This is a genomic window from Pseudomonas sp. EA_65y_Pfl2_P78 (assembly GCF_963970495.1).
GTDB lineage: Bacteria > Pseudomonadota > Gammaproteobacteria > Pseudomonadales > Pseudomonadaceae > Aquipseudomonas > Aquipseudomonas baetica_A.
On sequence record NZ_CAXAON010000002.1, the window covers coordinates 226709 to 340084 of the forward strand.

Annotated in this window: 103 protein-coding genes, 2 tRNA genes, 1 pseudogene and 1 riboswitch (1 of these 107 running past the window's edge); of the genes and pseudogenes, 64 read left to right on the plus strand and 42 right to left on the minus strand. The window is 58.8% G+C overall.

The window, feature by feature from the left end; translation table 11 throughout:
- Positions 1 to 12 precede the first annotated feature (12 nt).
- Genes AACY02_RS02920 through pcaC form a run of 4 tightly spaced genes read left to right on the plus strand, consistent with a single transcriptional unit; the run spans position 13 to position 3924 of the window.
- Complete coding sequence (locus AACY02_RS02920) at positions 13 to 1308, plus strand: MFS family transporter (RefSeq protein ID WP_339430670.1); 1296 nt, start codon at positions 13 to 15, stop codon at positions 1306 to 1308.
- Positions 1309 to 1353: 45 nt separating this feature from the next.
- Complete coding sequence (locus tag AACY02_RS02925) at positions 1354 to 2718, plus strand: 3-carboxy-cis,cis-muconate cycloisomerase (RefSeq protein WP_339430671.1); 1365 nt, start codon at positions 1354 to 1356, stop codon at positions 2716 to 2718.
- An 11-nt stretch (positions 2719 to 2729) separates the two neighbouring features.
- Positions 2730 to 3521 carry a 3-oxoadipate enol-lactonase gene (pcaD, locus tag AACY02_RS02930; RefSeq protein WP_339430672.1) on the plus strand — a complete coding sequence of 264 codons (792 nt, stop codon included), beginning with the start codon at positions 2730 to 2732 and terminating at the stop codon, positions 3519 to 3521.
- 10 nt (positions 3522 to 3531) lie between these two features.
- Positions 3532 to 3924, plus strand: a complete 393-nt coding sequence (gene pcaC, locus AACY02_RS02935; RefSeq protein ID WP_339430673.1) for a 4-carboxymuconolactone decarboxylase — start codon at positions 3532 to 3534, stop codon at positions 3922 to 3924.
- Positions 3925 to 3977: 53 nt separating this feature from the next.
- On the opposite strand, the gene AACY02_RS02940 is transcribed toward pcaC, so the two are convergent.
- The 4 genes from AACY02_RS02940 to emhA form a co-directional block, all read right to left on the minus strand.
- Positions 3978 to 5237 (minus strand): OprD family porin, encoded by a 1260-nt coding sequence (locus AACY02_RS02940; protein WP_339430674.1) that lies wholly within the window; start codon positions 5235 to 5237, stop codon positions 3978 to 3980.
- Between the two features lie 328 nt (positions 5238 to 5565).
- Positions 5566 to 7026, minus strand: a complete 1461-nt coding sequence (gene emhC, locus AACY02_RS02945; RefSeq protein WP_339430675.1) for an efflux RND transporter outer membrane subunit EmhC — start codon at positions 7024 to 7026, stop codon at positions 5566 to 5568.
- Complete coding sequence (gene emhB / locus AACY02_RS02950) at positions 7023 to 10172, minus strand: efflux RND transporter permease subunit EmhB (protein WP_339430676.1); 3150 nt, start codon at positions 10170 to 10172, stop codon at positions 7023 to 7025. The genes emhC and emhB overlap by 4 nt, the downstream gene beginning before the upstream one ends.
- 3 nt (positions 10173 to 10175) lie before the next feature.
- Positions 10176 to 11333 (minus strand): efflux RND transporter periplasmic adaptor subunit EmhA, encoded by a 1158-nt coding sequence (emhA, locus tag AACY02_RS02955; protein ID WP_339430677.1) that lies wholly within the window; start codon positions 11331 to 11333, stop codon positions 10176 to 10178.
- 263 nt (positions 11334 to 11596) lie between these two features.
- Here emhA and emhR point away from each other — a divergent pair, with 263 nt between their 5' ends.
- Entirely contained in the window at positions 11597 to 12229 is a 633-nt protein-coding gene (emhR, locus tag AACY02_RS02960; protein ID WP_221731400.1) for an efflux system transcriptional repressor EmhR, read from the plus strand.
- 204 nt (positions 12230 to 12433) lie between these two features.
- On the opposite strand, the gene AACY02_RS02965 is transcribed toward emhR, so the two are convergent.
- The 3 genes from AACY02_RS02965 to AACY02_RS02975 are packed head-to-tail and all read right to left on the minus strand — an operon-like array spanning position 12434 to position 15006.
- A complete protein-coding gene (locus tag AACY02_RS02965) occupies positions 12434 to 13483 on the minus strand; it encodes an alkene reductase (protein ID WP_339430678.1) in 1050 nt (349 codons plus the stop codon).
- 30 nt (positions 13484 to 13513) lie between these two features.
- On the minus strand, positions 13514 to 14680 hold the full coding sequence (locus tag AACY02_RS02970; protein WP_339430679.1) for an MFS transporter: 1167 nt from the start codon (positions 14678 to 14680) through the stop codon (positions 13514 to 13516).
- A 5-nt stretch (positions 14681 to 14685) separates the two neighbouring features.
- Positions 14686 to 15006: an ArsR/SmtB family transcription factor gene (locus tag AACY02_RS02975; protein WP_221731397.1), complete on the minus strand. Its 321-nt coding sequence runs from the start codon at positions 15004 to 15006 to the stop codon at positions 14686 to 14688.
- A gap of 168 nt (positions 15007 to 15174) precedes the next feature.
- On the opposite strand from AACY02_RS02975, the gene AACY02_RS02980 reads away from it, so the two are divergent.
- Complete coding sequence (locus tag AACY02_RS02980; protein ID WP_339430680.1) at positions 15175 to 15759, plus strand: acyl carrier protein phosphodiesterase; 585 nt, start codon at positions 15175 to 15177, stop codon at positions 15757 to 15759.
- Positions 15760 to 15809: 50 nt separating this feature from the next.
- Here AACY02_RS02980 and AACY02_RS02985 read toward each other — a convergent pair whose 3' ends face one another.
- The gene (locus AACY02_RS02985) at positions 15810 to 16601 is read right to left on the minus strand and encodes a lysophospholipid acyltransferase family protein (protein ID WP_339430681.1); all 792 of its coding nucleotides are present in this window, start codon (positions 16599 to 16601) and stop codon (positions 15810 to 15812) included.
- On the minus strand, positions 16601 to 17356 hold the full coding sequence (gene olsB / locus AACY02_RS02990; RefSeq protein ID WP_339430682.1) for an L-ornithine N(alpha)-acyltransferase: 756 nt from the start codon (positions 17354 to 17356) through the stop codon (positions 16601 to 16603). The genes AACY02_RS02985 and olsB overlap by 1 nt, the downstream gene beginning before the upstream one ends.
- Positions 17357 to 17509: 153 nt before the next feature.
- Here olsB and AACY02_RS02995 point away from each other — a divergent pair, with 153 nt between their 5' ends.
- The 5 genes from AACY02_RS02995 to AACY02_RS03015 all read left to right on the plus strand — a co-directional run bounded on the left by AACY02_RS02995 (position 17510) and on the right by AACY02_RS03015 (position 21859).
- Positions 17510 to 18388, plus strand: coding sequence for an acyl-CoA dehydrogenase family protein (locus tag AACY02_RS02995; RefSeq protein WP_339430683.1), 879 nt, complete (start codon positions 17510 to 17512; stop codon positions 18386 to 18388).
- A gap of 152 nt (positions 18389 to 18540) precedes the next feature.
- Positions 18541 to 19614, plus strand: coding sequence for a serine hydrolase domain-containing protein (locus AACY02_RS03000; RefSeq protein WP_339430684.1), 1074 nt, complete (start codon positions 18541 to 18543; stop codon positions 19612 to 19614).
- Complete coding sequence (locus tag AACY02_RS03005; protein WP_339430685.1) at positions 19611 to 19907, plus strand: amidase; 297 nt, start codon at positions 19611 to 19613, stop codon at positions 19905 to 19907. The genes AACY02_RS03000 and AACY02_RS03005 overlap by 4 nt, the downstream gene beginning before the upstream one ends.
- A gap of 202 nt (positions 19908 to 20109) precedes the next feature.
- Positions 20110 to 20700 (plus strand): YceI family protein, encoded by a 591-nt coding sequence (locus AACY02_RS03010; RefSeq protein ID WP_339430686.1) that lies wholly within the window; start codon positions 20110 to 20112, stop codon positions 20698 to 20700.
- Between the two features lies 1 nt (position 20701).
- Positions 20702 to 21859, plus strand: coding sequence for a phospholipase D-like domain-containing protein (locus AACY02_RS03015; RefSeq protein ID WP_339430687.1), 1158 nt, complete (start codon positions 20702 to 20704; stop codon positions 21857 to 21859).
- Positions 21860 to 22013: 154 nt separating this feature from the next.
- On the opposite strand, the gene bglX is transcribed toward AACY02_RS03015, so the two are convergent.
- Complete coding sequence (gene bglX / locus AACY02_RS03020; protein ID WP_339430688.1) at positions 22014 to 24305, minus strand: beta-glucosidase BglX; 2292 nt, start codon at positions 24303 to 24305, stop codon at positions 22014 to 22016.
- A 260-nt stretch (positions 24306 to 24565) separates the two neighbouring features.
- Here bglX and AACY02_RS03025 point away from each other — a divergent pair, with 260 nt between their 5' ends.
- From AACY02_RS03025 to AACY02_RS03055, 7 genes are all read left to right on the plus strand, one after another.
- The gene (locus AACY02_RS03025; RefSeq protein WP_339430689.1) at positions 24566 to 25174 is read left to right on the plus strand and encodes a LemA family protein; all 609 of its coding nucleotides are present in this window, start codon (positions 24566 to 24568) and stop codon (positions 25172 to 25174) included.
- 13 nt (positions 25175 to 25187) lie between these two features.
- Positions 25188 to 25940 (plus strand): TPM domain-containing protein, encoded by a 753-nt coding sequence (locus AACY02_RS03030; RefSeq protein WP_339430690.1) that lies wholly within the window; start codon positions 25188 to 25190, stop codon positions 25938 to 25940.
- Positions 25941 to 25973: 33 nt separating this feature from the next.
- Positions 25974 to 26591 carry a TPM domain-containing protein gene (locus AACY02_RS03035; RefSeq protein WP_339430691.1) on the plus strand — a complete coding sequence of 206 codons (618 nt, stop codon included), beginning with the start codon at positions 25974 to 25976 and terminating at the stop codon, positions 26589 to 26591.
- A gap of 139 nt (positions 26592 to 26730) precedes the next feature.
- Complete coding sequence (locus AACY02_RS03040) at positions 26731 to 27945, plus strand: class I SAM-dependent methyltransferase (protein WP_339430692.1); 1215 nt, start codon at positions 26731 to 26733, stop codon at positions 27943 to 27945.
- A 266-nt stretch (positions 27946 to 28211) separates the two neighbouring features.
- Complete coding sequence (locus AACY02_RS03045; RefSeq protein ID WP_339430693.1) at positions 28212 to 28793, plus strand: DJ-1/PfpI family protein; 582 nt, start codon at positions 28212 to 28214, stop codon at positions 28791 to 28793.
- A 13-nt stretch (positions 28794 to 28806) separates the two neighbouring features.
- Complete coding sequence (locus AACY02_RS03050; RefSeq protein WP_339430694.1) at positions 28807 to 29112, plus strand: ribbon-helix-helix domain-containing protein; 306 nt, start codon at positions 28807 to 28809, stop codon at positions 29110 to 29112.
- 166 nt (positions 29113 to 29278) lie between these two features.
- Complete coding sequence (locus AACY02_RS03055; protein ID WP_339430695.1) at positions 29279 to 29623, plus strand: YegP family protein; 345 nt, start codon at positions 29279 to 29281, stop codon at positions 29621 to 29623.
- Positions 29624 to 29683: 60 nt separating this feature from the next.
- Here AACY02_RS03055 and AACY02_RS03060 read toward each other — a convergent pair whose 3' ends face one another.
- Positions 29684 to 30703, minus strand: a complete 1020-nt coding sequence (locus AACY02_RS03060; RefSeq protein WP_339430696.1) for a DUF4917 family protein — start codon at positions 30701 to 30703, stop codon at positions 29684 to 29686.
- A 154-nt stretch (positions 30704 to 30857) separates the two neighbouring features.
- On the opposite strand from AACY02_RS03060, the gene yiaY reads away from it, so the two are divergent.
- Positions 30858 to 32006, plus strand: coding sequence for an L-threonine dehydrogenase (yiaY, locus tag AACY02_RS03065; protein WP_339430697.1), 1149 nt, complete (start codon positions 30858 to 30860; stop codon positions 32004 to 32006).
- On the opposite strand, the gene AACY02_RS03070 is transcribed toward yiaY, so the two are convergent.
- A complete protein-coding gene (locus tag AACY02_RS03070) occupies positions 31967 to 32647 on the minus strand; it encodes a hypothetical protein (RefSeq protein WP_339430698.1) in 681 nt (226 codons plus the stop codon). The genes yiaY and AACY02_RS03070 overlap by 40 nt on opposite strands.
- A 219-nt stretch (positions 32648 to 32866) precedes the next feature.
- Here AACY02_RS03070 and AACY02_RS03075 point away from each other — a divergent pair, with 219 nt between their 5' ends.
- The 7 genes from AACY02_RS03075 (at position 32867) to AACY02_RS03105 (ending at position 39194) form a co-directional block, all read left to right on the plus strand.
- Positions 32867 to 34141, plus strand: coding sequence for a hypothetical protein (locus AACY02_RS03075; RefSeq protein ID WP_339430699.1), 1275 nt, complete (start codon positions 32867 to 32869; stop codon positions 34139 to 34141).
- A 194-nt stretch (positions 34142 to 34335) separates the two neighbouring features.
- On the plus strand, positions 34336 to 35052 hold the full coding sequence (locus AACY02_RS03080) for a hypothetical protein (protein WP_339430700.1): 717 nt from the start codon (positions 34336 to 34338) through the stop codon (positions 35050 to 35052).
- 37 nt (positions 35053 to 35089) lie between these two features.
- Positions 35090 to 35806: a hypothetical protein gene (locus tag AACY02_RS03085; protein ID WP_339430701.1), complete on the plus strand. Its 717-nt coding sequence runs from the start codon at positions 35090 to 35092 to the stop codon at positions 35804 to 35806.
- Positions 35807 to 35810: 4 nt separating this feature from the next.
- Positions 35811 to 36227, plus strand: coding sequence for a fosfomycin resistance glutathione transferase (fos, locus tag AACY02_RS03090; RefSeq protein ID WP_339430702.1), 417 nt, complete (start codon positions 35811 to 35813; stop codon positions 36225 to 36227).
- A gap of 60 nt (positions 36228 to 36287) precedes the next feature.
- A complete protein-coding gene (locus tag AACY02_RS03095; RefSeq protein WP_339430703.1) occupies positions 36288 to 36926 on the plus strand; it encodes a LysE family translocator in 639 nt (212 codons plus the stop codon).
- Positions 36927 to 37005: 79 nt separating this feature from the next.
- Positions 37006 to 38355 (plus strand): sensor domain-containing protein, encoded by a 1350-nt coding sequence (locus tag AACY02_RS03100; protein WP_339430704.1) that lies wholly within the window; start codon positions 37006 to 37008, stop codon positions 38353 to 38355.
- A 335-nt stretch (positions 38356 to 38690) separates the two neighbouring features.
- The gene (locus tag AACY02_RS03105) at positions 38691 to 39194 is read left to right on the plus strand and encodes a DUF4142 domain-containing protein (protein ID WP_339430705.1); all 504 of its coding nucleotides are present in this window, start codon (positions 38691 to 38693) and stop codon (positions 39192 to 39194) included.
- Between the two features lie 53 nt (positions 39195 to 39247).
- Here AACY02_RS03105 and AACY02_RS03110 read toward each other — a convergent pair.
- Positions 39248 to 39601, minus strand: a pseudogene (locus AACY02_RS03110) (low affinity iron permease family protein).
- Between the two features lie 228 nt (positions 39602 to 39829).
- On the opposite strand from AACY02_RS03110, the gene AACY02_RS03115 reads away from it, so the two are divergent.
- The 15 genes from AACY02_RS03115 (at position 39830) to AACY02_RS03185 (ending at position 53693) form a co-directional block, all read left to right on the plus strand.
- A complete protein-coding gene (locus AACY02_RS03115; RefSeq protein WP_339430706.1) occupies positions 39830 to 40915 on the plus strand; it encodes a type I restriction endonuclease in 1086 nt (361 codons plus the stop codon).
- Positions 40916 to 41281: 366 nt separating this feature from the next.
- The gene (gene tam / locus AACY02_RS03120) at positions 41282 to 42055 is read left to right on the plus strand and encodes a trans-aconitate 2-methyltransferase (RefSeq protein WP_339430707.1); all 774 of its coding nucleotides are present in this window, start codon (positions 41282 to 41284) and stop codon (positions 42053 to 42055) included.
- Positions 42056 to 42219: 164 nt separating this feature from the next.
- On the plus strand, positions 42220 to 43221 hold the full coding sequence (locus AACY02_RS03125) for an ATP-grasp domain-containing protein (protein ID WP_339430768.1): 1002 nt from the start codon (positions 42220 to 42222) through the stop codon (positions 43219 to 43221).
- Between the two features lie 93 nt (positions 43222 to 43314).
- Complete coding sequence (locus AACY02_RS03130) at positions 43315 to 44454, plus strand: trypsin-like peptidase domain-containing protein (protein ID WP_339430708.1); 1140 nt, start codon at positions 43315 to 43317, stop codon at positions 44452 to 44454.
- A gap of 70 nt (positions 44455 to 44524) precedes the next feature.
- Positions 44525 to 45652 (plus strand): phosphoribosyltransferase domain-containing protein, encoded by a 1128-nt coding sequence (locus AACY02_RS03135; protein WP_339430709.1) that lies wholly within the window; start codon positions 44525 to 44527, stop codon positions 45650 to 45652.
- Positions 45642 to 46400, plus strand: a complete 759-nt coding sequence (locus tag AACY02_RS03140; protein WP_339430710.1) for a trehalose phosphatase — start codon at positions 45642 to 45644, stop codon at positions 46398 to 46400. The genes AACY02_RS03135 and AACY02_RS03140 overlap by 11 nt, the downstream gene beginning before the upstream one ends.
- On the plus strand, positions 46393 to 47487 hold the full coding sequence (locus AACY02_RS03145; RefSeq protein ID WP_339430711.1) for a cysteine protease StiP family protein: 1095 nt from the start codon (positions 46393 to 46395) through the stop codon (positions 47485 to 47487). The genes AACY02_RS03140 and AACY02_RS03145 overlap by 8 nt, the downstream gene beginning before the upstream one ends.
- Complete coding sequence (locus tag AACY02_RS03150) at positions 47487 to 48437, plus strand: HpcH/HpaI aldolase/citrate lyase family protein (protein WP_339430712.1); 951 nt, start codon at positions 47487 to 47489, stop codon at positions 48435 to 48437. Before AACY02_RS03145 ends, AACY02_RS03150 begins: the two co-directional genes overlap by 1 nt.
- On the plus strand, positions 48434 to 49189 hold the full coding sequence (locus AACY02_RS03155) for an HAD family hydrolase (protein WP_339430713.1): 756 nt from the start codon (positions 48434 to 48436) through the stop codon (positions 49187 to 49189). The genes AACY02_RS03150 and AACY02_RS03155 overlap by 4 nt, the downstream gene beginning before the upstream one ends.
- Before the next feature lie 2 nt (positions 49190 to 49191).
- A complete protein-coding gene (locus AACY02_RS03160; protein ID WP_221731364.1) occupies positions 49192 to 49776 on the plus strand; it encodes a TerD family protein in 585 nt (194 codons plus the stop codon).
- Positions 49776 to 50942 carry a TerD family protein gene (locus tag AACY02_RS03165; RefSeq protein WP_339430714.1) on the plus strand — a complete coding sequence of 389 codons (1167 nt, stop codon included), beginning with the start codon at positions 49776 to 49778 and terminating at the stop codon, positions 50940 to 50942. Before AACY02_RS03160 ends, AACY02_RS03165 begins: the two co-directional genes overlap by 1 nt.
- Before the next feature lie 46 nt (positions 50943 to 50988).
- Positions 50989 to 51438: a tellurite resistance TerB family protein gene (locus tag AACY02_RS03170; RefSeq protein ID WP_221731362.1), complete on the plus strand. Its 450-nt coding sequence runs from the start codon at positions 50989 to 50991 to the stop codon at positions 51436 to 51438.
- Between the two features lie 43 nt (positions 51439 to 51481).
- Positions 51482 to 52480, plus strand: a complete 999-nt coding sequence (locus AACY02_RS03175) for a TerC/Alx family metal homeostasis membrane protein (RefSeq protein ID WP_221731472.1) — start codon at positions 51482 to 51484, stop codon at positions 52478 to 52480.
- 31 nt (positions 52481 to 52511) lie between these two features.
- Entirely contained in the window at positions 52512 to 53087 is a 576-nt protein-coding gene (locus tag AACY02_RS03180; protein ID WP_339430715.1) for a TerD family protein, read from the plus strand.
- A 27-nt stretch (positions 53088 to 53114) separates the two neighbouring features.
- A complete protein-coding gene (locus AACY02_RS03185) occupies positions 53115 to 53693 on the plus strand; it encodes a TerD family protein (protein WP_221731360.1) in 579 nt (192 codons plus the stop codon).
- 81 nt (positions 53694 to 53774) lie between these two features.
- Here AACY02_RS03185 and AACY02_RS03190 read toward each other — a convergent pair whose 3' ends face one another.
- The 14 genes from AACY02_RS03190 to AACY02_RS03255 form a co-directional block, all read right to left on the minus strand.
- Positions 53775 to 55031: a VWA domain-containing protein gene (locus tag AACY02_RS03190; protein WP_339430716.1), complete on the minus strand. Its 1257-nt coding sequence runs from the start codon at positions 55029 to 55031 to the stop codon at positions 53775 to 53777.
- Between the two features lie 131 nt (positions 55032 to 55162).
- The gene (locus AACY02_RS03195; RefSeq protein WP_339430717.1) at positions 55163 to 55891 is read right to left on the minus strand and encodes a class I SAM-dependent methyltransferase; all 729 of its coding nucleotides are present in this window, start codon (positions 55889 to 55891) and stop codon (positions 55163 to 55165) included.
- A 517-nt stretch (positions 55892 to 56408) separates the two neighbouring features.
- Positions 56409 to 56482 (minus strand) — tRNA-Gly (locus AACY02_RS03200).
- A gap of 158 nt (positions 56483 to 56640) precedes the next feature.
- A complete protein-coding gene (locus tag AACY02_RS03205) occupies positions 56641 to 57525 on the minus strand; it encodes an alpha/beta fold hydrolase (RefSeq protein ID WP_339430718.1) in 885 nt (294 codons plus the stop codon).
- Between the two features lie 317 nt (positions 57526 to 57842).
- Complete coding sequence (locus AACY02_RS03210; RefSeq protein WP_339430719.1) at positions 57843 to 58535, minus strand: pseudouridine synthase; 693 nt, start codon at positions 58533 to 58535, stop codon at positions 57843 to 57845.
- A 33-nt stretch (positions 58536 to 58568) separates the two neighbouring features.
- A complete protein-coding gene (locus AACY02_RS03215) occupies positions 58569 to 58799 on the minus strand; it encodes a cysteine-rich CWC family protein (RefSeq protein WP_339430720.1) in 231 nt (76 codons plus the stop codon).
- A complete protein-coding gene (locus AACY02_RS03220) occupies positions 58792 to 60279 on the minus strand; it encodes a sensor domain-containing diguanylate cyclase (RefSeq protein WP_339430721.1) in 1488 nt (495 codons plus the stop codon). Before AACY02_RS03220 ends, AACY02_RS03215 begins: the two co-directional genes overlap by 8 nt.
- 218 nt (positions 60280 to 60497) lie before the next feature.
- Positions 60498 to 62270 carry an allophanate hydrolase gene (atzF, locus tag AACY02_RS03225; protein ID WP_339430722.1) on the minus strand — a complete coding sequence of 591 codons (1773 nt, stop codon included), beginning with the start codon at positions 62268 to 62270 and terminating at the stop codon, positions 60498 to 60500.
- Between the two features lie 24 nt (positions 62271 to 62294).
- Positions 62295 to 65942 carry an urea carboxylase gene (gene uca / locus AACY02_RS03230; protein ID WP_339430723.1) on the minus strand — a complete coding sequence of 1216 codons (3648 nt, stop codon included), beginning with the start codon at positions 65940 to 65942 and terminating at the stop codon, positions 62295 to 62297.
- Positions 65943 to 66133: 191 nt separating this feature from the next.
- Entirely contained in the window at positions 66134 to 66787 is a 654-nt protein-coding gene (locus tag AACY02_RS03235) for an urea amidolyase associated protein UAAP2 (protein WP_339430724.1), read from the minus strand.
- A gap of 11 nt (positions 66788 to 66798) precedes the next feature.
- Entirely contained in the window at positions 66799 to 67524 is a 726-nt protein-coding gene (locus AACY02_RS03240; RefSeq protein WP_339430725.1) for an urea amidolyase associated protein UAAP1, read from the minus strand.
- 13 nt (positions 67525 to 67537) lie between these two features.
- Complete coding sequence (locus AACY02_RS03245) at positions 67538 to 68326, minus strand: ABC transporter ATP-binding protein (RefSeq protein ID WP_339430726.1); 789 nt, start codon at positions 68324 to 68326, stop codon at positions 67538 to 67540.
- Positions 68323 to 69138 carry an ABC transporter permease gene (locus tag AACY02_RS03250; protein ID WP_339430727.1) on the minus strand — a complete coding sequence of 272 codons (816 nt, stop codon included), beginning with the start codon at positions 69136 to 69138 and terminating at the stop codon, positions 68323 to 68325. Before AACY02_RS03250 ends, AACY02_RS03245 begins: the two co-directional genes overlap by 4 nt.
- 18 nt (positions 69139 to 69156) lie before the next feature.
- A complete protein-coding gene (locus tag AACY02_RS03255; RefSeq protein ID WP_339430728.1) occupies positions 69157 to 70224 on the minus strand; it encodes a putative urea ABC transporter substrate-binding protein in 1068 nt (355 codons plus the stop codon).
- Positions 70225 to 70287: 63 nt separating this feature from the next.
- A riboswitch (guanidine-I (ykkC/yxkD leader) is annotated at positions 70288 to 70388 on the minus strand.
- Between the two features lie 283 nt (positions 70389 to 70671).
- Here AACY02_RS03255 and AACY02_RS03260 point away from each other — a divergent pair.
- Positions 70672 to 70935: a hypothetical protein gene (locus AACY02_RS03260; protein WP_093438415.1), complete on the plus strand. Its 264-nt coding sequence runs from the start codon at positions 70672 to 70674 to the stop codon at positions 70933 to 70935.
- Positions 70936 to 71115: 180 nt separating this feature from the next.
- The gene (locus AACY02_RS03265; RefSeq protein ID WP_194933739.1) at positions 71116 to 71523 is read left to right on the plus strand and encodes a hypothetical protein; all 408 of its coding nucleotides are present in this window, start codon (positions 71116 to 71118) and stop codon (positions 71521 to 71523) included.
- Positions 71524 to 71649: 126 nt separating this feature from the next.
- Here AACY02_RS03265 and AACY02_RS03270 read toward each other — a convergent pair whose 3' ends face one another.
- Complete coding sequence (locus AACY02_RS03270; protein WP_339430729.1) at positions 71650 to 76776, minus strand: SET domain-containing protein-lysine N-methyltransferase; 5127 nt, start codon at positions 76774 to 76776, stop codon at positions 71650 to 71652.
- Between the two features lie 387 nt (positions 76777 to 77163).
- Between AACY02_RS03270 and AACY02_RS03275 the strand changes: the two genes are divergently transcribed.
- Genes AACY02_RS03275 through AACY02_RS03285 form a run of 3 tightly spaced genes read left to right on the plus strand, consistent with a single transcriptional unit; the run spans position 77164 to position 84651 of the window.
- Positions 77164 to 78408, plus strand: coding sequence for a glycosyltransferase family 4 protein (locus AACY02_RS03275; RefSeq protein ID WP_339430730.1), 1245 nt, complete (start codon positions 77164 to 77166; stop codon positions 78406 to 78408).
- 1 nt (position 78409) lies between these two features.
- Positions 78410 to 79264, plus strand: a complete 855-nt coding sequence (locus tag AACY02_RS03280) for a hypothetical protein (RefSeq protein WP_339430731.1) — start codon at positions 78410 to 78412, stop codon at positions 79262 to 79264.
- 2 nt (positions 79265 to 79266) lie between these two features.
- Positions 79267 to 84651: a calcium-binding protein gene (locus AACY02_RS03285; RefSeq protein ID WP_339430732.1), complete on the plus strand. Its 5385-nt coding sequence runs from the start codon at positions 79267 to 79269 to the stop codon at positions 84649 to 84651.
- Here the strand turns inward: AACY02_RS03285 and AACY02_RS03290 are convergent.
- Positions 84643 to 85862, minus strand: a protein-coding gene (locus AACY02_RS03290; RefSeq protein ID WP_401139995.1) for an IS3 family transposase whose coding sequence is annotated in 2 segments (ribosomal slippage) — positions 84643 to 85517 and positions 85517 to 85862 — 1221 coding nt in all. Because the reading frame shifts where the segments join, the coding sequence is not laid out codon by codon here. The two genes, AACY02_RS03285 and AACY02_RS03290, sit on opposite strands and share 9 nt — an antisense overlap.
- Before the next feature lie 85 nt (positions 85863 to 85947).
- Here AACY02_RS03290 and AACY02_RS03295 point away from each other — a divergent pair.
- Entirely contained in the window at positions 85948 to 86160 is a 213-nt protein-coding gene (locus AACY02_RS03295; RefSeq protein ID WP_339430734.1) for a hypothetical protein, read from the plus strand.
- A gap of 69 nt (positions 86161 to 86229) precedes the next feature.
- Here the strand turns inward: AACY02_RS03295 and AACY02_RS03300 are convergent, their stop codons facing one another.
- Positions 86230 to 87342 (minus strand): enoyl-CoA hydratase/isomerase family protein, encoded by a 1113-nt coding sequence (locus AACY02_RS03300; RefSeq protein WP_339430735.1) that lies wholly within the window; start codon positions 87340 to 87342, stop codon positions 86230 to 86232.
- Positions 87343 to 87474: 132 nt separating this feature from the next.
- On the opposite strand from AACY02_RS03300, the gene ung reads away from it, so the two are divergent.
- Positions 87475 to 88167 (plus strand): uracil-DNA glycosylase, encoded by a 693-nt coding sequence (gene ung / locus AACY02_RS03305; RefSeq protein WP_221731340.1) that lies wholly within the window; start codon positions 87475 to 87477, stop codon positions 88165 to 88167.
- A gap of 64 nt (positions 88168 to 88231) precedes the next feature.
- Here ung and AACY02_RS03310 read toward each other — a convergent pair whose 3' ends face one another.
- From AACY02_RS03310 to AACY02_RS03330, 5 genes are read right to left on the minus strand one after another with little or no spacing between them, the layout of a single operon-like run.
- Positions 88232 to 89263 (minus strand): AbrB family transcriptional regulator, encoded by a 1032-nt coding sequence (locus tag AACY02_RS03310; RefSeq protein ID WP_339430736.1) that lies wholly within the window; start codon positions 89261 to 89263, stop codon positions 88232 to 88234.
- A complete protein-coding gene (locus AACY02_RS03315) occupies positions 89256 to 90770 on the minus strand; it encodes a tripartite tricarboxylate transporter permease (RefSeq protein ID WP_339430737.1) in 1515 nt (504 codons plus the stop codon). The genes AACY02_RS03310 and AACY02_RS03315 overlap by 8 nt, the downstream gene beginning before the upstream one ends.
- 1 nt (position 90771) lies before the next feature.
- Positions 90772 to 91230 (minus strand): tripartite tricarboxylate transporter TctB family protein, encoded by a 459-nt coding sequence (locus AACY02_RS03320; protein ID WP_339430738.1) that lies wholly within the window; start codon positions 91228 to 91230, stop codon positions 90772 to 90774.
- Positions 91231 to 91289: 59 nt separating this feature from the next.
- Positions 91290 to 92267 (minus strand): Bug family tripartite tricarboxylate transporter substrate binding protein, encoded by a 978-nt coding sequence (locus AACY02_RS03325; RefSeq protein ID WP_339430739.1) that lies wholly within the window; start codon positions 92265 to 92267, stop codon positions 91290 to 91292.
- A 53-nt stretch (positions 92268 to 92320) separates the two neighbouring features.
- Positions 92321 to 93613, minus strand: coding sequence for an OprD family porin (locus tag AACY02_RS03330; protein ID WP_339430740.1), 1293 nt, complete (start codon positions 93611 to 93613; stop codon positions 92321 to 92323).
- 236 nt (positions 93614 to 93849) lie between these two features.
- On the opposite strand from AACY02_RS03330, the gene AACY02_RS03335 reads away from it, so the two are divergent.
- Together AACY02_RS03335 and AACY02_RS03340 are read left to right on the plus strand one after the other, a co-directional pair.
- Positions 93850 to 94521, plus strand: coding sequence for a response regulator (locus AACY02_RS03335; protein WP_339430741.1), 672 nt, complete (start codon positions 93850 to 93852; stop codon positions 94519 to 94521).
- Complete coding sequence (locus AACY02_RS03340) at positions 94514 to 95899, plus strand: sensor histidine kinase (protein ID WP_339430742.1); 1386 nt, start codon at positions 94514 to 94516, stop codon at positions 95897 to 95899. Before AACY02_RS03335 ends, AACY02_RS03340 begins: the two co-directional genes overlap by 8 nt.
- Positions 95900 to 95990: 91 nt before the next feature.
- Here AACY02_RS03340 and AACY02_RS03345 read toward each other — a convergent pair whose 3' ends face one another.
- Positions 95991 to 96812, minus strand: coding sequence for an HDOD domain-containing protein (locus AACY02_RS03345; RefSeq protein WP_339430743.1), 822 nt, complete (start codon positions 96810 to 96812; stop codon positions 95991 to 95993).
- A gap of 34 nt (positions 96813 to 96846) precedes the next feature.
- The gene (gene ygfZ, locus AACY02_RS03350; protein WP_339430744.1) at positions 96847 to 97788 is read right to left on the minus strand and encodes a CAF17-like 4Fe-4S cluster assembly/insertion protein YgfZ; all 942 of its coding nucleotides are present in this window, start codon (positions 97786 to 97788) and stop codon (positions 96847 to 96849) included.
- Between the two features lie 151 nt (positions 97789 to 97939).
- Here ygfZ and AACY02_RS03355 point away from each other — a divergent pair, with 151 nt between their 5' ends.
- Both AACY02_RS03355 and AACY02_RS03360 read left to right on the plus strand, forming a co-directional pair.
- Positions 97940 to 98194: an FAD assembly factor SdhE gene (locus tag AACY02_RS03355; protein WP_093438371.1), complete on the plus strand. Its 255-nt coding sequence runs from the start codon at positions 97940 to 97942 to the stop codon at positions 98192 to 98194.
- A complete protein-coding gene (locus AACY02_RS03360; protein WP_339430745.1) occupies positions 98178 to 98630 on the plus strand; it encodes a protein YgfX in 453 nt (150 codons plus the stop codon). Before AACY02_RS03355 ends, AACY02_RS03360 begins: the two co-directional genes overlap by 17 nt.
- Here AACY02_RS03360 and nadB read toward each other — a convergent pair.
- On the minus strand, positions 98599 to 100215 hold the full coding sequence (gene nadB, locus AACY02_RS03365) for an L-aspartate oxidase (RefSeq protein ID WP_339430746.1): 1617 nt from the start codon (positions 100213 to 100215) through the stop codon (positions 98599 to 98601). The genes AACY02_RS03360 and nadB overlap by 32 nt on opposite strands.
- Positions 100216 to 100772: 557 nt before the next feature.
- Here nadB and rpoE point away from each other — a divergent pair.
- From rpoE to AACY02_RS03380, 3 genes are read left to right on the plus strand one after another with little or no spacing between them, the layout of a single operon-like run.
- Positions 100773 to 101354, plus strand: a complete 582-nt coding sequence (gene rpoE / locus AACY02_RS03370; RefSeq protein ID WP_003172477.1) for an RNA polymerase sigma factor RpoE — start codon at positions 100773 to 100775, stop codon at positions 101352 to 101354.
- A gap of 30 nt (positions 101355 to 101384) precedes the next feature.
- Positions 101385 to 101972, plus strand: coding sequence for a sigma-E factor negative regulatory protein (locus AACY02_RS03375; RefSeq protein ID WP_007911408.1), 588 nt, complete (start codon positions 101385 to 101387; stop codon positions 101970 to 101972).
- 8 nt (positions 101973 to 101980) lie between these two features.
- Positions 101981 to 102946, plus strand: a complete 966-nt coding sequence (locus AACY02_RS03380; RefSeq protein ID WP_339430747.1) for a MucB/RseB C-terminal domain-containing protein — start codon at positions 101981 to 101983, stop codon at positions 102944 to 102946.
- Between the two features lie 29 nt (positions 102947 to 102975).
- On the opposite strand, the gene AACY02_RS03385 is transcribed toward AACY02_RS03380, so the two are convergent.
- Positions 102976 to 103122, minus strand: coding sequence for a hypothetical protein (locus AACY02_RS03385; RefSeq protein WP_221729411.1), 147 nt, complete (start codon positions 103120 to 103122; stop codon positions 102976 to 102978).
- Positions 103123 to 103156: 34 nt separating this feature from the next.
- On the opposite strand from AACY02_RS03385, the gene AACY02_RS03390 reads away from it, so the two are divergent.
- Entirely contained in the window at positions 103157 to 104587 is a 1431-nt protein-coding gene (locus AACY02_RS03390) for a DegQ family serine endoprotease (protein ID WP_339430748.1), read from the plus strand.
- Between the two features lie 78 nt (positions 104588 to 104665).
- Here AACY02_RS03390 and AACY02_RS03395 read toward each other — a convergent pair whose 3' ends face one another.
- The gene (locus AACY02_RS03395; protein WP_339430749.1) at positions 104666 to 106099 is read right to left on the minus strand and encodes a M48 family metalloprotease; all 1434 of its coding nucleotides are present in this window, start codon (positions 106097 to 106099) and stop codon (positions 104666 to 104668) included.
- Positions 106100 to 106198: 99 nt separating this feature from the next.
- Between AACY02_RS03395 and AACY02_RS03400 the strand changes: the two genes are divergently transcribed.
- Together AACY02_RS03400 and AACY02_RS03405 are read left to right on the plus strand one after the other, a co-directional pair.
- A complete protein-coding gene (locus AACY02_RS03400) occupies positions 106199 to 106438 on the plus strand; it encodes a sulfurtransferase TusA family protein (RefSeq protein ID WP_221729408.1) in 240 nt (79 codons plus the stop codon).
- Between the two features lie 32 nt (positions 106439 to 106470).
- Complete coding sequence (locus AACY02_RS03405) at positions 106471 to 107541, plus strand: AI-2E family transporter (RefSeq protein ID WP_339430750.1); 1071 nt, start codon at positions 106471 to 106473, stop codon at positions 107539 to 107541.
- A 139-nt stretch (positions 107542 to 107680) separates the two neighbouring features.
- Here the strand turns inward: AACY02_RS03405 and AACY02_RS03410 are convergent, their stop codons facing one another.
- Together AACY02_RS03410 and AACY02_RS03415 are read right to left on the minus strand one after the other, a co-directional pair.
- Complete coding sequence (locus AACY02_RS03410; RefSeq protein WP_095119107.1) at positions 107681 to 108154, minus strand: peroxiredoxin; 474 nt, start codon at positions 108152 to 108154, stop codon at positions 107681 to 107683.
- 10 nt (positions 108155 to 108164) lie between these two features.
- On the minus strand, positions 108165 to 108725 hold the full coding sequence (locus tag AACY02_RS03415) for a glycine cleavage system protein R (protein ID WP_016984694.1): 561 nt from the start codon (positions 108723 to 108725) through the stop codon (positions 108165 to 108167).
- Positions 108726 to 109064: 339 nt separating this feature from the next.
- Between AACY02_RS03415 and dapA the strand changes: the two genes are divergently transcribed.
- The 6 genes from dapA to AACY02_RS03445 all read left to right on the plus strand — a co-directional run.
- The gene (gene dapA, locus AACY02_RS03420) at positions 109065 to 109943 is read left to right on the plus strand and encodes a 4-hydroxy-tetrahydrodipicolinate synthase (RefSeq protein ID WP_339430751.1); all 879 of its coding nucleotides are present in this window, start codon (positions 109065 to 109067) and stop codon (positions 109941 to 109943) included.
- Between the two features lie 17 nt (positions 109944 to 109960).
- On the plus strand, positions 109961 to 111076 hold the full coding sequence (gene bamC / locus AACY02_RS03425; protein WP_339430752.1) for an outer membrane protein assembly factor BamC: 1116 nt from the start codon (positions 109961 to 109963) through the stop codon (positions 111074 to 111076).
- A gap of 4 nt (positions 111077 to 111080) precedes the next feature.
- Positions 111081 to 111842: an MBL fold metallo-hydrolase gene (locus tag AACY02_RS03430; protein ID WP_339430753.1), complete on the plus strand. Its 762-nt coding sequence runs from the start codon at positions 111081 to 111083 to the stop codon at positions 111840 to 111842.
- Between the two features lie 28 nt (positions 111843 to 111870).
- The gene (purC, locus tag AACY02_RS03435) at positions 111871 to 112584 is read left to right on the plus strand and encodes a phosphoribosylaminoimidazolesuccinocarboxamide synthase (protein ID WP_122608857.1); all 714 of its coding nucleotides are present in this window, start codon (positions 111871 to 111873) and stop codon (positions 112582 to 112584) included.
- 84 nt (positions 112585 to 112668) lie between these two features.
- Positions 112669 to 112758: transfer RNA gene (locus tag AACY02_RS03440), tRNA-Ser, on the plus strand.
- 286 nt (positions 112759 to 113044) lie between these two features.
- A protein-coding gene (locus AACY02_RS03445) for a dual OB domain-containing protein (protein ID WP_339430754.1) crosses the window boundary here: on the plus strand, positions 113045 to 113376 show its beginning. 445 nt of this gene lie beyond the right edge of the window; 332 of the gene's 777 nt are visible here — the first part of the coding sequence; the start codon lies at positions 113045 to 113047; the stop codon falls past the right edge of the window.

Here is a 113376-nt window from a genome sequence, read left to right on the forward strand (position 1 = left end):
GAATGAAAAACAATGACAACCATCACTTCCCATTACACCGGCGAAGAGCGCAGCAAGCGTATCTTCGCCATCGTCGGTGCCTCGTCCGGCAACCTTGTCGAATGGTTCGACTTCTACGTCTACGCCTTTTGCGCGATCTATTTCGCCCCGGCGTTTTTCCCCTCCGACAACCCCACGGTGCAGTTGGTCAACACCGCGGGCGTGTTCGCCGCCGGGTTCCTGATGCGACCGATTGGTGGCTGGATCTTCGGTCGTCTGGCGGACAAGAAGGGCCGCAAGGCCTCGATGATGATCTCGGTACTGATGATGTGCTTCGGCTCGTTGCTCATCGCCTGTCTGCCGACCTATAACACCATCGGCGTATGGGCGCCGTTGCTGCTGTTGTTCGCGCGGTTGCTGCAAGGGCTGTCGGTGGGCGGCGAGTACGGCACCACGGCGACGTACATGAGCGAAGTGGCGCTCAAGGGGCAGCGCGGGTTTTTCGCCTCGTTCCAGTATGTGACGTTGATTGGCGGGCAATTGTTGGCGGTGTCGCTGGTGGTGATCCTGCAACAGTTCCTGACGGAAGAAGACCTGCGTGCTTATGGCTGGCGGATTCCGTTTGTGGTCGGCGCGGCGGCGGCGGTGATTTCCTTGCTGCTGCGACGTTCGCTGAAAGAAACCAGCAGCAAGCAAATGCGTGAAAACAAGGACGCCGGCAGCATCACCGCGTTGTTCCGTGACCACAAAGCGGCGTTCATTACTGTGCTGGGTTACACCGCGGGTGGTTCGCTGATTTTCTACACGTTCACCACTTACATGCAGAAGTACCTGGTGAACACTGCTGGCATGCATGCCAAGACCGCCAGCTACATCATGACCGGCGCACTGTTCCTGTATATGTGCATGCAGCCGCTGTTCGGCATGCTCGCCGACAAGATTGGCCGACGTCATTCGATGCTCTGGTTCGGCGCGCTCGGCACGCTGTTGACCGTGCCGATCCTGCTGACGCTCAAAAGCGTCAGCAGCCCGTTCCTGGCCTTTGTGCTGATCACGCTGGCACTGGCCGTCGTGAGTTTCTACACCTCGATCAGCGGTCTGGTGAAAGCCGAAATGTTCCCGCCCGAGGTGCGCGCCCTTGGCGTTGGCCTGGCGTATGCGGTGGCGAACGCGATCTTCGGCGGTTCGGCGGAATTCGTCGCTTTGAGCCTGAAAGCCGGCGGCATGGAAAACGCCTTCTACTGGTACGTTACGCTGATGATGGCGGTGGCCTTCCTGTTCAGCCTGCGCTTGCCGAAACAGGCTAAATATTTGCACCACGACCTCTAACCCGAAACGCGCGGGCCAATGTGGCCCGCGCCAGCAAGGACTTCTATGACTCAGCGACCGGGCAATCAATTGTTCGATGCCTATTTCACTGCCCGCGATATGCGCGACGTGTTCTGCGATCAGGGCCGGGTGCAGGCGATGCTCGACTTCGAAGCGGCGCTGGTCCGGGCCGAAGCGCGTGTGGGGTTGATTCCGACGAGCGCTGTTTCACCCATTGAAAACGCCTGCAACGCCGGGCTCTATGACTTCGCCGCGTTGGGCGAGGCGATTGCCACGGCGGGCAATTCGGCGATTCCATTGGTCAAGGCGTTGGGCAAGCAGATCGCCGCAACGGATGCCGAGGCCGAGCGTTATGTGCATTTGGGCGCCACCAGTCAGGACGTAATGGATTGCGGGTTGGTACTGCAATTGCGTCAGGCGTTGGCGTTGATCGAACGTGATCTGGCACAACTGGCGAGCTCGTTGGCGGTCCAGGCACAACGCCACGCCGCAACACCGCTGGCCGGGCGCACCTGGTTGCAGCACGCGACACCGGTGACCCTCGGCATGAAGATCGCTGGATGGCTGGGCGCCGTCACGCGCAGTCGTCAACGTCTGCGCGAACTCAAGCCACGTTTGCTGGTGCTGCAATTCGGCGGCGCGTCGGGGACACTCGCGGCGCTCGGTGAACAGGCCTTGCCGATTGCCCAAGCCTTGGCCCAAGAGCTGCAACTGACCATGCCGGAACAACCGTGGCACACCCAGCGCGATCGCGTGGTCGAGTTTGGCGCGGCACTGGGATTGATCGCCGGCAGCCTCGGCAAGCTCGGGCGCGACATCAGCCTGTTGATGCAGACCGAAGTGGCGGAAGTTTTCGAACCCTCGGCGCCGGGGAAGGGCGGTTCTTCGACCATGCCGCACAAACGCAACCCGGTTGGGGCTGCGGTGCTGATCGGCGCGGCGACGCGGGTGCCGGGCCTGGTCTCGACATTGTTCAGTGCCATGCCTCAGGAACACGAGCGTAGCCTCGGTCTGTGGCATGCCGAATGGGAAACCCTGCCCGAGATTTGCTGCCTCGTTTCGGGATCACTGCAACAGGCGCGATTGCTCGCTGACGGCCTGGAAGTGGACGCTGCCCGTATGGCCCGTAACCTCGAATTGACTCTAGGGCTGGTGCTGGCCGAAGCGGTCAGTATCGTCCTCGCGCAACGGGTCGGTCGCGACACCGCGCATCACTTGCTCGAACGATGCTGCAAACGTGCGGTGGCCGAGCAACGGCATCTGCGTGCCGTGCTCGGTGACGAGCCAGAAATCACCGCCCAACTGAGCAATGCTGAACTGGATCACTTACTCAACCCCGCCCACTACCTCGGACAGGCACACGTCTGGGTCGAACGGGCGGTGGCCGAACACAACGCTTTGACTGTCTGAAGGAGACGGCTGTGGCTTTCGTTCAACTCGCCGATGGCGAACTGCACTACACCATTGAAGGCCCGGTCGATGCGCCGGTGCTGGTGCTGTCCAACTCCCTGGGTACCGACCTGCACATGTGGGATGCGCAAATGCCGGCGTTCACCGAGCATTTTCGTGTGTTGCGGTTCGACACCCGTGGCCACGGCCAATCGCTGGTGACGCCGGGGCCGTACAGCATCGAGCAATTGGGCCGCGACGTGCTGGCGCTGCTGGATGCGCTGCACATTGAGCGCGCGCATTTCTGCGGACTGTCGATGGGCGGGCTGATCGGTCAGTGGCTGGGGATCAATGCCGGTCATCGTCTGCACAAACTGATTGTGTGCAACACCGCGGCGAAGATCGGCGATCCATCGGTGTGGAATCCACGCATCGAGACCGTGCTGCGTGACGGCCCGGCAGCGATGATTGCACTGCGTGATGCGTCGATTGCCCGTTGGTTCACGCCTGATTTTTCCGCTGCCAATCCGGTTGCGGCGAAGAATATCACTGACATGCTCGCGGCGACGTCGCCTGAAGGTTATGCGGCCAATTGCGCGGCGGTGCGTGATGCCGATTTTCGAGAGCAACTGGCCTCGATCATTGTGCCGTTGCTGGTGATCGCCGGCACTGAAGATGCGGTCACGCCGCCGTCTGGCGGGCGTTTCATTCAGGAACACGTACACGGGGCCGAGTACGCCGAGTTCTACGCGGCGCATTTGTCCAACGTACAGGCCGGTGCGGATTTCAGTGATCGCGTGTTGGCGTTTTTTCAGGCTGACTGAGGACGTTTTTGTGGACGAGAAACAACGTTACGACGAAGGCATGCAAGTGCGCCGTGCGGTGCTGGGCGATGCTCACGTTGATCGCAGCCTGACCGCGCTGACCGAGTTCAACTCGGAATTCCAGGAGATGATCACTCGCCACGCCTGGGGTGATATCTGGACGCGTCCGGGGTTGCCTCGCCATACCCGCAGCCTGGTCACCATCGCCATGCTGATCGGCATGAACCGCGAAGGTGAGCTCAAACTGCACCTTCGGGCCGCAGCCAATAACGGCGTGAGCCGTGGCGAGATCAAGGAAGTGATCATGCAGAGCGCGATTTATTGCGGGATTCCGGCGGCGAATGCCACTTTTCATCTGGCCGAATCGGTTTGGGATGAACTGGGCGTTGAGTCCCGAGAGTAATCCAGCCTGCTCCCCCAGTTTAAAAACGATCAACCGGGGGAGCAGGCGTGCGGTTACAGCAAGCTGATCGGATAGCTGACGATCAAACGGTTCTCGTCGAACTCGTTGTTGCTGAAGTCGCGGCGGATGGTCGAGTTGCGCCACTTGACGTTCAAATCCTTGAGCGTGCCGCTTTGTACGGTGTAACCCAGTTCCGATTCGCGTCCCCATTCCTTGCCATCGGTGGTGGATGCGGTATGCACATTGTCGCCGCTGATGTAGCGGTTCATCAGGGTCAGGCCCGGCACGCCGAGGGCCGCGAAATTGTAGTCGTGGCGCAGTTGCCAGGAGCGTTCCTGGGCATTGTCATAACTGGCGTTGTAGCTGTCGTTGGCCAAGGTGCCGCCGCTGGTGCCGTTGACCCGCATCCACGCGCTGTCGCCGGTGAGTTTTTGCAGGCCGATATAGAAGGTGTTGCCGCCGTATTTGGCTGAGAACAGACCCGACCAGGTCTTGTTGTCCAGATCGCCAGCGCGGGCGCTGCCGTCGTCCTTGCCGTAGAAAAAACCGAGGTTGGCGCCCAGGGTCCAGTCGCCCAGCGGCTGGCTGTGGATCAGGTTGATGTATTGCTGGCTGTAGATGTCCTTGAGTTCGGCATTCCACACACCGATCTGTGTGCGTTTTTCATTGAACACATATTCGCCGCCCTGAAAGTTGAAGCGATCGGAGGTGAACGCCGCTCTGCCGGACATCGACATGTCGTTCATGCTGCTGTCGTCGCGCGGGCTGTTGGCGCGGAACTGGCCGCCGTAGAGTGTCAGGCCATCGATTTCCTTCGAGGTGATCTGGCCACCTCGAAAGGTTTGCGGCAGCGAGCGACCGTCGTCCGAACGCAGGATGGGCAGCACCGGCATCCACTCGCCGACTTTCACTTCTGTCTGGGAAAACTTCGCTTTGAACGCCACGCTGGTGCGCCCGAAGTTGTCCGCCGGGCGACCGTCATGATCCAGCGGCAATAACTGCGTACCCCCCGTGCCTTTACCGCCATCGAGCTTCACCGAATAGAGGCCCAGCACGTCCATGCCGAAACCGACGGTGCCTTGAGTGAAGCCGGACCTGGCGTCGAGGATGAAGCTTTGTGTCCACTCTTCAGCCTTGCCCTGAGCCTTGGTCGGGTTGGTGAAGTTACGGTTGATGTAGAAGTTGCGCAGGTTCAGGTTGACCTTCGCGCCTTCAACAAATCCGGCTTCTTCAGCCGTGGCGGGCAGTGCGGCGCCGGCCAGGGCCAGGGCGATCAAACCGGGGAATACGTAAGGCGCAGGGGAGGCTGTCATGGATTGGGTCTCTCTGGTTTTTATAGTCGAGCGGGTGCGCTGCCGCCGCTTTCAGGGGGCAGACATGGAATGCAATGGGGAGATCAAGCGAAGGCAATCAGCCAGACAGGGCAGGGCGCGGGGGCATGTTGTCGAACCTGTTGTTATTGGTTTTGTGGAGCGAATGGTGCGGGGCGCGGCAGTGGGGTTTCAATTGGGGAAAGCGGGTTTTGGGCGATTATCGAACGCAAGATTAATTGCGGCTTTGTGGTGGTTGTGCCGGCCCCACGACTTTCCTGCCGGCAACAAAAAGCCCGCCAAATGGCGGGCTCTTGTATTCACCGGATGATCAGAACAGCTTCATCTTCGGTGCTTCTTCTTTCAGCGGTTCGTTCTGCGCGGTTTGCGCATTCCAGCCACCGCCCAGGGCCTTGTACAGGTTGACCGCACTGGTCAGCTGCGCGAGGCGGTCGGTGATCAGCGACTGTTGCGCGCTGAACAACTGACGCTGGGCATCGAGGAAGGTCAGGTTGCTGTCGACGCCGATGCGATAACGACGTTCGGCCAGGCGGTAGTAATCCTGGTTGGCCTGTACAAAGTCACGCTGCGCTTGCAACTGATCGGTGTAGGTCTGGCGGGCGGCCAGGCCATCGGCGACTTCCTGGAAGCCGGTTTGAATCGCCTTCTCGTAGTTCGCCACGCCGATGTCCTTCTGGATCTTGGCGTAGTCGAGGCTGGCGCGCAGGCTGCCGGCGTTGAAGATCGGCAGGTTGATCTGCGGCTGGAACAGCCACGTACCCGAACCGCCCTTGAACAGGCCGGACAGATCCGGGCTCAGGCTGCCCGCGTTGGCGGTCAGGCTGATGCTCGGGAAGAACGCTGCCCGCGCTGCGCCGATGTTGGCGTTGGCGGCCTTCAGGTTGTACTCGGCTTGCATGATGTCCGGACGACGTTGCAGCAGATCCGAGGGCAGACCGGGCGGTACGTCGCTGAGCAGGTCGTCGGCCAGCGGTTTGGCCGCTTGCAGATTGGCCGGGATACCGGTGCCGAGCAGCAGGGTCAGGCTGTTTTCATCCTGCGCGACCTGACGGGTATAACGCGCCAATTGGGCACGGGCGTTTTCCACCGAGGTACGCGACTGAGCCAGATCCAGTGCCGAAGCGACACCGACTTCATTGCTGCGGCTGGTCAGCTTAAAGCTTTCTTCGAAGGCACCGAGGGTGTCTTGCGTCAGCTTGAGCAGTTCTTTGTCGGCCTGCCAGGTCATATACGCATTGGCGACGCTGGCAACCAGGCTGATCTGGGTGCTGCGGCGCGCTTCTTCGGTGGCGAAGTATTGTTGCAGCGCTTGTTCGCTCAGGCTGCGAACCCGACCGAACAGGTCGAGTTCGTAGGCACTGACGCCGACCGTGGCGGAGTAGGAGCTGCTGATCATCGACTCGCCGGTCTGCGACGCACGCGCCGGCAGACGCTGACGACTGCCGCTGCCATTGGCCGAAACCGCCGGGAACAGGTCGGCGCGCTGGATGCGGTACTGGGCCGCATAAGCGTCGATGTTCAGTGCCGCAACACGCAGGTCGCGGTTGTTTTCCAGCGAGACCTGGATCAGCTGTTGCAGGGCCGGGTCATGGAAAAACTGCTTCCAGCCCTGCTCGGCAGCAGCTTGCGCCGGTGCCTGGGCCGGCGAATACGCCGGGCCCTGTGGGTACTGGCCTGCGACCGGAGCCTCAGGCTGCTGATAATCAGGTATCAGCGAGCAACCGCTCAGCACGAAGGCGGCGACTGCGAGGGAGAGTAGCGACTTGCTCATTGGCCAGCCTCTTTAGGAGTTTCTTTGGCGTCATCCTTGCCGGCGTTTTTGCGCTGGCCAATGGACGACACGGTGACGAAGAACAGTGGGACCCAGAAGATCGCCAGGATCGTGGCCGTAAGCATACCGCCGATTACGCCAGTACCGATCGCATGTTGACTGCCTGAACCTGCGCCGGTGGAGATCGCCAACGGTACAACACCGAGTACGAAGGCCAGCGAGGTCATGATGATCGGTCGCAGACGCATGCGGCACGCTTCAATCGCCGCATCGCGCAGACTGCGCCCTTGCTCATGCAGTTCCTTGGCGAATTCGACGATCAGAATGGCGTTTTTAGCCGCCAGACCGATAGTCGTCAACAGGCCCACCTGGAAGTACACGTCGTTGGACAGACCGCGCAGGCTGGTGGCCAACAGTGCACCGATGATCCCCAGTGGCACCACGAGCATGACCGCGATCGGAATCGACCAGCTTTCATACAGCGCCGCCAGACACAGGAACACCATCAGCAGCGACAGGGCGTACAGCGCTGGCGCTTGCGAGCCCGACAGACGTTCCTCGTAGGACAGACCGGTCCAGGAGATACCGACGCCGGCCGGCAGCTTCTTGGCAATCGCTTCGACTTCGGCCATCGCTTCACCGGTGGAGTAACCCGGCGCCGGAGAGCCGAGCACTTCCATCGCTTCTACGCCGTTGTAACGGGCCAGTTTCGGCGAGCCATAGATCCACTCGCCTTTGGCGAAGGCGGAGAACGGCACCATGGTCCCGGCACTGTTGCGTACGTACCACTTCTTCAAGTCTTCAGGGCTCATGCGAGCGCCAGCCTGACCTTGCACGTAAACCTTCTTGACCCGACCACGGTCGATGAAGTCGTTGACGTAGCTACTACCGAAGGAAATCGACAGCGTGCTGTTGATGTCGGAAAGGCTCAAACCAAGGGCTCGGGCTTTCTCGTCATCGATTTCCAGATGGTATTGCGGTTCGTCGTTCAGGCCGTTCGGACGTACTTGGTAGAGCACCTTGCTCTGCGCCGCGAGACCGAGGAACTGGTTACGTGCTTGCATCAGTTTTTCGTGACCGATACCGGCGCGGTCCTGCAGGAACACGTCGAAACCGGTGGCGTTACCCAATTCCAGTACCGCTGGCGGGGCGAAGGCAAACACCATCGCATCGCGGAAACTGAAGAAGTGTTGTTGGGCACGCTGTGCAAGCGCGAACACGCTGTTGCTGGCGTCACGTTCGTGCCACGGCTTGAGCATGATGAACGCCAGACCCGAACTCTGACCGCGACCGGCGAAGTTGAAACCGTTCACGGTGAACACCGACGCCACTGCGCCTGCCTCTTTATCCAGCAGGTAGGAACGCATCTCGTCGACGACGACTTGGGTGCGTTCGGCACTGGAACCGGCCGGGGTTTGCACCTGCGCGAACAATACGCCTTGGTCTTCTTCCGGCAGGAACGCGGTTGGAATGCGAGTGAACAGCCAGATCATGCCGACAACAATCAGCAAATAGGCCAACAGATACGGGGCTTTGCGCTGCAGCATGTTGCCGACACCGCGCTCATAACTTCTGACACCACGGTCGAAGTTGCGGTTGAACCAGCCGAAGAAACCTTTTTTCGGTGTGTCGTGTTCACCTTTCGCAATCGGTTTGAGCATGGTGGCGCACAGCGCCGGGGTGAAAATCAGCGCAACCAGTACCGACAGGGCCATCGCCGAAACGATGGTGATCGAGAACTGCTTGTAGATCACACCCGTGGAGCCGCTGAAGAACGCCATCGGCAGCAGTACCGCCGACAGAACCAGGGCGATACCGACCAATGCGCCCTGGATCTGGCCCATGGACTTTTTGGTCGCTTCCTTCGGGGACAAGCCTTCTTCGGCCATCACGCGCTCGACGTTTTCCACCACGACGATCGCGTCGTCCACCAGCAAGCCGATGGCCAGCACCATACCGAACATGGTCAGCGTGTTGATGCTGAAACCGGCGGCAGCGAGGATGCCGAACGTGCCGAGCAATACCACCGGCACGGTCATCGTGGTGATGACGGTGGCGCGGAAGTTCTGCAGGAACAGGAACATCACCAGGAACACCAGTACGATCGCTTCAACCAGGGTTTCAACCACACCCTTGATCGACTCGGTCACCACCGGGGTGGTGTCATACGGGAACACCACTTCCATGCCTTGCGGGAAGAACGGCTTGAGATCGTCAATCGTTTTGCGCAGCGCTTTGGCTGTATCGAGGGCGTTGGCACCGTTGGCCAGTTTCACCGCCAGACCGGAAGCCGGTTTGCCGTTGAACTGGGCAGAAATGCTGGAGTTCTCTCCGCCCAGGCGCACGTCAGCAACGTCGCCGACACGCACTTGCGAACCATCCTGATTGACCTTCAGCAGAATAGCCTTGAACTGCTCGGCCGTTTGCAGACGGGTCTTGCCGATGATCGTGGCGTTCAGTTGCTGGCCAGGCAGCGCCGGCAAACCACCGAGCTGACCGGAGGAAACCTGAACGTTCTGCGACGAAATCGCGGCACTGACATCAGACGGGGTCAGGCTGTACTTGTTCAACTTGGCCGGGTCGAGCCAGATGCGCATCGCGTACTGGGCACCGAAGACCTGGAAGTCACCGACACCGGCAGTGCGCGAGATCGGGTCCTGCATGTTCGACACGATGTAGTTGGACAGGTCGTCCTTGTTCATGCTGCCGTCGCTCGACACCACGCCGATCACCATGAGGAAGTTTTTCACTGCCTTGGTCACACGGATACCTTGTTGCTGCACTTCCTGCGGCAACAGCGGAGTCGCGAGGTTCAGTTTGTTCTGAACCTGCACCTGCGCGGTGTCGGAGTTGGTGCCTTGCTCGAAGGTCGCGGTGATGGTCATGCTGCCGTCGGAGTTACTTTCCGACGACACATAACGCAGGTTGTCGATACCGTTGAGCTGTTGTTCGATCACCTGAACCACGGTGTCCTGCACGGTTTGCGCCGAAGCGCCCGGGTAGGTCACGGAGATCGCAATGGCCGGTGGCGCAATGCTCGGGTACTGGTTGATCGGCAACTTGAGGATCGATAGTGCCCCGACCAGCATGATCACCAAGGCAATTACCCAGGCGAAAATCGGACGGTCGATGAAGAATTTTGACATGGGTTACTCCCCTTTGCCGCCAGCGGCTTTGTCAGCTGCCTGTGCGGGGGCCGGGTTCTTGGTGTCAACATTGGTCGCTTCGGTCGGATTGACCTGAACACCAGGGCGCACGTATTGCAGCCCCTCGGTGATCAGACGATCGCCAGCCTTCAGGCCGTCTTCGATCAGCCATTTGCTGCCGACGGTGCGGCTGGCCTTGAGCTGACGCAGTTCGACCTTGTTGTCGGCGCCGACGACCAGTGCGGTCGGGGTGCCTTTGAGGTCGCGGGTCACGCCTTGTTGCGGCGCCAGAATGGCGGCGGCGTTGACACCAGCCTGCAACTGGGCGCGGACGAACATGCCAGGCAGCAGGGTGTGGTCGGGGTTCGGGAAGACCGCGCGCAGGGTTACCGAACCGGTAGTCGGATCGACCGATACTTCGGAGAATTCCAGCTTACCGTCGAGCTTGTACTGGCTGCCGTCTTCCAGGGTCAGCTTGACCGCTGCAGCGTTGTCGCCGGATTTTTGCAGACGACCGCTTTCCAGCTCGCGGCGCAGTTCCAGCAATTCAACTGACGACTGGGTCACATCGACGTAGATCGGGTCGAGCTGCTGGATCGTCGCCATGGCGTCGGTCTGGCCGTTGCTGACCAGCGCACCTTCGGTCACCGAAGAGCGGCCGATACGGCCGGAAATCGGCGCATAAACCTTGGTGTAACGCACGTTGATCTGCGCGCTTTGCAGCGACGCTTCCGATTGCATGCGGTTGGCCACGGCGGTGTCGTATTCCTGGCGGCTGACGGCCTGTTCATCGACCAGTTGCTTGTAGCGGTCGGAGATCGACTTGGTCGAACGCAGGTTGGCTTCGGCGCTTTTCAGGGTGGCTTCATAGACCGACGGATCGATCTGGTACAGCTGCTGGCCGGCTTTAACGTCACCGCCTTCCTTGAACAGTCGCTTGAGAATGATGCCGTTGACCTGAGGGCGAACTTCAGCGATGCGGAACGCACTGGTGCGGCCCGGCAGTTCGGACGTGAGGGTGAAGGCTTGTGGTTGCAGGGTGACGACGCCGACCTGAGGAGGCGGAGCGGCTGGGGCCGCTTCTTCCTTTTTACATCCGCTGAGCAGCGATGCCAGGGCGACGGCAGTGACCAGAGCGGTAACAGCTGGCTTGAATTGCATGAAAATCCTCGGGTCAGGCGCGCGAAAAGCGCACAAGAAGTGTGGAAGTAAAAAAAACTGCCGGGTGGATAAGTAGCTTGCTAATGAATATACTTACGTTCATGGTTGTTTGTAAACACCTTGGCGTCGTATCCACCCTGTTACAAAAAACGTCGCAAGGTTCGAAATTGTAGGCCGGGGAGTCGATCCGCGAGAGATCGCCCCCTCTTTATTCAGCGGATATTCAGCCATCCCTGAAACATCCTGTTTGAGGTTTTACTGTCATGGTCCGTCGTACCAAAGAGGAAGCTCAAGAAACCCGCAGCCAGATTCTGGAAGCGGCAGAGAAAGCCTTCTATGAAAGGGGCGTCGCTCGTACGACGCTGGCGGATATAGCGAGCATGGCCGGCGTCACGCGCGGCGCCATATATTGGCATTTCAGCAACAAGGCCGACCTGGTCCAGGCCATGCTCGATAGCTTGCACGAGCCGCTGGATGAACTGGCCAAGGCCAGTGAGAGCGAGGATGAACTCGACCCGCTGGGCTGCATGCGTAAGCTGCTGATTCATTTGTTTCATCAAGTTGCTCTGGACCCGAAGACCCGGCGTATCAACGAAATTCTGTTTCATAAGTGCGAATTCACCGATGAAATGTGCGATCTGCGCCAGCAGCGCCGGACGGCCAGTCTCGATTGCAATGTGCGTATCGGGCTGACCCTGCGTAATGCGGTGAATCGCGGCCAGTTGCCAGAAGATCTCGACACTGCCCGAGCGGCCATCAGCATTCATGCTTATATCGATGGCCTCCTGTATGGCTGGCTGTTGGCCCCGGACAGCTTCGAACTGCATGCCGAAGCCGAGCGCTGGGTCGATACAGGGTTGGACATGCTGCGCCTGAGCCCCAGTTTGCGCCGATGAAAACAAGCGCGTAATGGGCACAGCTTATGTCAATTGGCCCGTTTTTATATACGTTTGCGGTTCGCAGTTTATCGGTAGCCAGCCACGCATTTTGTAGGGAATTTGTGTCGCCTGTGTGAAGGAATGTTAGCGGCCCCAATACCGGGCCCCAAGAAAAAGCCCCGGCTCTTGCGAGTCGGGGCTTTTGCGTTCCTGCATTAAGAGTTACAGCGTCGGATAGTCGATGTAGCCAACCGGGCCTTTGCCGTAAAACAGCTCAGGACGCGGCTCGTTCAGCGGCGCATCGGCCTTCAGGCGTGCCGGCAAATCCGGGTTGGCAATGAATGGCACGCCGAACGCCACGGCGTCAGCCTTGCCGGCCGCCAGCCAGGCATTGGCGCTGTCCTTGGTGAAGCGTTCGTTGGCGATGTACGGGCCACCGAAAGCTGCTTTGAGTTGCGGGCCGAGGCTGTCGGCGCCTTCTTTCTCGCGGGAGCAGATAAACGCGATGCCACGTTTGCCCAGCTCGCGAGCCACGTAAGTGAAGGTTTCAGCCAGATTGTCGTCGCCCATGTCGTGGGAGTCCGCGCGCGGTGCCAGGTGAACACCAACACGCCCTGCGCCCCAGACTTCGATGGCGGCGTCAGTCACTTCCAGCAACAGGCGGGCACGGTTTTCCAGGGAACCACCGTAGTTGTCGGTGCGCTGGTTGGTGCTGCTTTGCAGGAACTGGTCGAGCAGATAACCGTTGGCACCGTGGATTTCCACACCGTCGAAACCGGCGGCTTTGGCATTCTCGGCACCGGTGCGGTAGGCGTCGACGATGTCGGCGATCTCAGCGGTTTCCAGTGCGCGTGGGGTTGGGTAGTCGGCCAATGGGCGCACCAGGCTGACGTGACCTTTGGGCTGGATGGCGCTCGGTGCGACCGGCGCCTCACCGTTGAGGTACGAGGGGTGAGAAATCCGGCCGACGTGCCACAGTTGCAGGAAAATCTTGCCGCCAGCGCCGTGAATGGCTTTGGTCACGTTGGCCCAGCCGCGCACTTGATCGTTCGACCAGATGCCTGGGGTGTCCGGGTAACCGACGCCCATCGGTGTCACCGAAGTCGCTTCGCTCAGAATCAGGCCGGCAGAGGCGCGCTGCACGTAATACTCGGCCATCAGCGCGTTCGGCACGCGGCCTTCGTCGGCGCGGCAACGGGTCAGCGGGGCCATGATGATGCGATTGGACAGCTCGACGTCGCCCAGTTTGATCGGATCGAAAATAGTTGCCATGTGTACAACCCTCGTCAGTGAAGTGGTTAATCAGTGGGTAGCAGGAGCCAGACCGGCATTGCCGTTCTGACGGAAAGTAATCAGGGTCACCAGCAGGGCGAGCACTGCCAGGGCGGCTGCGGCCAGAGGCACGCTGGTCAGCCCGAAACCGTGGGCGATAACGCTGCCGCCGACCCAGGCGCCGAGGGCGTTACCGACGTTGAAGGCGCCGATATTCAGGGTCGACACCAGATTCGGTGCAGCCTTGCCGAAGGTCACCACGTTGATTTGCAGGGCCGGCACGGCAGCGAAGGAAGCGGTCGCCCAGAGGAACAGGGTGATTTCAGTCGGGATCAGCGCGACGCTGGTCCAGCTCAGCACAGTGGAAACCACTGCCATCGCCACGAACACGCCGATCAGGGTGGCGCCCAGGCGTTTGTCTGCCAGTTTGCCGCCGATGATGTTGCCGACCGTCAAACCGAGGCCGATCAACAGCAGGGTCCAGGTCACGCCTTTTGGCGAAACACCGGTGACATCGCCAAGCAGCGGGGCGACGTAGGTGAAGAGGGTGAACATCGAGGCTGCGAACAGCGCGGTCATGCTCAGCGACAGCCAGATGCCGGCGCCTTTGAGGGCGGCGAGTTCGGCGCGCATGTCGAGTTTTTCTTCGTCACGCTTGGCCGGCAGGAAGCGGATCAGGCCGATCAGCGCAATCACACCGATGACGGTCACTGCCCAGAAGGTCGAACGCCAGCCGGCTTCCTGACCCAGCGCAGTCCCCAACGGCACTCCCAGCACGTTGGCCAGGGTCAGGCCGGTGAACATCAACGCGACTGCCGAAGCGCGTTTGTTCGGTGCCACCAGACCGGCCGCCACCACCGAGCCGATACCGAAGAATGCACCGTGGCACAGCGCGGTGACGACACGGGCAAACATCAGCACGTTGTAATCACCTGCAATGGCGCAGAGCAGGTTGCCGACAATGAAGATGCCCATCAACGCAACCAATGCAGCCTTGCGCGGCAGTTTGGCGGTGGCCAGTGCCATGAACGGCGCACCGATGGCCACGCCCAAGGCGTAACCGGTCACCAGCCAGCCGGCGCCCGGGATCGACACACCGAGGTCGGCCGCCACATCGGGCAGCAGGCCCATGATGACGAACTCGGTGGTGCCGATGGCGAAGGCGCTCAAGGCCAGAATAAGTAGCGAGAGGGGCATGTGCATCAATTCCTTGGGGGAGCGCTGAGCTCTTTGACGATGGCGTCGAGGAACGCCTGAATCACGTCCTCGTTGCGCTTGAAGAAGTTCCACTGACCGGCCTTCTGGCTGCTGATCAGCCCGGCGCGTTGCAGCGTGGCGAGGTGGGCGGACACCGTCGACTGCGACAGGCCGCAGCGCTGGTCGATCTGCCCGGCACAGATGCCGTACTCGTGGTTGTGAATCTGTTCCGGAAACTGGACTTTGGGGTCTTTCAGCCAGATGAGGATGTCTCGTCGTACTGGGTGTGCCAGGGCTTTTATTATTTCGTCGAGGTCGAGGTTCATGGCTTGGGCTCGTGATGTCTGTAGCGCTATATCGCGATGAGGCGAACTTTAAATCGGTATTTCGCGATATACCAATATGTTTTTGATCTGACGACCGTATAAATCGGTATATCGGGTTATAACGATACATTGAGTTTAACGATGAAGGCGCAGTGCTAAGCTGCGCCCATGAACTATCTCGCACATTTGCACCTCGGTGGCCAGCGCCCGGGCCAATTACTCGGCAGTTTGTATGGCGACTTCGTCAAAGGCCGGCTGCAGGGGCAGTTTGCGCCGGAGGTCGAGGCGGCCATCCAGTTGCACCGGCGGATTGATGTCTTCACTGATCGCCATCCGCAGGTGGACGTCGCGTTGCGGCGGTTTTGCGCTACTCGAAGACGTTATGCCGGGATCGTCCTCGACGTGTTTTTCGACCATTGTCTGGCGCGAGACTGGCGTTTGTACGCCGAGCAGCCGCTGGAGCAGTTCACGACGGACGTCTATCGGGTGCTATCGCTTGAGCGACAACTGCCCGAGCGTCTGGCGAAGATCGCGCCGCACATGGTTGCCAATGACTGGCTGGGGTCGTATCAGGAGTTTGAAGTGCTGGAGCAGGTGTTGCGCGGGATCTCCCGACGCTTGACCCGGCCGCAAGAGCTGGCGGGTGCGATGCAGGAATTGCGGCGTTTGTATGAGCCGTTGAGTGAGGATTTTGCGTTGTTCTACCCACAACTTCAGGATTTCGCCCGACACGCCGAGCCCTTGAAAACCTGATGTGGGAGCTTGCTCCCACAGGGGGCACGGCCGCTGTGGGAGCCTGTGTATCAGGCCGCGATTGCCGGGCGCATCGGGGTCTGTTGGGTGTCCGGGATCGCCCCAAACAACGCCTTCTGCACCGCCTGCTGTGCCTCGAACGCCAGCGCCGCCCGCTCGCGCCCCTGACAGGCAATCGGCTTGAGCAGATGCACTTCGACATCGCCGCAGTCATTGCTGAACAGACGCATCAAGTGCGACAGCAGGTCATCGTCACCAATGAACGGTGCCAACGCGTCGATTTCACCGTCACGCAGATAACGGATCGCTACCGGTTGCAGCATCACCTCGGAATCAATCGCCGCCGACAACAGGCGACCATGAAAGGTGCGCAGCGAACGGCCGTCGGTGGTGGTGCCTTCCGGGAACATCAGCAGCGGATGGTCGGTTTGCAGGTGACGGGTCATCTGCTTGCGGATCAACTGGCTATCGCCCGAACCCCGGCGGATGAACAGGCTGCCGGCCTTCGCCGCGAGCCAACCGGCGACCGGCCAGGTGCGTACTTCGGCCTTGGACAGAAACGACAGCGGCGTGAGCATGCCGAGCAGCGGAATATCCGTCCATGAAACGTGGTTGCTGACCCACAGCATCGGCTGTTTCGGCAGCTCGCCGTGAACGCTCACGCGAAAGGGCAGGGCGTTGCTCAGGCGCGCCATGAAAAAGCGCGACCAGCGCTGCCGGCGCTCCATCGAATGGGCCAGGCCAATGCGCTCAAACATCCCGAAAACACTGGCCATGGTCAACCCCAGCGTCACCACCAGCAGCACTCGCGCGACTCGCGCGTACACCCGCAAACGGCGCATTACACCGCTGCCTTGAAGTGCTTGGCGTAGCGCGGGCAGAGTTCATCGCGCTTGAGCAGGATGAACACGTCGGCGACCTGGAAGTCTTCGTCCCAGCACGGCTCGCCGCAGATTTTCGCGCCCAGGCGCATATAGGCCTTGAGCAGCGGCGGCATTTCAGCAATCACGTTGGAGGGAATATCCAGGGCCGGCAGCGGATTTTTCGGCTCGGCACGCAAATGTTCGGTGCACAGATAACGTTCACGCAGACGCTGCATGATCGCGTGAGCCTGCACGCCGCCGTCCTGCATCGGGATGCTCGCGCAGCCCATCAAATAGCTGTATCCGCCCTGATTGAGCACTTCGGCCAGTTCGCCCCACAGCACGGCGATGGTGCCGCCGTTGCGGTAGGCCGGGTCGACGCAGGTGCGGCCGATTTCCAGGATCGGGCCTTTCAAATGCGCCAGGCCATGCAGGCTGAATTCTTCTTCGCTGTAGAACTTGCCCAGGCTGCTGGCGGCGGTGTGGTCGAGCAAACGAGTGGTCGCCACCAGGCGGCCGGTGTTCAGGTCTCGCACACCGATGTGGCTGCAGTGAACATCATAATCATCCATGTCCAGACCTCGTTCAGCGCCTTTCAGTTTGGCGTTGAACTCGCCGCTGAAGACGTTGAAGCGCAAGGCCTGGGCTTGCTGCAAGGCCTCGGCGCCGATCAGGCGTTCGGCTTGCAGGCGGCGTTCATTGCCGGTGTCGCTGATGCGGGCGATCTGAGTCATGTGAATCTCCGTACGGGCCTTTAACCCGTCGTGGGTTGCAGCCGATCGACTTTCTTTATGCAGCCGTGTTGTGCAAAGTCAGGCTATGTAGCCCCGGTGTCATCGCCATGAACGTTTGGTGATGCTTATATGACAACCCACGAGGAGCCTCTTATGCCTTGGCCCGATCTGCTTGAAAGCCGTGAACGATTGCCCGTCGTTGCTGACCTGGCGGAAGGTTTTGCGGCGTTGTTGCACACGCTGGGCAACGTCACGCCGTTCGAATTGGCGGTGGCGGGAGGGCGGTTGATGGCAACGCCGGGGCTGGCGTTTCTGGTCGGTTATCAAGCGGCGTTGCGCATGCTTTGGCCCAGCGCACCGCTGAGCCTTGGGGCGTTGTGTGCGACTGAACAGCGCAGTTTGCGCCCGGCGGATATGCAAACGCGGCTGACCGATTTGCATCTGAGCGGGCGCAAGGATTTCGTCACCGCTGGCGATGCGGCGGACTGGCTGCTGATCGCCGCGCGCAGTGAAGAACCCGGCCAGACGCCGCGCCTGAGCCTGGCGGTGGTGTATCCCGGCGAACCCGGTGTGCGTGTGGAAAAACTGCCGGCGCTGCCGTTGATGCCGGACATCAGCCATGGTCGGCTCCACCTCGATGGCGCCCTGTGCGAATTGCTCGCCGGGGATGGCTGGGATGCTTACGTCAAACCGTTCCGCACCCTGGAAGATGTCTATGTGTTGAGTGCGATGACCGCGTGGTTGTATGGCGTCGGGCAGGACAGCGATTGGCCACAAGCGCTGCAATTACGCTTGCTGGCGTTGTTGGCCGGGTGTGCCGAAATGAGTCGCCAGCCACCCAATACCCGGGCCGGGCATGTGTTGCTGGGTGGGTTGTTTGCGCAGTTTGACGCGCTCAAGCCTGAAGTCGATCTAGCGTTGAGCGAGGGACATTCCGAGTGGGCGGCGATGTGGCAGCGTGATCAAGGCGTGATGCAATTGGCTTCGGGGGCCAGGGCCAAGCGGTTGGCCAAGGCTTTGGCGCAGGCCTGACCGGCCTCTTCGCGAGCACGCCCGCTGCCACAGTTTGATTGCATTTCAACTGAAGGAACTCGAACACTTGCTCGCGAAGAGGCCCTGAAAACACCACACATCTGTCATAAACCCCGACTACCCTCAGCAGGTTATTTTCAAGAGCTCTCACCATGTTCAAAGGCCTGCTCCTGCTGCTGATCAGCTTCACCGTTCAGGCCGGGCAATGGCCCGGCGAGCAATGGCCGACGGGCCCGCAGCTCACTGGCCCTGCGGTTGAGAAACTGGAGGCCTACGCTTTCCCGCCCCGCGACGACACCACTCGCCAAGGTGTCCGCACCGACGCCTTGCTGATCATCCGCGATGGCCAGATCGTCTACGAACGCTACGCCGGCCCGACCACTGCCGACACCCCGCACCTGACCTGGTCGATCAGCAAAAGTCTGATGGCCACAGTCCTGGGTGTGGCGTACGGCGAAGGCCTGTTCAGGCTTGATGATCCCGCCGTGAAGTTTTACCCGGCGCTGGAAAAACACCCCGCCATCACAATGGCCGATCTGCTGCACTGGGCCTCTGGCCTCGACTGGCAGGAAGACTACGAATACGCGCCGCTCAAATCCTCGGTGGTGGCGATGCTTTATACCCGTGGTCATCGCGACATGGCAGCGTTCACGGCGAATCATGACCGCTTTGCGGCACCGGGACAGGCGTTCCGTTATTCCAGCGGCGACAGCAATCTGTTGTCGGCCGCGCTGAAAACCATTGTCGGTCCGCCGCGTTATCCGGACTATCCGTGGACGGCCCTGTTCGACCCGTTGGGCATCCGTCATGCCGTGTGGGAACGCGATGCCAGCGGTACGTTTGTCGCCTCGTCTTATGCCTACCTGACCGCACGGGATCTGGCGCGGGTCGGTCTGTTGATGGCCCGCGACGGGCGCTGGGCTGATCGGCAATTGCTGCCCAGGGATTGGCTCGCCTTCAACCTCAAACCCTTCGCCGGCTACAAGGCCCATCAGGACGAAGCCGTCCCCGGCGGCCACTGGTGGCTTAATCGCCCGGCGGACGGCGCGCCATCGCCGTGGCCCGACGCACCGCCCGACACCTTTGCCGCCCTCGGCCATTGGGGCCAGGCCTTGTACGTCATCCCCAGCGAAAACCTGGTGATCGTGCGCTACGCCGATGATCGCGACGGCCGCTATCGCCACAACGAATTGATCAAACGCGTGCTGGAGGCGGTGCAGCCATGAAGCGCTTCTTGCTGGTGCTGTCGGTCATGCTGTTGGGCTGGGTCGGATATGAACGCGAAAACCTGTGGGCCTTTCCCGACATCATCAGTGCCTACACCGCCAAGGAATATTGTTCGTGTCGCTACGTGATGAGCAACGAGGCCGAATACTGCCGGGGCTATGTGAAACAGTGGCTGCCGACCAGCCGTTTCACCGATGAGCCCGCCAGCAAGACCATCACCGTCAGCGGCATGGGGCGCAGCAACAGTGCCCGGTGGTTGGGCGAACGCCAAGGCTGCCGCCTCAATCCTTGATGTGCTCGTCCCCCGGTGGGAGCGGGCTCGCTCGCGAAGGCTGTGTGTCAGTCACCACAAATGTTGCCTGTGCCGGCGCTTTCGCGAGCAAGCCCGCCCACGGGAACTTTTCCAGTCAATGGACTGGTGGGGATTGAAAGTTTGCAATAACGCCACGGGCGGTTAATGTTCGGCTCAGGTTTATTGGCCCCACGAGTCTTTAATGTTCAACCGTTCCCTGTTTGCAACCCTGTCCAGCCTGTTTTTGGCCGCCGTTGCGCTGCCAGCGCAGGCCAATTGGTACCTGGATGGCGAGTCGTCGCGGCTGTCGTTCGTCAGCACGAAAAACGCCAGCCTTGCCGAAGTGCAGCGCTTTCTGGTGTTGCACGGCAAAGTCGACCCCAATGGTCGCGCCGAAGTCGAAGTCGAGCTGGATTCGATCAACAGCGGCATCCCCCTGCGTGACGAGCGTATGCGCAAGGAGCTGTTCCAGATCGAGCAGTTTCCCGCGGCGACCATCACCACCCGGATCGACCTGCGCCCGATCAACGATCTGGCCCCTGGCGCTCAGCTTGAATTACGTTTGCCGCTGACCGTCAACCTGCACGGCAAGCAACATGAATATCCGGCCGAGTTGCTCGCCACACGTCTGGATGACCGCCGTTTCCAAGTGGTGACGCTGGAGCCGCTGGTGATCAATGCTGAGGATTTCGATCTCGCTCCGGGGATTGAAAGCTTGCGCAAACTGGCCGGTCTGTCGGCCATCAGCCTGTCGGTGCCGGTGGGTGCGGTGCTGATCTTCACGGCGCGCTGACATGCGCGGCGCAGTGTTTCCGTGGCGTGACGGCAACCACTTCGAGTTGTTGATCGACGGCCCGCAATTCTTTGCGCGCATGCTCCAGAACATTGCCCAGGCCAAAGAACAGATCGAACTTGAGCTGTATCTGGTCGAGGCGGGCGCCTGTGCCGAAACCATCGTTCAAGCGCTGGTGCTGGCGGCCGAGCGCGGCGTGCGTGTGCGATGTCTGTTCGACGATTACGGCAGCCTCGCGTTTACCCATTCTCTGCGCCAGCGCCTGATCCAGGCCGGGGTCGAACTGCGTTTTTACAATCGTTTGAGCTGGCGGCGCTGGGTTGGCAATTTCTATCGTGATCATCGCAAGCTGCTGCTGGTTGACCGATGTTCGGCAGTGGTCGGCGGCACCGGCGTCACCGACGAGTTCTGGACCCCAGGCCATGCCACCAGCGAATGGCATGAGGTGATGGTGCAAATCAGCGGTCCATTGGTCATCGACTGGCAATTGCTGTTCGACCGGCAATGGATCGCCAACCGCTATCGTCGCGCCTGGCGCCCGGCCGCGCATTTTGGCCTGCCGCGGTTACCCCGTGTGCCGGATAAAGGCGAGGGCATGGGCCGCGTGGCTTACGCTGACGCCCGCCAGCATCGCGACATTCTGCAGTCGCTGTTCCGCGCCCTGAACAGTGGGCAGAAACGCATCTGGATGGCCACGCCGTATTTTCTGCCGACCTGGAAAATCCGCCGCTCCCTGCGCAAGGCCGCCGCCCGTGGTGTCGATGTGCGTTTACTGCTGACCGGCCCACGCACCGATCACCCGTCCGTGCGCTACGCCGGGCATCGCTACTACCCGCGCCTGCTCAAGGCCGGGGTGCAGATCTTCGAATACCAGCCGTGTTTCCTGCACCTGAAAATGGTGCTGGTGGACGAGTGGGTGAGCATCGGCTCGTGCAACTTCGATCACTGGAACCTGCGTTTCAATCTGGAGGCGAACCTGGAGGCACTCGATCCGTCGTTGACGGCGGCGGTGCGGGCGAGTTTCGAGAAGGACTTCGGCTTGAGTCAGCGGGTGAGTCTGGAGGAGTGGCAGCGTCGGCCGTTGTGGCACAGGGTCAAGCAGCGGGTGTGGGGGTGGGTGGATCGGTTGGTGGTCAACCTGCTGGACAGGCGCGGTTAACGCCAGCTCCGAAACCAGTGGATTCCAATGTGGGAGGGGGCTTGTTCCCGAAGGCGGCATGTCATTCAGCATTTATTTGGCTGATACACCGCATTCGGGAGCAAGCCCCCTCCCACAAAGGCCCCTCTCACACAGGCGTGTGTGGCCTCAATAGTTACAGCAATTCGAAGCTCTGCTGCGTCACGTCCTGCGAATCAAGACCGATCTGCACGTTGAATTTGCCGGGCTCTGCCGCGTACTTGAGCTGAGCGTTGTAGAACTTCAGGTCATCCTCGGTGATGGTGAAGTGCACGACTTTCTGTTCGCCGGCCTTGAGCATGATTTTCTGGAAGTTCTTCAGTTCCTTCACCGGGCGGATCATCGAACCGGTGACGTCCTGAATGTACAACTGCACCACGGTTTCGCCGTCGCGCTTGCCGGTGTTTTTCACCGTGACACTGGCGTCGAGCTTGCCGGTGGCGTTCAGGGTGGTCGACGACAGTGCCATGTCGTTCAGGCTGAAATCGGTGTAGCTCAAGCCATAGCCGAACGGGAACAGCGGGCCGGTCGTGTCGTCGAAATACTGCGAGGTGTAGTTGCCCGGTTTGCCTGGCGTGAACGGCCGGCCAATGCTCAGGTGGTTGTAGTAGGTGGGAATCTGCCCGACGGAGCGCGGGAAGGTCACCGGCAGTTTGCCCGACGGGTTGTAGTCACCGAACAGCACATCGGCGATGGCGTTGCCGCCCTCGGTGCCGCTGAACCAGGTTTCCAGAATGGCGTCGGCCGATTCCTTTTCCTCAAGGATGGTCAGCGGGCGGCCGTTCATCAGCACCAGTACCAGCGGTTTGCCGGTCGCTTTCAGGGCTCGGATCAACTCACGCTGAGTTTGCGGGATGTTCAGGTCGGTGCGGCTGGAGGATTCGTGTGACATGCCGCGGGATTCGCCCACTGCCGCAACGACCACGTCAGCGTCTTTGGCGGCTTTCACCGCTTCGTCGATCAGCACACTGGCCGGGCGTGGATCATCGACCACTTCCGGTGCATCGAAGTTGAGGAAGTTCAGGTAGTCGAGGACTTTCTTGTTGCTGGTGATGTTGGCGCCACGGGCGTAGATCAGGTTCGACTTGTCGCCGATCACGTTGCTCATGCCGTCGAACAGCGTGACTGATTGCGCCGGCTTACCGGCCGCCGCCCAACTGCCCATCATGTCGATCGGCGCCTTGGCCAATGGACCGACCAGCGCGATTTTCGCGGTTTTCTTCAGCGGCAGGGTTTCGTTCTGGTTTTTCAGCAGCACCAGGCTGCGACGCGCCACTTCACGGGCCTCGCGACGGTGCAGGCGACTTTCGGCGTAGGTGTCGGCCGGATCGTCTTCAGCCTTGCCGATGCGCAGGTACGGGTCCTTGAACAAGCCCATGTCGTACTTGGCCGCGAGCACTTCGCGCACGGCATTGTCGATGTCTTTCTGTTCGATCTCGCCGGACTTGAGCAGGCCCGGCAGCTCTTTGCCGTACAGGGTGTCGTTCATGCTCATGTCGATGCCGGCCTTGATCGCCAGCTTCGCCGCTTCACGACCGTCGCGGGCCACGCCGTGCTTGATCAGCTCGAAGATCGCACCGTGGTCGCTGACCGCCAGGCCTTTGAAGCCCCAGTCCTTGCGTAGCAAATCGTTCATCAGCCAGGTGTTGGCGGTGGCCGGAATGCCGTTGATCGAGTTCAACGCGACCATCACGCCGCCGGCGCCGGCATCAATCGCGGCGCGGTACGGTGGCAGGTAATCCTGGTACATCTTCACCGGGCTCATGTCCACGGTGTTGTAGTCACGACCACCCTCGACCGCGCCGTACAGGGCAAAGTGCTTGACGCTGGCCATGATGCTGTCGGCGGCGCTCGGGGTCTGGCCCTGATAAGCCTTGACCATGACTTTGGCGATGCGCGAGGTCAGGTAGGTGTCCTCACCGAAACCTTCGGAGCTGCGGCCCCAACGCGGATCGCGGGAGATGTCGACCATCGGCGCGAAGGTGATGTCGAGGCTGTCGGCCGCCGCTTCTTTGGCCGCCACGCGTCCGGACAGGCCGATGGCGTCCATGTCCCAACTCGACGCCAGGGCCAGCGGAATCGGGAAAATCGTACGGTGACCGTGGATCACGTCGTACGCAAAAAACATCGGAATCTTCAGACGGCTGCGCATGGCCGCGTCCTGCATCGGCCGGTTTTCCGGGCGAGTGATGGAGTTGAACGTGCCGCCGATGTTGCCCGCGGCGATTTCCTTGCGGATCAGTTCGCGGGGCATTTGCGGGCCGATGCTGATCAGGCGCAACTGGCCGATCTTCTCTTCGAGGGTCATTTGGCTCATCAGATGGCTGATGAACGCGTCCTTGTTTTCCAGGGGCGCCGGGGTCGTGGCGGCCAATACGTGATGACTGGCCAGGCTGACGAGCAGACCCAGCAAACACAGCTTCTTCATGAATGTTTTTCTCAAGGGCCCAAGCGGCAATGCAATGCCGGCCAGCCAAAATGTTGGGAGCGACTATTGTTGTTCGGGTGCCGGCTCAAAAATACCGAGCCAAAAAACCACAGCCGACACTCGGTAGCGTGAACGCGCAGGGCACTTTTTAGCCCATTCGCCCGTCGCATTCCAGTGACGAGGCCGATTATGCCCCAAGAGCCGGTCCCGAAGTTTTCGCCGACGGTTTTTAATGAAATGTGCCAAGGAGCATCACTTTGATGAATGTCAGCCCAATCAACCGCTCGCGTCTGCAGGTCGCCACATTGCTGGTGCTGGCCACGCTATTGACCGCGTGTGGCATCAACAACATCCCGACCCTCGACGAGCAGGCCAAAGCGGCCTGGAGCCAAGTGCAGAACCAGTACCAGCGCCGCGCCGACCTGATCCCCAATCTGGTCGAAACGGTGAAAGGCTACGCCAAGCATGAAGAGGCGACCCTGACCGCCGTGATCGAGGCGCGGGCCAAGGCGACGTCGATCCAGGTGGATGCCAGCACCCTCGACAACCCGCAAAAGCTCAAGCAGTTCCAACAGGCACAGGATCAACTGAGCGGCGCGTTGAGCCGTTTGATGGTGGTCTCTGAGCGTTATCCGGACCTGAAGGCCAACCAGAACTTTCTGGCCCTGCAGTCGCAGCTTGAGGGCACGGAAAACCGTATCGCCGTGGCGCGGCGCGATTTCATTCTGGCGGTGCAGAAATACAACACTGAAATCCGCACCTTCCCGGGACGCCTCTGGCACAGCGTGATGTACAGCGACCTGCCGATCCGCGAAACCTTTGAAGCCACCACCCCCGGTGCAGAAAAGGCGCCCGAAGTGAAGTTCTGATCCGAGGTTGCCCATGCGTGTGTTGAAAATGGGCCTGGTGCTGATGCTGTGGCTGTTCGCCGTCAGCGCCCGGGCCGAGTTGACGTTCCCGGCGCTGAGCGGGCGGGTGGTGGATGACGCGCAGATGATCGAGCCGTCAGTGCGTGCGCAACTGAGCCAGCAGTTGCAGGCGCACGAACAGGCGACCGGCGAGCAATTGGTCGTGGTGACGCTGCCGGATCTGCAAGGCACCACCATCGAAGATTTTGGCGTGCAACTGGGCCGGCACTGGGGCATCGGCCAGAAAGACAAAAACAACGGCGCATTGCTTATCGTCGCCCGGGACGAGCGCAAATTGCGCATTGAAGTCGGTTATGGCCTGGAGGACCGGCTGACCGATGCGCAGGCGTCGGTGATCATCCATCAAGTCATCACCCCCGCGTTCAAGACCGGCCACTTCAGCAAAGGCATCAGCGATGGCGTCGCGGCGATGCTGGTGGTGCTGGGGGGCAATCCGCTGGACGAACCGTCAACGGTGTATGAACCCGGCGGTGATCCTTCTGATGATTTCATCTCGCGGCACCCGACGTTGTTCGTGTTTTTAGTGATGTTGTTCATCCTGACGGTGTTTGTCTGCCAGATGCTCGGTATCCTTCCCGCCGGCCGTGGCGGCTCCGGTGGTGGCGGAGGCTTTGGCGGTGGAGGTTTTGGCGGCGGCAGTGGAGGCGGGGGCTTTAGCGGCGGCGGGGGCAGTTTCGGCGGCGGTGGTTCGTCGGGCGGCTGGTGAGCACACAACAATAATGAGCAGGCACTCTTTGACATGGCATTACTGACTGAACACGAACAACGCAAAGTCGCCGAGGCGATCGCCCGCGTCGAGCGCGACACCGATGCGGAACTGGTGACCGTGCTGGCCGCCCGCGCCGACGATTACGCGTACATCCCGTTGCTGTGGGCCAGCCTGCTGGCGCTGGTGGTACCAGGCGTTGTGCATTACCTGACCGGCTGGCTCACCATGCGCAGTCTGCTGCTGGTGCAGTGGGGCATTTTCATTGTGCTGTGCCTGTTGTTTCGCTTGCCCAAGATCACCACTCATCTGGTGCCTCGCCGGGTGCGTCACTGGCGCGCCTCGAATCTGGCGCGTCGGCAGTTTCTCGAACAGAACCTGCATCACACGGTGGGCAGCACCGGGATGCTGATTTTTGTCTGCGAGGCTGAGCGGTACGTGGAGATTCTGGTGGATGAGGGGATTTCCCGGCGACTGGACAATAAAAGCTGGGATGCCATTGTCGCGGCGTTTACCGAGCAGGTGCGGCAGGGGCGCACGCTGCAAGGGTTTGTCACCTGCATCGAGGCGTGTGGCGAATTGCTCAAAGTGCATGTGCCGGTGACGCAGGTACGCAATGAATTGCCGAATCGGTTGGTGGTGTTGGGTTAAATCTCAGGGCGCAGCAGTCCCTTGTGGTGAGGGGGCCGGCGCAGTTTATGCCGTTCGGTAAATAAGAGCGTGTCCCCAACCCGCATCCCCCCTAAAATACCCGCCATTCCCGATTCGCCCCGTCCGAGGCCGCTTGTTCATGTCCGTCACCGCCCCCACCGCGCCATCTGCGCCGGATCACCACGCCCAGTTCATCGAGCTGCTGCAAACCAGCCTCGAACAGAACGGCTTCATCAAACTGGTGCTGGCCAAGTACGTCGGCGAAGAGGCGGATTTGCAACGGGTCATCATCAAACCGGTGACGGTCAAGGCGCAGCCTAACCTGTCCTTTGTTTATCGCTACAAGACCCGCGACATCACCAAGAACCTGCCGTTGCTGGAGGGCGTAGCGATGATCGCCGCGCTGTTGCCGGCCTCGTTCAAAAATGCACATTTGCTGGCGTTGACTGACGAAGCACAGCTCGAATACAGCAAAAAGGGCAAGCCTTCGCTCTTCAGGAGCAAACCTCAGCAATTGCGTGAGGCTCCGTCCGCTGAGCACAACCGTGAGAAAAACCGCTTTCTGGAGCTGAGCCGTCCGTTCCTCAAGGATCTGGGCGTAACCAACGCGCAGCATGAGCTGATCCCGGCCATGTCGCGCAAGTGGAAGCAGATCAACAAGTTCATCGAAGTGTTCAGCCATGCCCTGACCTCGTCACCGCTGGCGCTGGACAAACCGGTGCGGGTCGCGGATTTCGGTTCGGGCAAGGGTTACCTGACGTTTGCGATTCACGACTACTTGCGCAACACCTTGAAGGCCGAGGGCGAAGTCACCGGCGTCGAGTTGCGTGAAGAAATGGTCAACCTGTGCAATAGCGCCGCGGCAAAGCTGGATCACCCGGGGCTGGTATTCAAATGCGGTGACGTGCGCAGTGTCGCGCCGAGCGAGCTGGACGTGATGATCGCCCTGCATGCCTGCGACATCGCCACCGATTACGCCATCCACACGGGCATCCGTTCGGGCGCCTCAATCATCATGTGCTCGCCGTGCTGCCACAAACAGATCCGCTTGCAGATCCAGAGCCCGGCGCTGCTCAAGCCAATGCTGCAATACGGTTTGCACCTGGGGCAGCAAGCGGAGATGGTCACCGACAGTCTGCGTGCGCTGTTCCTTGAGGCCTGTGGTTACGAAACCAAGGTGTTCGAGTTCATCTCGCTGGATCACACCAACAAGAACAAGATGATTCTGGCGGTCAAACGCGCCGAACCGGTGGACCCGGCTCAGTTGCTGGTGAAGATTCAGGAATTGAAGGCGTTCTACAACATCAGCGAGCACTGCCTGGAAACCCTGCTGCGCGCGGATGGTTACCTCTGATCCTGTGACAGCGGCGGTGCGCCGATTCGACTTGCTCGCGAAGGCGTGCTGACAGTCAACGAAGCTGTCGGTTGTCAGGGCCCCTTCGCGAGCAAGCTCGCCCCAGAGTATTTGCGTCCCACACACAACCTGTGATCGACGCAGAACCTGTGTGCTGGCTTGCCCGCGAAGAACGATAACTCGGTAGTAGTCGGTTATTACCTGCTCGTCCCGATAAGGTCTACCTTGAATACTCCCGCAAGCCCTTTCCCAGAGGAGTCCTCCCCATGGCCGCGAAAAAGATCCTGATGCTGGTCGGCGATTACGTTGAAGATTACGAAGTCATGGTGCCGTTCCAGGCCCTGCAAATGGTCGGTCACACCGTCCACGCCGTGTGCCCGGACAAGGCTGCCGGCAACACCGTGCGCACCGCCATCCATGACTTTGAAGGCGATCAGACCTACAGCGAAAAACCCGGTCACCTGTTCGCACTCAATTTCGATTTCGCCAAGGTCAGCGAGGCCGATTACGATGCGCTGCTGATTCCCGGCGGTCGTGCCCCGGAATACCTGCGTCTGAACGAAAAAGTCCTCGAACTGGTGCGCGCCTTCGACAAGGCCGGCAAGCCGATTGCCGCTGTTTGCCACGGCGCCCAGTTGCTGGCGGCTGCGGGCGTGCTAAAAGGACGTGAATGCAGCGCCTATCCGGCTTGCGCGCCGGAAGTCCGACTGGCGGGCGGCACGTACATCGACATCCCCGTGACCGACGGCCACGTTCAAGGCAATCTGGCCACCGCGCCGGCCTGGCCTGCGCATCCGAACTGGCTGGCCGGGTTCCTCGGTCTGCTGGGCACCCAAATCACCCTGTAACGAGGATTCGCCCATGTGCGAGCTCTACGTCAAGGCCGACCCGATCCTCTACGAATCGCGCTCGCGTTCATTGCGCATCTGCGGGGTGGTGACGACGTTGCGCCTGGAGAACCAGTTCTGGGACATCCTGCGCGAAATCGCCGAGGTCGACGGTATGACCACTAACCAGTTGATCGCCAAACTGTACGAAGAGGTGATGGATTATCGCGGGGAGGTGGTGAACTTTGCGTCGTTCTTGCGGGTGAGTTGTACGCGGTATCTGAGTCAGCGTCGGGTGGCTGAGACGCCGTTGTCGGTGGTGCGGGCGCGGGTGAAATAGCCGGGGCCGAGTCGCCTCATTCGCGAGCAAGCCTGCGCCCACACGGGGAATGCGTTCCAGATGTGGGAGCCGCTTGCTTGCGAAGAGGCTGGTTCAGGCGACAGAAGTCTGAGGCTGGTCTTTACTCATTGGCGCGAAACCTCTCAACCGCCAAGGAGAAACGAGCATGTCCGGATGGTACGAAGTCAGTAAAAGCAGCAACGGCCAGTTCAGGTTTGTGCTGAAAGCCGCCAACGCTGAAACCATTCTCACCAGCGAGCTCTACACCACCCGCGCGGCAGCCGACAATGGCATTGCTTCGGTGCAGACCAACAGCCCGCTGGATGAACGCTACGAGAAAAAAACGACGAAGGACGGGCATCCGTACTTCAACCTCAAGGCCGCCAATCATCAGATCATCGGCAGCAGCGAGTCGTACTCCTCAGACGCCGCTTGCGCCAAAGGCATCGCCAGCCTCAAGGCCAACGGGCCAACCACAACCATCAAGGACAAGACCCTGCCGGTCCTCTAAGGAACGCTGAAGGTCAACAGGTGGGCGGGCTTGCTCGCGAAGGCGTCAGGCCCGCGGACATCAGACCTCGACGGGCACCGAAAGCTTGGGGCTCCCCAACGCATGTGTCTTGGCATCAAAAAACCGCAACTCAACCCCAGTCCCTTCAAACACCTTGGCGTAATGCCGCTTCTGATGCTGAATGAACGCCGCACTGCGCGGATAAATCGAGATCGCCACGGCGTTCGGTTTCGCCAAACGCAGCGCCCGGACAATGTGAGCGTCCTGTTCACTCAAGGCATGGCCGAAGATGCATAAACTGTCGCCATGCCCCAATAACTGCGCATAACAGAACGACAGATAATCCGAGCTGCGAATGGTTTTGAGTTTTTCGGCACTTGGCCCTTCAGCGACGAACAGCGGCACGTCATCCAGGGTTTTGATCGTGTTGTTGATCGCAAAACTGCCGAGCAGCGTGCCCTCGGTGGAGGTCAGTTTGCGCGCGGTGCCGTCCTGATTGCGCACCAGGTGCAGACCACCGTGCAGATACAGTAAGCGCGGTTTTTCAGTCGCACTTTCACTCAGATCAAAACTTGCATTCGTGCCATTGAACAGATCGTCAATGGCCTCGCTTTTGTGCTGCAGCGCCCAATAGTTGAGCAAGTCGTAATTGGTGGTAAACACCGTGCGATAGCGCGCCAGTTCTTCGTTGAGCGTGGTCAGCGTCGAGGCCTGAACCCGTCGCCACGGGATATGAACGGCGTGCACGGTGTTGATCAGCGCTTCCTTGATCGCGTAGTAGCGATTGCGCGGTGCGGCTGAGCTGATGGCCAGTGCCTTGTTCACCCGGCTGGTGGTTTTCAGTGCGCCCAGTACCTGCTCGAAGCTGCGCGTGTGCATCGCGTCGAACACGGCCAGTTCCGACGGGCTCAGCGGTTTCTCTGTCACGGTGCGGGCATTTTCGAACAGCGAGTCGTAGCCGAAGTCGTCCCACACGGCGCGGCTGGCGCCGTTACCCACCAGCAAACCCTTGAAGTCGGTCGCGGTGCGCAAGGCATTCCAGTCTTCGAGAGTGGCGTCGACATCCAGAAAATCGGTCATTGCGTGGGAGGTCTCAAAACAAAGGGGCTGATGGGCGGCGACTTTATCACGAGCGGGCATTGAGCCAGATCAACATCCGCCGTGACCGATCAGTCGATCCTGTGTGCGTCCGCCGGATCGCAGCAGTCGATTCGGCCCCAGTCAGGAGAGGCGCATGAGCAGCACTTTTTTCATTCCAGCCGTAAATATAATGGGCAGCGGATGCCTGGATGAAGCCATGGTCGCGATCCGCAACTATGGTTTTCGCAAGGCGCTGATCGTCACCGACGCGGGGCTGGCCAAGGCGGGCGTGGCGGCGATGGTCGCCGAGAAACTGGCGATGCAGGACATCGATTCGGTGATCTTCGACGGCGCCAAACCGAACCCCAGCATTGCCAACGTCGAATCCGGGCTGGGGCTGCTCAAGGAAAGCCGCTGTGATTTCGTGGTGTCGCTGGGCGGTGGTTCACCCCACGACTGCGCCAAGGGCATCGCCTTGTGTGCCACGAATGGCGGGCAGATCCGCGACTACGAAGGGGTCGACCAATCCACAAAGCCGCAACTGCCGCTGGTCGCCATCAACACCACCGCCGGCACCGCCAGCGAGATGACCCGGTTCTGCATCATCACCGACGAATCGCGCCACGTAAAAATGGCCATCGTCGACCGCAACGTCACGCCGCTGCTGTCGGTCAACGACCCGGCGCTGATGGTGGCCATGCCGAAAAGCCTGACCGCCGCCACCGGCATGGACGCGCTGACCCACGCCATCGAAGCCTATGTGTCGACCGCCGCCAACCCGATCACCGACGCCTGCGCGCTGAAGGCCATGACCCTGATCAGCAACAATCTGCGCCTGGCCGTGCGCGATGGCAGCGACCTCACCGCGCGGGAGAACATGGCCTACGCGCAGTTCCTCGCGGGCATGGCGTTCAACAACGCTTCGCTCGGCTTCGTGCATGCGATGGCGCACCAGTTGGGCGGTTTCTACGACTTGCCCCATGGCGTGTGCAACGCCGTGTTGCTGCCTCATGTGCAGACGTTTAACGCGTTGGTGTGTGCTGAACGTTTGACCGATGTGGCGCAGGCCATGGGGGCCGATGTTCGCGGTTTCAGCCCTGAAGAGGGCGCTCAGGCGGCGATCAACGCGATCCGTTGTCTGGCCGGCGACGTCGAGATCCCCGGTGGTTTGCGTGAACTGGGCGCCAAACTCACGGACATCCCGATCCTGGCCACCAATGCTCTGAAAGACGCGTGCGGCCTGACCAACCCACGGGCGGCGGATCAGCGCCAGATCGAGGAGATTTTCCGCAACGCGTTTTGAAGTGCGCGGATTGGGCGAACAGCCTTGAATGGATTGTTCGCCTGGTTTATGTACCCTTTGGCGACCGTAAATGTCCGGATACGCGCCCAATCGGAAACCTTGCCCGCCACGCGGTGAATGGCCGAAATCCGATGGGGGCCTGCCGACATCGATGCCTGTGTTCGCCAACTCAGGTCACCCTCCACCGTTGCCGAGGCAATCCACAGGTTGGCGTCGAGGTCAATAATGTCCACGATGCCACCGGGCTGTCGTACATCGCCTGATAGAACCGCAGCGTTATCCGTCTGTCCTCCTTCCTGCGGCGTGCCAATCGCAGGTGCAGCGACATCCGGTTGCAGGAGGACATTAAACAAACGAACGTCAGTCCATGGGGATGTTTCGTCGTCGAACGTTTGGCGGGCGTGAATACGGTGTGGTCCCTGCGCAAGATCGCCACTGAAACTAAAGGCCCATCGGCCATTTGCATTGACGGGGCCTTTTCCGTGCAACTGTGTGTTTTCGATGTCCCACACTTCGACAAAAGCCATAGGTACACCGACGCCCAGTAAGAGTGTTGCCGGGCCCGTTTTGGTGTCTGCGGCAGGGTCGGTGATGACGGGGGCAGGTACGGACTCAATGTTGGAGTGGGGCGAAGTGCTCATGATGTGCTCTCGTTGCCGGGTGGAGTGAAGCGAGAGGTTGGCACGGTTCTTTTGCTGGAGAACCTGTAAGAAGTAACAGTTCTTTAGGTTTTTTTGTTCGATGAATAATTGCGATTTCTTCTAAAAGACTGTCATTTCTATCAGTTGTGGTCTGTGGTTGACTCGGATCGAATGGCCCGGGAAACGGATCAAACCCGATCTCGTAAGGAGCCTACGAACATGTCACGAACCAACGCACGTGAAGCGCAGTCAGCCGGTGAAATCGATCGTTCCTTTGCAAATGCCGGGTTGCAAACGCTGCAGTTCCCCACTGCACGCAAGACCGTCGGTCAGGGTGTGGCGACAACGCCCACCGGTCAGATCATGGTTTGTGCGACCGTCACCGATGCATCGGGCAATGTGTGTTATGGCTTGGCGCGTCTGCTCGCCGATGGTCATCTTGATCCGACTTTTGGCCAGGCCGGCTATGTCGTGGGGCAATACAGGCGTGATGTGCCCTCACACGGCGGGACACTCAGCATCGATGCGAGCGGCGGGATCTGGGTGTGCGGACTCATCAAAGGGACGTCTGTCGATTACGAGCAAGTCATTGCGCGCTTTCTGCCGGACGGTTCGCCTGATCTTGAGTTCGGTGACGGTCAGAGCGGTTACAAAATTGTTCCCATGCGCGTTCCTTCTCTCTTCGGTGCGGTGGCCGCAAGCCTTGAATTGGCGCAATCGGACCAAAAAGCGGCGGCGCACGACAGGTTGCTTTTCGCCACGTCGAAACAGGGGGGCGCGCTGCTTGCGCGCTTTTTCCTCGATGGCAGCGATGACACCGCGTTTAATGCCAACGGCTGGATCTACATCACGCACCCCGGCGTCGCCATCCAGTTGCAAGGCGTCACGCAACTGAACAGTGGGCTGATACTGGTTTATGGCAAGACAGAAGTCACCCATCAGGGGTGGATCATGGCGTTCGACAATGCCGGACAGGTTGCGAAGTCATTCGGCAATGACGGTACGTTGTTGTTGAACATTCGCAATGAAGGCACGCCGCTGGAAAGCTCGGTGAACGGCATCGTAGAGCAGTCGGCACAGCGCTTACTCTTGATCGGCGCCGCTGTCGAGGCGGCAGGCGGGGAGAAACGTCAACATGCGTTCATGACCGGTATCACCCACGGCGGCGAAATTGATCCGTCGTTCAATGGCGGCGCGCCGGTTCTTAGCGCTTCGACGCAACCGCAGGAACTCAAGAGCTGGGTTGCTGGGTTTGCAGTGGGTGATTCTGCGGATCAGCGCATAGTCACCGTGGGTCAGACCTCGGGTGGGCATCGCAATCTGCTGACGGGGGGCTTCCTGAAGGATGGGGCGGTGGACGAGTCGTTTGATCTCGGGGGCACGGCCGAGATCGACTGGATCGCCCGCGATGCCTGCTTGCAAGACGCTTCGGTCGTGGTGCTGGGAACAAAGAACGAATCCGCACAGTTGATCCGCTTGCTGACCCACAGTTGATAGGGCGTTGAAACACGGTTTCTTGGGGGGATGAGCGGTCTCGCGATGACAGTGCATTGCGTGGTACCGGCTAGCTCCACTGGTGTGTCGGGACCGAATCAGCGACTGGCCATTTAGCATTCACTCGGTTGAAACCGTTCGTTCAGGAGGGGATAGTGCGCGGCTGAAAAGCTATCGAGGAGCGGGATGTGACAATGAAGTCTGGATTGATCGGCAGTGTGGCGCTGTGTGGGTGGCTGATGGCGGGGCAGGTGTTTGCCGATTGCACGCCGGCGCCGGTAATGGGTGACGAGGATTTGTCAGTCTGCAAGGACTGGCCGGCTTACCCGGGACTGACCATCAGCGCCAAAACCCGGTTCACGCCTGCCGCCGCTGGCGCGCTCAGCACCCATGATCTGGACCTGTCGGTGCTGAAAGACGCGCAACCGAAGCCGGTTGCGACTTACCACCAGGCCACTGCTTTCGTGATGGATGGCGCCAGCTTGCGCGAGCTGACACTGGATACGGCGCGCTACAAACTCGCCCCCGACCTTCGCGCATTTGGTCTACGTGCACGACTCACCAATGGTTCTCGCCTCAATCCGATGGATGAAAGCCAGCTCTCGCTTTACGTCAGGGAGGGCGAAAAATTGCGCCCAGTCCTGCGTCAGTTGGTGGTTTATGAGTACGGCGGCGAGTGGGATGACAACTGCGCTGGGGAGCGCTTCGAGATCTCAAGAACTATCGATATCGCTAAAACGAGCTCCCACGGTTACGCAGACTTGATCGTCAAAACCCAGCAAACAGGCACGAAAAGCGAAGGTGAAGGGGACGCGTGTGAAGATAAAACCACCGTCTACAAACCGGTTTTGACAACCTTGCGTTATGACGGAAAGTCTTACGTCCTGCCGCCAGGTTTCAAAGGTCTGTAGCCAGCCTGCCAACAACGATTTTTATCAAGGAAGAACCATGTCTACCCCCACCAGACTCCTTATCGCCCTCGGTTTTCTGGCTGTCACTGCCCAAGCCCAAGCCGCCTGCACCACAAACGCTTTCGACAGCCAATCACTGTCACGCTGCATCGTCTGGCCGGCCTTCCCGAGTCAGGCGATCGCGGTCAAGTCCACCTACCTTGCTGATGCCGGTGGCGACGATGCAGGGGTGTTCGATCTGGATCTGGCGATCGTCAACGCCAGCAATGCCAAACCCGTCGCCACTTACCGTAAACCGGGCGCGTACAACTCCGATGCCGTGCGGTTTGATGATCTGCGTGTCGACACAGGCCGCTACCGACTGGCGCCGGATGTCCGTGCTTTTGGCCTGCGTTCGAAGTTCGTCCACAGTTCCCGCGCCATTCCCTACGAGAAAACCGATCTGGCGCTGTATGTCCGCGAGGGCAATACCTTGCGCCCGGTGCTGGAAGGTTTGGTGATCTACAAGAACAACGGCGAATTCATGAGTGATTGCGAGGGTTACGCCAGGAAGATCCGCAGAACCATCGAGGTCGGTTCATCAAGTCACTACGGTTTCGCCGATCTGATCGTCACCACCAGCGGCACCAAAATGAAAAACACCCAATCGGGAAAACAGTGCGTTTCAAAAAACACCAACCTGAAGAAAACCCGAATCACCCTGACCTACGACGGCCAACAATACGTCGTGCCTGAAGACCTCAGAGGTTACTGAACCGATGCTCACAGGCCTTAACCATCTGACCCTCGCCGTCCGCGATCTGAACCGCAGTATCGGGTTCTATCGCGATGTGCTTGATCTGCGTGTCGAAGCCACGTGGGACGCCGGCGCCTATCTGTCGCTGCCGGGGCTGTGGTTGTGTCTGTCGCTTGATCCGAAGCGCGACGGCGAGCCGTATGCCGACTATACCCATTACGCTTTCAGCCTGAACGCCAGGGATTTCGTGCTTTTCGTGCAGACGCTGAAAGCGGCGAACGTGCAGGAGTGGCGAGACAACGGCAGCGAAGGTGCGTCGTTCTACTTCCTTGACCCTGATGGCCACAAACTGGAAGCCCACGTCGGCAACCTCGCTTCGCGGCTGGCAGCATGTCGGCTGAAACCGTACGCCGGCATGCGTTTCTACGACGAGTCCTGACCCGACGCGTTGAGCTGATATAGACTGGCCGTCATTTGCGTCGTCATGTGCAGGTGTTCCATGACCCCATCGTTGTTAATGGCCGTACTGGCCTCGGGTTTCATTTATGGCATCACGCCGGGGCCTGGTGTGCTGGCGGTGTTCGGCATCGGCGCGGCGCATGGGCGCAGAGCGGGGGCAGGGTTTCTGTGTGGTCATCTGCTCGGGGATGTGGTTTGGTGCAGCACGGCGTTGATCGCGATTGTTGGCGCCCGGGAAATCGGCAGCACCGCATTTGATGTGCTCGGCGTGCTCAGCGGGGTGTATCTGTTCTGGCTCGGTTGGCGGGCGGTGCGTGCCCAGCGCCGCAACGATGACGAACCGCAAGGCGCGGCGCGCAGGCCGTTCTGGCACGGCATTGTGTTCGGCCTGACCAACCCCAAGGCTTACCCGGTCGCGGTGGCGACATTTACCGCGCTGTTATCCAGCCGCGCCGAATTGCTCAACTGGTCGATGCTGCCGGCGCTGATCGCCTTGAGCTTTCTGGGCGGGTTGTCGGCTTACGCTATCCTCACCGGCGTTGTCGGCGCGCAGCGGGTGCGCGCGCTGTATCAACGGCATGAGCGGCTGATCACCCGTTTGTGTGGCGTGATGTTCATGGGGTTCGCCATCAATGCGCTGGTGCATGCACTGCCAGGGCTGATGCCGAACAGGGCTTGATTTTGTTTGCAGGGATGAGCACTCACAAGGTCAGGGATGGTTGATAAACGCTACATGACTTGGACTCCCACGCTGAACCATGGAAAGCCCAAACTCCGCGCCATTGGCGAGTTTCATCGATCTGTTGCTGGACGCCGTTTGTGCAGTCGATAAGCAAGGCCGCTTCGTTTTTGTCAGCGCGGCCTGCGAGCGGGTTTTCGGCTACACGCCAGACGAGTTGATCGGCCGTCCGATGATCGAACTGGTGCACCCGGCTGATCGTCAGCGCACCCTGGCGGCCGCCAGTCAAATCATGGGCGGTGAGCCCAAGCACAACTTCGAGAACCGCTACATACGCAAGGACGGCAGCGTGGCCCACATCCTCTGGTCGGCGCGCTGGTCGGAGGTCGATCAACTGCGTATTGCCGTGGCCCGTGACATTACCGAGCGCAAACAAGCCGAATCGCGACAAGCGGCGTTGTATGCGATTTCCGAGGCGGCGCATGCGTCGGAGGACTTGTTAGCGCTGTTCAAACGCATCCACCTGATCATCGGCGAGTGGCTGCCGGCACTGAATTTCTCCGTAGCGCTCTACGACGATCAGTGTGCTCAGCTGAATTTCCCCTATCACGTCAACGATCACGAGTTGCAGCCTGAACAACCCGGCACCGTCACCGGACGTCTGTGTGCGCAAGTCATCCGTAGCGGTAAGCCGATTCTTCTGACGCCGGACAGTCCCGATTCGGCGCCCGATTTCGCCGCGCTGGTGGCGGGGCAGAATTCTTCTTGCTGGCTCGGCGTTCCGTTGAACTCGAAAAACGGCACCATCGGTGCGCTGATCGTCAAAAGCCTGCCGGGCGGCGAACGCTACACCGAGCAAGACAAAGAACTGCTGCAATATGTCTGCGCCCAAGTGGCCACGGCCATTGAGCGTCAGCAGTTACACGCCCGTCTGCGACGCATGGCGCAGTACGATCAACTGACGCAATTGCCCAATCGTGAGTTGCTTCGCGATCGCGTGAAGGCTGCGTTGACCTGCGCCCGCGAACAAAAGGGGCACATGGCGTTGCTGTATGTCGATCTGGATCGTTTCAAGCAGGTCAACGACACTTTCGGGCATGCCGTGGGCGACATGCTGCTGCAAACCGTGGCCAGTCGCCTCAAGGGTTGCGTGCGCGAGACTGACACGGTGGCGCGCATTGGCGGTGACGAATTCGTTGTGCTGCTGCACAGCGTTCAAGCAACGGAAGATGCCGACAGCGTGGCGCAAAAGCTGCGACAAGTGCTGGTACAACCCATGCGCCTGGATGGCCACAACTTGCAAATTGAACCGAGTATCGGCGTCGCCCGCTACCCCGAGCACGGCCGCGAGGAACAGCAACTGTTCCGCCATGCCGATCAAGCAATGTATGCCGCCAAAAGGCTGAATCATCGGGCGCTGGATATCTGAACGGGGGGCACCGTTCGTCGTGGTAACTGCAACTTTTCTAAACCTTTGTCGGCCAGGAAATTCTCAATCAATGCAGGGCATCTGCTCGCCGCGCTCATTATCAAGAGCGAGAGAAACCTGCCGGATACAAGTCATTCGAACTGGGCAAACTTCGCCAACGACCGAACGAAGGCTTCTGAAACGGGTCGCAAGGGTGGGGAAATCACCACAACGACTGTCGAAAACCGAAAGGAGTCAAGCCCGTTCAGACATCGACGTCGTCGGTGAAGGTGATTTTGATTGAGCGGCGGGGGCCTGAGCTTCCGCTTGAATTTACAGAGAAGGAGGGCGCGACCATGAGCCGGATGGCCACCCGTATACGCACTTTCAGTTTTGTCACCGCACTGGGCCTGTTTGCCAGCAATGCTTTCGCCCAGTCGCCCGCCGAATTCATCAACGATGCGTCCGCCAAGGGCATGGCCGACATCGAGGCCAGCCGTATGGCGCATCAGAAGACCGAATCCAAAGAGGTCAAGGATTACACCATCGTGGTCATCAACGACCGCACCACGGCCAACCAGCACTTGGCGAAGATTGCCAAAAAGCTCGATCTTCCCGTCGCGCCCCGTGAAGAAATGGCCGACAAGGCCAAGCAACTGATACCGCAAGTGAAAGACGGCGCGACCTTCGACCAGGCCTACGCCGCCAGTCAGGTGAAAGCCACCGAAGAAGCCATTGAGCAGATCCAGCAGCAAGCGCAGACCACCGACGTGCCGGAGATCAAAGCCTTCGCCGATGAGACGTTGCCCAAACTGCAAAATCACCTGCAAATGGCCCGAGCGCTGCAAGCCAGCCGCTAAGGGCAGACCTCAAATCAAAACGGCGCTTTGGCGCCGTTTTTGATTATCAGCAGTCATTCAAGGTTGAACACTGCTCCCTCGCCCAGCTTGCGGAAGTGTTCGCACAACGCCTCCAGTTGCTTCGAATTCGGTGCTTCCAAGCCGAACATGGCTTCTGCTAACTAACAGTAATCCATCAATCTTCAAATGCAGAATGTCGGTGTCGCGGTTCTGCGTGTTCTGGATCAGGAGAACCATCAGGAAGGTGATGATGGTGGTCGAGGTATTGATGATCAGTTGCCAAGTGTCGCAGTAATGAAAAATCGGCCCGCTCAAACCCCACAACCCGATCAAGATCAACGCCACCATAAAAATCTTCGGGATTCCGGCTAGAGTACGAATTTTTGCGAGATTTTTGCGAATTTCATAGCTGTGGTCATTATGGGTGGGTGGGCGTTTGAAATCCTGACACTTATGGATTGCCGAAAATTTTACTTAGAACTGTCTGCCATCAATGAAGGTATGTGAAATCCATCGACGATGGCTTCTCCGTTTAGTGGGCGAACTTCCATTGTGCAGGTTTGTGTCTAGTATCAAGTGGTAGTCAAATTGCCAGCAGCTCATTACACGGATCGACATCACGCAAGAGGCCACTCATGGAATTCTTCGAAAAGCTAGCCAGCTTAGCCGCTAAAGTCCGATTGCAGAGCGCTGCAATCCATACGGAAGAAGCGACGAAAAATGCGTTCGTCATGCCATTCATCAGTACGGTCTTGGGATATGACGTCTTTGACCCGACGGAGGTAACGCCCGAATTTGTCTGTGACGTGGGTACGAAGAAGGGCGAGAAAATAGATTACGCCGTCATGAAAGACGGCGAAGTACAGATACTCATCGAGTGCAAGAAAATTGGTGAGTCACTGCATATCAATCATGCATCTCAGCTCTTTCGGTATTTTCACGTCACTAGCGCTCGTATATCAATCCTAACTAACGGACAGGTCTACAAGTTTTTCACCGACTTGGACGCCCCGAACAAGATGGATGAAAAGCCATTTTTGGAACTGGATCTCTTGGATATAGACGAGTATTCAGTTCCCGAACTGATCAAATTGACAAAATCGGCATTTGATGTTGATTCCATCATAAGTGCGGCTGGCGAATTGAAGTATGTCAGTCAAATAAAGAAGGTTATTGCGGCTCAGGTCAGCAAACCGGATGATGATTTCGTGAAGGTTTTCGCCTCTCGTGTTTATGACGGTGTGATCACGCAAAAAGTACGTGAGCAATTTCAAGAACTGACAAGAAAAGCCGTTGTGCAGTTTTTAAATGACCAGATCAATGACCGGCTCAAATCTGCAATGAGTGGAGCTATTCAACCTGCGTTAGCGTCTTTGCCTTCAGCTTCTGTCGGGACTGATCCAGTAGATCCGCGTGACGAATCAGACGACAAAATTTTAACAACGCTGGAAGAGTTAGAGGGATATCACATCGTTCGAGCGCTGGTACGGTCGGTGGTCGATGCCAAGCGAATCGTTCAGCGAGACACGCAGAGTTACTTTGGGATTTTGCTGGATGACAACAATCGCAAACCCATCTGTCGATTGCATTTCAATCGGTCGCAGAAGTACATAGGTATTTTTGATGAAGAAAAAAACGAAACACGTCATCCGATCAGCTCAGTCGATGACATCTATGAGTATTCAGATCATTTGAAAAAAACAGTTGGATACTACGACTAATCGATAAATCGGCCTTAAAGGCCGATTTTCAATTTTCTACGATTTATTGACGTGACCCATCGCTTCACGATACTGACGGATCAGCATGAAACTCAACTTACATTTGGCGATGCGAAGTGCCGTCGTGTAAGTCCGAAAGGTCAAGGTCGGGTTCGGTTGGTATGAGCATTAGGCGCGGTTCTGAAAGTTTGTCGTCGCGCGCGACGGTCATGCGATAAATGACGTAGCTGTACTAGCAATCACGTTAGGGATCTTCTATCGAGCAGTTGGCGGTGAACTGACACCCTTTGCAATGTAGCTCTGGAACCGGCTGTATAGCAGCCTGTATCGTGGCGAAACTGTTGAAAGTCCCAAAAGGAAAACACAATGAGTTGGTCCGCCAAACAATACGTCGCTTTTGAAGATGAACGTACCCGCCCGGCCCGCGATCTGCTGGCGGCGATTCCCACGGCGCAGGCCCGGTCAGTGGTGGATATCGGTTGCGGTCCCGGCAACTCGACGGAGCTTTTGGTGCAGCGTTTTCCAGGGGCAAAAATCAGCGGGCTCGACAGTTCACCGGACATGATCGACGCAGCGCGCAAGCGCTTGCCACAGTTGCAATTCGACGTGACCGAGATTGATCAATGGGCCGATGCGGGTCCGTTTGATGTGATCTTCGCCAACGCGGTGTTGCAGTGGGTACCGGATCACGCCAGTTTGCTGCCGGCGCTGGCAAGCAAACTCTCGTCGGGCGGCAGTCTGGCGATTCAAATGCCCGACAACCTCAATGAGCCTTCCCATCGACTGATGCGCGAAGTCGCCGCCAACGGCCCATGGGCCAGCAAACTCGCCGGCGCCGCCGGTCAGCGAACCGATATGGCAAGTGCCGGTGATTATTTCTCGATGTTGCGACCGCATTGTGCCCGGGTCGATGTGTGGCGCACGACGTATCACCATCAGTTGTCAGGCGGGGCAGCGGGGGTGGTGGAGTGGTTCAAGGGCAGCGGGTTGATTCCGTTTCTGGACCCGCTGACCGAGGCGCAGCGCACGCAGTATCTGGAGCAGTATCTGGCAGAAGTCGCGAAGGCTTACCCTGCGCTGGCGGATGGCTCGGTGCTGTTGCCGTTTCCGCGGTTGTTTATTGTGGCGACTCGGCAATAACCCTGGGAGGCGCTCAGAGCGTTCGGCGGACGCCTGATCCATTCGCAATGTTACCCTTGAGTTTGTGTGGGAAGGCGGTACTGTCCGCACCCATGGTGCGGGTCTAGCGACGTGTTCAAGAAATGTCGCGGCTTTCGGTGTCTGTACAAGGAAGGGTAAACATAGTGATCTGGTTTCTAGAAGGGCAGTCCAGTCAACGGGACATCATTCTCGGTGCGCGCGAGGCGCTGCCGGCCGACGTAAAGGTTTATGCCTCGCATCGACAGGAGCGTCCTGAAATCACCTCGCTTGCCGACGTCAGTTTCACCGAGCCTGCGGACAATCAAGAGCGTATCGATTGGGTCATTTCCACCGCGCTGGCTCATGAAATCAAAGTCGTCCTGGCAGGTCGAGTGGGTCGGGAGTTCGAGCACGATCGGGAGCGTTTCGAGCGTGCTGGCCTCGTACTGGTCACCGGTGCGCTTTCTTTGAATACATTTGATCTGGTCGATGACAAAAGCCAGTTCACGGCAGAAGCGGAACGCGTGGGCCTGGCCTGCGTGCCAGCGATCACCGCCGCCAATGCCGAAGAAATGCTCGCGGCCTTTCAGGCGCTCGGCGCCTTGGGCGAAGTCTGCGTCAAACCGGCTGTGGGTATTTATGGCCAAGGCTTCTGGCGGTTCAAGGCAAGCGCCGACCCTTTCCGCTGCTTCGCCAACCCGGATGCGCGTGAGGTCAACTTCGACCTCTATATGCACGCCTACCACTCGGCGGTTACGCCGCCGCCACCGATGCTCGTGATGCCCTACATGCCCGGAAACGAATGTTCGGTTGATATGGTGTGCGAAGCCGGTCGCCCCATTGCTTTCGTTGGTCGTCGCAAAAAAGGGCTGCACCAGGTTTTTGAACGTGAAGGCGCCGCCGTAGAGCTCGCCCTCCGGGCCGCCGAGCACTTCAAATGTGATGGCATTGTCAATGTCCAGACTCGCGACAACTCAGACGGTAAACCACACCTGCTGGAGATAAACGCTCGTTATTCGGGAGGCATCGGTTACACCCGGGCGGCCGGTTTGAACCTCCCCGGCATATTCGCCACTCGCCGACTGGGTTTGCCAGAGCCGCCGGGTGTTTGGCAGTCGAACGTGCGTGTAAAAGGTATCAGCGTTGCTGCGGTAACACTCCCCTGATATTAAATAGACATATGAAGTCTGGTACTATTTGCGCGTTTGTGTGGTTCGACAGCGACCCACGCAGGAAGCAAAACAAGGAGTTTTCAAGGAATGATGGTGCTCGCGCCTGGCGCAAACACCGCAGTATCAAGCGCCCGGAGTGAATGGACTCTGGAGTGCGGAAACTCTTCGGCTTTTGGGGAGTATGCCGCTGTTGCCATATTGCCGGTTGATGACAAACGCCGCCCGAAAGGTGATGCCGCCCTTTTTCAAACGCCACGCGCGTGGATGGAATGGGTAGGTGATCAGCAAAAAGTCGGCTGCAAGCTCAACCTGGATGAACTCCCGGCGGGCAGCGATCGCGTGCTTCTTGTGGTTTACACGTTTTCAGCCATCGGCCCGATCAGTGAGCTGAGAAATCTGCACCTGCAGGTGGATGGCCAGATCGAGCATTCCCTGGATGTTCGTGAAAACGGCGAGTCCGCCATCATCATCGGCGAGTTTTACAGCCGCAATCAGCAATGGAAATTTCGCGCGTTGGCCGAGGGTTCTGCCTACGGTCTGGCGGCGCTCGGCCGTCGCATCGGTCTCGAGATCGACGAAGCGCATCCCAAGGGACGCCCAAACGCGCCAGGGGCTGGGCGATCCGCGAGCAGCGCCACCGGTACAGCATTCGCCGTCTCGGCCACCCATGTCATGACCTGTGCCCACGTTATTGAAGGCATGCGTGAGATTCACATCGCCTCGTTTGACGGGCGCTATCGTGTTGACCCCGTGGTCATCGATCGGCGTAACGATATCGCCTTGCTGCGGGTGATCGATTCCCCCGCGTTGAAGCCTGTGGCCTTCAAGTCCGGATTCGGTTGCGATCTGGGTGAAGACATTGTCGCGTTGGGTTTTCCACTGGCCGGTTTTGCCGGTGGCGGCGTTCACGTCACTCAAGGTGGGGTGTCGGCGCTGTTCGGTTTGCACAACGACGCCAGTCTTTTGCAGTTCACTGCTGCCATCCAGCCTGGGTCCAGCGGCAGCCCGCTGTTTGATTTTTCGGGAGCCGTGGTCGGTCTCGTCACCTCATCGGTACCCGATGCACAGAACATGAATTTTGCGGTGAAAGCATCGCTGCTGATTTCTTTCCTTGATGCCTGTCGTGTTGATGGCAAAAAAAATGCATCTGGCCAGACGTTCACCGCTGCGCAGTTAGCTCGCGAAGCTCAAACATCAATGTGGCGGGTGGAAGCGACCAATCTCTGATTCATCTTTGAATTGAAACCCACGGAAGAGGCGCTGGATCGTAATCCTACGCCAAGGCAGGAATTTGTTAATGGAACCTCGTACAGCAACGAAAGCGCTGAGCGCACAACTGATGCGTGGACGTCTTGACGTCAAGGTTGATGATGCTGTCATTGCCCCCGACTCATTGTTCGGCTTCGCCGAGCGTCGTAATCCGAAGCGGGCATTCCTGTTCGTGTCTAAAGTGCTCGGACGACATATTCCGGTGCGTCCCTCGGTGATGGCCGCCAGTTTTGAAAGCCTGGCCGCAGAAATACCGGCGGATTTGCCGGGGCCTGTCCTGGTCATCGGCATGGCCGAAACCGCCGTCGGCCTCGGTGCCGGCGTGCATCGGGCATATAGCGCCACTCGCCCCGATGCGGTGTATATGGTCAGCACCCGTCATCCCACGGGAACCGAGTTGTTTACCCGCTTTGAAGAAGAACACAGCCATGCCAGTGCGCATCTGATTCACTTGCCAGTCGATCCGCAAGTGCGTGAGCAGATGCTCAATGCCCGTTCGCTGGTGCTGGTTGATGACGAGGCCTCGACGGGCAAGACGTTCATCAATCTGCACCGTGCTCTGGTCGATGCCGGTCTGAATAAAGTCGAACAAGTCGTGACCTGTGTGCTGACGGATTGGTCCGGCGGCGCAGTGCGTGATGCGCTGGGTGATTGCGTGCATCAAGTGTCCCTGTTGCAGGGCTCTTACCAATTCATTGAAGATCCCGATGCGCCATTGCCCGATATGCCTGCGGTGGGCACTATTGCCGCCGGTGACTGGCCGGTGAATTCGGATAATGACTGGGGACGCTTGGGCGTGCGCTCTGTTGGCGACTCGTTGGCCCCAGACCTTCACGTACAACCCGGCGAGCGGATTCTGGTCGTGGGCACCAGTGAGTTTGTCTGGCGTCCGTTCCTGCTCGCCGAACGTCTGGAGCGCGCGGGCGCGGATGTGCATTTCAGTTCGACCAGCCGCTCGCCGATTGCACTGGGCCATGTGATCGAGCACGCCTTATCGTTCGCTGATAACTACGGCCTGGGCATTCCCAACTTCCTCTACAACGTGCGCCCGGGTCAATTCGATCGGGTGCTGATCTGTTCGGAAACCCCCGCGCAGGCGGTCTCTGCCGAGTTGCTGCAGACTTTGAACGCGCAGGTGATCGTCGATGACAATTAATCGCCCCTTGGCGTTGGTTGATCTCGACGACACGTTGTTTCAAACCGCGCGCAAGATGAAAGAAGGCACACCACGCCACACGGCGACACTTGATATACACGGCCAGCCCAACGGCTACATGAGCCCTGTGCAGAAGTCGATGGCCGAATGGCTGCTGGCAACGACCGATGTGGTAGCGGTAACGGCGCGCAGCGTAGAAGCGTTCACGCGGGTCAAGCTGCCATTTCAACACGGCGCCATCTGCTCCCATGGTGGTGTGATCCTGGGACCGGACGGCACACTCGATCAGGCCTGGCAGGACCGCATGAGCGATATCCTAGCGGCCTACCAAAGCCGCCTGCCGGAGCTTAGTGAGGCGACGCTCGCCATTGGCCGGCAGTTGGGCATTTCCTTGCGCGGTTGGGTAGTTGAAGAGCAGGGGTTGCGCCACTACGTGGTGACCAAGCACAACGAGTCCAGTGACGAGGTGCTGAGCGCGGTGCTGGCTGAGGTTCAGGCTCAGGGATTGCTGGATGGCATGCATATTCACGCCAATAGCAACAACCTGGCGTTCCTGCCGCAGGGCTTGTCCAAGCAGGCAGCGGTTCAGGAGTGGTTGCGCCGTGATCGCGAAATCAACGGTGAACGCCCTGTGCTGGGCTTTGGCGACAGCATCACCGATCTGGCCTTCATGGAGGAGTGCCACCTGTGGGCGACTCCGACGCGCAGCCAATTGGCCAAGCGGGCAGGGGCTTCGATCCATGAATGAAACCATCACCGACCTGGTAACGGTGGGTAGCGGGAGCTATGCGTCGGATGACGTGCATTTCCTGTTGCAGGCCGTGCAGATGGACGTGACGGACGTCGAGGAAAAAGAGCGACTGATTCAAACGAAGCAGAAGCACTATTCTGAAATGATCAGTCAGGAAAGCGCCCCAAGTGAAACTCACAAGGCACTGTACGAGCGTGTTCTGGCGCAAAACGGTGCGCGCATGGCCACGGATGTTCAAGCACTGGCGCTAGGTTTGAATGAGGCGTGTACCGGCACGTCTATCGTGCTGGTGTCGTTCGTACGCGCCGGCCTCCCGCTGGGTGTGCTGTTGCGTCGTGCGTTGATCGAGATGGGGCGCGAAGCCTTCCATTACGGCATCAGCATCGTCCGTGATCGCGGCATCGACACGGTTGCCCTGGAGGCCATCATTCAGACTCACGGGGCCGAGAACATCGTCTTCGTCGATGGCTGGACCGGTAAGGGCGCGATCAGTGGCGAAATTCAGCGCAGCCTGGGCGCTGATGCACGCTTCCCGAAATCCCCGCGACTTGTCGTGCTGGCCGATCCTTGCGGCCGAGCATGGATGGCGGCGTCCGCTGAGGATTGGGTCATCCCCTCGGGGATTCTGGGAGCCACAGTCTCCGGTCTCGTTTCACGTTCGATCTGGCCTGTAAACGGCGGGCTGCACGGCTGCGTGGTCTATGACCACCTGCAGGAGCACGATGTGACACAGGTATTCATCGAGCAGATCGAAGCCCAGCGCAAAGTCTTGGGCATCGTTCCCAAAGCCCTGCCGTGGAGCGACGAACAGCGTCTCGAACTCCAGGGCGCGGCCACCCACGTCGTCGAATCGCTGGCGGCACGTTTTGACGTGACCAATCTCAATCGGGTCAAGCCGGGCATCGCCGAGGCGACACGCGCCGTGTTGCGTCGTGTCCCGCACCATGTGTTGATCCGCGACCGTAGCGACAGCGATGTGCAATTGCTGATGCACCTGACAGAAGCTGCCGGCGTTCCAGTCGAGGAAGTCGGTGCGCAGTTGGGGCCTTACCGGGCAGTGACGATCATTCGGAGTCTGGGCTGATGAAGACCCTCTCGCCCTATGCCCTCGGTGCCACGCTTTACATGCCCGCCACCCGGCCGGATCTGCTTGATGTGGTGTTCCGAAGCAAATTGCCGGAACTTCGCTCCCTGGTGGTTTGCCTCGAGGACGCGATTGCAGACATTGATATCGAAACGGCGCTGGCCAATCTGCATGGCTTGCTGACGGTTATCGATGAGCGTGGCGGTCGTCCCGAGGGCGGCCCGTTGTTGTTTGTTCGTCCGCGTGACTCGCAGATGGCTGCGGTACTCAACGACTGGCCGCTGATGTCGCATGTCGATGGATTCGTCATCCCGAAACTGACGCTGGCCAATCTGGGCGCCTGGGAGCAGGCCGTGACTAATCCCGCGCTGTTCCTGATGCCGACGCTGGAAACCACGGATGTCTTCAATCCTGTCGCCATGGTTGAACTGGGGCAGGCGCTCAAGGCCAGCCTCGACCAGCGAATCATCGCCTTGCGCATCGGTGGAAACGACTTGATGGGCAGCCTAGGCCTGCGTCGCAATCCGAGCACCACGCTCTACAGCACGCCGATGGGATACGTGATTGCGATGTTGGCAGGGGTGATGGGGTCGCAAGGTTTTGCGTTGACGGCACCGGTGTTCGAACAACTGGCGTCGCCGCAGTTGCTCAAGGAAGAACTGGAATTCGATATCGCCCATGGTCTGGTCGGCAAGACCGCCATTCATCCCAGTCAGATCGAAATCATTCAGGACACCTTGCGCGTCAGCCTCGAGGATTTCAACAGCGCCAAACTGATCGTCAGCGACGTAGCACCGGCGGTATTCAGACATAACGACGCCATGTGTGAGCCCGCGACCCATTACAAATGGGCGATCCGGATTCTTGAGCGCGCGCGGTGGCACGGTATCCGTCATGCGGAAACCGGTGCCGGCGAAACATCGATTCGTCTGGCTGAGGCCGCAGGATGAAAGAGCAGATCGACAATGCAACCGCGCTGCAGCGGCCAGTCCTTGCGGTGTTCGACTTCGACGGCACGTTGACCCGGCACGACAGTTTCGTACCGTTTCTGAAGTTTGCATTCGGAGTGCGGGAGTTCAATCGGCGCCTGCTCCGTCTGGCGCTACCCAGCCTGCGATTTGTCGTGCGGCGCATGAGCCGTGACGAACTCAAGGCGCAGTTGATTCGCACGTTTCTGACCGGTGTGAAGCTTGAGTGGCTGCAACAGCAAGCCGCGAGTTATTGCACGCGGGTCTGGCCGCGATTGATGCGCCCTTCGGGTTTGCTGGCGATTGAGGCCGAGATCAAATCCGGCGCGGTGGTGACGCTCTGTTCAGCTTCACCGGCGCTGGTACTGCAGCCTTTCGCCGAGCGTCTTGGCGTCAGTTTGATCGGCACCGAGCTGCAAGTGGTGGACGGCGTATTGACCGGGCACATCACCGGCAACAACTGCAGATGCGAGAACAAAGTCCAGAGGCTTGAGGCTGTCTACGGCGTTTTGCAGCAATTCCGGATCAAAGCCTGGGGCGATACCCGAGGTGATCATGAGTTGCTCGCCGCAGCCGAAGAACCGCACTGGCGGCATTTTCATCCGGCATGGCGTCGTGGACGTCTGCGGGTCGCCAATGGAATAAATCCGGGCGTGCGCGGTGCGCAGGCCGACTTGCATGTGGCGCGCACATCCGATCGCCACATGAACAACGATGACCAACAAGGAGCGTAACGATGGCACTTACCCTGAGTAAAAAACAGTCCATTTCCCTGGAAAAAACCGCCGGTACTGCGCTGACCAGCGTCAGCCTCGGCCTGGGTTGGGACCCGGTAAAGGCCGGTTTTCTCGGCAAGTTGATGGGCAATGGTGGTGAAATCGACCTGGACGCTTCGTGCATCCTGCTCGACGCCAGCCTTCAACCGATCGACCTGGTGTGGTTCCGCCAACTGAAATCTCAGGACGGTTCGATCCAGCATTCCGGCGACAACCGTACCGGTGAAGGCGCGGGTGACGACGAAACTATCCACGTTGATCTGCAGCGTCTGCCGGCGGTCGTCCAGCACCTGGTTTTTACGGTGAACAGCTTCACCGGGCAGAACTTCGAAAAAGTCGAAAACGCCTACTGCCGCATCGTCAACGCCAGTAACAAGAATGAGCTGGCCCGCTTCAATCTGTCCGAGCGTGGCGCCCACACCGGCATCGTGATGGCTAGCCTGTCTCGTGATAGCGATGGCTGGAAGTTCACCGCTATCGGCCAGACCACCAACGGCCGTACCGCCGATGACCTGGTGAACCTGGCCGTTCAGGCGCTGCGCTAATGGCCACTCTTGCTCCGGGCGGCAACGCACCCGTTGCCAGCGGCCCGCTTCGCGTCGACATCAATTACTCGCCGATTCCAGGCGCCGATATTGATGTCTCGGCCTTCGCTCTGGGAACCACGGCAAAGGTTCGCGGCGATGGCGATATGTGCTTTTACGGTCAGCCGAGTGTGCTGGGCGGGGCGGTCACCTTGTCCGACTCCTCGGCGGGTCGGGCGGTGTTCACAGTTGACCTGAGCCGACTGGAGCCGGCCGTGGAAAAGGTCGCACTGACCGCCACGATCTACGAAAACAAGGCCAGTTTCGAGCGCGTCTCGCAGCTGTCGGTCGTGGTGTCCGGTGGTATCGAAGCGCAGATCCCTACCAGTGGCATGAAGGAAACCGCGCTGATTCTGGGCGAGTTTTATCGTCGCCAGGGTGAGTGGAAATTCCGTTGTGTTGCACAGGGCTTCAACGGTGGGCTTGAGCCATTGGCCAGGCATTTCGGGGTCGATGTCGCCGCGCCGGCAGCGGCGCCGACACCCGCGCCAACACCCGTGCCGCCTGCGCCTGCGGCGCCGAAGTCGTCGATCAGCCTGAGCAAGGTGACCCTCGACAAGACGCGCAGCTCTATCAGTCTGGAGAAGACCGCGGCCGGTTTCGGTGAGATCAAGGTCAACCTGAACTGGAACAAGCGCAGCTCTGGCGGCTTTTTCAAAAGCAGTTCTTCGATCGACCTCGACGTGGGTTGCCTGTACGAGTTGCAGGACGGTGAGAAGGGCGTCGTACAAGCGCTTGGCAACTGCTTCGGCAGCCTGAACCAAGAGCCTTACATCCAACTGATGGGTGACGACCGTACCGGCTCTGTCGCCGGTGGCGAGTGGCTGCACATCAATGGCGCTAAGTGGGCTGAAGTACGCCGCATCCTGATTTTCGCCTTCATCTACGAAGGGGCTCCTAACTGGCGCGAGACCGATGGCGTCGTAACCATCTACATCCCGAATCAGCCGGAGATCGAGGTTCGCCTCAACGAAGAGGGCGGACGCGATGGTATGTGCGCCATTGCGATGCTCGAAAATGACAACGGCGCCGTCAAGGTTTCCCGGCGGGTGGATTTCCACCGTGGGCATTCTGCGGTGGACAAAGCCTACGGCTGGGGCATGAACTGGCGCGCCGGTTCGAAATAGTTACCTTGGCGGGGCTTGGGGCCCCGCCCTTTTAGAGGACTTCAAAATGCTTGCATGGCTTAAAGAAAACGCTGCATTGGCACGCGACAAACTGACCTCTGAGGTCAGCAAGTTCAAAAATCAGAAATTCATGGATGCCACGACCGCAGCCTGCGCATTGGTCGCTGCTGCAGACGGAGAGATCTCCTCCGCCGAGAAAACCAAAATGGCCGGGTTCATCAACAACTCGTCGGAGTTGAAGGTTTTCAACATGGCCGACGTCATCAAGTCCTTCAACGCTCACTGCGAAAAGTTTGAGTTCGACTTTCAGATCGGTCAGGCGGAAGCGCTGAAGACCATCGGCAAGATCAAGAACGATGCCGGTGCTGGCCGCTTGCTGGTCCGTGTTGCCTGCGCTATCGGCGCGTCGGACGGCAACTTCGACGACAAAGAAAAAGCGGCTTGCCGTCAGATTTGCCTTGAACTGGGTTTGAACCCGGCTGATTTCGAACTTTAAGGAGCGGTACTTGGACAGTCACATTGGATTCCCCCCACTGACCATGGCGGTATTCGTCGGTATTGCGCTGGGCGCACTGCTGCTCGACATGGTCACGCACCGTGGCGACAAGCCCATTTCGCTGGCTAAAGCCTCGATCTGGTCGGTTTTCTGGATTGCCATCTCGCTGGCATTCGCAGGCTTTCTCTATGTCCAGCACGGGCCGCAGGTCGCGAGCCTGTTTGTCACCGGTTATGCCCTGGAGAAAGTCCTGAGCGTCGACAACCTGTTCGTGTTCATGGCGATTTTTGCCTGGTTCAAAGTGCCTGATGGCATGCGTCACCGGGTGCTGTACTGGGGGATCATCGGCGCGATCGTTTTCCGCGGGATCTTCGTTGCCATTGGCACCGGTCTGTTGGCGTTTGGCCCATGGGTCGAGGTGGTTTTCGCCGTGATCGTCGCCTGGACCGCCATCATGATGCTGCGCAGCGGCGGTGATGACGAAGAAGAGGAGGACTATTCCAAGCACATGGCCTACCGCTTCGCGCAAAAGCTCTTTCCGGTATGGCCAAAGCTGTATGGCCACAACTTTTTTGTGTCCCGCAAGCAACTGGAAGTGGAACTGAAGAAACCTGAGCACCAGGGCATGACGCTCGCGGCCAAGGGCACGCTGTTCGCCACGCCGCTGTTCCTGTGCCTGGTGGTGGCTGAAGTGTCCGACATTCTCTTCGCCTTCGACTCTGTGCCGGCGGTGATCGCCGTGAGTCGCGAGCCGCTGATCGTCTACTCGGCCATGCTGTTCGCCATTCTGGGCCTGCGCACCATGTACTTCGTTCTCGAAGCCCTGAAACGCTATCTGGTCCACCTGGAAAAATCGGTTATCGCACTGTTGTTCTTCATTGCTGTCAAGTTGGGCTTGAATGCAACGGATCACATGTTTCATCACGGCTATACCATCGATGCGAACACCAGTTTGCTGATCGTGATGGTTGTTCTGGCGATAGGCGTCGTTGCGAGTCTGATCTTCCCTGCAAAGGAAGATGCACCGCTTGAAAACCAATGAGTAATCGTCTTCACCACAAGGAGTAATACCCATGGCACTGACTCTTCAAAAGGGTGCAAACCTGTCTTTGACCAAAACCGACCCGAGCCTGAGCAAGATTCTGGTCGGCCTGGGCTGGGATCCGCGTGCAACTGACGGCGCCGAGTTTGACCTGGACGCGAGCGCTCTTCTGCTGGGTGCGAACGGCAAGGTCCGCAGCGAAGCTGACTTCATTTTCTACAACCAGCTGAAAAGCCTGGACGGCTCGGTTGAGCACACTGGCGACAACCGCACCGGTGCTGGCGACGGCGACGACGAAGTGATCAAGGTCGACCTGAGCCGTGTCCCGGCTGACGTAGACAAGGTGGTCTTCGTCGTGACCATTCACGACGCCGAAGCGCGCAAGCAAAGCTTTGGTCAGGTGGGTGGTTCCTTCATCCGTGTCGTTAATGACGTGACCAGTGCTGAAGTGGTTCGTTACGACCTGGCTGAAGACGCCTCGACTGAAACAGCGATGGTGTTCGCAGAGCTGTATCGCCACAACGGCGAGTGGAAATTCCGAGCCGTGGGTCAGGGTTACGCCGGCGGCCTGCGCGCCTTGGCCAACTCCTACGGTATGAACTTCTAAGCAACCCCCAACAAAAGGAATCTGAACATGGCTGTAAGTCTGTCCAAAGGTGGCAACGTTTCGCTGTCCAAAGAAGCTCCGGGCCTGTCCGAAGTGATCGTGGGCCTGGGTTGGGATCCGCGTGTCACTGACGGCGCCGAGTTCGACCTGGATGCGTCGATTTTCATCGTCGGTGAAAACGGCAAAGTGCTCGACGACAACGGTTTCATTTTCTACAACAACAAAACCTCTGCCGACGGTTCCGTTGAGCACATGGGCGACAACCGCTCGGGCGCTGGCGAAGGTGATGACGAACAAGCCACCGTCAAACTCAACGGCCTGGCTGCCGCTGTGAAAAAACTGGTGTTCTCGGTGACCATCCATGACGCCGAAGCTCGCAAGCAAAGCTTCGGTCAGGTGTCCAACGCCTACATCCGTGTGGTCAACAAGGCTGACGGCAAAGAACTGGCCCGCTACGACCTGAGCGAAGACGCCTCCACCGAAACTGCGATGATCTTCGGTGAGCTGTATCGCAACGGCGAAGAGTTCAAGTTCAAGGCGATCGGCCAGGGTTTCGCTGGCGGCTTGAAGCCTCTGGCTGAAGCTCACGGCGTGAGCATCGGCTAACCCGAAAGGGTGGGGAGGGGCCCCCTCGCGAGGGGGCTTTTTCTTGCCCGGCGTTCGGGCAGCGCAATCATCCGCATGCCGTCAGCGAATAATGCCTTTGGCCTTGGCCTCTTTGAGCCAGATCGGGAACTCGGCCATCAGCATGTCATAGAGCTGTTCCTCGCTGATGTCGTGCAGGTCGTCCAGTGCAAAGAAGCCGCAGTTGTCGACCACGCGTCCCGGCAGGGTGTCCAGTTTCTCCAGAATGCCGTAGCCGTGGCCACCGAGCCCGACGAATTGCCAGAAAATCGGCAGGTTCGCTGCGTCGACCATCAGGCGAGTGATTTTGCGGCTTTCAGACACGCCGCCATCGCTGATGAACAGGACATACATCGGCGTGCCGTCGTCGGATTGCTTAAACTGCTCCACGACTTTCTGGATGACTTTCGGCTCATCGTTGATCCGGCTGCCGAGTTCCCAGTTTCTCCAACCTCTATTGTCGGTGTCGATGAATGCCTTGTGATTGCCCAGCGTCACCGGCGAGAGGCGCAACGGCTTGGCGCCGAACGCCCAGCAATCGAGCTCGCCGTCCTCATCGAACGATACCGCCAGCGGCAATAGCCGGTTGACCACTTCCTGCACCCGGCCTTTGACGTACTGATGGTTCATTGAACCAGAAGCATCAAGCACCAGAACAACCCGGGCCTTGGTTTGGGTGAGGTTGGCTTTTTCCAGGCTGATCTGTGCTTTCTTTGCCAGACTGACCAGATGCGGTGCGGCGTCGGCGATTCTTTTCTCGAGGGATATTTTGGCGGGTGCTGGTGCTGGTGCTGGTGCTGGCGCAGGGCTTTCAGCGACCTCGCCACCGAAGTGATTCACCAGCGCATCCAGACCTTGTGCGTAACCTTGCAGGTTCGAGAGCAGGCGCCATTCGCCGTTCTTGCGATACAACTCGGCAACCATGATGGCTTTCTCGGCGCTGAACGTCGCCCCGGAAAACGCACATTGAGCGACGGTCTGGCCGGCAGGGTTGAACACACAGAAGTGACTGGCGCCGATAGCGCTCATCGTCCCTTGGCCGTCGATGGAGGCTGTGAACACCAAGCGGTCGATGGAGGCGGGTAACTGCGCGAGGTTGATTTGAAAGCGGCCCTGATCTTCGATTTTTACGCTGGCGCATGGCGTCGCCGGTTGATTGAAAAAGACCATGTAGCGATCGTCTGAAAGCTTGCCTTGCGCGTCGACGCCGAAGCAGACGAAATCGATGACGTCGCTGGACTGGATCTGTACCGCGAGTGTGAGCGATTGCCCCTGAAGAATGTTTGACAGGGGGAGCCGCTGTCCTTGGGTGATCTGCATCTTGCTTCCTTGAGTGATGATTTGCTGCGTCGGCGCACACCGGATATTTTGTTAACCGATAATGCGCGGGCGATTGATTCGCCCGCGCATTATCACCCTAAACCGGCTATCGGCGGTCGATGGGTTTGTGCTCAGCGTTGCACCGCCACCAACATCATCATCGGCCGCTCCTGTTCTTCAGCCAGCGCCGGTTGCGCTGCGATATCCGCATCGCTTGGGCCCCATTCGTTGACATGGCGAATGCTGAAACCCGCGCCAATCAATGAATTGAGCAACGTGCCGACCGTGCGATGCTGTTTGATCACGCCCTCGGCCAGCCAGTTCGTTACGCGTTCGCCTTCCAGCTGATAACTGTCCAGCGGCCAGCGCTTGCGACCTTCACTGTCGATCAGCCAACCCGGATTGCGCGGTGCCATGAAGATCGGGTGCTCGATGGAAAACACGAAGTGCGAACCCGGTTTCAGCGCGCTGTAGAGGTGGGCAAACAGCCCCGGCAGATCCTTGATGTAGTGCAGCGCGAGCGAGCTGTAAGCCAGGTCATAGCAGCAGGCGGGCAAGTCGAGTTGTTCAAGGTCGGCACGTTCGTAGCGGATGTTCGCTGCTGTGGTGGTTTGGCGTGCGCGTTCCAGCATTTTTTCCGAGACATCCAGCCCCAGCACGTTAGCCGCGCCCTGTTCGCTGGCCCAGCGGCTGAACCAGCCATAGCCGCAGCCCAGGTCCACCACGTTCAAACCATGCAGGGGGGGCAGCAGCGCTTTGAGCGCCGGCCATTCCGGCGCCGCATCGAGGCCGCCGATGGAGCGGTTCATCTGGCTGTAGCCCTGGAAAAACTCGGGATCGTCGTAAATGTTTTGAGTCATGGGTGAAGTGCTCTTTTGAGTTCAGTCGTTAGCGGCAAATTGGCCGTGATTGGGATTCCCTCGAAAGTGATGACGCGTATTCGTCGATGGCCGCGCAGGGGGGAGGGGGTGGTTGATGAGGAAATGCTAGCGGGTCGCGCGCCAAGTGAGAACCGGTGCAGTGTTGTCGATCTGTAATGTCGGGCGAATCGCCGTTTTATGTGGGTGCGTAAACGCTTTCTGGAGGCCGTGTTTAAAGGTATTCGGTGTTACGTCCTGAAGCCTGCAAACCCTTGAGCTGTTGCCTGCCGGTACGCCAGAATTCGCCGGCTTGTGTGCCTGGAGGGTGGTCGGTAACTTGATAGGCCAAATCATGGGCTCTACCAACGAGCCCGAACCGGTGTTTCTCGCCATTCCGGCGTACGACACCGAGTCCCTGCTTGCTTTCTACAGCGCGTAAAAAAACCGGCCATCAAGGCCGGTTTTTTCTGTTTCTGCATCCCCCGCCGAACAGTGCGACGTGAGACCTCTATTCGATTGGAGCGGGTAGAGGGAATCGAACCCTCGTCGGAAGCTTGGGAAGCTACTGTTCTACCATTAAACTATACCCGCTCAGAGCGGCTGACTTTGTACCAGAGTCGCCAACGAATTTGAAGTTTTCTTTTGCGTGCGATGGCTTTAAATCGCTGAAAACGGTCAATCGCGGGCGAGCGCTGCGGGTCAGTAAACGAAAACCTCAACCCGGCAGGCTCGCTCGCGACGACGCTTTTTCAAATGGCCAGTGCATGGTGATCCTGAACAAACGAGTAACGCGTTCGGCTCGCCTGCGGTGCCGGTTTCAGAAAGCCGAGCAGGGCGTTCTGGCTATCTCGGCAGGCAGCCTTGTGCTCCATGTCGAGAAAGTGTCCGGTGGCCTGCAGCGTGGTGAAGGTGCTCTGCGCCACATGGTTGCCGAACAGGCGCGCATCGTCGGCGGCGGTGTACTCGTCCCATTCACCGTTGAGAAACAGCACCGGCACGTTGATTTTCTGCGCTGCATTCAAATAGCACAGACGATCACTGTGCAGCACGTCGCTGATGTGGAAGTGCATCTGCCCGTATTCGTGCTCGGCCAGGCTGCTGACGTGGCGGTAGTTGAAGCGCTTGAACAGCGACGGCAGGTGCTTGCCGATGGTGCTGTTGACCAGTTCACCTACCCGATCGCCATCGCGTTGGCCGAGGTAGTCGACGCCGCGCTCCAGGTAATCGAGCATGTGCGCGTTGATCACCGGAGAGAACGAGCTGATCACGGCTTTTTCGATGCGCCGAGGCTGGTGTGCGAGGGCAACCAGTGTGGCGGCGCCGCCCCAGGAAAACGACAGCACATGCTCAGCGCCGAAGTGGTCGATCAGTTCCAGCAGGATCTGCCCTTCGACTTCTTTCGTCAGATGTTTCTCGTGCAGGTTGTGGGCTTTTGACTTGCCCGCGTAGGGCTGGTCGTAGCAGACCACGTTGAATTGCGGGTGCAGGTTTTTCACAGTCTGTGCAAACGACGCAGTCGTGGCCATCGAGCCGTTGACCAGGATGATGGTCTTTTCTGCGGCGTCTGCGCGATAGAACTCCGTGTAAACCCGATACTGACCCTGTATATCCAGCACAGCGATTTCTGGCCTCATGTCATAAGACTCCTGGCAAGCAAGCGGGTATGCGCGCAAATAGAGATTGCACGAGCTTTGTGACAGGTAGGCATACGCCTGAAATTTGCTTGGCCCATGTCGATCCGGTACGGCAGGTCGACGGGTATTGTTATTGGCGGGCAGTCTGCCGGCTGAGGCGCAGCCCTGAGGGCTGTCTACCGGCAAAAAGTTTCTTAGAGGTATGTTGTGACTCGTCGGTCACATTTCGGCCGACGTCCTGATTCAAGCAGGGGGATCGGGATCGCGCAAGTGCCGTTGGTAAATTCTTTGACGACTTCTGCTGAGCGGTCGCGGCTTTAGAACAATTGAATCTCTTCGGTGCGCAAAGCGCGGTACTCGCCCGGTTTTAGCGCGTGATCGAGCAGCAACGGGCCGATGGAATCGCGGTGCAGGCGCAGGACTTTATTGTTGAAGTGACCAAACATGCGCTTCACCTGATGGTAGCGGCCCTCGACGATGCTCAAGCGCGCCGACCTTGGGCCGAGCAACTCCAGATGCGCCGGCTGCGTGGTCAGATCCTCGAAAGCAAAGTAGATCCCCTCGGCAAACGTGAGCGCATAGTGCGCGCCAATGTCCTGTTCGGTCTCCACGTAATAGACCTTCGGCAATTTGGTCTGCGGCTGGGTCAGGCGTCGCGACCAGGTGCCATCGTTGGTGATCAACATCAGCCCGGTGGTGTTGAAGTCCAGGCGTCCGGCGATGTGCAGGTCGTCTTTGTCCGGCTCATCGATCAGGTCGAGCACGGTCGGGTGTTGTGGGTCGCGGGTGGCGCTGACGCAACCTGCAGGTTTGTGCAGCATGAAGTAGCGCGCCGGTTTGCCGAGTTGCAGCACTTGGTCATCGACTTCGACGCGGCTGAACTCCAGTACATCGCTGTGGGGATCGATGACGACTTTTCCGTCAACCCGCACGCGCTTTTCCACCAGCAACAGGCGAACCTGCTGACGGTTGTAGCGGGGTAGATTGCTGAGGAAGCGGTCAACGCGCATGTTCAGGTTTCGCTGGGTGAAGGGGCGCGCATCTTACGGGATCGTCTGGCTGGCCGCTTGCAGTTGCGCCTGGACCTGCGCGCACCGTGGGCACAGGCAGGATGTGTCGCGCCGTTCGGGCGGCAATGCTTCGAGCACGGCCGGGTCGATGCTCACGCCGTAGCACCAGCAGGCGCGGTCGGCGGTGCGTGGGTCGGCCAGGCTGCAGTCGTTGCGGGCACCGCAGGCCGGGCAGAGGTCGGGTCTTGCATTGATGTCAGGCATAGGTCGAGTGGGGCATTTCCACGCAGGTGCGGTTGCGGCCGGTTTGCTTGGCCCGGTACATCGCATGATCGGCCCGGGACAGCAGGCTGTGCAAGGTGTCATCGCGTTGCAGGGTGGTGGCACCGATGCTCACCGTCAGATTTAGCGTATGGCCGTTGTAGGCATATTCGTGCTGTTCGACGTGCTGACGGATCTTCTCTGCAATGTTCTGACCGGTTTCGCCGTCGGTGTCCTTCAGCAAAACGATAAATTCCTCACCGCCCCAGCGGCAGACGATGTCGGCATGGCGCAGGCAACTCTGTAGATCCCGGGCGAAACCGATCAACACTTGATCGCCTGCCATGTGGCCGTAGGTGTCGTTCAGCACTTTGAAGTGATCGAGATCGAGCAGCAACGCGGTCAGCGGCTTGGTCTCGCGTTGCGCTTCGTGCAGGGCTTGCGCGGCCAGCAGATCAAAGCCGCGCCGGTTCGGCAGTTCGGTGAGGCTGTCGAGCGTGGCCTGGGCCTGGATTTTCGATTGAAACCGTTTGATCACACGGTTCAGCACTGCCAACACAATCAAGGTCACCAGCAGGCAAATCAGCAGATTGAGGTACAGCGACTGACGGATTTCACTCAGTGCACCGTCCTCGCGTTTATCAACGAACAGGTACCAGTTCAACTCCGGGATAAACCGCACGTTGAGGAAGTGCCCCTGGCCGTGGGCGGAGTATTCGTAGCTGCCGCTGTGGGGCTTGGGCAATTGGCTGACCAGGCTTTTCATGCTGTCGATTTCGCCGAGGCTCTGGCCAATGTGCGCGCCTTCAGGTCCGCCCTGGGCACCGGTCAATACCAGCCGGCCAAAGGTGTCGACGAAGTAAACACTGCGTTGATAGCGCTGTTGGTATTTGTCGATCAGCTTGATCACCGCGTCCACCGTCAGGCCGACACCCGCCGCGCCGATGAAGCGGTTGTGGTAGTCGTAGACCTTGTAGTTGATGAAGAACGTCAGGTTGTCCTTGTTGGCCAGATCCGGGTCGACGTTGATCTCGTACGGGTCTTTCATGTCGCGCACGCGAAAGTACCAGGCGTCACGCGGCTCCTCGACCTTGACCTGCTTGAGCACGCCTTTGGCGTGGTAGTAGGTGAGGGTGCTGTTGGAGACGAAAAACGCGGTGTAGGCGCCGTAATGGGTCATGACTTCGTCGAGATAACGGGTCATCTGCTCGGGGTTCTGTTCGCCGTTTACCACCCAGTCGCGCATGAAGGTATCGCGGGACATCATCGAGGAAATCAGGATCGGCCTGACAAGGTCTTTCTGGATTTCCGAATACACGGTGTCGGACGTCAGCGGCAGTTCGGTGTTGACGATGTTGTCGCGGATCGACGTGCGCGAGGCGTAGTAGCTGAGCAACGAGGTGGCGAGGAAACCGGCGCCCAGCAGGGCGATCAGCGTCAACACCAGTGAACGTTGGGAGTACAGCGCAGAGCGATGCGGCATGGCAGATCCGTTGGCAGTGGCCCGATGGCAAACATTCTAACGGGACTGCGGGGCAAATATCTGCTCCATGTGCGGTGCGAATGGTCGTTCCTGTACTGGCCTGAAGTGGCGCCACCCCTTATCGGTGTGCGCCTGCTCGCGATGGGGCCGTGACATTCACCCATGGTGTGGCTCAAACACTGCTATCGCGAGCCGGCTCACGCCTGCCAAGGAGCGCCTCAGGCCAGGGTTTTCAGATAGGCCCGCCATCCGCCCAGATGGCTGATATCCACGGCGCCCTCCAAGCCATACGGCTCACAGATGAACCCGCTCTCCCAGCGCCCATCCGCCAGTTGCACCTTGCCCAGGCCGAGCGGGGCGGGAATACCGGTAAGGAAGGAGCCCAATTCGCTGCTCGGCAACTCCCAGACTTCCACCGCAATGGCCACGCCGCTATCCTTCACTCTGACCATGCCCGGGCGCTTCGGTGGGCCACCCGCCAGGGCGTGAAGTTGATAGTCCGGCGAGCTGAACGTGGTTTCCAGCAAGCGCCCACCCCGTTGCGTGAGCTGCCCGTTCAACGGCAAACCTTGCAGATGCGCGCCGCACACCACCACGCGCGCGCGGTCATTGCGCGCCACGTTCGCAGGTGATGGCTGCGCGCAATCTTGCTGGCGCTGCAGCGCATCCGCCACGCTCAACAGGTATTGATCGGTGAACGCCCGTCCGAACAGCGTCACGCCCCACGGCAAACCATTGGCCATGAACGCGCTTGGCACGGCGACGGCGGCGTAATCGAGCAGGTTCATGAAGTTGGTGTAGTAACCGAGTTCGGAATTGCGCAGCACCGGTTCGGCGTCCAATTGCGCCAGTGTCACGGGACGGCCGAGGGTCGGGGTCAGCACGCAGTCGAGGTTTTCGAGGGCCTGATCGCAACGCGCTTTCAGGGCTTGCAGCCGATATTGGGCGCGGAAGGTCTGCACGCCCGTCACCGCCGCAGCCTTGGCCAGCACGGCGCGGATCACCGGCAAGACCGCTTGGGGATTCTCTTCCATCAATTCGCCCGCCACGCTGTAGCGCTCGGCGACCCACGGCCCTTCGTACAGCAAGCGTGCGGCTTCCAGGAACGGCGACAAATCCAGCTCGACCGCTTCGCCACCCAGGGCCTGGAGCCGGTCGATGGCATCGCCGAACAGCAGCGGGCCTTCGACGCAGCCGAAAAACTCCAGATCCTGCGCACGCGGGACCCCGAAGCGAAACGGCTGTGGCGCACCGAATGCCGAGCCGTCATTCCACGCCGGATTAGGGCGGCTGTACTCATCCCGTGGATCGAGTTTTGCGGTCAGTGCCAACAACTGACTGGCCTCGCGCGCGGTCGCGGTAAACGTGGTGACGCAATCCAGCGTCCGGCACGCCGGCAGCACCCCGGCCGTGGAGATCAGCCCTTTGCTGGCTTTCAAACCGACCAGGTTGTTCAGGGCCGCCGGCACCCGCCCTGACCCTGCAGTGTCGGTGCCCAGGGCAAAACTCGCCACGCCCAACGCCACCGCCAGCGACGAACCGGCGCTGGAACCTCCGGACGGATATTGCGGCAACACGCTGTTCGGACATGCGCCGTAGGGTGAGCGGCTGCCATTGAGGCCAGTCGCAAACTGATCGAGGTTGGTCTTGCCCAGCGGCACCGCTCCCAGCGCAATCAACTGCTCGACGATGGTCGCCGAGCGCTGTGGCGTGTAAGCGAACGCCGGGCACGCGGCGGTGGTGGGAATGCCCGCCAGATCGATGTTGTCCTTGATCGCAAACGGCACGCCGTACAGCGGCAGGCTGTCGATGTCGCGGCCGTCGAGGGCGGCGAGGTACGGCTCCAGTTCATCGACACTGAGCAAGTGGATGAACAGGTGATAGTCGGGATTCAGCGCGGCGGCTTTTTCGCGCAGTGCAGGCAGCAATGTGCGGGGTGTTGTTTCGCCCTTGATATAGGCCTGGCGCAGAACATCGAGTTGCAGATTCATGAGTTGATCCTTTTACAAATGGGTTCAGTCGAGCTCCAGCACCACGACCCGTTGACCTGCGCGCACCGCCGAACCCGGCTGCACACGAATTTCGCGTACGACGCCAGCCATTGGCGCGAGCACAGGGATTTCCATCTTCATCGATTCGAGAATCACCAGCACATCACCCGTCGCGACGCGGCTGCCAGCCTCGACTTGCACTTGCCAGAGGTTGCCGGCGATATGGCTTTCGATGCTCTGCAGGCCGTGCGCCAACGGTGCGTCCTCGGTTGATGGCGGCGCCACCTCTTCGCTGTCGAAGTGCGCCTGACCACTGGCGATCCAGCGTTCGCGCTCGGCGTTGAACGCGCCTTGTTGTTGGCTGCGAAACGCACTGATGCTGTGCGCTTCGCGGCTCAGAAAATCCTGATACTCAGCGAGGTTGAGCTGGCTGTGCTCGATGTCCAGTTCAAAACGCCCGAGGGGGAAATCCCTGCGGATGCGCAGCAACGCTTCGGCGCTGACCGGGTAAAAACGAATCTGGTCGAAGAAACGCAGCAGCCACGGTTTGCCATCGAATGCCGCCACTTCGCGGTAGCGATTCCACATCTGTAACGTGCGCCCGACGAACTGATAACCGCCCGGGCCTTCCATGCCGTACACGCACAGGTAAGCGCCACCAATACCCACCGAGTTTTCGGCGGTCCAGGTGCGTGCCGGGTTGTATTTGGTGGTGACCAATCGATGGCGGGGGTCGAGCGGAGTGGCCACCGGCGCGCCGAGGTAGACGTCGCCAAGGCCCATCACCAGATAGCTCGCATCGAACACCGTGCGCTGTACTTCGTCGAGGTCCGGCAGGTCATTGATGCGGCGGATGAACTCCAGATTGCTCGGGCACCATGGGGCATCCTTGCGCACGGTGGTCATGTATTTCTCGATCGCCAACTGACAGGCCGGGTCGTCCCAGGACAGCGGTAAATGCACGATGCGCGACGGCACCTGCAAATCCTTGGCCGCGCACACCGCGTCCCACTCCCCGGCGACGATGCCGAGCAGGTCGGCGAGTGGCAATTGCTCGGGCTGGTAGTGAACTTGCAGCGAGCGAATGCCCGGCGTGAGGTCGATCACGCCGTGCAGGGATTTGCTTTCCAAAGCTTGCATCAGGGCGTGAGCGCGGAAGCGCAGGACCAGATCGAGTTCAGGCTCGCCGATTTCCAGCAACAGGTGAGTATCCCCACAGACTCGCGCAACAAGCCGCCGATCCCCCTGACCCAACTCCAACACCACGGGCGACACCAAACCCTGTGGGAGCGGGCTTGCTCGCGAAAGCGGTGTGTCAGGCACATCAATGTTGACGGACACGGCCTCTTCGCGAGCAAGCCCGCTCCCACCGTGAGAATCCCATTGCAGGGCGAGTTCGCGGGCGGTTTTGAGGTCCACCGGGATGAACTGGATTTTATCGCCAGCCTTGAGCTGCCCTAGCTGCCACAGATCGGCTTCGATCACCGTCACCGGGCACACAAACCCGCCGAGGCTCGGGCCGTCCGGGCCGAGGATCACCGGCATGTCACCGGTGAAGTCCACGGCGCCGATGGCGTAGGGATTGTCGTGAATGTTTGAGGGGTGCAACCCGGCCTCACCACCGTCGGCGCGCACCCATTCCGGTTTCGGGCCGATCAGGCGCACGCCGGTGCGGCTGGAGTTGAAGTGCACTTCCCACGGGCTCGCGAAGAAGGTGTCGATGGCGTGTTCGGTAAAGTATTCCGGTGCGCCGTGAGGGCCGTACATCACGCGAATCTGCCGCACGGCCGGCAACACGCTGATGTGCTGCGCCGCAAGTTGTTGACCGGCGCTGCGATCGGCCAGCGCCGGTATGTGCAACACGTCGCCAGTGCGCAGCGCACGACCGCCATGGCCGCCGAACTGGCCGAGGGTGAACGTGCTTTTGCTGCCCAGATAGTCCGGCACCTGCAAGCCGCCGCGCAGGCACAGATAACTGCGCGCCCCGGCGCCGTTGATACTGCCAAGGTTCAACGTCGCGCCCGCCGGGATCAGCAGCGCGGTGTTCATCGGCACGGTTTGACCCTCGCACGCCAAGGCAATCGGCGCCCCGGTCACCGCCACCACTGCCTCGCAGTTGAAGCGCAACATCGGCCCGCTCATGGTGATTTCCAGTGCCGCTGCGCCGTCGGCATTGCCAAGCAGGCGATTGCCCAGACGCAGCGCCCGGCTGTCCATTGGCCCCGAGGGCGGCACACCGACGGCCCAGTAACCGAGGCGACCGGGATAATCCTGCACGCTGGTTTGTGTGCCGGCGCTGAGCACCTCAAAGGTATTGGCGCGATAAACCAGGTTCTCCAGGCAACGGGTCCACGGCTCACCGCTGGCGAACGGGGTGTCGAGCAGAATCTGGCGCAGGTAATCGCGGTTGGTTTCCACGCCGTACAACTGGCTGTCACTGAGCGCCTGATGCAGTTCTGTGCGCGCTTGTTCACGGGTCGGTGCCCAGGCGATGACTTTGGCAATCATCGGGTCGAAGTATGGCGGGATCTCGCAGCCAGCCTCGACCCACGTGTCGATGCGCAACTGAATGCCGTTGGCCGGTGGGAATTCAACAGCCGTCAGCAGGCCCGGGCTTGGCTGAAAATCACGCCCCGGATCTTCGGCATACAAGCGCGCCTGAATGGCATGGCCGCCGGGTTTCAGGTCGCGGTACAACTCGGCGAGCGGCGCCAGCTCACCCGCGGCCAGTTCGACCATCCAACGCACCAGATCCACGCCCCAGACCTGTTCCGTGACGCCGTGCTCGACCTGCAAACGTGTGTTCACTTCAAGAAAATAGAAGCGCTGCGCCACGCTGTCGAAGACGAATTCAACGGTACCGGCGCTCCGGTAATTGACCGCTTTGGCCAGTTTGATCGCCGCTGCACACAGCTCATCGGCCATGCCGACTGGCAGGTTGGGCGCCGGGGTTTCTTCGAGGACTTTCTGGTTGCGCCGCTGCACTGAACAGTCGCGCACACCGAGGGCGATGACTTCGCCGCGACCATCGCCGAATACCTGCACTTCCAGATGCCGGGCGCGCTGAATGTATTTCTCGATGAACACCCCGGCGTCGCTGAAGTTGTTCTGGCCCAGACGCTTGACCGCTTCGAATGAGTCGCTCAATTCGCTGGCGCTGCGGCACACGCGCATGCCGATGCCACCGCCGCCAGCGGTGCTTTTGAGCATGACCGGGTAGCCGACGTGCTCGCCAGCGATCAGCGCCGCGTCGAGGCTGTCGAGCAGTTCGGTGCCTTCGAGCATGGGGACGCCGTGCTGTTTCGCCAAAGTGCGCGCGGTGTGCTTGAGGCCGAACACCCGCAGTTGCTCCGGCGTCGGGCCGATGAAGGCGATGCCTTGGGCTTGGCACGCTTCAGCGAAAGCGGCGTTTTCCGAGAGAAAACCGTAGCCGGGATGAATCGCCGTGGCGCCGCTTTCTTTGGCAATCGCGAGGATTTTATCGACCGCCAGATAAGTGCTGGCCGCTGCACCTTCGCCAAGGCTGTGGGCTTCATCGGCTTGCAGGATGTGCAGGCTGGCGGCATCGGCTTGGGCGTAAACGGCGACGCTTTTGACCTGCAACGGCGCGAGGGTGCGCAGAATGCGGCAGGCGATGGCGCCACGGTTGGCGATAAGGACTTTTTCGAACATGGCATAACCCCTGAAGGGGAAGCGGGCCGTCCCGCCGTTTTTCGACTGGCATCCGGGTCGTCCCGGATGAAAAACACGTTCTCCCAATCAGCACAAAACCCTTGTGGGAGCGGGGCGTTCGGACGGTTTCAGGCACTGCCCGGATCGGGCCTGGCATAAGGCAAACAACCAGCGGCGCAAGCGGCGCAATTTCAGTTCCATACCAGCAGCTCCGCAGGGGTCGGGTTGTAGGCGTTGCACGGGTTGTTCAGTTGCGGGCAGTTGGAGATCAGCACGATCACGTCCATCTCGGCGCGCAGGTCGACGTATTTGCCCGGCGCGGAAATCCCGTCTTCGAAGGTCAGTCCACCGTCGGCAGTGACGGGGACGTTCATGAAGAAATTGATGTTCGGCCCGATGTCGCTTTTGCCCAGTCGCCCATCGTGCACGCAGGCGCGCAGGTAGTTGTCGCGGCAGCTGTGCATGTAGCGTTTTTCCAGGGCGTAGCGCACGGTGTTGCTCTCTTGCGCACACGCGCCGCCGAGGGTGTCGTGGCGTCCGCAGGTGTCGGCGACGAGGGTCAGCATCGGTTTGCCCAGATTGGAATAGAGCACGCTGCCGGTGCTCAGGTAGACGCTGTTCTGCCGACGCAAGGTGCGTTGCACGTCGTAGCGTTCTTTGGGGTTGGCGAGGCTGTAGAACAAGGTGTCGATCGCCTGGTTGCCTTCCAGATCAAGAATGCGCAGGGTCTGGCCGGCCTTGACCTCCATCAGCCAGGGTTCGCCGGCAGGGATGGTCGCGCGGTAGACCGCGGTGTCGGGTTGTCTGTTTTCGCAAACGTCAGCAGTAGCGATGGCAAATGACATGGCGGCGATCCTCAGGCGAACAAACGGTCAGTGTTGATAAATCCGCGCTCGTTCTCGGGGCGCGAGGTGCGGCAGTGTTCGGCGACGCTGGCGTCGGCGTTCATCCAGCTCAGCTTCAATGGTTTTGGCGCGTAGTCCGGCGCCGGGTCCATCGGGTGTTGCAGGGCGGTGAGCACCACCAGTGTGTCCATCGGTGCGTATAACTCGATGTAGTCGCCAGCCTTGGAGTGGTCTTCGACGAAATGCAAATGTCCCGCTTGATCGACGTTCACGCGGCTGAACAGGTTGAGGGTCATCAGCAGGTCGGACAGGCCCAGCCCCCACTTGCCCAGCTCCACCAACAGGTTGTCGGTGCCATTGCGAAAGAAGCCATTGCGCAGTTCCTGGTAGCGGCCCTGGCCGTACTTGTGCGCGACTTCTTCTGCGCAAAGCACACCGCCGAGGCTGTCGCTCCAGCCGCAAGTGTCGGCGGTGATGGCGGCCAGCACGCGGCCCATGTCCGAATACAGGCAGTGGCCGGTGGTGAGCTTGGCGGTGTGTTGGCATTTGAGGCTGTCGGGCAGGTTCAGCCGCTCGGTTTTTTCGTTGGCGTTGAGCAGGGTCAGGCTGACGTTGGCGCCACCGCGCAGATCGGTCAGGCGCAGCAATTGGCCACGCTTCAACACGAAGGAACGGTGACCGCCACCGGGCAGCATTTCTTCTGCGAACGGTGGGAACAGTTGGGTCGAATCAGTCATTGGAAAGTGCCTCTCAAGCAGTTCGAAGTGCGCCCGCCAGTGACGCCGGCAAGGCTTCGACGGCGGCGCGTTGGGCGCGGCGGTCGCTGTTCAAAGGGATGTCATAGGTGATGCGTGCGCCATAGGCGCCGGGGGCATGCGGGTCGAGTCGAACCTTGTCGAACACCAGCAAACGAGTGCCCAGGCTGAAACCTTCGGACAGGTCATGGGTGACCATGAACACCGTCAACGGCGTCTCGCGCCACAGGTCCAGCAGCAGGGCATGCATGTCTTTGCGGATGCCTGGATCGAGTGCGCCGAACGGTTCGTCGAGCAGCAATACTCGCGGTTTCATGATCAGCGCCTGAGCAATCGCCAGCCGTTGCTGCATGCCACCGGACAGTTGCGCCGGATATTTGTCCAGCGCATGACCGAGGCCAACTTTGTGCAACAGCGCCGAAGCGTGTTCGCGTGCCTGGCGCCTGGCGCTGCCGAACAGACGCCCCAGCAACGGCGAGTGCGGTAGCTCAAGGCCGATGACGACGTTGTCCAGCACGCTCAGGTGCGGGAACACCGAGTAGCGCTGGAACACCACGCCACGGCTGGCATCGGGCTCGCTGGCCAGCGCTTGACCGTCGAGCAGAATCTCGCCGCGACTGGCGGTTTCCTGGCCGAGCAGCAAACGCAGGAAGGTCGATTTACCGCAACCGGACGCACCGACCAGCGTGCAGAACTCGCCCTCGTTGACGTTCAGGTTCAGGCCTTCGAGCACGACCTGATCGGCGTATTGCTGCCAGACGTTTTTCACACGGATGAAGCTCATTTGGCGGCCCCTTCGTACCAGGGAAATGCGCGCCGCGTCAGGTGTTTCAAACCCCAATCCATCAGCCAGGCGAGGAGGGTGATCCACACGACGTAAGGCAGGATGACGTCCATCGCCAGATAGCGGCGCACCAGAAAAATCCGGTAGCCGAGCCCGTCGGTGGAGGCGATCGCCTCGGCGGCAATCAGGAACAACCACGCTGAACCGAGCATCAGCCGCAGCGATATCAGCAACCGTGGCAGTAGTTGCGGCAGCACCACGCGCAGCATCAGCGTCCAGGTCGAGGCGCCGAGGGTCTGCGCCTTGATCAGCAACTCGACGGGGATTTCCCGGGCGCGCTGTTCCAGATCCCGAGCGAGTGCCGGTGTGATGCCGATCACGATCAGCATCACTTTGGACAATTCGCCCAAGCCGAAGACGATGAACAGAATCGGCAGGATCGCGAGCGGCGGCACCATCGACAGCACCGTCAGCAGCGGTGACAACGGCGCACCGAATAACGGTAAAGTCCCGGCAGCGATGCCCAGACACAGCCCGGCCAGCGCAGCGATACCGAGGCCGATGGCCAGGCGCCGCAGGCTCGAAGCGGTGTCCTGCCACAACAGGTAGTCACCGGTACGTTTGTCGGCATTGAAGGCCAGGCGTGTTACCGCGTCGCTCATTTGCACTGCGCTGGGCAGCAGTTTGTCGTTGGGGTTGTCTGCCAGTCGCTCGGCCGAACCCATGAAGTAGGCGAACAGCAGCAACGCGAACGGCAGGATCACCAGCAACAAGCGGCTCGGACGATCCGGGTGGCGATTGATCAGGCGCATGGCCAAATCCTCCGTGGCTTACAGCTTGGCGTCGGCGGCCATCTGCACGTAGGTCGGATCGAAACGCAGCTTGAGGTTGCTGGTGTCGCCGCTGGTCACACCGTTGGCGAACGACATGCCGACGGCGCTGGTGTCTTTGGCGCCTTCACCGAGCAAACCGTGCTCGAACGAAAACTCGGCGACTTTGCGCATGGTTGCCGGCAGTTGTTTGCTGGTGGCGAAACTCAGTGCTTCGCTCGGGGTGGCGAACAGTTTGGTGGTGTCGAGTTGCGCCTGGAATCCGGCCAGATCCGTGCCCGAGGCCTTGGCCATGTGCTCCAGCGCAGTCTTGCTCGCGGCGTTTTTGGCGTTCATCAACTCGACCACTTCGAACCACGCGCCAGTCAGCGCTTTGCCCAGCGCCGGGTTGTCTTTGAGGGTGGCGCTGTTGACCACCATCATGTCCATGATCTCGCCGGGAATCTGACTGGAATTGAACACTTCGGTCACCCCCGGTTTGGCCTTGATGTCCGAGAGCATCGGGTTCCAGGTAGTGACGGCGTTGACCTGTTCGGTGTTGAAAGCGGCGGAGATATCGGCGTCGGAAGTGTTGACCACTTTCAGGTCTTTCTCGGTCAGGTCCACCGAGTCCAGCGCCCGCGCCAGCAGGTAGTGCGACACCGACAGTTCAACCAGATTGACGTCCATGCCCTTGAGGTCGGCGACTTTCCTGCCTTCACCCTTGAGCACGATACCGTCGTTGCCGTTGGAGAAGTCGCTGACGATCAGTGCGGTGCTGTCGACGCCGCCAGCGGCGGGAATGGTCAGTGCGTCCATGTTGGTCATGGTGCAGCCGTCGAACTGACCGGCGGTGTACTGGTTGATCGATTCGACATAGTCGTTGAGTTGCACGACGTCGATCTTGATCCCGTATTTCTTCGCCCACTTGTCGACAATGCCCTGGCTGCCGGCGTACTCCCATGGCATCCAGCCGGCATAGATTGTCCAACAGACGCTGAAATGGTCTTTCTGGGCGGCGGGGGATTGGGTGCTGACAAGCGCGGCGAAGACGGCGGCGAGCAGGGCGGGTAGGCGTAGTCGTGACATGGTGGTTTCTCCAGTTGATCAAGGGCGGACAGGAAGGCAACGCGGCACCGCGAACGGTGGCTTGTCTCCCGGGCTTTTGTCCCGCCGTGTAACCTCAACTGGAGGTCGCCAACTCTCGGACCAGTCACTCGCAGATGCGAGCCGGAACCCTAGTCAGCCATTGCAAATTGTGGTGCCGCGAACCTGTGATGACTCCTGCACGGGTTTGCTAAAGCGAGACGCGTGCCAAGTCGCGTCAGGCGCTCTGGCACGGGCGCGCGGCTTACCTAGTGTTGGTGGCGAGGCTGCTGAGGCGCTTTGAGTTGGTGCGCGGCTGCACCGTGATGCAGCGTGTTTGCCGCTGATCCGATGATTTTGCGCTGTTGGCACTCGGTCTGGGTTTGCCAGTCAAAACAGATGTCAGCCGGTCTGTGCCGACTGCTGTCGCGGGTCTTTCAGGAGGCCGCCATGCTTATTCAAAAAACATTGCGAAGGGTGCTGCTGGGAGCGGTGCTCGGTTTGGGTCTGTCCGGTTGTTACTACTACGCCGGGCCCTACGATGCTTATCCGTCTACCTACTACTATCCCGGCTATTACTCACCTTATTCCTACGGTGGTTATTACGCTCCGCGCTACTACGGCGGCGCGCGTTATTACCACGGTGGCTACGGCTATCGAGGCGGTTACGGACGGGGTTATCACGGCGGCGGATATCACGGTGGCCACCATTAATCAGCGGCTGAATGACAGCGTTTTCCAAATGAACAGGATTTCATCAATCACTTGTTTCAACTTGTTGCAGGAACGCACCAGATGCCGAAAACGCTGTCTGATTTTTCGACAGTCACCGATTAAATGACTGTCGCCTGCCAGCGTCGCTGGTGTGGCCAACCCGCGGTCCAGGAGGCCGCCATGTATAGACGAATTCTTCTACTTGCTGCGATGATGTTTTCCGTTGCCGGTTGCGTCCCGTACTCCTACGCGGACTCGTATTACAGCTCAGAGGTCTACACATCACCCGCACCGGCCTACTACAACACGGGCGGCACGTATTACAACGGTGGCAGCACGTATTACGCGCAGCCTCGCTACTACCAGCCGGCCCCGCGGTATTACCAGCAACCGCGCTATTACCAATCGGCGCCGCGTTACTACCAGCCGGCTCCACGTTATTACGAAAGCCGTCGCTGGCACGACAACGATCGCGGGCGTTGGGATGGCCATCGTCGCGGCGGTTGGGATAACGATCACCGCGGTCGCGGTAACTATGACCGACACAGCGGGCGTGGTGACCATAACGGGCGTGGCAACCGATGGTAATCACCCGCCAACAAAAAGCGGCGCATAAAGCGCCGCTTTTTTGTGCCCGGAATATCGTCAGGATGCAGCCGCAACGGTAAACGCAGGATTAATGGCCATAGCAGGCTCGGCGCCGGAACTGAATACTCATCGACTAGGGTCCGGTTTAATCGCTATATCAGGCACTGGCTTATAGGAAAGGCCGTAATCAACCAGCAATTCTTCACCCTTCCTGATGTCATTCAGCGCCACGTAAAACGTCAGGTTTTTCCCCACTGCGATGGAAATGACGTTATTCGAGCGCCACGCCGGCCCACCGCCCAATTGCGAGGTATTGATCAGGCTCAGGTTGTTGCCCGTGTGCAGCGCACTCACCGAGCGATTGCCCGACCGTGTGCCGAACAAGTAGGTCAGTACAGCCCTTGAACCTTGTTTGCGTATTTCCTGAAACAACGACGCTTCTGATTCATGGAATTTGCCTGCGTACGGTCCTAGCACTTCAAATTTGGCAATATCGCGTCGTGCCCACACTGACGCGCCGCGATTGGGCCCACCGTCATCCAGTGCCGTGAACACTTCCAGAGTTTGATCAAACCGTGATTGATGCCGTCCTTCGGTACGCAACCAGTCTTTGATCGATTCCTTGATCTGGCTTGAAACGTTTTTTTTGCTTGCGTTATCGAGACCGTCAAGCAGGCCATTCCAGTGGGCGATACGGATGTCATCTATCGGCCCTTCGAGGGATAAAGTCCGGCTGATTGTCGGGTTTCGCGGGTCCTGCAGAATCGGCAGGTTGTTGTCGACCTGATGAGGCAACGACGAGGAGATCCCTGGTTCAACTTTGATAGCGACAGGCAAGATGTCCGAAGAGGGACCCGGAACTTCTGCGACACGGTCTGGCGTGTCGGCGGGTCTTTTCGGCGGCGGTGACTCCAGTGAGGCCGGCGCCGGACGCTTTTGTGGCGTACTCGTTTCAGCTTGTTGGCCTTCAAGGCGTGGCATGGAGCTTTGCCCCGAATGGCCTGCAACCTTGCGAATCATGGACTGCCCCCTTGGCCCAAGACTGCCATCGACCCGGACATAATTGTAAAAAGTGTTCGGATAAAGATGATGATGACCGGCAAATCCTTCGATGGTCATTGTGTCTCGCTCTTGCTGAGACATGTTTTGCCACGCAAGAACATGTGTTTCTTCCGGCTGGTTAAACGGTAAGTCGTCAGGACGGTCACGCACTAATACGCCAGTCGCGCTCAACTCGCCGTCGGGCTTCACGTAGTACTCGAATGTTTTCCGAGGCAGGTTGTTCTCTCGGGCAAACCCCTTGCGTGTGAGCCTCTGTCGCTCCGCTTGCGGTAATGCCTCCCAGTCCCGCAAATGTTCGGCAATGACCCTTTGCTTACGCACTCTCGAAGTCCGGCCTGTCAGTTGGGTGGACATTTCAGGAGGCAAGGCATTTTTGATACGGTGCAAGGCTGCGGTTCTGAGGGATCCATCGACTTTGACGTTCGCCTGCCATGTAGCAGGATTGAATGCGTGTTGACGGATGAATTCCTCTGCCGTGAGGGTGTTATCGCGCTGCCCGGAAAGCACCCACCACTGACGTAAATGTTCATCGGTCAAAGTCTTGTAGGTGCCACCGGCCGCTCGGTGCATCAAGGATTGTCCGGTTGGTTTCAGGCTTCCATCGGCATGTACATAGCCCGCAAAAGTCTCCGGGTGAAGAAAATGAAGACCGGAAAATCCTTGAGTTGTGATGGTGTCACGTTCTTGCTGGGTCAAGTTTTGCCAGGCACGGACATGCGTTTCGCTGGTCCTGTTGAAGGCTTTGTCTGTCGGACGGTCACGCACGAGTACGCCGGTTTCACTCAATTGGCCGTCAGGCTTCACGTAGTACTCAAATGTTTTTCGCGGCAGATTGTTCTGCAGCGCAAAGCCGTCACGCGTCAGCTTCTGCTGCTCTGCTTGAGGCAGCGCCTCCCATTGCCGCAGGTGCTCGGCAGTGACCCTTCGAGTCTTGCCCTTCGGAACCCGGCCGGGCCAGTCGATTTCCGGAACTCTCTGCGTATCAGGTTGCTGATCCGGGACAGGTTGATCGGTGTTTTTTTTCACCTTGTCCAGACGTTTGATCGCCTCCTCTGTCAGCGACCCATCCTGCCTGACATGTTTTCGCCATATGTTGGGGTTGAGCTGATGTTGATGCATGAACTGCGCTTCTGTCACCGTGTTGCCCGGTTGCCTGAAGAGCACATTCCACTGGTGTAAATGGTCATAACCGAATTTGTTATAGGCACCACCGGCCGCGCTGTGCAGCAGCGCTTCGCCGGCCGGCCCCAAGCGACCGTCGGCTCTTGCGTAACTTCTGAAGGTTGCCGGGTTGAAGTGATGCAGACCGGCAAATCCCCCCATGGTCATTTCGTCACGGGCTTTCTGCGTCATGTTCTGCCATTCACGGACATGCGCTACGTTCGGCAGATTGAAGGCTGTATCTGCGGGTCGGTCACGCACCAGCACGCCGGCAGCGCTCAATTCACCGCCAGGCTTGACGTAGTACTCAAATGTATTTCGCGGCAGTAGATACTGTCGGGCAAAGCCGCCGCGGGTAACTTGATGCTGTTGCGCCGGGGACAATGCTTCCCACATCCGTAAATGCAATGCACTAATCTCCCGTCCCCCCCCTTGCGCGCCCAGTCGTTGCCACTGGTCACCGCGGAGATGCTGGATCAGCAATTCGGTTTGCCGGTTGCGGTGATAGACCCGCGCCTGCACGACGCCATCTTCACTGCGAGTGACTTGCCTGACCTCGTACACCGCTGTTTTACCGCTGCTATCGGTATGGCGTATGTGGGAGAGATGCCCGTCGGCGGCAACATATATCCCTTGGCCGTTGCGCGAGAGCCCGGCAATGCTGGATTCGGGCACACTGAAGTGACTGAACAGAGCATGGCTCAGCTCGTGCAACTCATCGAGGTATGAAGTGACCACTTTACCGGCGACCGCCTGGGTGGTGACTGCAAACTCCTCGATCGGACTGCCGTAAGGTCGCATCGTGTCGGCATCAAATGAATACCATTGACCGTTCTTCAATACAGCTGCGCCTTCCACAGTCTGGCCGGCGACTTTTACGGTGCCCGTTGCCGCTGCGTCATACTGTTTGCTGACAGCTTTCAATACTTCGTAACTGTCGGCAGCGCCCCTGAGCCGGTTGACGGTTTTGGCGCCTTTGGACAGTAGATAAAGGCCACCGGTCCCCACCAGTCTGGCCAGATCACCCAAGCCGCCCACCGGGTTGAGCACATCGATTGTGGCGACGCCGATGACATGGACGGTCTTCAAGGCCTTGGCTCCAGTGGAGAGCGCAGTGCTGCCGATCCTGATCAGTTTTCCTGCAGTGGCGGCGCCCGCCGTGAGAAAACCGAATATATCCACGGTGAGATCAAACACCGCCGCGCCATAGTTGCCCTGCTGAAAATTGACAATGGCTGATCGGAAGGGGATCAGGTTCAACAAAAACTCACCCAGCGGTTTGGGCTGGTAATACTCGTCCATGGGTGTCTGCCCGCGGGCCAGCGCTCTGATTGCGGGATCATCCAGATCGAGATGTTGCACAAAGGCGTCGGCAATCGCACGGGACCGAGCGCTGCTGAAACTGTTAAAAAGTGATTCGCTCAACGCGCGCTCACGCCCCAGCTCACTTGCCGCCTCACGGGGGATAAGCTCTCTGGTCGTAAAATATTTGTTGGCTTCCCTTGATTCCCGGTGCTTTGCCCTGTGCAGGGCTGTTCGTTCAATCGTGTCTTTATTGATATTGATTTCATACGCCCGAAGGTTGCCGCTCAGCTCCGTTCTGATGAGCAGTCCGGGCTCGTTCGGGCAAGGAGTATGATTAAAGAAACCATCTGACACATATGAACCTTGTTGGAAGAAACTGATTTTTCCAAACTCGAAGTTCTTTTTGTCCTCCAGTGGGAGCAGGCAGATCATGTGCCTGACCGTTGTATTGACGGCGGCTTTTTTATCCTCGATGGCGCGCGTGAACTGCTGCTCGAAAGCTTCCCGCACTCCAAACGTCGGGTTGTTATTCAATGCCTCCAACGGGATGCGGGCATCAATGGATGCCAGCGGCCGCGGATTGGGCAAATCCATCATCGCGTAATCCTGTAGCGAATGAATGCCACTGAAACCCGACTGCCCACTCTCGCCGCGATACGTATCCGTGTGGAGTGCCTTGACCTCGAAAAGCGTGCCCAGATCGCCAAATCGCTCTATCAATACGGCCAGGGCAATGTCTTTTCGTGTCGGTAATTCTTTGTCCAGTATTCTGGCGGCAACAAGCCGCTCATCAAGCTCCTGGTTAAATGCCGCCCTTATCGTTTCAAGTTGTCCGGCGGGGTAGTTATCAGCGTGCCGTTTCAGAATGATTTGGTTGGCGACAGCCCAATCGAGTAATACGGCTGCCTGAATGCGTTGGCTGGATGCAGGGTCAACCAGGCGAGCACTTTCAGACTGACTCATGATCTGGGCAAACGACATGCCGGGGACTTTGCCCGGTGTTTGAGCCTCGATGGTCATTGCCGCAATGGTCAGGTTCGCCCATGCCAGACTGCCAACTTTTACATTCCCGGGTATGTCCTCAATCAGAAATTGCGGTGCCGACCTGCCCAGCAAAAGGTACGCACCGGCTTTCGCCAGGGCAGCGCTGGTTCTACCTTCCCGGCTCAAGTGATCAGCCAGGTTATCTGCGACTTCAGAGGCGCGCCGGCCCCAATGCTGATCACTGGCCAGATCAAAATCGGCAGTTTTGCGCCGATCAGGGGCAGTGATCGATTCGGGGTCCAGTTGCAGTGTGATGCCTGCCAGCAGGTAATCCATCGCACTGCTTTCGCTGTCGATACCCTGCATTCTTCGTTGCAGCGCATTGCCCATCAGTTGCCCTTGCGCGGAGCCGATCAGGATTTCGAGTATCCGGGCAGGATCGTTCGCGATGTTATCCGGGAGTGGGCAGCGATAACGCAGAAACTCCAGCGCACCACCCTGGGTCTGCATCACCAACGGCTGGTCGCCCAAGTGGTGCGCATGATTCATCGTAATCAGGCGCAAGCGCCGTTGTTCGTCTGGATTCAGTGGAATCGGCCAGGACAACGCCCCACCCCAATTGCCTAAGGGGGGCTCAATCGTGCTGTCAGTGACAGCCGGCAGCGCTTCGATGCCTTCAGGTTCATCGGGGGGGAGCGGTTGTGTCAGCGAAGGTGTGCGTTCTAGGGTGTTGCCCGTCATGAGACTGTCCATAGTCAAAGAGTCGTCCTTGGGAAAGCGCGGTTAGGCGCTTCCAGCGTTCACGAGTGTAAAAACACGCGGTGAACACATTCCATAAATCAAGTGCGAGTTCTTGTGTCCAGTTAAACGCCGTGTTGGCGGTCGGACAGGATGTAGATTTGCGTCCGGTCCGACCCTGCGTCTGGCTCAGTAACCCGTCAAATCCGCCAACGGATGCCGCCCCGCGTTACTACGCAACCGTCGAAAAGTCGTCCCGTTAGCCATCTCCTAGGGCATTCCCAGACGCTTCCTACAGTTTCATTTCCTTGTATTTGTTAGCGTTTGTTCCTGCCGATCGAGGTGAGCAATACTCAGTTCAACAGCGGCGAATAAAAGGACGATGCCGCTATGAAGCTTCTTGTAATTCACCAAAACTTTCCGGGCCAGTTCCGTCATGTGGTGCTGGCGGCGATTGACAGGCGTTATGAGGTTTTAGCGATAGGTCGGGATACGGCGCCGGGTATCGCAGGGGTGAAAATATATCGATACCGCGCTGCCAGCCGAGCGCCGAGCGGTATTCACCCCTACCTGACCCGTTACGAACAAGCGGTGACTGATGGACAGAAGGTTTTTGAAACTCTGAGCCGGCTGAAACATTCGGGTTATCGGCCGGACGTGATTCTCGCTCATCCCGGATGGGGGGAAACGCTCTTCGTCAAGGATGTCTATCCTGACGCGCCGCTTATTCACTATTGCGAATATTACTATCGGGCGCAGGGAGCAGATTCCGGGTTCGACCCTGAATTCCCGCGAGCAACAAGAGAGTCATCAAGGCTGCGAGTGCTCAATTCGCTGCATCTTTTGAATCTTGAGCAATGTGACATTGCCATTGCGCCCACGCGGTGGCAGCGCAGTCTCTTTCCGGCCGCTTATCAGTCGGCCATTCGGGTTATTCACGAGGGCGTCATTCAGAGTTCCTGTTTGGCGAAAGCTGGGGCCGTCAGGTTGCCCAATGGCGTCGAACTGAGAGCCGGGCAGCCGATCGTTACTTATGTCGCGAGGAATCTTGAGCCTTATCGCGGGTTTCACAGTTTTATGCGAGCGATCCCGCATATTCAGGCTGAGTGTCCCGGTGCGCAGATAATCATAGTGGGCGGTGATGACGTCAGTTACGGGGGTAAGCCGGTTGGCTATGCAAATTGGCGCAGCAGGATGGAGGCAGAGGTAAGTTTCGATCATTCCACCGTTCATTTCACAGGGAAGCTTCCTTACCAGACTTACCGGGCAGTTCTGGACTGTTCAAAGGTTCATGTTTATTTGACGTATCCGTTTGTTATGTCGTGGTCGTTACTGGAGGCGATGGCGGCTGGGTGTGTGGTAGTAGCGTCGGATACGGCTCCGGTAAGGGAGGTGATCGTCGATGGTCACAATGGAATGCTGGTGGATTTCTTCGATCATCACGGTATCGCCAAACGTATTGCCAAGGTTCTTGATTCCGTTGATGAGTTCGACTGCCTGCGCCGCGCTGCGAAGTTGACGGCGAGCAGATTTGATGTGGCGTACGGCACGAAACATTACTTTGAGGTATTTGAAAACGCGATGTTCGGGCATCTCAAGAAACCGCCTGCTCGTCAGTTTGACAGGGAGATTTGAAATGCTCCGGATGTCGCACAAGCCATGGGTTAAATGGTTTAAGAGGTTGTTGAAATACGGCTTGTTTATTTATGCCTGTTATTGCGTGGTGAATTTTTATATCCGTGAAGAACAGGTCGCCGAGGCGATGGCAATCTATTACGCGGATCAGGAGGCCTGTCAAAAGAAGCTGGCGAGCATGAAGCAGGTGCCCATACTGGGCGGCAGCTATGTGGATAAGACTCTGGTCCCGGAGTTTTATGTGGGCATGCCTGAACTGGCGAATAAGAAAGCGTGTCTGGCCAATACGCTCAAGGGGCATTTCTGGTGGACCGGGACGGAGATACGGTCTTACCACGACCAGAGTGTAAAGCCGACTCCTGAAAGTTGGCGTCTTTATAAGCTGAACGCTGGGCTTTATACAAAAAAAGAAAACACTGAACCCCATGAACGGGGCTATCGGCACGTCAACTGGCCGGATGAGTTGATTGTGAAGTTGAAAAATTATCCTGGACTGGAACTTTGGCTGAATGCACCTCCGCCGCATTTCAAGAATGAGGCTTCCGTTCGAAAGTTTGTCATTGCTGACTGGCCGCGGCGTGATGGCACTCCTCGATTGATAAGCTGTAACGGCTTGATTCGCCCGGCTGCTGAGGAGGAACTGACTGACGAGAAATTGGCGAAACTCAGTAGAGCCGAATTGGAAAACCTGGATTTTGGGAGTTTGAATTTTTTTTGCACTGTGGAGTTACACAGCTTTGATTTTTCCGGAGGGCACGGTCGGGTAAGTCTCGGTCTATCGTCATTACGAGAGTCACCTGAGATGCTTAAGTTTCTCAGTAGCTATCTTTCACGCTCTGTTATTACAAGGAAGTAACGATGAGTTATGTTTTTAATGATCTGGAAAAAACAGAAATCTTAAATGCAGCAAATATTTGCAAGGGACTGATGTTCGATTCTGAAGATGTCGAATATCTTGCGCTGGAATTAACAGGGGCTAGCTGCGCTCCCCTGTATCAAAAACTATTCGATATTATTGGCGGAAGAGTTTCTGAGGCTACCGCTGTCGATCAAGAAGCGGGAAAAATTCTGAAAAGCGCCAGGCTCTGGCTTGCCGTGGCCATTGATGCCAACGGTGGAAACGGTGCCTACTCCGCCCTGATTCGCGGCTACACCTCGCGGCAAGGTGAACTGAGATTGAATAAAATCTTCAGTGAAAACCTGATGCAACTGTCATCGAATCAGGTCGCCGCCAATTTCATCAATACTTTGATCGACGGATCCCTCGCGGGTCGGCTGGCACCCTGGACGGTTCCATCCATCAGCCAGATTGCAGAGATTGATGCCAGTGCGATCGGCAAGGCACTGTTTAGTGAGGCTTGCGGAGAGAAGGATACAGCCGTGAGCCATAACGCCGGCTGGTCAGGGACAGTCGGATTCAGCCTGTTGGGTGGAGCGCCGCCCTATGAAACCTGGAGATTGATCTCTGCGGGTGATTCGCAAGGGGAAGATGGCGGCCCGCCGATTCAAGCAAAAGCCAACAGGCTCGATGACTATAAAAATATTCTGTTCGCCATCGATTCCTACAGTGTCGGCCTGCGAGCGGCGATCAGCAATTTCGGCGTCAATCCATTGCAAAGTCTGCTTTCCGTCGTGCCAGAGCAAATCAATATCGCGCTCGCCAGTGGCAGCCTCAATCCGCTGATTCAGCATGTCGTGAAAGGCACGCCGGTTTCCGTCGTGGTCGACCTGATATTGCGCTATGGCCAGAACGAATTTCTGGACATGTTCAAGCGCACCTACAACGGCGATTCAGCAGCGCCACCTACCACCGATGAAACCTTCGCCACCAACGCTTACGCATTCTTCTCGGCATTTTCACCAGAGCAGTCCCAAAGCATCGTCACCCGTTCGATAGGCGAATACGGAAACGCCAATTCATGGGCAAAACTGGCTGGCGAGTCGACACCCATCGGCCTGGCGTTGCGTAATTCCCTGAAGCAACTCAGTGAAATCGTCATCGAACGCGATGACGGTTACCCCGGACGCGGACTGGCACTCTACGATCCGCTGACCGGCGAAGGTTTCATCACCGCGCAATGGCTTGCCGATCGTGCGCAGATGTTGGCCCGGTTGATTGCCCGAACCCAGGGCTCGTTTGGAGAGCACTCGCTGCAGAAGTTTTCCTACTCCGATCTCGCCTCAGCCAAACAGGCGCCGATGACCACCGGTGTGTTGAATCCGCTGGTCATGTTCGGCGATGACGGTGCACGGTCTTTCGCGGGCGGTGCGAACACTGACCATCTGTATGGCGGCGCGGGCAATGACACGATCAACGGACTGGCAGGTCACGATGTCATCGAGGGTGGACGCGGCAACGACTTGCTTGGTGGAGGCGACGGCAATGATGCGTTGCACGGAATGGCCGGTGATGATGTTCTGGTCGGAGGAAAGGGTAACGACTCTTTGAGCGGTGGCGAAGGCAGCGACCGCTATGAGTTTTCCAGCGGTGATGGCATCGATGAGATCTTCGACGCCAACGCCAATGGGCAGCTGTGGATCAACGGCGCGCCGATTCCTTCACTCAAACGTCGCGCCCCTTTGAGCAATATCTGGTCGACCGAGGATCAGGCCATCACCCTGACCCTCATCGAAGAACTCACTGAACCCACCCTCAACATCAAATATGGCCTGAACGACCTCGTCGTTATCAAGAACTTCCGCCCCGGGATGCTTGGTATCCGACTTCCTGAACACCAAGACCATACGGTCTCTGCTCCCGATCTGGTTCTCCAGGGCGACTGGAAAGCGAAAGATATCGACCCCAATGTTCCCGGTGATCAGTTCTCATACGATGAGCTGGGCAACGCGTTGCTATTGGCCAACGTAAAACAGAGAAACAAGGCCGATGTGCTCTACGGCTCTGCAAAAGACGACGTCATTCTCGGACTTGGTGGATCAGACCGATTATTCGGCAAGGACGGAAACGATCAGTTGTTTGGGGATAAACAGACGACGCTCGAAAAAGCCATGGCCGCTGGTGACTCTAAAGGGAAAGCCGCTCGAGGCGATTGGCTTGACGGAGGCGCCGGCCACGATTTGCTCATCGGTACGGCATCCCAGGACGTGCTTCTGGGCGGTAACGATCGGGATACGCTGATTGGAGGTGCGGGAGATGACGTTTTATCAGGGGATGAAACGACCGGCGCGCTGGAGCAGAAATGGGGATTCAAACGCGTCGAAGTGCTTATAGACGGTGGTGTCACCAGTCACCGAACTGTCTTTTCACAGGCCTCCTTTAACAGTTCGACGCAGGGCGATAACGATGTTCTCTACGGCCAGGGCGGTCGCGATGTTCTCAATGGCGGATGGGGCGAGGATCTGCTTGATGGTGGAACAGAAGATGATCTTCTTGCAGGGGATGGGGGGGATGACACGCTGGCCGGAGGAAGCGGTAACGACACGATAATGGGAGACAACCTCGATTGGGGCGGGGGACTGCAAAGCAAACACCATGGTAACGATGTATTGGACGGTGGAAGTGGCGATGATTGGCTCGCTGGTAACGGTGGAAACGATGCGATTTATGGTGGTCCAGGCTATGACACTCTCAAGGGCGATGATGATGTACTGAACGGCGTTGCCGGTGACGCTGCCCACTTTTTTGGAAGCGACCTGCTGGACGGTGGTGCAGGAGACGACACACTCTGGGGCGGTGGGGCGGATGATCTGCTGTTCGGAGGTGAGGGTAACGACGCGCTGGCCGGGGATTATGCTGAGCATCCAATTCGGTACCACGGCAATGATTTACTTGATGGTGGAGCGGGCGATGACACACTTCAGGGAATGGGGGGGGCCGATACCCTGATCGGTGGGGCAGGAGCTGACGCGCTGGATGGCGATGTGTCCAACCTGCAGTCAGGTGGAATCAACAATGATTACCTTCAAGGCGATGAAGGAAACGATACCCTTCTGGGCGGCTTGGGCGCCGACACGCTTTATGGCGGCGCTGATGATGACATTTTATCCGGCGACTACGCGCAGACAGCCGAAGCCGAGCATGGCGCAGATTATCTGGACGGTGGTTCAGGCAACGATACCTTGCTCGGCGGTGGTGGCAACGACACGTTGTTGGGCGGGGAGGGTGTAGACCACCTTCGTGGGGATTCCGGCAATAACGTTTTTGATGGCGGGCCCGGTAACGACGTGATGGAGGGCCATGACGGCGCTGATGTTTACTATTTCGGGGTGGGTGATGGTCTTGACGTTATCACCGATTCAGGTGGCAGCAATGTCATCAAGTTCGGTGCCGGGTTCTCTGCGGAAAGTTTGAAAGCCGACATTATTGATGTTTCCGTAGGCCGGGTATTGCGGCTGTTCAATGGTGAGGGGGACGCCATCCTTATCAGGAATTATGAAGAATGGAAGAATTCAACGTTCACGTTTAGCGATGGTGTCATTCTCGGCTATCAAGAGGTCATGAAAAAAACGCTGCCAGCTGTAGAGATCATCGAGCCGCCAGCAGGGGATGGAGTGCTGGCCAAAGAAGAAGATATAGACATTATTGCAAACGAAGTACAGGTTGCTGTTCCGGACCAATCAGGGATCGTTGTTCCTGGCGAGGAACGAAGTAATGCCATTGATCATAATGTTGGCTGGACAGACAGGTTCCTGGCGGAGCTCAAAGCAAAGCGCTCCGCTAGCAGGCATGCAACAGGATTTACCTTGAGCAAACCAGGTGTCTGGGTTCGTAACCATATAACCACCAACGATACGGGTTATATCACCCACACTGATGTGATCGATGAAAGCATCGAAACGGGGGCATTGTCTGAAACGCCTCAATGGATGGGGTCTGCCACTGGCGATGCGGTATTTAGCGAAAGACAGTCAAGCTCTACATCCCGATCCAGTTTTCGAGAGGTAAAGAAAGAGGGCATTACGTCGCCGTTATTGCTGGAGCCACGTTATTTTCGATCTGGCACTGCCAGCGGTTTTTCATTCAAAGTCGGCGACGTAATTATTGCAGATAGAACAGATTCAGGTGCTATCGAAGGGTGGTACATCTATCCTGCTGAAAGTTTCACGGCGGGCGAAACTGTCCGCAAGGAATTTCGGCGGGATGTCACAACTGAAACGATCAAACATAAAGTTGTCCACGGCGACGATGTCGGTGGGCGAGTTAATGTCGAAGTCGGCAATCTTTTCCTGGGGGGTGCAGGCGATGACCTGATCGTCGCCTATTCTGGTGTTCTACTTGATTACGGCTATATTAATGAAAGGATACCGGGTGCCTTTCTGTCCGCCGGTGCAGGCAACGATACCCTCCTCGGTTCTGAAGGCGCTGATTATTTAGTGAGCGGCGCTGGGGATGACTACCTGTACGGTGAAAACGGTGCCGATACTTACATCGTGCAGGCGCATGCTGGCGCAACGACCATTATCGCGGATGTGCTGAATCCGGTTTTTATCCGACCTGAAGTAGGTGTTGCCGGATGGAAGGACGAGTATGGATTAGTCGATCAAGATACTGTCGTGCTTCCAGAAGACGCGATGCAGGAGAATTTGCAGCTCAGTTGGGGCGCAACACTCATTGAAACAGTGAATGTTGAGTTGGCACCTGATCCGCGTCGTAATGCCTATCGCCATCCGCCGCGCGCGCAAATGCTCTATTCGACACTCGATATTAAATGGGGTGGGTCGCAGAAAGTTCGCATTGTTCTACCCAATGCCGGAGATATCGAGGGTTCCGGCATTGAGATTATTAAATTTGCAGATGGCTCAAGCCTTACTCTCAAAGAACTGTTTGGCTCCAGTCAGCTGGGTCCTGCCCCGAATACTTATTACAATGGTCTCTTGGTCGATAATGCGGCCAGTGCCAAATCTATGAGAAATGGCCAAGCGCTCCCACTGGTGGGAAGTCACGGTAATGACACTCTAAGCGGCGCAGGTGAAATCAGAGGTATGCAGGGACATGATGCGCTGATGGGGAGTGTCGACGATGATGTACTGCTAGGCGGCCCCGGTAATGACACGTTGTCTGGTGGTGCTGGCAACGATCTCTACAAATACGATGGTCTTGGAAGAGACTTGATTAATAACACCGGGGGTGGGATCGATGGAATCGATTTTTCGGGTGTGGGTATACCTATTGAACAATTAAGGTTTCATCGCGATCAGGAAGATCTTGTCATAGTGGTCTGCTATGGCATGGGCCCTGGACTTGCCCCTACCAAACCGGACACCAACTCCCCGTTAAATTGATGCTGCCGCTAAGCGCCTGAACTCCCTCGGTGAGCGATAGTTCAAGGCGCTGTGTGGATGTTGCTCGTTGTAGTGCTCGAAGGCAATTGCCAAGTTACGCAACGCCGTTTCTCGATCCGGCTTGGGCATGTGCGCCACGTAATCTCGCTTAATCGTCTTCACGAAGCTCTCGGCCATGCCGTTGCTCTGCGGGCTGCGTACCGGGGTGGTCACCGGCTGTAAGCCGATCTGTAGAGCAAACAAGCGTGTCTGTCCGGCGGTGTACGCCGATCCGTTGTCACTTAGCCATTGCACCGGCGTGGCGGGCAGTTGATCACCAAAACGCTTCTCCACGCTTTCCAGCATCAAGTCGCGGATATCATCGCCGCTGTACCCGGTCGGGCTGGCGACCCAGCCGATAATTTCGCGATCACAGCAATCGAGGGCGAAGGTCACGCTCAGTTTGGCGCCGTCCTCGCAGCGGAACTCAAAGCCGTCCGAGCACCAACGCGTATCGCTGGTTTGCACCGCAATACGGCCTTCGTGCCGACGCGGCACGCCGGGTTGTTTGATCCGGCGTTCAAGCAAAAGGTTGTGGTCACGCATCACCCGGTAAACCCGTTTCACGTTGATCGCTGGCAGCGAGCGCTTTTCACGTGCTCGACGCAGCAGTCCCCAGACGCGACGGTATCCATAGCTGGGCAGTTCGCTGACCTCTTGCTGAATTTCAGCGACCAGCTCTACATCGTTCACAGGCCGGCTTCGCCGCGCTTTGGGCGATACTGATTGCTTGATTCGAACCGTTAATTGCGAGCGCGCTACACCGAGACATTTACTGACCAGCTTCACTGGTCGTCCCCCGGCAACAAGGGTGAGTGCGCAATCCATTTTCGCGACCGGGCGATCTCCACGGCCTCTTTGAGGATTTCGGCTTCCATCGTTTTCTTGCCCAGCATCCGTTGCAGTTCACGGATCTGCTTGAGCGCATCGCTCAGCTCGGAGGCCGGCACCACGGCTTCGCCTGCACTGACCGCCGACAGGCTGCCGTCCTGATACAGCTTGCGCCACAGGAATAACTGGTTGGCATTGATGCCGTTGCGTCGAGCGACCACCGACACACTTTGTCCTGGCTCAAGGCTCTCGCGAACCATGGCCAGCTTTTGCTCTGGGCTCCAGCGGCGCCGCCGCTCCTGACCCAAAAGCTCCCCACTCTTGTCGTTGCTATTAGTCATAAACATAACCGTTTGCCTATCCCTTATCGTAAGGGGGAAACGGTGTCCTGTCTTTCATGGGGCTCGTCCAGGCCCCAAGGTTCGAGTGGCTAATCATTTTTCTGGAGGCGAAAGCGCGATTGGGTTCATAAGGGTTAGCGGCGAAGGAGAAATGGTTAAAGACTACCCCGCAGCGCAAATTGCCGAACGACTGCATCCTCTTCCGCCACTGCGTGATGTGGAGGATATTCTTGTAAAAGAAAATGAAGAGTCGCAACTCGCGTTGGCCGAGATAATCAAGTTCTACGAACTGAATTAACTGTAATAACGTCAGTTTGAGGGTGCCCGCGATCGAAGACAAAGGTGACCATCGCGGGCAATCAGTACTTCAATACTGCGTCAGATCCGCCAACGGATGTCGTCCCTCCCAAACCTTGTGAAAGTGCGCCTCGACCACTGCATCCGGCACGTGATTGACGTCCGGCCAATGCCAGTGCGGCTTCTGATCCTTGTCGATCAACCGTGCGCGAACCCCTTCGCTGAACTCAGGATGCCGGCAGCAATTGAGACTCAGGGTGTATTCCATCTGAAAGACTTCGGCGAGTGACATATAACGGGCGCGGATGATCTGTTCCCAGACCAGATGAGCGGTCACCGGCGAGCCTTCGCTCAGGGTCTTGGCAGCGCGGGCGAGTAACGGGTCGCTGCTGTCACGTTGCAGGCTGATGGCTTTCCACGCACAGGTGACGTCGCTGACGTCGAGTAGATCGTCGATTTGCTGACGACGCGGCAACCACTGCGCCTCTGGCAATTGGCCAACGGCTTCCTGCTGCAACGCTTTGAGCAGGCTGTTGAGTTGCATGTCGGTCTGTTCCTGCCAGTTCAATTGCAGCAGGCCTTCGATCAGTTCCGGTTGTTGTTCGTCGAGCATAAAACGGTCGGCCAAGCCCAGATCAATCGCATCGCGCCCGTTCAGGTGCGCGCCGGTCAGGCCGAGAAACAAGCCGAGCTTGCCCGGCAGCCTTGAGAGAAACCAACTGGCACCCACATCCGGATACAGACCAATGGTGATTTCCGGCATCGCCAAGCGGCTGCTCGGGGTGACGATCCGCGTGCTGGCGCCTTGCAACAAGCCCATGCCGCCGCCCAGCACGTAGCCGTGGCCCCAGCAGATCAGCGGTTTTGGATAAGTGTGCAGGCTGTAATCCAGGCGATATTCCGCGCTGAAGAACTGCGCGGCCAGTGGCGGCACTTCGCCGGGATGGGCGCGACAGGCTTCCACCAGGCTGCGCACTTCGCCGCCGGCGCAGAAGGCCTTGGCGCCGTTGCCGCGCAGCAGTACGCAGACGATTTGCGGATCCTTGGCCCAAACGTTCAGTTTGTCGCTCAAGGCGTTGATCATTGGCAGGGACAACGCGTTCAGCGATTTTTCAGCATCCAGGCTGGCGATACCGATGCGGGCGCCGTCGGTGCCGGTGAGTTCTTCGAAGTGCAGATTCATCGTGACCTCGATCGGGAATTTGAGCGTTCAGTATGATCGCTGTGTGGGAAAGTGCCGGATCTGCGTCAGATCAATTGACAAGCGTGGTCGGCTTTCCTAGGGTTCGCCCCATTGTTTTTGCCGGGTATGACCATGACTGCTGACGACCGTATCAAACTCGAACCGAGCTGGAAGGAGGCACTGCGTGCCGAATTCGACCAGCCTTACATGGCAGAGTTGCGTAACTTCCTGCAGCAGGAGCGGGCGGCCGGCAAGGAAATCTATCCGCCGGGGCCGCTGATTTTCAACGCGCTGAATTCGACGCCGCTGGATAAAGTCAAAGTGGTGATCCTCGGCCAGGACCCGTATCACGGCCCGGGCCAGGCCCATGGCCTGTGCTTCTCGGTGCAACCGGGTGTGCCGGCACCGCCGTCGCTGGTCAACATCTATAAAGAGTTGAAGCGCGACCTGAACATCGACATCCCCAACCATGGCTATTTGCAGAGCTGGGCCGATCAAGGCGTGTTGATGCTTAACACCACCATGACGGTGGAGCGTGCCACCGCCAACGCGCACAAGGACAAGGGCTGGCAGTTTTTCACTGATCGAATCATTGAGCTGGTCAGCGAGCAGCAGCCGCACCTGGTGTTCATGCTGTGGGGCGCCCATGCGCAGAGCAAGCAAAAGCTGATTGATGCGACCAAGCATCTGGTGCTGACGTCAGTGCATCCGTCACCGTTGTCGGCGTATCGTGGCTTTTTGGGTTGCGGGCACTTCAGTCGCACCAACAAGTTTCTGGAGCAGAACGGCGAGACGCCGATTGAGTGGCGGTTGCCGCCGGTTTGATGGGGTGACCGGGTTGCCTTCTTCGCGAACAGGCTCGCGAAGAAGGCAACCCGGTCTTTCTGAATTATTCGGAATTGCGATTCCAGTATTTGAACAACGGCTCAGCCAGAAACAGCACAAACAACAACCGCATCACCTGCATCGCCGTCACCAGCGGCACCGACAGTTGCAGGGTCTGCGCCGTCAGACTCATTTCAGCGATACCGCCAGGCATCATGCCCAGGGTCAGCGAGCGTAGATCCAGATGGGTCAGTGTGCTCAAGCCCAGCGCCGCCAATGTGGCGATCAACATGGTCAACACCGTGCCGATCAACGTGCGGCCCATGAACGATGGCGCCCGCCGGAAGAATTGCCGGTTGAAGTGGCAGCCCAAACCGCTGCCGATCAGCCACTGGCCAATCTGACTGCCGCCATCGGGCAGACCGATGTGCAAGTCCCAGCCAATGCTGATCGACGCGCTCACCAGCAATGGCCCGAACAGCCAGGGATTGGGTTGACGCAGTCGCTCCCAGACCCAGGCGAGCAGGGCACCCGCCGGAAACAGAAGCGCCAGCCAGCGCCAGTCGACGCTGCCTGCGTGAGAAACAGGCGTGCCATCGCCGAGCAAATACTTGAACGCCGCCGGCACACACAACACCACCACCAACACCCGCAAACTCTGCCCCGCCGCGACATGGCTGAGCATCGCGCCGTTGCGCGCGCCGAGGTTGACCATCTCACCCGAGCCGCCGGGCATGCTGGAAAAAAACGCGGTAGCTCGATCTTCGCCGGTACGGCGCATCAACCACACACCGACCACCGCCGACACACTGGTGACCAGCGCCCCGAAGAAGATCAAACCGAAATGACTCAGCACCTGTTCCATCACCACCGGGGTGAAGTGCAGGCCGATGCCGATTCCCACAATCCACTGGCCGCATTTACGCCCGCCAGGGATTTCGCTCAATTGCCAAGGAGTGAGGCAGCGCACGAGGATGATCGCCAACAACGAGCCGACCATCCACGGCAGTGGCCAGCCGATCTGGCTGGCGATATAACCGCCAAGCAGACCGACCAGCGGCGTTCCCCACACGGTCTTGAGCGACCGATCAGACACCGGCAATGGCGCGACGGGCAGCGGAACGTTTGCGCCAGATACGGATGATCGGCATCAAGAGCATGATCCCCGTCAACACCCAGCAACCGAGGGTGATCGGGCTCGACCAGAGGATTTCCAGTGCACCGTTGGAGATCGACAGGGCGCGGCGCAGGTTCTGCTCCATCAGTTCGCCGAGGATGAAGCCCAGCAGCAGCGGCGACAACGGGAAGTCCAGCTTGCGCAGGATGTAACCGAAGATACCAATGCCGATCATCAGGAACAGATCGAACGTGGTGGCATGCACCGCGTAAACGCCGATCCCGGTGATGATGGCGATGACCGGCACCAGTGCCCAGTTCGGCACGGCGAGGATGCGGGTGAACACGCGGATCATCGGGATGTTGAGAACCACCAGCATGACGTTGGCGATGAACAACGAGGCGATCAGACCCCAGACGATGTCCGGTTGTTGCTGGAATAGCAGTGGGCCCGGCGTGATGTTGTACAGCGATAGCGCACCGATCATCACCGCGGTGGTACCTGAACCTGGAACACCAAGGGTCAGCATCGGCACCAAGGCACCGCAAGCCGCGCCACCGATGGCGGTTTCCGGGGCTGCGAGGCCACGGGCATCGCCCTCACCAAATTTGCCTGTGGCGCCGGCAAGACGCTTCTCGGTCATGTAGGCCACGGCGCTGGCAAGCGTCGCACCGGCCCCCGGCAACACGCCCATGATGAAACCCAGCACGCCGCAACGCAGGTTCACCGTGAACACCGACGCCGCTTCCTTGAAGTTGAACATCATGCGCCCGGTGGCTTTTACCGCTTCCTGGCCGTGGTGGGTTTTTTCCAGCAGCAGGAGGATTTCGCTGATGGAGAACAGGCCCAGCACCAGCACGACGAACTGAATGCCGTCAGTCAGGTGAATGTTGTCACCGGTGAAGCGATACACGCCGCTGTTGGCGTCGATGCCGACGGTCGACAGGAACAGACCGATCAGCGCCGCAATAAAGGTTTTCAGCGGTCGATCACCGGCCATGCCGCCGAGACAGACAATCGCGAAGACCATCAACACGAAGTATTCCGCGGGACCAAAGGCAATCGCCCATTTCGCCAGCAGCGGGGCGAACAGCACCATGCCGCAAGTGGCGATGAGCGCGCCGATGAACGAACTCCACGCCGACAGCGACAACGCCACGCCAGCCAGACCCTTGCGGGCCATCGGGTAGCCGTCGAGGGTGGTCATTACGGTGGAGGCTTCGCCAGGAATGTTCAGCAGGATCGAACTGATTCGCCCGCCGTATTCGCAGCCCAGATAAACCGCCGCCAGCAGAATCAACGCCGATTCCGGCGGCAGGCCGAGGGCGAATGCGATCGGGATCAGCAGGGCCACGCCGTTGATCGGGCCCAGACCCGGCAGCAGGCCGACGACAGTACCGATCAAGGTGCCGCAGAGCGCGGTGACCAGGTTGTAGGGGGTCAGCGCGACGCCAAAGCCCTGACCCAAATAGCCAAGAGTATCCATATCAGTTCTCCAGAACGTCGAGCAGGCCGAGGGGCAGCGGAACGTCCATCACACGGTCGAACAGCAGGTAAAGACCGACGGCCATCAGGCTGATGATCACGATGCTTGGCAACCAGCGGCCGCCGTACAGACGCGCCATCGGTATGCCCGTCAGGATGCTGGCGATGATGAAACCAAGGGGTTCGAAGGTGCCGGCGAACACCAGCAGCAGAATCACGCAAATACCGATCTTGGTCAGGGTTTCACGATCCAGCGGCGGCTCGTCATCTTTGCTTTTGATCGGTGCGGGACGAAACACCATGTACAGCAAGGCCAGGCCCATCAGACCGAGCATCAACAGAGGAAAGGCGCGAGGGCCAACCGGTTCGTAGGAAAAGGCTGCCTGATACGGCCAGGCCATCAGTGCCAGGCCGACGCAGGCCAGCAACAGCACCGAGGCGAAAATGCGTTGAATAAGCATGGGGAACTCCTGTGCTGCAGCCCCGGGCGAACGGGGCCACAGCCGCTAGACAGAGACGATCACTGAATCAGGCCGAACTCTTTGGCCAGCACTTTGTAGTCCGCGACCTGCTTCTTCACGTAGGTGTCCAGTTCCGGACCGGTCATGGCGAACGGGAACAGTTCACGCTGATCGCGCAGCTTGGCGAAGTCTTCGGAGGCCAGCAGTTTGTCGAACGCCGCTTTCCACCAGGCGTAGTCTTCATCGCTGACTTTTGGCCCGAGGTAGAAACCGCGTACCACCGGCCAGACGATGTCATAGCCTTGCTCTTTGGCCGTCGGGATGTCTTTCATTTCCGGCTGATCCAGACGCTTGTCGGCAAACACCGCCAGCAGACGCATGTCACCGCTCTGGATGTGCGGCATGGAGTCGGAGATGTCGGTGCTGCCGACCTGAATGTGCCCGCCAAGCAGGGCCGTGGCGATTTCGCCGCCGCCTTCGAGGGCGACGTAACGCAGGTCACGCGGGTTGATCCCGGCAGCCTTGGCGATCAGCGCTGTTTGCATCCAGTCCTGGCTGCCGACGGTGCCACCGGAACCGATGACCACTTTGCTCGGATCTTTCTTCAGCGCCTGAACGAGATCGTCGAGAGTCTTGTAGGGCGAATCGCTTTTCACGGCGATGGCGCCGTAGCTTGTACCGACGGCTGCCAGCCAGCGCACGTTGCTTTCATCGAAACGACCGAACTTGCCCTGAGCCAGGTTCAGCAGCGAACCGCTCGACCACGCCACCAGGGTGCCGGCGTCGGCGGGACGTTGAGCGACCACCGCGTTGTAGGCGACCGCGCCGACACCGCCGGGCATGTAGGTCACGCGCATCGGTTTGCTCAGCAGCTTCTCGTTGACCAGCGCACTTTGCGCCAGTTTGCAGGTCAGGTCGAAACCACCGCCAGGCGAAGCCGGGGCGATACATTCCGGACGTTTCGGTTCGGCCAAGAGCTGGCCGGCAAACAGGATGCAACTGGCGGCGAGAGCCACTTTACGCAGTGATAAGTTCATTTCAGTCTCCACGGACATTGTTGTTATTCGAGGTGTTGCTTACCCAAGGGCGGTTACCAAAGAGCAACGCTATAGCTCACCAGCAGACGCACTTCGTCCGCATCGCGAGCAGAATAGTTGGAACGGTAGGTTGCATTACGCAGGCGCACGGCAACGTCTTTCAGGGCGCCGCTTTGCACCACATATTTGATTTCGGTGTTGCGCTCCCACTCTTTGCCTTCATCACCGTTCTTGAGTTTGATGTTGTCGCCGCTCAAGTAGCGGGTCATGAAGCTCAGGCCAGGGATGCCGAGTTTGCCGAAGTCATAGTCGTAACGTGCTTGCCAGGAGCGCTCTTCGGCGCCGGCGAAATCGTTGATCTGCACGAAGTTGACCAGGTACGGGTCACTGCCATCGACATAGGGGAATGCACTGTCGCCGGACATGTGCTGATAACCGGCGGTGAACTTGTGGTCGCTCAAGGCATAGCTGACCAGACCGTTGAGCGAGCGGTTGTCGATCTCGCCGCCACGGGCTGCGCCTTGGTCATCACTGAGGGCAAAACGCAGGTCGGTCGCAAAAGTCCCCGGGCCCATCGGTCGTGAGGCGACGAGGCCGAAAAAGTGCTGGTTGTAGACTTCGTCGAGTTGGGCGAAGTGGTAACTGCCAGTGATCTTGTCGGTGAACTTGTAGTCCACGCCGCCAAAATCGAAGTGCTTACCGGCGACGGCGCCAGCGAAGCGGCCGTTCTTGTTGTTGAGGGCGATGTCCTCGAAATCGGTGCTGTCGCGATCCTTGGCCTTCTCCAGACGGCCACCGGTGAAGGTCAGGTTCTTGAACTCTTTGGACGTCAGCAAGCCGCCTTCAAAGGTCTGCGGCAGGATGCGCCCGTCGTTCGCCTTGAGGATTGGCAGTTCGGGAATCAGGCTGCCGATTTTCAGTTCCGTGGCGGAGATCTTTACTTTGCCGGTCAGGCCGACTTTCGAGTATTCGTTCGCGGCGCGCCCATCGTCGTGGGTCGGCAGCAGGCCGCTGCCGGTGCGATCCGGACTCGAATCGAGTTTGACCCCGAGCATGCCCAGCGCATCGACACCGAACCCCACGGTGCCGTCGGTGTAACCCGATTGCAGATTGAGCATGAAACCCTGAGCCCATTCATCGCGTTTGGATTGCTGGGCGCTGGTGCCAGAGCGAAAGTCGCGGTTGAAATACATGTTGCGGGTTTCGAAGGTGGCGCTGCTGTCTTCGATGAAGTCGGCGTGGCTCAGCGGCGAAAAACCGGCGAGGGCGGCGGCACTGGCAAGGGCGGTATGGCTGAAACGGGAAGGACGAACAGGCGTGAGAGCCTTGGTCTGCAAGGACGGCATGCGGGGGTACTCCGTTTATTGTTCTTATTGGTCGAAAACGCTTCGTGGCGTTTTTCGTAACGCTGTGTGGCATCAGCGACGGCAGTCTGGACTGTCCGTGCATTGACTCTAACGGGCCAACCTTTCGCTAACCTTTCAAATGACTTTCACGGTTTTCGGGCTTCACAGCGGCAGAGGCGGCTGTAAACTCCGCAGCAAAGCGTGGCGTCGGCCACCCCTGAATGAGGTGAAAATCCATGCGTGTTCTGCTCGTCGAAGACCATCTGCAACTGGCCGAAAGTGTTGCTCAGGCGCTCAAGAGCACGGGTCTTACCGTGGATGTGTTGCACGATGGGGTGGCGGCCGACCTTGCGCTCGGCAGCGAGGAGTACGCGGTGGCGATCCTCGATGTCGGCCTGCCGCGCATGGACGGGTTTGAGGTGCTGGCGCGATTGCGCGCGCGCGGAAAGAATTTGCCGGTGTTGATGTTGACCGCACGCAGTGATGTGAAGGATCGCGTGCACGGCCTCAATCTTGGCGCTGACGACTACCTTGCCAAACCTTTCGAGTTGACCGAACTGGAAGCGCGGGTCAAGGCCCTGTTGCGCCGCACTGTGCTCGGCGGCGAGCGTCAGCAGCGTTGCGGTGTGCTGGCCTACGACCTCGACACCCGTCGTTTCACCCTCGGCGAGGAATTGCTGAGCCTGACGTCTCGCGAACAAGCGGTACTCGAAGCACTGATAGCAAGGCCGGGGAGGGTGATGAGCAAAGAGCAACTGGCGTCGCAGGTGTTTGGCCTTGATGAGGAGGCCAGCCCTGACGCGATCGAAATCTACGTGCATCGCTTGCGCAAGAAACTCGATGGCCAACCGGTGGCGATCGTAACCTTCCGTGGCCTCGGCTATCTGCTGGAAAGCCGCGATGCATAAGCCCAGCAGCTTGCGCTGGCGGTTGCTGTGGAATCTGGCGATATTGCTGGTGGTGTTGATGCTTGCCAGTGGCTTGAGTGCTTACTGGAATGGCCGCGTCGCCGCCGACACTGCCTATGACCGAACCTTGCTGGCCTCGGCGCGAACCATCGCTGCCGGCTTGTCCCAGCGTGACGGCACCCTCAGTGCCGATGTGCCTTATGTGGCCCTCGATACGTTCGCCTACGACAGCGCCGGGCGGATCTATTACCAGGTCAACGACATTCATCAGAAGTTGATTTCCGGTTACGAAAACCTGCCAGGACCGCCGCCCGGTACGCCAAGAACCGACGATTATCCGGCGTTGGCGCGCTTCTACAACGCCACCTACCGGGGCCAGAACGTGCGCGTGGTCAGCCTGCTCAAAGCGGTGAGCGAGCCGAACATGAATGGCATGGCCGAAATCCGCGTCGCTGAAACCGATGAAGCTCGCGTCAGCATGGCACGCGGTCTGGCGGGCGATACGTTGCTGCGATTGGGCATGTTGGCGATTGGCGCGTTGCTGTTGGTCTGGTTCGCGGTCAGTGCAGCGTTGCGGCCATTGGAGCGGTTGCGCACGGCGGTGGAGGAGCGTCAGCCCGATGACTTGCGCCCGTTGCCATTGGTGGAAGTGCAGCACGAGTTTGGTCCGCTGGTACGCAGCCTCAACCATTTTACCGAGCGCCTGCGCGGCCAATTTGAACGTCAGGCGCAGTTCATCGCCGATGCGGCGCATGAATTGCGTACGCCATTGGCAGCGCTCAAGGCTCGGCTTGAGTTGGGTTTGCGATCAAGTGAACCCGAGACGTGGCGCAGCACTCTGGAATCCTGCGCGCAAAGCACCGATCGTCTGACCCATTTGGCTAATCAGTTGCTGTCGCTGGCCCGCGTCGAAAACGGCGCTCGGGCAATTGCCGAGGGCGGCGCGCAGTTGCTCGATCTGAGTCAATTGGCCCGTGAACTGGGCATGGCCATGGCGCCGCTGGCGCACGCGCGCGGTGTCGCCCTGGCGCTGGAGGCGGATGAGCCGGTGTGGTTGCGTGGCGAACCGACGCTGCTCAATGAGTTGCTGAGCAATCTGGTGGACAACGCATTGGCGCATACACCGTCGGGCGGCAATGTGATTCTGCGGGTCACGGCGCCGGCGGTGCTTGAGGTTGAAGATGACGGGCCGGGGATTCCGCTGGAGGAGCGTGATCGGGTGTTCGAGCGCTTCTATCGGCGTAATCAGCAGGTGGCGGGCTCGGGTTTGGGCTTGGCGATTGTCGGTGAGATTTGTCGGGCGCATCTGGCGCAGATCAGCCTGCACGATGGTGAGCAGGCGGGGTTGAAGGTGCGGGTGAGCTTTATCGCCGGGTGATTTGTATGGGGTGTGCAGGCCTCTTCGCGAGCAAGCTCGCACAGTGGGCGCGTAAACCTGTGGGCTTGCTCGCCAATGGCGTGGTTTCAGATCAGTAAAACATCGTCCGCGACTCTTCCAGGTCTGCGCACAACACTTTGTTCTCGGGATCGATCCCAAGCTTCCTGAACGCCGGGACAGTGAGCGGATCAATGCGTGCAAACGGATGATCGGTGTCCTTGTGGCAATACAGGCTCGCCACTTGCACCAGATCGACGTAATCGATTTCAGCCGAATCGCGTGTGAAATCCTGATAAAGCCCCGGCAATTTCACCAGTCGCTCGGGGAACTCCCAAACGCGCAGCAGTTTGTCACCGAGCAGCGGATGAATGTTGTCGATCACATGGTTGAGGCTGACCGGGTCCGACAGCAGTTCGTAGTGGTCTTCGGCGTAGGTCAGAATCGGCAGCACACCGATCTGATGCACCAACCCGCCCAATGCCGCCTGATCGGGCTTGAGCTGGGAGTAGCGGCGACACAGCGCATAACTGACCCCGGCGATTTCCAGGCTCTTGCGCCAGACGTCGCGCATTTTCTGTTCCACCACTTCGGAACTGGCGTGGAAAATCTGCTCCATCACCAGGCCGATCGCCAGATTGCTGCTGTAGTTGATGCCCAGTCGGGTGATGGCCGTGTGCAGGTCGGTGACTTCCTGCGCCGCGCGCAGCAGGGGGCTGTTGACCACTTTGATCAGGCGCGCCGAGAGCGCGGTGTCTCGGCCTATCACTTTGCTCAGGTCGCTGACGCTGATTTCCGGATCTTCAGCGGCCTTGCGAATTTGCAGGGCCACCTCCGGCAACGTGGGCAGAACCAGGTCATCGTTGTCGATGGCCTCAATCAAATCCTTTTGGACCTTATCCGCCAGTTCGCTCATTTAGACTCTCTAGGGTGTTGCACAAACGCTGCGATCAGCGCTGGATTTCGCGGTCGCGATCCAGTTCGTAGGGCAAATCGAGCAAGTGCAGTGTCTGGCCTTCAAGGCTGCCCAGATGCAGATTGCCCGCTTCGGCAGCTTCGGCCTGCAGCACCGCCAGTAGTTCAATGTTTTGTCCGGCGTGGGCGGCCAGTACGATTTCGCCGATCGAACTGTTGTGGCTCGGCGCGAACAGTTGCGTGCCGGGCTCCGGCAACTCACCCGCCTCCAGACTCACGCGATACAGGCGGCGCTTGAGTTTGCCCAGGTATTGCATGCGCGCGACGATTTCCTGGCCGGTGTAGCAACCCTTCTTGAAACTTACGCCGCCAACTGCTTGCAGGTTGAGCATCTGCGGGATGAACAGTTCGCGGGTGCTCGGCATGACCTGGCCGATACCGGCGCGGATCTGGCCCAGCAGCCAATGATTGAGTTCACCTTCAGGCAGGACCGCCGACAATTTGCTTTTGATCGCATCGGCTTGATCGGCCGGCACCCAAAGTTCGGCACGATCCGGCGAGACGCGAATCGCGACCAGACCTTCACTGCGCACGACGCTGTCGGTTTCCGCCGGCAAGTCCAGACCGAGGCTGGTCAAGGCGCTGTCACCATGCGACAGGCCGAAACGCACCCAAGCGGCGCTTTCATCAGTCAGTTTGGATTTGGAGAACACGGCGTATTTTTTCAGATCCGCCAGTTGCGGCTCCAGCAGCTCACTGGCCATGGCCAGCACCACGCCGTCACCTTCGAGCAGAATGCGGAAACTGGACTGCATCCGGCCTTTTTGTGTGCAGCGCGCACCCAGACTGGCCTTGGTGTCACTCAGGTAGTTGATGTTGCAGGTCAATTGGCCTTGCAGGAATTTTCCGGCATCCGCGCCGCGAACCGCGAGAACGCCTTCATGAGACAGGGTGCAGAAAAAAGCAGAATCGGCCATGGGTCTTCGCAGGGTAAAAAAGTCTGGGGCACATCATAAGGGGGCGTTGTTGAAATGGGTAGTTCATAAAGGATCGATGGTGCCCGACCAAAGCCGACTGTGCGAGCCGCGTGGGGGCTGTATACTTGCCGCCAAATTTGAGGAGGGCCCCATGGTCGAACAAGTTGAACTCAATCGCCTCTTTTGGCACAGCCGTCGCGGCATGCTTGAACTTGACGTGCTGCTGGTGCCGTTCGTGAAAGAGGTTTACGCAGACCTGAATCAGGTGGATCGCGATTTGTACGTGCGACTGCTGACGTGTGAGGATCAGGACATGTTCGGTTGGTTCATGGAGCGCAGCGAGTCCGAAGATCCGGAATTGCAACGCATGGTTCGCATGATCCTGGATCGTGTTCAGCCCAAGTAATACGTTCGAATGCCGCTGGCATGCCTCACGGCAGTTGCTGGCGGCGTATCTATTGGCCCAGGCATTCGCTTTGGGCTCGTTGTGCCTACTGTCTATTCCTCTCTGGGCGAGTCTGGTCGGTGCTTTCGGCTGCCTGGTTCACGGTTTCTGGGTATTGCCGCGGCAGATCCTGCTGAGTCATCCAAAAGCATTTTGTGGATTGCGTCGAGATGCCGATGGCTGGCAATTGTGGAATCAGGTCGAAGGCTGGCAAGCCGTGCAGTTGCGCCCCGACAGTCTGGCGCTGCCGTTGATCGTGGTGCTGCGCTTTCGTTTGCGCGGGGAGTGGCAGGTCAGGTCGATCTGTGTGCCTCGGGACTCGCAGACGGCGGATCTGCACCGACGTCTGCGAGTACGACTCAAGTTCAGCCGACGTAGGTGGGCGGCACCAGAATAGTGTCGAGCGCTTCGGGCAGCAGGTCAGGATAGTCGAGGGTGTAATGCAGGCCGCGACTTTCCTTGCGCTCCATGGCTGAGCAAATCATCAGCTCAGCAACCTGGGCGAGATTTCGCAGCTCAATCAGATCGCGACTGACTTTATAGTTGCTGTAGAACTCGTCGATTTCGTCCAGCAACAGGCGCACACGGTGCTGGGCCCGTTGCAGGCGCTTGTTGGTGCGCACGATACCGACGTAGTCCCACATGAAACGGCGCAGTTCATCCCAGTTGTGCGCAATGATTACGTCTTCGTCGGAATCAGTGACCTGGCTGGCGTCCCACGCGGGCAGGGCGCTTGGCGCTGTCACATCATCGAGTTGCGCCAGAATGTCTGCCGCCGCCGAGCGGGCGTAGACGAAACATTCCAGCAGCGAGTTGCTGGCCATGCGATTGGCGCCATGCAGGCCGGTGAAACTGGTTTCACCGATGGCATACAAACCCGGTACATCGGTGCGACCGTTTTGGTCGACCATGACTCCGCCGCAGGTGTAGTGCGCGGCGGGTACGACCGGGATCGGTTGTTGAGTGATGTCGATGCCGAAACCGAGACAGCGTTCATAAACCGTCGGGAAGTGACTTTTTATAAAGGCTTCAGGCTTGTGGCTGATGTCGAGATAGACACAATCCACACCCAGACGCTTCATTTCATGGTCGATGGCGCGTGCGACGATGTCTCGCGGTGCGAGTTCGGCGCGCTTGTCGAAGCGGTGCATGAAGCGATCGCCATTGGGCAGCTTCAAATGCGCGCCTTCGCCGCGCAACGCTTCAGTGATCAGGAAGCTTTTGGCTTGCGGGTGATACAGGCAGGTGGGGTGGAACTGATTGAATTCGAGATTTGCCACGCGGCAGCCCGAGCGCCAGGCCATGGCGATGCCATCACCACAGGCGCCGTCAGGGTTGCTGGTATAGAGGTAGACCTTGGCAGCCCCGCCGGAAGCCAGAATCACGAAACGCGCTCCATAGGTATCGACTTCACCTGTGGCGCGGTTCAACACGTAGGCGCCCAGGCAGCGGTCGCCGTCCATGCCCAAGCGTCGTTCGGTAATCAGATCGACGGCAACCCGCTGCTCCAGCAGTTCGATGTTGGAGCGTTCTTTGGCTTGGGTCAGCAAGGTTTTGAATATCGCAGCGCCGGTGGCATCGGCCGCATGGATGATGCGCCGGTGACTATGGCCGCCTTCGCGGGTCAGGTGGAATTCAAAGCCGCCGTCTTCAGTGCCGGACTGTTCGTCGCGGGTGAACGGCACGCCTTGATCGATCAGCCACTGGATGGCTTCCCGGCTGTGCTCGACGGTGAAGCGCACGGCGTCTTCATGGCACAGACCGCCGCCGGCGTTCAGGGTGTCATCGACGTGGGATTCGACAGTGTCGGTGTCGTCCAGTACGGCGGCGACGCCACCCTGGGCCCAGAATGTCGAACCGTTGGCGAGATCGCCCTTGCTCAATACGGCAATGCGCAAATGGCCTGGAAGGGTCAGCGCAAGACTCAAACCGGCAGCACCGCTGCCAATGACCAGAACATCGTGTTGAAACTGTTGGCTCATTTCAGGATTCCGCTCAAAGCGACCCGGATCGGGGGTGGCGCAAGACAGCTGGATTGGCGAGTCAAGACAACCACACAGCCCACTAGTATATAGAGGGGTGGGGCGGCACAATAGCCGGGCCTATATGGCATTGTGAAACTACTGTGACGGAAAAAACCGTGTGTTTCGTCGGAAGATTTTCCATGAGTTTTGGGAAAAGACGACTGTATCGACGATGAAACAGACTTTTCCTTCCCGGGGTTGCCCAATGTGGAGTGGGTGCGTCTATAAATAATTGGAACTTTTGCCAAAGGCCCAAGATCAATAGACGGTGCCAGAAACAAGGGACAGTGTCGGCTTACGTGCGGAATCTGCGGTTGGGTTCCAGCCGGCGAAACCGATGACAAGATTATTCGCGCAGCCGGTTTATCCCGCGCTGCGTTTTTCGTGCGTGCCAAAACAGAGCCCGCAGGAAACTTGCTTGGAGGGGGAGAACTTTTGCGAAAAGCCCGAGTCTATGGTTGCAAGTCTGGTCATTTAGTTATGCAAGTCTCCTCCGGGCTTATCGAGGAGTGTTCATGCTAACCCAGGAAGAGGATCAGCAACTGGTCGAACGCGTTCAACGTGGCGACAAGCGAGCTTTCGATCTGCTGGTGCTGAAATATCAGCACAAAATTCTCGGGTTGATCGTGCGTTTTGTGCACGACACCCATGAAGCCCAGGACGTGGCTCAGGAAGCCTTTATCAAGGCGTATCGAGCACTTGGAAACTTTCGCGGCGACAGTGCGTTTTATACGTGGCTGTACCGTATTGCCATTAACACGGCGAAGAATTACCTGGTTTCCCGCGGCCGCCGGCCGCCGGATAGCGATGTAAGTTCCGAAGATGCAGAGTTCTACGACGGCGATCATGGCCTCAAGGATCTCGAATCACCAGAACGTGCACTGCTGCGGGATGAGATCGAAGGCACCGTCCATCGAACCATTCAGCAACTGCCAGAGGATTTGCGTACGGCTTTAACTTTACGTGAATTCGATGGTCTGAGTTACGAGGACATTGCGAGCGTCATGCAGTGTCCGGTGGGTACCGTGCGCTCTCGGATTTTCCGCGCCCGGGAGGCCATCGATAAAGCCCTGCAGCCGTTGTTGCAGGAAAACTGAGACAGCGGCGACAGCCAAGAGAGGAACGCCATGAGTCGTGAAGCCCTGCAGGAATCGCTGTCCGCAGTGATGGATAACGAAGCGGACGAATTGGAATTGCGTCGAGTGCTCAATGCACTGGACGACGTTGAAACCCGTGAGACCTGGGCTCGTTACCAGATCGCTCGGGCAGCCATGCACAAGGATTTGCTGCTTCCACGTCTGGATATCGCTGCGGCAGTGTCTGCTGCACTGGAAGACGAAACGGCTCCGGCCAAAGTATCCCGTAGCCCATGGCGCAACCTCGGCCGTCTGGCTGTTGCAGCCTCGGTAACTGTTGCCGTTCTGGCCGGTGTTCGTCTTTACAACCAGGACGAAATTGCAGGTGTTGAACTGGCACAGCAATCGAACCAGCCAACCCTGGCCACTCCACAAGTAAAAGGCCCGGCTGTTCTGGCAGGCTATAGTGAGAGTTCGGAAGCCACTGGCCCTATGGCCAACGGCGTACTGCAAGGTCAGCCGGGCTGGCACGATCAGCGTCTGCCGGGTTACTTGCGCCAACACGCTCAACAGGCAGCTCTGAAAGGTACTGAAAGCGCACTGCCATATGCACGTGCAGCGAGCCTGGAAAACCGTTAAGGAGGATCATGCGCGCCATACCTCTACTCTCGCTTCTGCTCAGTGGCTGGTTCATTGTTCCAGCCCACGCCGACGAGGCCCAGGACTGGTTGACCCGTCTGGGCCAGGCCGAACAGCAGCAGAGCTTTAAAGGCACATTCGTTTACGAGCGTAACGGTAGTTTTTCTACCCATAACATCTGGCATCGCGTCCAGAATGGCCAGGTTCGCGAGCGTTTACTTCAGCTCGACGGTTCTGCACAGGAAGTCGTGCGCATTGATGGACATACTCAATGCGTCAGCGGCACCCTGATTGCCGGGCTGGGGGATACTCCCAACTCCGCCGCTCGTTCTCTCGATCCGCAAAAGCTTAAGAACTGGTATGACCTTGCCGTCATTGGCAAATCGCGCGTGGCCGGGCGAGACGCAGTGATCGTATCGCTCACGCCTCGTGACCAGCATCGTTACGGGTTTGAGTTGCATCTGGACAAGCAGACCGGGCTGGCGCTCAAGTCATTGTTGCTCAATGACAAAGGGCAGTTGCTCGAACGCTTCCAGTTCACCAGTCTCGATACCGCCGATGTACCCTCTGATAAAGACCTGCTGGCCGACGCCGACTGCAAGCCCGTCAAGCTCGACAGCGACAAGGCTTCTGCCGTGAAAACGGCTCAGGTCTGGCATTCAGTGTGGTTGCCCCCGGGCTTCGAACTGACCAGCAGCGCTTCGCACAAAGATTCGGAAACAAAGGCGCAGGTCACCAGCCTGATGTATGACGATGGCTTGGCGCGCTTCTCGGTTTTCCTTGAGCCATTGAATGGCGCTACCGTTACGGATACTCGCACCCAACTGGGCCCGACTGTCGCCGTATCCCGTCGGTTGACCACGCCGGAAGGCGAGATCATGGTCACCGTGGTGGGTGAGATTCCAATCGGCACTGCCGAACGAATTGCGCTTTCGATGCGTAATACCGATGCCCCAGCAACCAGCAAGCAGTGAGCTGATTTCAGTCATTACCCTTTCTTCGTTCAGACGGAGATGAAATGTTTGTTGAGCATTTTCATTTGCAAATCACCCGGAAATTTTTTATAGGTCAGAGCCTCACGGCTCTGGCCTTGTTTGTTTTTCCTGGAAGAAAAATACCGGTGTGTGGTTTCCGGTGTTCCTTGTTCCATATCGCTTAAACCTGCTCGTCGTAACGGGAGCTGTATGTCGATACCTAGCTTGAAGTCTTATCTCTCCATTTTCGCCACCGTGCTGTTGCTCGGTCAGGCCGTACCTGCTGCGCAAGCAGCCGATCTGCCTGACTTTACGCAACTGGTCGAACAAGCTTCGCCGGCAGTGGTGAACATCAGTACCACGCAGAAATTGCCGGATCGCAAAGTGAACCAGCAGATGCCCGATCTCGAAGGCCTGCCACCGATGCTGCGCGAGTTCTTCGAACGCGGGATGCCGCCTCAGCAGCGTTCGCCTGGCGGCGGACGCCAGCGTGAAGCGCAATCGCTGGGTTCGGGGTTCATCATCTCTCCGGATGGCTACATCCTGACCAACAACCACGTGATTGCCGATGCTGACGAAATTCTCGTACGCCTGGCTGATCGCAGCGAAATGAAAGCCAAGCTGGTCGGCACTGATCCGCGCTCCGACGTGGCTTTGCTGAAAATCGAAGGCAAGGATCTGCCGGTGCTCAAGCTTGGCAAGTCCCAGGATTTGAAAGCTGGCCAATGGGTGGTGGCAATCGGATCGCCTTTCGGCTTTGACCATACGGTGACCCAAGGCATCGTCAGCGCCGTGGGTCGTAGTCTGCCGAACGAGAACTACGTGCCGTTCATTCAGACCGACGTGCCGATCAACCCGGGCAATTCCGGTGGCCCACTGTTCAACCTGAACGGTGAAGTGGTCGGGATCAACTCGCAGATCTACACCCGTTCCGGCGGCTTCATGGGTGTGTCGTTCGCGATCCCTATCGATGTGGCAATGGATGTGTCGAACCAGTTGAAGAGCGGTGGCAAGGTCAGCCGTGGCTGGCTGGGCGTGGTCATTCAAGAAGTGAACAAGGATCTGGCCGAGTCGTTTGGTCTTGATAAACCGGCCGGTGCGCTGGTTGCACAGATCCAGGATGATGGTCCGGCGGCCAAGGGCGGTCTGCAAGTGGGCGACGTGATCCTGAGCATGAATGGTCAACCGATTGTCATGTCCGCTGACCTGCCGCATCTGGTTGGTGCACTGAAAGCGGGGGCCAAGGCCAATCTGGAAGTGATCCGTGACGGGAAGCGCAAGAATGTCGAACTGACAGTCGGTGCCATTCCTGACGAAGACAAAGAACTGGATGTTCTGCCGAAGTCCGGAACCGAAACGAGCAGCAACCGCCTCGGTGTGTCGGTGGGCGAGCTGACTGCTGAGCAGAAGAAAGCGTACGACCTCAAAGGGGGGGTGGTCATCAAGGAAGTGCAGGACGGTCCTGCGGCGTTGATCGGTCTGCAACCAGGTGATGTCATCACCCACCTGAACAACCAGGCCATCGGCTCCACCAAGGAGTTCGCCGAGATCGCCAAGGCGCTGCCGAAGAATCGCTCGGTGTCGATGCGTGTTCTGCGTCAAGGTCGCGCGAGCTTCATTACCTTCAAACTGGCTGAATAAGCAGGCTGACGGTTAAAAAAAACCGCCTCGAAAGAGGCGGTTTTTTTATACCTGAAGCTTTTATATCGATGGTATGACTCAGCCCATCATGTCCTTGACCATGCGTTCCTGCTCCAACAACTCGCGTTGGCGTGCGTCAATGCGCGCGGACAGCGGGAAGTTGCTGCCCGCCTTGCGTTTGGCAAAATCGAGCTGCTGGATCGCCTGACGGTAATCGCCGACCAGCGCGAAGTACTCGGCGCGTGCTTGGTGCAGGCCGATGATATTGCCTGACAAACCACGGGTTTCGGCAACCTGATACCAGACGTCCGGATCATTCGGGCGTGATTTGAGCAAGCCTTCCAGCGCCTTTTCGGCATCGGCGGCGCGATTCTGTTTGAGCAGCAGGTCGACACGAACCTGGTTCAGCGGATAGTTGCCCGGATACTGCGTGAGCATGCGGTCAACCCGCGACTGTGCATCGGGCAGGCGATTGTTGGTGATGTCCAGGTCGACCTGAGCAAGGTTGTAGATGATCTCGTTTGGCGACTTGGCCAGCAATTGCTTGAGGTTCTCCCGGGCTTCATTCAACTGGCCACCCTTTATCTGCGCGATCGCCAGACCATAGCGCGCCACATCGTTTTTCGGGTTTTCGTCCAGTTGCGCGCGAAAGCGCTTGGCACCCAACCCCGGGGTTCCCTCGTAGATCAGTTGGACGCGGGCGCGAATCAACTGATAGCGCATGGAGTCTTCGATGCCGCCGGGCTTGGCCTGTTCGGCGCGGTTGCGGGTGTCGGCGATCCGCGATTCGGTAACCGGGTGAGTCAACAGGAATTCCGGTGGCTTGGCATCGAAACGATACTGGCGCATCAAGCGCTCGAACATGTTCGGCATCGAGCGCGGATCGTACCCGGCCTTCTCCAGATTGAGGATGCCGATACGGTCGGCTTCCTGTTCGTTCTGGCGGGAGAAGGTCCGTTGCGACTGAATCGCAGCAGCCTGAGTGCCCGCGATGGTTGCAATACCAGCGTCACCGCCACCGGCCGCGGCAATCACGATCCCGGCCAGCAGCGCGGCCATCATTGGCACTTGCATCCGCTGTGACGCCTCGACACCGCGGGCGAAGTGGCGTTGTGACAAGTGAGCCAGTTCGTGCGCCAGTACCGACGCGTATTCGCCCTCGGTCTGCGCATTGAGGAACAGTCCACCGTTGACCCCGACCACGCCGCCCGGTGCCGCAAAAGCGTTGAGCTGCGGGCTGTTGATCAGGATGAATTCAAGGCGCCGGTCAGTAACCTGGCTAGTCTCCACCAGCTTGTAAACGCTCGATTCGACGTAGTCCTTGAGCTGTGGATCGTTGAGTTGTGAAACCTGACTGCGCAACATGGCCAGCCAGGCGCGACCGAGCTGGTATTCCTGTTGTGGCGAGACAATGGCAGAGCTGGCGTCGCCGAGTGACGGCAGATCGTCGGCAAAGCCCGGTGAGGCGAGCAGGCAAGCGAGCGTCAGCAGGGTAGGGCGCAGAAAAGTCATGCACAAAGCCTTAGAAGACAAAGACCTTACTGTAGCCGGACACCAGGCCTGCGACCAGATATTCTAGGCCGCTCGACTGACCTGATCCGGAGTGAAGCAATGACTGACGCTGTAGCCCATGATGTGGAACTGGACGCCAGCGGCCTGAATTGTCCGTTGCCGTTGCTCAAGGCAAAAATGGAACTGAACAAGTTGTCCAGCGGTGCGGTGCTCAAGGTGATCGCCACGGATGCGGGCTCGCAGCGCGATTTCCGCACCTTTGCCAAATTGGCCGGTCATACGCTGCTGCGTGAAGAAGACGAATCGGGCGTCTATCGTTACTGGTTGAAAAAGGCCTGAACCTGACAGCGTAAAAGACCTAAGGATTATTGATGTTCAAAGTGTTACGCGACTGGATTCAGCGCTACTTCTCCGACGAAGAGGCTGTGGTGTTGGCGGTGCTGCTGGTGCTGGCCTTTACTGCGGTGCTCACCCTCGGCGGCATGCTTGCGCCTGTATTGGCGGGGATGGTGCTGGCGTATCTGATGCAGGGCCTGGTGGTCACGCTAGAGCGTCTGCGCATGCCGGGCGGTGCTGCGGTGGCGTTGGTGTTTGCGCTGTTCATGGGCGTCTTGATGCTCTTCATCGTCGTGGTGTTGCCGCTGCTGTGGCATCAGTTGATCACGCTGTTCAACGAGCTGCCGGGCATGCTTGCCAAATGGCAATCGCTGCTTTTGTTGCTGCCGGAGCGCTATCCGCATCTGGTGTCCGACGAGCAAGTGTTGCAGGCCATCGAAGTGGCGCGCGGCGAGATTGGCAAATTCGGCCAGTTGGCGCTGACGTTCTCGCTGTCGAGTTTGCCACTGTTGGTGAACATCATGATCTACCTGGTCTTGGTGCCGATCCTGGTGTTCTTCTTTCTCAAGGATCGGGCAATGATCGGCGAGTGGGTACGCGGCTATCTGCCCCGCGAACGGGCGCTGATCACCCGTGTCACGCAGGAGATGAACCGCCAGATCGCCAATTACATTCGCGGCAAAGTCATCGAGATTGTGATTTGCGGCGGCGTGACCTACATCGCTTTTGTCGCGCTGGGCCTCAACTATGCGGCGCTGCTGGCCTTGCTGGTCGGGGTTTCGGTGGTGGTGCCGTATGTCGGAGCGGTGGTGGTAACGGTGCCCGTGCTGCTGATTGCGTTGTTCCAGTGGGGCTGGAGCGATCAGTTCATCTATTTGATGGCTGCTTACGGGATCATCCAGACACTGGACGGCAATGTGCTGGTGCCGTTGCTGTTTTCCGAGGCGGTCAATCTGCACCCGGTGGCAATCATTTGCGCGGTGCTTTTGTTTGGCGGGTTGTGGGGGTTTTGGGGCGTGTTCTTTGCGATTCCCCTGGCGACGCTGTTCAAGGCAGTGCTGGATGCGTGGCCGCGCAAGGAGCCGGCGGTGGCGCCATTGCTTTAGTGGCTGATCCGTATTGTTCGGTGCGGCTTGAGGCCCATTCGCGAGCAAGCCCGCTCCCACATAGGAACCGTGGCGTTCACAGATCCAATGTGGGAGCGGGCTTGCTTGCGAAGGCGTCAGTGAGAACGACGCAACAACATCAGGCCTTGTTCAGATCCTGAGCCGCCGCCAGCACCGCATCCACATGCCCCGGTACTTTCACGCCGCGCCATTCCTGACGCAGTACACCGTCCTTGTCAATGAGGAACGTGCTGCGATCAACGCCCAGGTATTCCTTACCGTACAGCTTCTTCAGCTTGATCACGTCGAACAGTTGGCAGACGGCTTCGTCCTTGTCGCTGATCAGCTCGAACGGAAATTCCTGCTTGCACTTGAAGTTCTCGTGGGACTTCAGGCTGTCGCGGGAAATGCCGAAGATTTCCGTGTTGGCAGCCTTGAATGCCGCGTACTGATCTCGAAAGCCCTGGCCTTCGGTGGTGCAGCCCGGGGTGCTGTCCTTCGGATAGAAGTAGATCACCACTTGCTTGCCCTTCAGGGCAGAGAGGCTGACGGTTTGCCCGCTGGTGGCAGGTGCTTCGAAATCCGCTACCGGTTGGTCGATGACAACGGCCATGAAAGCTTCCTTACATTGGGTTTTGTGGGCGCCAAGGCTCGATCAGCGCGTCGAGGTTCATCGCGTCGGCGAAGTCCAGGAACTGGTCACGCAGCCAACTGATCTGGGTGCCGGCCGGCAGGGTTACGGTGAATGTCGCGTTGAGCATGGTGCCGCCCGTCTGTGGCGCCTGATACGTGTCGCACGTCAGGTTTTCCAGTTCGACGTTGTGATCCATGAAGAACTGGCACAACTCATTGATGATGTCCGGGCGATACGCCGAGCTGACGTAAGCCACATACGGCAGTGCCTGCGGGCGATTTTCCAGCGCCGCGCTACGCACCACGTTGACGGTGAAAGCGTGCTTCTTGGCGAGGCCCGACAGGCTGCCTTCCAGACGCGCGAGGGCGTCCCAACTGCCAGAGATCTCAAGGATCAGCGCGCTGCACTCGCCGTGGCGGGTCAGGCGTGAAGTAACCACGGCGCAGCGATTTTCATGGCTGGCGCGGCACAGGACGTTAGTCAGCTCCATGGGGTTGGCGCCGAGGGCACTGATGACAAGGAATTGTTCGCGAACTGTGGGGGTGGACATGCAGCATTCCTAAAGCGATGAGCGGTCGGTAGGTTTACGGTCGTTGGCCGTCGGGAATTGCCTGTGTGCCCATTCAGGCTGTCCGTTCAAAAAGCCCCGGCAAAGCACTCGCGGCTCGCTCCACTATAGCGGGAGCGCGTCGATGCGACGCAGGAACGGGGTTTGGGAGGCCGAAAAGGGAGGCTGTAACCCGGCGTACAAGCTGATCTGTACCGATCAAAGTCTGAAGGGTAGCGAAAAGCGGCGCCAAGGGGAATGGCGGCAGCGCAGTACTTCGCTTGTGCAAGCATCTTGGCGCCAGTACCATTACCGCTCTCTTTTTCCGGCAGGAGCGGTTTCATGATTGCGGGCAGTATGGTGGCACTGGTCACTCCCATGGATGCACAAGGGCGTCTGGACTGGGACAGCCTCAGCAAACTCGTGGACTTCCACCTCAAGAACGGCACCCATGCCATTGTCGCGGTCGGTACTACCGGCGAGTCGGCAACCCTTGATGTAGAAGAACACATCGCCGTGATCAAAGCCGTGGTCAAACAGGTTGCCGGCCGCATTCCGGTCATCGCCGGTACCGGCGCCAACTCGACCCGTGAAGCCGTCGAACTGACCCGCAACGCCAAAGCCGCCGGCGCCGATGCCTGCCTGCTTGTAGTCCCGTACTACAACAAGCCGACTCAGGAAGGTCTGTACCAGCACTTCAAGCACATCGCTGAAGCGGTCGACATCCCGCAGATTCTCTACAACGTGCCTGGCCGCACGTCTTGCGACATGCAGGCCGAGACCGTGATTCGCCTGTCCACCGTGCCTAACATCATCGGCATCAAGGAAGCCACCGGCGACCTGACGCGTGCCAAAGCGATCATTGATGGCGTGAGCAAGGACTTCATCGTGCTGTCGGGCGATGATCCGACCGCGGTCGAGCTGATCCTGCTGGGTGGCAAAGGCAATATCTCTGTTACCGCCAATGTCGCTCCACGCGAAATGGCGGATCTGTGCGAGGCCGCGCTCAAAGGCGACGCCGATACCGCACGGGCCATCAACGAAAAACTGATGCCTCTGCACAAAGACCTGTTCATCGAAGCCAACCCGATTCCGGTGAAGTGGGCTTTGGTTGAAATGGGCCTGATGCACGAAGGCATCCGCCTGCCGCTGACGTGGCTGAGCGCACCTTGTCATGAAACGCTTCGCACGGCCCTGCGCCAGTGCAGCGTCCTGGTTTAATTGAGGAAGTACAACGCATGAAGCGAATGGCCGGACTTTCCGCACTTGCCTTGATTATCTCCAGCACCAGCGGCTGCGGATGGGTCTGGGGGCCGGAAGGTTATTTCCGCGACCGTGGTAGCGATTACCTGCAAGCGCAACAGACTGCACCGATGCAACTGCCATCGGATGTCAGCACCTCCAAACGTCTGGATCCGCTGCTGCCGATCCCGCGAAACGTCGCTGACGATACCGCCAAGGGTGAGTACGTTGTTCCGCGTCCTCAGCCGTTGTCAGCCATCGCCGATGCCAGCGATTACTCGCTGCAGAAAAGCGGCGATTCGCGTTGGGTCATGGGGCAGCATCCACCGGCCGAAGTCTGGCCAGTGGCCGTGCAGTTCTTCGAGGACAACGGTTTCCGTCTGGATGAACAGCGCCCGCAAACGGGCGAATTCACCACCACCTGGCAGCACTCCGATGAACTGTCCGCTGCCATGGCCAAGCGCCTGAGCGCAGCGGGCGTCGGCGCCGACAGCGAAACCCGCGTCCGTGTGCGTGTCGAGCCGGGTGTGCAGCGCAATACCAGTGAAATCTATGTGGTCAGTGCCGAGCGGCCTGCCGGCAGTACTGCAGACGTAGCCTTCACCAATCGTTCGGTCAACACTGGCCTGGACGCAGCGCTGGTCGACGACATGCTCGCGAGCATGAGCCGTACTGCCGAAAAGGGCGGTTCGGTGTCGATGCTCGCTTCGCGTGATTTCGATACGCCAAGCCGCGTCAGCCTCAGCGAAGATGGCAGCGGTAACCCGGTGTTGAACGTCGGTACCGATCTGAACCGTGCATGGGCCAGCGTTGGCCGTGCGCTGGAGCAGGGCGAATGGCGTGTTGAAGACATCAACCGCAGCCTGGGCCTGTACTACATCAACCTGGCCGAAAAAGCCGAGAAGAAAGACGACAAGCCTGGTTTCTTCAGCAGCCTGTTTGGCAGTGCGCCGAGCAAGGAAGAAATTGAAGCCCGTGCCGAGCGTTATCAGATTCGCCTGAGCAAGGTTGGCGAGAACATCCAGGTCACCGTCGAGAAAAACATCAACACCGTCGCACCGGCTGACGTAGCGCGCAAAGTGTTGAGCGTGATTCAGGACAATCTGGGCTGATCACATGCGTTTTGCCGTTCTCGGCAGCGGTAGCCAAGGGAACGGCACGCTGATCGCCAGTGCTGATACGTATGTGCTGGTGGATTGTGGTTTTTCCCTGCGGGAAACCGAAAAACGCCTGTTGCGCCTGGGTGTGAACCCGGCGCAACTGAGCGCGATACTCGTAACCCACGAACATGCCGACCACGTGCATGGCGTGGGTTTGCTGTCTCGGCGCTACAATCTACCGGTCTACCTCAGTCGCGGCACACTGCGCGGGATGCGCAAACCGATTGAACCCGCAGGCTTTCTGGCCGGCGGCGAGCAACTGCAGATCGGTGCACTGAACATCGGGGTCATTGCCGTGGCCCATGATGCGCAGGAACCGACCCAGTATGTCTTCAGTGATTACGAGCAGCGGCGCTTCGGCCTGCTGACCGACCTGGGTTCCTACTGCGAGCGGGTGCTTGACGGTTATCGGGATCTCGATGCGTTGATGATCGAGTCCAATCATTGTCGCGATATGCTGGCTCGTGGTCACTACCCGTACTTTCTCAAGCAACGGGTGGGCGGCGAGCTGGGACATTTGAACAACCACCAGGCGGCATTCCTGGTGTCCGAGTTGGGCTGGCAGGGTTTGCAACACCTGGTTCTGGCCCATCTGAGCAGCAAGAACAATTTGCCGCAGCTGGCCCGGCAATGTTTTGTCGACACCCTCGGGTGCGACCCGGACTGGCTGCAACTGGCCGATCAAGATTCAGGGCTCGACTGGCGCCACATCGCCTAGCCCACCTACTTAGCAAGCGGAGCCCATCATGGAAAAACGTGAAGAACTCTACCGCGGCAAAGCCAAATCGGTTTACAAGACCGACGACGCTGACCGCTTGATCCTGCTGTTTCGCAACGACACCTCGGCGTTCGACGGCAAGCGTATCGAGCAGCTCGACCGCAAAGGCATGGTGAACAACAAGTTCAACGCCTTCATCATGCAAAAGCTCGAAGCGGCCGGCGTACCGACCCAATTCGACAAACTGCTGGGCGACAACGAATGCCTGGTGAAAAAGCTCGACATGATCCCGGTCGAGTGCGTCGTGCGTAACTACGCCGCCGGTAGCCTGGTCAAGCGCTTGGGCGTCGAAGAGGGCCTGAAGCTCAACCCTTACACCTTCGAACTGTTCCTGAAGGACGACGCCAAGGGCGACCCGTTCATCAACGAATCCCATGTTGTCGCATTCGGCTGGGGCACCGCCGAGCAACTGGTTCGCATGAAAGAACTGTCGCTCAAGGTCAACGAAGTGCTGACCAAGCTGTTTGACGACGCCGGCCTGCTGCTGGTCGACTTCAAGCTTGAATTCGGCGTGTTCAGCGACGGCTCCATCGTCCTGGGTGACGAGTTCAGCCCGGACGGCTGCCGTCTGTGGGACAAGGACACCAAGAAGAAGATGGACAAAGACCGCTTCCGCCAAGGCCTCGGTGACGTCATCGAAGCCTACGAAGAAGTCGCCAATCGTCTGGGCGTACCGCTTTAATCGACGCAAGCATCTGATAGCACGGAAAAAATTTCGCTTGGGGGGTTCGCAACCAGCGAAAGTGTTGTTATGATGCGCGCCGTTGGAGAGATGCCAGAGTGGCCGAATGGGACGGATTCGAAATCCGTTGTACCTTCACCGGTACCTAGGGTTCGAATCCCTATCTCTCCGCCATTACAGAAAAACCTTTGTAAATCAATGATTTACGAAGGTCAAAAAGCAGTGATTTGTAGCAGCAGTTTGTAGCAACTTTTTGCCAAACTGTAGCGACCAGATCGCTGTTTTTTTTCGTCTGTATTTTTTAATTCAGCGATTAAGTCCGACCTTCACTTCTCATTGGTCAGCACCCTGTGTGACCCTCTATGGTGCGAAACGGTAGGGTTCGCATCGCTTTGAGTAGCACGCGAGCGAATGTGCGTTAGAAGCTCTTACGTTGCGATGCAGACCGCTTGATCGGTCTATGCGGTTGGGCGGCTGTGGATTCACCAAAGTAAGGCTTGCCATCTGTGATGGGCAAAGCGAGGATGCTGAAAGGCATATCGCCATCATGGAAGGGACATACAAAATGCCGTATCAATACCGGATAATCTGCTTGGCAAATTCTCGTAAGCTCAGTGGCCGCTGTGTTGCTGGTAAGGTGACAACGGGAGACTACACAGGGGCTTGGCTGCGTCCTATTGGCACCACGGCTACGCATGAGATCACCGAGCGAGATCGTGAGTATCAGGACGGGACCACGGCCCAAAAGCTGGACGTCATTGACATCACGTTCACGAATACCGCACCCGCTGG

Bases quoted from the DNA above. Each gene is read 5' to 3' on its own strand.
- AACY02_RS02920 (WP_339430670.1), top strand. From the start codon at position 13: ATGACAACCATCACTTCCCATTACACCGGCGAAGAGCGCAGCAAGCGT.
- AACY02_RS02925 (WP_339430671.1), top strand. From the start codon at position 1,354: ATGACTCAGCGACCGGGCAATCAATTGTTCGATGCCTATTTCACTGCC.
- AACY02_RS02940 (WP_339430674.1), bottom strand. From the start codon at position 5,237: ATGACAGCCTCCCCTGCGCCTTACGTATTCCCCGGTTTGATCGCCCTG.
- emhC (WP_339430675.1), bottom strand. From the start codon at position 7,026: ATGAGCAAGTCGCTACTCTCCCTCGCAGTCGCCGCCTTCGTGCTGAGC.
- emhB (WP_339430676.1), bottom strand. From the start codon at position 10,172: ATGTCAAAATTCTTCATCGACCGTCCGATTTTCGCCTGGGTAATTGCC.
- emhA (WP_339430677.1), bottom strand. From the start codon at position 11,333: ATGCAATTCAAGCCAGCTGTTACCGCTCTGGTCACTGCCGTCGCCCTG.
- emhR (WP_221731400.1), top strand. From the start codon at position 11,597: ATGGTCCGTCGTACCAAAGAGGAAGCTCAAGAAACCCGCAGCCAGATT.
- AACY02_RS02965 (WP_339430678.1), bottom strand. From the start codon at position 13,483: ATGGCAACTATTTTCGATCCGATCAAACTGGGCGACGTCGAGCTGTCC.
- AACY02_RS02970 (WP_339430679.1), bottom strand. From the start codon at position 14,680: ATGCCCCTCTCGCTACTTATTCTGGCCTTGAGCGCCTTCGCCATCGGC.
- AACY02_RS02975 (WP_221731397.1), bottom strand. From the start codon at position 15,006: ATGAACCTCGACCTCGACGAAATAATAAAAGCCCTGGCACACCCAGTA.
- AACY02_RS02980 (WP_339430680.1), top strand. From the start codon at position 15,175: ATGAACTATCTCGCACATTTGCACCTCGGTGGCCAGCGCCCGGGCCAA.
- AACY02_RS02985 (WP_339430681.1), bottom strand. From the start codon at position 16,601: ATGCGCCGTTTGCGGGTGTACGCGCGAGTCGCGCGAGTGCTGCTGGTG.
- olsB (WP_339430682.1), bottom strand. From the start codon at position 17,356: ATGACTCAGATCGCCCGCATCAGCGACACCGGCAATGAACGCCGCCTG.
- AACY02_RS02995 (WP_339430683.1), top strand. From the start codon at position 17,510: ATGCCTTGGCCCGATCTGCTTGAAAGCCGTGAACGATTGCCCGTCGTT.
- AACY02_RS03000 (WP_339430684.1), top strand. From the start codon at position 18,541: ATGTTCAAAGGCCTGCTCCTGCTGCTGATCAGCTTCACCGTTCAGGCC.
- AACY02_RS03005 (WP_339430685.1), top strand. From the start codon at position 19,611: ATGAAGCGCTTCTTGCTGGTGCTGTCGGTCATGCTGTTGGGCTGGGTC.
- AACY02_RS03010 (WP_339430686.1), top strand. From the start codon at position 20,110: ATGTTCAACCGTTCCCTGTTTGCAACCCTGTCCAGCCTGTTTTTGGCC.
- AACY02_RS03015 (WP_339430687.1), top strand. From the start codon at position 20,702: ATGCGCGGCGCAGTGTTTCCGTGGCGTGACGGCAACCACTTCGAGTTG.
- bglX (WP_339430688.1), bottom strand. From the start codon at position 24,305: ATGAAGAAGCTGTGTTTGCTGGGTCTGCTCGTCAGCCTGGCCAGTCAT.
- AACY02_RS03025 (WP_339430689.1), top strand. From the start codon at position 24,566: ATGAATGTCAGCCCAATCAACCGCTCGCGTCTGCAGGTCGCCACATTG.
- AACY02_RS03030 (WP_339430690.1), top strand. From the start codon at position 25,188: ATGCGTGTGTTGAAAATGGGCCTGGTGCTGATGCTGTGGCTGTTCGCC.
- AACY02_RS03035 (WP_339430691.1), top strand. From the start codon at position 25,974: ATGGCATTACTGACTGAACACGAACAACGCAAAGTCGCCGAGGCGATC.
- AACY02_RS03040 (WP_339430692.1), top strand. From the start codon at position 26,731: ATGTCCGTCACCGCCCCCACCGCGCCATCTGCGCCGGATCACCACGCC.
- AACY02_RS03045 (WP_339430693.1), top strand. From the start codon at position 28,212: ATGGCCGCGAAAAAGATCCTGATGCTGGTCGGCGATTACGTTGAAGAT.
- AACY02_RS03050 (WP_339430694.1), top strand. From the start codon at position 28,807: ATGTGCGAGCTCTACGTCAAGGCCGACCCGATCCTCTACGAATCGCGC.
- AACY02_RS03055 (WP_339430695.1), top strand. From the start codon at position 29,279: ATGTCCGGATGGTACGAAGTCAGTAAAAGCAGCAACGGCCAGTTCAGG.
- AACY02_RS03060 (WP_339430696.1), bottom strand. From the start codon at position 30,703: ATGACCGATTTTCTGGATGTCGACGCCACTCTCGAAGACTGGAATGCC.
- yiaY (WP_339430697.1), top strand. From the start codon at position 30,858: ATGAGCAGCACTTTTTTCATTCCAGCCGTAAATATAATGGGCAGCGGA.
- AACY02_RS03070 (WP_339430698.1), bottom strand. From the start codon at position 32,647: ATGAGCACTTCGCCCCACTCCAACATTGAGTCCGTACCTGCCCCCGTC.
- AACY02_RS03075 (WP_339430699.1), top strand. From the start codon at position 32,867: ATGTCACGAACCAACGCACGTGAAGCGCAGTCAGCCGGTGAAATCGAT.
- AACY02_RS03080 (WP_339430700.1), top strand. From the start codon at position 34,336: ATGAAGTCTGGATTGATCGGCAGTGTGGCGCTGTGTGGGTGGCTGATG.
- AACY02_RS03085 (WP_339430701.1), top strand. From the start codon at position 35,090: ATGTCTACCCCCACCAGACTCCTTATCGCCCTCGGTTTTCTGGCTGTC.
- fos (WP_339430702.1), top strand. From the start codon at position 35,811: ATGCTCACAGGCCTTAACCATCTGACCCTCGCCGTCCGCGATCTGAAC.
- AACY02_RS03095 (WP_339430703.1), top strand. From the start codon at position 36,288: ATGACCCCATCGTTGTTAATGGCCGTACTGGCCTCGGGTTTCATTTAT.
- AACY02_RS03100 (WP_339430704.1), top strand. From the start codon at position 37,006: ATGGAAAGCCCAAACTCCGCGCCATTGGCGAGTTTCATCGATCTGTTG.
- AACY02_RS03105 (WP_339430705.1), top strand. From the start codon at position 38,691: ATGAGCCGGATGGCCACCCGTATACGCACTTTCAGTTTTGTCACCGCA.
- AACY02_RS03115 (WP_339430706.1), top strand. From the start codon at position 39,830: ATGGAATTCTTCGAAAAGCTAGCCAGCTTAGCCGCTAAAGTCCGATTG.
- tam (WP_339430707.1), top strand. From the start codon at position 41,282: ATGAGTTGGTCCGCCAAACAATACGTCGCTTTTGAAGATGAACGTACC.
- AACY02_RS03130 (WP_339430708.1), top strand. From the start codon at position 43,315: ATGATGGTGCTCGCGCCTGGCGCAAACACCGCAGTATCAAGCGCCCGG.
- AACY02_RS03135 (WP_339430709.1), top strand. From the start codon at position 44,525: ATGGAACCTCGTACAGCAACGAAAGCGCTGAGCGCACAACTGATGCGT.
- AACY02_RS03140 (WP_339430710.1), top strand. From the start codon at position 45,642: ATGACAATTAATCGCCCCTTGGCGTTGGTTGATCTCGACGACACGTTG.
- AACY02_RS03145 (WP_339430711.1), top strand. From the start codon at position 46,393: ATGAATGAAACCATCACCGACCTGGTAACGGTGGGTAGCGGGAGCTAT.
- AACY02_RS03150 (WP_339430712.1), top strand. From the start codon at position 47,487: ATGAAGACCCTCTCGCCCTATGCCCTCGGTGCCACGCTTTACATGCCC.
- AACY02_RS03155 (WP_339430713.1), top strand. From the start codon at position 48,434: ATGAAAGAGCAGATCGACAATGCAACCGCGCTGCAGCGGCCAGTCCTT.
- AACY02_RS03160 (WP_221731364.1), top strand. From the start codon at position 49,192: ATGGCACTTACCCTGAGTAAAAAACAGTCCATTTCCCTGGAAAAAACC.
- AACY02_RS03165 (WP_339430714.1), top strand. From the start codon at position 49,776: ATGGCCACTCTTGCTCCGGGCGGCAACGCACCCGTTGCCAGCGGCCCG.
- AACY02_RS03170 (WP_221731362.1), top strand. From the start codon at position 50,989: ATGCTTGCATGGCTTAAAGAAAACGCTGCATTGGCACGCGACAAACTG.
- AACY02_RS03175 (WP_221731472.1), top strand. From the start codon at position 51,482: ATGGCGGTATTCGTCGGTATTGCGCTGGGCGCACTGCTGCTCGACATG.
- AACY02_RS03180 (WP_339430715.1), top strand. From the start codon at position 52,512: ATGGCACTGACTCTTCAAAAGGGTGCAAACCTGTCTTTGACCAAAACC.
- AACY02_RS03185 (WP_221731360.1), top strand. From the start codon at position 53,115: ATGGCTGTAAGTCTGTCCAAAGGTGGCAACGTTTCGCTGTCCAAAGAA.
- AACY02_RS03190 (WP_339430716.1), bottom strand. From the start codon at position 55,031: ATGCAGATCACCCAAGGACAGCGGCTCCCCCTGTCAAACATTCTTCAG.
- AACY02_RS03195 (WP_339430717.1), bottom strand. From the start codon at position 55,891: ATGACTCAAAACATTTACGACGATCCCGAGTTTTTCCAGGGCTACAGC.
- AACY02_RS03205 (WP_339430718.1), bottom strand. From the start codon at position 57,525: ATGAGGCCAGAAATCGCTGTGCTGGATATACAGGGTCAGTATCGGGTT.
- AACY02_RS03210 (WP_339430719.1), bottom strand. From the start codon at position 58,535: ATGCGCGTTGACCGCTTCCTCAGCAATCTACCCCGCTACAACCGTCAG.
- AACY02_RS03215 (WP_339430720.1), bottom strand. From the start codon at position 58,799: ATGCCTGACATCAATGCAAGACCCGACCTCTGCCCGGCCTGCGGTGCC.
- AACY02_RS03220 (WP_339430721.1), bottom strand. From the start codon at position 60,279: ATGCCGCATCGCTCTGCGCTGTACTCCCAACGTTCACTGGTGTTGACG.
- atzF (WP_339430722.1), bottom strand. From the start codon at position 62,270: ATGAATCTGCAACTCGATGTTCTGCGCCAGGCCTATATCAAGGGCGAA.
- uca (WP_339430723.1), bottom strand. From the start codon at position 65,942: ATGTTCGAAAAAGTCCTTATCGCCAACCGTGGCGCCATCGCCTGCCGC.
- AACY02_RS03235 (WP_339430724.1), bottom strand. From the start codon at position 66,787: ATGTCATTTGCCATCGCTACTGCTGACGTTTGCGAAAACAGACAACCC.
- AACY02_RS03240 (WP_339430725.1), bottom strand. From the start codon at position 67,524: ATGACTGATTCGACCCAACTGTTCCCACCGTTCGCAGAAGAAATGCTG.
- AACY02_RS03245 (WP_339430726.1), bottom strand. From the start codon at position 68,326: ATGAGCTTCATCCGTGTGAAAAACGTCTGGCAGCAATACGCCGATCAG.
- AACY02_RS03250 (WP_339430727.1), bottom strand. From the start codon at position 69,138: ATGCGCCTGATCAATCGCCACCCGGATCGTCCGAGCCGCTTGTTGCTG.
- AACY02_RS03255 (WP_339430728.1), bottom strand. From the start codon at position 70,224: ATGTCACGACTACGCCTACCCGCCCTGCTCGCCGCCGTCTTCGCCGCG.
- AACY02_RS03260 (WP_093438415.1), top strand. From the start codon at position 70,672: ATGCTTATTCAAAAAACATTGCGAAGGGTGCTGCTGGGAGCGGTGCTC.
- AACY02_RS03265 (WP_194933739.1), top strand. From the start codon at position 71,116: ATGTATAGACGAATTCTTCTACTTGCTGCGATGATGTTTTCCGTTGCC.
- AACY02_RS03270 (WP_339430729.1), bottom strand. From the start codon at position 76,776: ATGACGGGCAACACCCTAGAACGCACACCTTCGCTGACACAACCGCTC.
- AACY02_RS03275 (WP_339430730.1), top strand. From the start codon at position 77,164: ATGAAGCTTCTTGTAATTCACCAAAACTTTCCGGGCCAGTTCCGTCAT.
- AACY02_RS03280 (WP_339430731.1), top strand. From the start codon at position 78,410: ATGCTCCGGATGTCGCACAAGCCATGGGTTAAATGGTTTAAGAGGTTG.
- AACY02_RS03285 (WP_339430732.1), top strand. From the start codon at position 79,267: ATGAGTTATGTTTTTAATGATCTGGAAAAAACAGAAATCTTAAATGCA.
- AACY02_RS03300 (WP_339430735.1), bottom strand. From the start codon at position 87,342: ATGAATCTGCACTTCGAAGAACTCACCGGCACCGACGGCGCCCGCATC.
- ung (WP_221731340.1), top strand. From the start codon at position 87,475: ATGACTGCTGACGACCGTATCAAACTCGAACCGAGCTGGAAGGAGGCA.
- AACY02_RS03315 (WP_339430737.1), bottom strand. From the start codon at position 90,770: ATGGATACTCTTGGCTATTTGGGTCAGGGCTTTGGCGTCGCGCTGACC.
- AACY02_RS03320 (WP_339430738.1), bottom strand. From the start codon at position 91,230: ATGCTTATTCAACGCATTTTCGCCTCGGTGCTGTTGCTGGCCTGCGTC.
- AACY02_RS03325 (WP_339430739.1), bottom strand. From the start codon at position 92,267: ATGAACTTATCACTGCGTAAAGTGGCTCTCGCCGCCAGTTGCATCCTG.
- AACY02_RS03330 (WP_339430740.1), bottom strand. From the start codon at position 93,613: ATGCCGTCCTTGCAGACCAAGGCTCTCACGCCTGTTCGTCCTTCCCGT.
- AACY02_RS03335 (WP_339430741.1), top strand. From the start codon at position 93,850: ATGCGTGTTCTGCTCGTCGAAGACCATCTGCAACTGGCCGAAAGTGTT.
- AACY02_RS03340 (WP_339430742.1), top strand. From the start codon at position 94,514: ATGCATAAGCCCAGCAGCTTGCGCTGGCGGTTGCTGTGGAATCTGGCG.
- AACY02_RS03345 (WP_339430743.1), bottom strand. From the start codon at position 96,812: ATGAGCGAACTGGCGGATAAGGTCCAAAAGGATTTGATTGAGGCCATC.
- ygfZ (WP_339430744.1), bottom strand. From the start codon at position 97,788: ATGGCCGATTCTGCTTTTTTCTGCACCCTGTCTCATGAAGGCGTTCTC.
- AACY02_RS03355 (WP_093438371.1), top strand. From the start codon at position 97,940: ATGGTCGAACAAGTTGAACTCAATCGCCTCTTTTGGCACAGCCGTCGC.
- nadB (WP_339430746.1), bottom strand. From the start codon at position 100,215: ATGAGCCAACAGTTTCAACACGATGTTCTGGTCATTGGCAGCGGTGCT.
- rpoE (WP_003172477.1), top strand. From the start codon at position 100,773: ATGCTAACCCAGGAAGAGGATCAGCAACTGGTCGAACGCGTTCAACGT.
- AACY02_RS03375 (WP_007911408.1), top strand. From the start codon at position 101,385: ATGAGTCGTGAAGCCCTGCAGGAATCGCTGTCCGCAGTGATGGATAAC.
- AACY02_RS03380 (WP_339430747.1), top strand. From the start codon at position 101,981: ATGCGCGCCATACCTCTACTCTCGCTTCTGCTCAGTGGCTGGTTCATT.
- AACY02_RS03385 (WP_221729411.1), bottom strand. From the start codon at position 103,122: ATGGAACAAGGAACACCGGAAACCACACACCGGTATTTTTCTTCCAGG.
- AACY02_RS03390 (WP_339430748.1), top strand. From the start codon at position 103,157: ATGTCGATACCTAGCTTGAAGTCTTATCTCTCCATTTTCGCCACCGTG.
- AACY02_RS03395 (WP_339430749.1), bottom strand. From the start codon at position 106,099: ATGACTTTTCTGCGCCCTACCCTGCTGACGCTCGCTTGCCTGCTCGCC.
- AACY02_RS03400 (WP_221729408.1), top strand. From the start codon at position 106,199: ATGACTGACGCTGTAGCCCATGATGTGGAACTGGACGCCAGCGGCCTG.
- AACY02_RS03405 (WP_339430750.1), top strand. From the start codon at position 106,471: ATGTTCAAAGTGTTACGCGACTGGATTCAGCGCTACTTCTCCGACGAA.
- AACY02_RS03410 (WP_095119107.1), bottom strand. From the start codon at position 108,154: ATGGCCGTTGTCATCGACCAACCGGTAGCGGATTTCGAAGCACCTGCC.
- AACY02_RS03415 (WP_016984694.1), bottom strand. From the start codon at position 108,725: ATGTCCACCCCCACAGTTCGCGAACAATTCCTTGTCATCAGTGCCCTC.
- dapA (WP_339430751.1), top strand. From the start codon at position 109,065: ATGATTGCGGGCAGTATGGTGGCACTGGTCACTCCCATGGATGCACAA.
- bamC (WP_339430752.1), top strand. From the start codon at position 109,961: ATGAAGCGAATGGCCGGACTTTCCGCACTTGCCTTGATTATCTCCAGC.
- AACY02_RS03430 (WP_339430753.1), top strand. From the start codon at position 111,081: ATGCGTTTTGCCGTTCTCGGCAGCGGTAGCCAAGGGAACGGCACGCTG.
- purC (WP_122608857.1), top strand. From the start codon at position 111,871: ATGGAAAAACGTGAAGAACTCTACCGCGGCAAAGCCAAATCGGTTTAC.